General features: G+C 33.8%; 87 protein-coding genes, 1 pseudogene and 1 riboswitch (2 of these 89 running past the window's edge). Of the genes and pseudogenes, 56 read left to right on the top strand and 32 right to left on the bottom strand.

From position 1 onward, the window contains the following. From thrA to P0R33_RS10315, 4 genes are all read left to right on the top strand, one after another. Positions 1 to 1,735, top strand: partial view of a bifunctional aspartate kinase/homoserine dehydrogenase I gene (gene thrA, locus P0R33_RS10330; protein WP_276175356.1) — the 3' portion only. It extends 680 nt beyond the left edge of the window; 1,735 of the gene's 2,415 nt are visible here — the last part of the coding sequence; the start codon falls outside the window, past its left edge; it ends in the stop codon at positions 1,733 to 1,735. A 198-nt stretch (positions 1,736 to 1,933) separates the two neighbouring features. Next, positions 1,934 to 2,359, top strand: a complete 426-nt coding sequence (locus P0R33_RS10325; protein ID WP_073408333.1) for an OsmC family protein — start codon at positions 1,934 to 1,936, stop codon at positions 2,357 to 2,359. Positions 2,360 to 2,479: 120 nt separating this feature from the next. Beyond that, entirely contained in the window at positions 2,480 to 3,652 is a 1,173-nt protein-coding gene (locus P0R33_RS10320) for an aminotransferase class I/II-fold pyridoxal phosphate-dependent enzyme (RefSeq protein ID WP_276175355.1), read from the top strand. A 277-nt stretch (positions 3,653 to 3,929) separates the two neighbouring features. Continuing rightward, positions 3,930 to 4,340, top strand: coding sequence for an Rrf2 family transcriptional regulator (locus P0R33_RS10315; protein ID WP_109191652.1), 411 nt, complete (start codon positions 3,930 to 3,932; stop codon positions 4,338 to 4,340). A 92-nt stretch (positions 4,341 to 4,432) separates the two neighbouring features. On the opposite strand, the gene P0R33_RS10310 is transcribed toward P0R33_RS10315, so the two are convergent. Continuing rightward, on the bottom strand, positions 4,433 to 5,215 hold the full coding sequence (locus P0R33_RS10310; RefSeq protein ID WP_276175354.1) for a sulfite exporter TauE/SafE family protein: 783 nt from the start codon (positions 5,213 to 5,215) through the stop codon (positions 4,433 to 4,435). A 312-nt stretch (positions 5,216 to 5,527) separates the two neighbouring features. On the opposite strand from P0R33_RS10310, the gene P0R33_RS10305 reads away from it, so the two are divergent. The 19 genes from P0R33_RS10305 to P0R33_RS10215 all read left to right on the top strand — a co-directional run bounded on the left by P0R33_RS10305 (position 5,528) and on the right by P0R33_RS10215 (position 26,281). Then, positions 5,528 to 6,415 carry a sulfite exporter TauE/SafE family protein gene (locus P0R33_RS10305; RefSeq protein ID WP_276175353.1) on the top strand — a complete coding sequence of 296 codons (888 nt, stop codon included), beginning with the start codon at positions 5,528 to 5,530 and terminating at the stop codon, positions 6,413 to 6,415. A 26-nt stretch (positions 6,416 to 6,441) separates the two neighbouring features. Continuing rightward, entirely contained in the window at positions 6,442 to 7,152 is a 711-nt protein-coding gene (locus P0R33_RS10300; RefSeq protein ID WP_276175352.1) for a phosphoadenylyl-sulfate reductase, read from the top strand. Positions 7,153 to 7,309: 157 nt separating this feature from the next. Further along, positions 7,310 to 8,209: a sulfate adenylyltransferase subunit CysD gene (cysD, locus tag P0R33_RS10295; RefSeq protein WP_008466601.1), complete on the top strand. Its 900-nt coding sequence runs from the start codon at positions 7,310 to 7,312 to the stop codon at positions 8,207 to 8,209. 148 nt (positions 8,210 to 8,357) lie between these two features. Further along, complete coding sequence (locus P0R33_RS10290) at positions 8,358 to 9,602, top strand: GTP-binding protein (protein ID WP_276175351.1); 1,245 nt, start codon at positions 8,358 to 8,360, stop codon at positions 9,600 to 9,602. Positions 9,603 to 9,767: 165 nt separating this feature from the next. Next, entirely contained in the window at positions 9,768 to 11,858 is a 2,091-nt protein-coding gene (locus P0R33_RS10285; RefSeq protein WP_276175350.1) for a HEPN domain-containing protein, read from the top strand. After that, positions 11,851 to 12,624 (top strand): uroporphyrinogen-III C-methyltransferase, encoded by a 774-nt coding sequence (gene cobA, locus P0R33_RS10280; protein WP_276175349.1) that lies wholly within the window; start codon positions 11,851 to 11,853, stop codon positions 12,622 to 12,624. Before P0R33_RS10285 ends, cobA begins: the two co-directional genes overlap by 8 nt. 200 nt (positions 12,625 to 12,824) lie before the next feature. Beyond that, positions 12,825 to 13,406 (top strand): bifunctional precorrin-2 dehydrogenase/sirohydrochlorin ferrochelatase, encoded by a 582-nt coding sequence (locus P0R33_RS10275; RefSeq protein ID WP_276175348.1) that lies wholly within the window; start codon positions 12,825 to 12,827, stop codon positions 13,404 to 13,406. A gap of 98 nt (positions 13,407 to 13,504) precedes the next feature. After that, the gene (locus P0R33_RS10270) at positions 13,505 to 14,557 is read left to right on the top strand and encodes an NAD(P)/FAD-dependent oxidoreductase (protein WP_274252254.1); all 1,053 of its coding nucleotides are present in this window, start codon (positions 13,505 to 13,507) and stop codon (positions 14,555 to 14,557) included. A gap of 227 nt (positions 14,558 to 14,784) precedes the next feature. Continuing rightward, a complete protein-coding gene (locus P0R33_RS10265) occupies positions 14,785 to 15,516 on the top strand; it encodes a hypothetical protein (RefSeq protein ID WP_276175347.1) in 732 nt (243 codons plus the stop codon). A gap of 7 nt (positions 15,517 to 15,523) precedes the next feature. Beyond that, positions 15,524 to 15,682: a hypothetical protein gene (locus tag P0R33_RS10260; RefSeq protein WP_276175345.1), complete on the top strand. Its 159-nt coding sequence runs from the start codon at positions 15,524 to 15,526 to the stop codon at positions 15,680 to 15,682. Positions 15,683 to 15,707: 25 nt separating this feature from the next. Continuing rightward, positions 15,708 to 16,067, top strand: a complete 360-nt coding sequence (locus P0R33_RS10255) for a TfoX/Sxy family protein (RefSeq protein WP_276175344.1) — start codon at positions 15,708 to 15,710, stop codon at positions 16,065 to 16,067. Between the two features lie 162 nt (positions 16,068 to 16,229). Further along, a riboswitch (SAM riboswitch) is annotated at positions 16,230 to 16,346 on the top strand. A gap of 336 nt (positions 16,347 to 16,682) precedes the next feature. Continuing rightward, a complete protein-coding gene (locus P0R33_RS10250) occupies positions 16,683 to 17,687 on the top strand; it encodes a homocysteine S-methyltransferase family protein (RefSeq protein WP_276175343.1) in 1,005 nt (334 codons plus the stop codon). A 32-nt stretch (positions 17,688 to 17,719) separates the two neighbouring features. Beyond that, on the top strand, positions 17,720 to 18,022 hold the full coding sequence (locus P0R33_RS10245) for a hypothetical protein (RefSeq protein ID WP_276175342.1): 303 nt from the start codon (positions 17,720 to 17,722) through the stop codon (positions 18,020 to 18,022). Positions 18,023 to 18,366: 344 nt separating this feature from the next. After that, entirely contained in the window at positions 18,367 to 21,042 is a 2,676-nt protein-coding gene (metH, locus tag P0R33_RS10240; protein WP_276175341.1) for a methionine synthase, read from the top strand. 90 nt (positions 21,043 to 21,132) lie between these two features. Beyond that, the gene (locus tag P0R33_RS10235) at positions 21,133 to 21,489 is read left to right on the top strand and encodes a four helix bundle protein (protein WP_276175340.1); all 357 of its coding nucleotides are present in this window, start codon (positions 21,133 to 21,135) and stop codon (positions 21,487 to 21,489) included. Between the two features lie 67 nt (positions 21,490 to 21,556). Next, positions 21,557 to 22,513: a methylenetetrahydrofolate reductase [NAD(P)H] gene (gene metF / locus P0R33_RS10230; RefSeq protein WP_276175339.1), complete on the top strand. Its 957-nt coding sequence runs from the start codon at positions 21,557 to 21,559 to the stop codon at positions 22,511 to 22,513. 240 nt (positions 22,514 to 22,753) lie between these two features. Then, the gene (locus P0R33_RS10225) at positions 22,754 to 23,407 is read left to right on the top strand and encodes a class I SAM-dependent methyltransferase (protein WP_276175338.1); all 654 of its coding nucleotides are present in this window, start codon (positions 22,754 to 22,756) and stop codon (positions 23,405 to 23,407) included. Positions 23,408 to 23,555: 148 nt separating this feature from the next. Beyond that, a complete protein-coding gene (locus P0R33_RS10220) occupies positions 23,556 to 24,779 on the top strand; it encodes a dicarboxylate/amino acid:cation symporter (protein WP_276175337.1) in 1,224 nt (407 codons plus the stop codon). Between the two features lie 98 nt (positions 24,780 to 24,877). After that, entirely contained in the window at positions 24,878 to 26,281 is a 1,404-nt protein-coding gene (locus tag P0R33_RS10215; RefSeq protein ID WP_276175336.1) for a pyridoxal-dependent decarboxylase, read from the top strand. Positions 26,282 to 26,369: 88 nt separating this feature from the next. Here P0R33_RS10215 and P0R33_RS10210 read toward each other — a convergent pair whose 3' ends face one another. After that, on the bottom strand, positions 26,370 to 28,484 hold the full coding sequence (locus tag P0R33_RS10210; RefSeq protein WP_276175335.1) for a TonB-dependent receptor: 2,115 nt from the start codon (positions 28,482 to 28,484) through the stop codon (positions 26,370 to 26,372). A gap of 369 nt (positions 28,485 to 28,853) precedes the next feature. Next, positions 28,854 to 29,750, bottom strand: a complete 897-nt coding sequence (gldA, locus tag P0R33_RS10205) for a gliding motility-associated ABC transporter ATP-binding subunit GldA (RefSeq protein ID WP_276175333.1) — start codon at positions 29,748 to 29,750, stop codon at positions 28,854 to 28,856. A 148-nt stretch (positions 29,751 to 29,898) separates the two neighbouring features. Here gldA and P0R33_RS10200 point away from each other — a divergent pair, with 148 nt between their 5' ends. The 4 genes from P0R33_RS10200 (at position 29,899) to P0R33_RS10185 (ending at position 33,914) form a co-directional block, all read left to right on the top strand. Next, positions 29,899 to 30,483, top strand: coding sequence for an outer membrane beta-barrel protein (locus P0R33_RS10200; protein ID WP_276175332.1), 585 nt, complete (start codon positions 29,899 to 29,901; stop codon positions 30,481 to 30,483). Positions 30,484 to 30,677: 194 nt separating this feature from the next. Further along, a complete protein-coding gene (locus P0R33_RS10195; RefSeq protein WP_276175331.1) occupies positions 30,678 to 31,265 on the top strand; it encodes a porin family protein in 588 nt (195 codons plus the stop codon). Positions 31,266 to 31,452: 187 nt separating this feature from the next. After that, entirely contained in the window at positions 31,453 to 32,049 is a 597-nt protein-coding gene (locus P0R33_RS10190) for an outer membrane beta-barrel protein (RefSeq protein ID WP_276175330.1), read from the top strand. Positions 32,050 to 32,567: 518 nt separating this feature from the next. Continuing rightward, a complete protein-coding gene (locus P0R33_RS10185; RefSeq protein ID WP_276175329.1) occupies positions 32,568 to 33,914 on the top strand; it encodes a deoxyguanosinetriphosphate triphosphohydrolase in 1,347 nt (448 codons plus the stop codon). Positions 33,915 to 33,976: 62 nt separating this feature from the next. On the opposite strand, the gene P0R33_RS10180 is transcribed toward P0R33_RS10185, so the two are convergent. Genes P0R33_RS10180 through P0R33_RS10170 form a run of 3 tightly spaced genes read right to left on the bottom strand, consistent with a single transcriptional unit; the run spans position 33,977 to position 37,770 of the window. Beyond that, positions 33,977 to 34,978: a DUF3078 domain-containing protein gene (locus tag P0R33_RS10180; protein ID WP_229354598.1), complete on the bottom strand. Its 1,002-nt coding sequence runs from the start codon at positions 34,976 to 34,978 to the stop codon at positions 33,977 to 33,979. A gap of 29 nt (positions 34,979 to 35,007) precedes the next feature. Further along, on the bottom strand, positions 35,008 to 36,795 hold the full coding sequence (locus P0R33_RS10175) for a 1-deoxy-D-xylulose-5-phosphate synthase (RefSeq protein WP_276175328.1): 1,788 nt from the start codon (positions 36,793 to 36,795) through the stop codon (positions 35,008 to 35,010). A gap of 54 nt (positions 36,796 to 36,849) precedes the next feature. Then, a complete protein-coding gene (locus P0R33_RS10170; RefSeq protein ID WP_276175327.1) occupies positions 36,850 to 37,770 on the bottom strand; it encodes a hypothetical protein in 921 nt (306 codons plus the stop codon). Positions 37,771 to 37,830: 60 nt separating this feature from the next. Between P0R33_RS10170 and P0R33_RS10165 the strand changes: the two genes are divergently transcribed. After that, positions 37,831 to 38,274, top strand: a complete 444-nt coding sequence (locus tag P0R33_RS10165) for a nucleoside deaminase (protein ID WP_276175326.1) — start codon at positions 37,831 to 37,833, stop codon at positions 38,272 to 38,274. Positions 38,275 to 38,276: 2 nt separating this feature from the next. Here P0R33_RS10165 and P0R33_RS10160 read toward each other — a convergent pair whose 3' ends face one another. Next, entirely contained in the window at positions 38,277 to 38,819 is a 543-nt protein-coding gene (locus P0R33_RS10160) for a hypothetical protein (protein WP_276175325.1), read from the bottom strand. Positions 38,820 to 39,039: 220 nt separating this feature from the next. On the opposite strand from P0R33_RS10160, the pseudogene P0R33_RS10155 reads away from it, so the two are divergent. From P0R33_RS10155 to pbpC, 3 genes and pseudogenes are all read left to right on the top strand, one after another. Beyond that, a pseudogene (locus P0R33_RS10155) lies at positions 39,040 to 44,727 on the top strand (MG2 domain-containing protein). A 129-nt stretch (positions 44,728 to 44,856) separates the two neighbouring features. After that, complete coding sequence (locus P0R33_RS10150) at positions 44,857 to 45,447, top strand: transposase (RefSeq protein ID WP_276175323.1); 591 nt, start codon at positions 44,857 to 44,859, stop codon at positions 45,445 to 45,447. A gap of 151 nt (positions 45,448 to 45,598) precedes the next feature. After that, positions 45,599 to 47,974, top strand: a complete 2,376-nt coding sequence (gene pbpC / locus P0R33_RS10145) for a penicillin-binding protein 1C (RefSeq protein WP_276175322.1) — start codon at positions 45,599 to 45,601, stop codon at positions 47,972 to 47,974. Positions 47,975 to 48,245: 271 nt separating this feature from the next. Here pbpC and P0R33_RS10140 read toward each other — a convergent pair whose 3' ends face one another. Then, the gene (locus P0R33_RS10140; RefSeq protein WP_053470125.1) at positions 48,246 to 49,790 is read right to left on the bottom strand and encodes a ribonuclease E/G; all 1,545 of its coding nucleotides are present in this window, start codon (positions 49,788 to 49,790) and stop codon (positions 48,246 to 48,248) included. 378 nt (positions 49,791 to 50,168) lie between these two features. Beyond that, entirely contained in the window at positions 50,169 to 50,459 is a 291-nt protein-coding gene (locus P0R33_RS10135) for an HU family DNA-binding protein (protein ID WP_007805026.1), read from the bottom strand. Between the two features lie 140 nt (positions 50,460 to 50,599). Here P0R33_RS10135 and mutY point away from each other — a divergent pair, with 140 nt between their 5' ends. The 4 genes from mutY to gldD are packed head-to-tail and all read left to right on the top strand — an operon-like array spanning position 50,600 to position 54,004. Next, the gene (gene mutY, locus P0R33_RS10130) at positions 50,600 to 51,646 is read left to right on the top strand and encodes an A/G-specific adenine glycosylase (protein WP_276175321.1); all 1,047 of its coding nucleotides are present in this window, start codon (positions 50,600 to 50,602) and stop codon (positions 51,644 to 51,646) included. 35 nt (positions 51,647 to 51,681) lie between these two features. Next, on the top strand, positions 51,682 to 52,122 hold the full coding sequence (gene ssb / locus P0R33_RS10125) for a single-stranded DNA-binding protein (protein WP_229354612.1): 441 nt from the start codon (positions 51,682 to 51,684) through the stop codon (positions 52,120 to 52,122). A 24-nt stretch (positions 52,123 to 52,146) separates the two neighbouring features. After that, entirely contained in the window at positions 52,147 to 53,442 is a 1,296-nt protein-coding gene (locus P0R33_RS10120; RefSeq protein ID WP_276175320.1) for a gliding motility-associated protein GldE, read from the top strand. A gap of 1 nt (position 53,443) precedes the next feature. After that, positions 53,444 to 54,004, top strand: a complete 561-nt coding sequence (gene gldD, locus P0R33_RS10115; protein WP_276175319.1) for a gliding motility lipoprotein GldD — start codon at positions 53,444 to 53,446, stop codon at positions 54,002 to 54,004. A 52-nt stretch (positions 54,005 to 54,056) separates the two neighbouring features. On the opposite strand, the gene P0R33_RS10110 is transcribed toward gldD, so the two are convergent. Next, positions 54,057 to 54,434, bottom strand: coding sequence for a heavy metal-associated domain-containing protein (locus P0R33_RS10110; protein ID WP_276175318.1), 378 nt, complete (start codon positions 54,432 to 54,434; stop codon positions 54,057 to 54,059). A 99-nt stretch (positions 54,435 to 54,533) separates the two neighbouring features. On the opposite strand from P0R33_RS10110, the gene P0R33_RS10105 reads away from it, so the two are divergent. After that, positions 54,534 to 55,400 carry an EamA family transporter gene (locus tag P0R33_RS10105; RefSeq protein ID WP_276175317.1) on the top strand — a complete coding sequence of 289 codons (867 nt, stop codon included), beginning with the start codon at positions 54,534 to 54,536 and terminating at the stop codon, positions 55,398 to 55,400. A gap of 176 nt (positions 55,401 to 55,576) precedes the next feature. Here P0R33_RS10105 and P0R33_RS10100 read toward each other — a convergent pair whose 3' ends face one another. Further along, positions 55,577 to 57,625, bottom strand: coding sequence for a pitrilysin family protein (locus P0R33_RS10100; protein ID WP_276175316.1), 2,049 nt, complete (start codon positions 57,623 to 57,625; stop codon positions 55,577 to 55,579). A gap of 12 nt (positions 57,626 to 57,637) precedes the next feature. Then, on the bottom strand, positions 57,638 to 58,960 hold the full coding sequence (locus P0R33_RS10095) for a pitrilysin family protein (protein ID WP_276175315.1): 1,323 nt from the start codon (positions 58,958 to 58,960) through the stop codon (positions 57,638 to 57,640). A 274-nt stretch (positions 58,961 to 59,234) separates the two neighbouring features. Between P0R33_RS10095 and rplU the strand changes: the two genes are divergently transcribed. Then, complete coding sequence (gene rplU / locus P0R33_RS10090; protein WP_073412831.1) at positions 59,235 to 59,672, top strand: 50S ribosomal protein L21; 438 nt, start codon at positions 59,235 to 59,237, stop codon at positions 59,670 to 59,672. A gap of 24 nt (positions 59,673 to 59,696) precedes the next feature. Beyond that, entirely contained in the window at positions 59,697 to 59,957 is a 261-nt protein-coding gene (gene rpmA, locus P0R33_RS10085; protein ID WP_012023622.1) for a 50S ribosomal protein L27, read from the top strand. A 329-nt stretch (positions 59,958 to 60,286) separates the two neighbouring features. Here rpmA and P0R33_RS10080 read toward each other — a convergent pair whose 3' ends face one another. Both P0R33_RS10080 and P0R33_RS10075 read right to left on the bottom strand, forming a co-directional pair. Further along, complete coding sequence (locus tag P0R33_RS10080; protein ID WP_276175314.1) at positions 60,287 to 63,046, bottom strand: AsmA-like C-terminal region-containing protein; 2,760 nt, start codon at positions 63,044 to 63,046, stop codon at positions 60,287 to 60,289. Between the two features lie 51 nt (positions 63,047 to 63,097). Continuing rightward, positions 63,098 to 63,679, bottom strand: a complete 582-nt coding sequence (locus tag P0R33_RS10075; RefSeq protein ID WP_111367873.1) for a tRNA-(ms[2]io[6]A)-hydroxylase — start codon at positions 63,677 to 63,679, stop codon at positions 63,098 to 63,100. 113 nt (positions 63,680 to 63,792) lie between these two features. Between P0R33_RS10075 and P0R33_RS10070 the strand changes: the two genes are divergently transcribed. Continuing rightward, complete coding sequence (locus tag P0R33_RS10070) at positions 63,793 to 65,034, top strand: glycosyltransferase family 4 protein (protein ID WP_276175313.1); 1,242 nt, start codon at positions 63,793 to 63,795, stop codon at positions 65,032 to 65,034. A gap of 81 nt (positions 65,035 to 65,115) precedes the next feature. On the opposite strand, the gene P0R33_RS10065 is transcribed toward P0R33_RS10070, so the two are convergent. From P0R33_RS10065 to porU, 8 genes are all read right to left on the bottom strand, one after another. Continuing rightward, entirely contained in the window at positions 65,116 to 65,994 is an 879-nt protein-coding gene (locus tag P0R33_RS10065) for a helix-turn-helix domain-containing protein (RefSeq protein ID WP_276175312.1), read from the bottom strand. A 96-nt stretch (positions 65,995 to 66,090) separates the two neighbouring features. Further along, the gene (locus P0R33_RS10060) at positions 66,091 to 66,621 is read right to left on the bottom strand and encodes a carboxymuconolactone decarboxylase family protein (protein ID WP_276175311.1); all 531 of its coding nucleotides are present in this window, start codon (positions 66,619 to 66,621) and stop codon (positions 66,091 to 66,093) included. Between the two features lie 698 nt (positions 66,622 to 67,319). Further along, complete coding sequence (locus P0R33_RS10055; protein ID WP_276175310.1) at positions 67,320 to 69,167, bottom strand: hydrolase/aminopeptidase; 1,848 nt, start codon at positions 69,165 to 69,167, stop codon at positions 67,320 to 67,322. A gap of 91 nt (positions 69,168 to 69,258) precedes the next feature. After that, the gene (locus P0R33_RS10050; RefSeq protein ID WP_276175309.1) at positions 69,259 to 70,905 is read right to left on the bottom strand and encodes a pyruvate dehydrogenase complex dihydrolipoamide acetyltransferase; all 1,647 of its coding nucleotides are present in this window, start codon (positions 70,903 to 70,905) and stop codon (positions 69,259 to 69,261) included. A 4-nt stretch (positions 70,906 to 70,909) separates the two neighbouring features. Further along, entirely contained in the window at positions 70,910 to 71,908 is a 999-nt protein-coding gene (gene pdhA, locus P0R33_RS10045; protein ID WP_223707312.1) for a pyruvate dehydrogenase (acetyl-transferring) E1 component subunit alpha, read from the bottom strand. A 160-nt stretch (positions 71,909 to 72,068) separates the two neighbouring features. Then, complete coding sequence (gene cdd / locus P0R33_RS10040) at positions 72,069 to 72,551, bottom strand: cytidine deaminase (RefSeq protein WP_276175308.1); 483 nt, start codon at positions 72,549 to 72,551, stop codon at positions 72,069 to 72,071. A 76-nt stretch (positions 72,552 to 72,627) separates the two neighbouring features. Beyond that, a complete protein-coding gene (gene porV / locus P0R33_RS10035; protein WP_276175307.1) occupies positions 72,628 to 73,833 on the bottom strand; it encodes a type IX secretion system outer membrane channel protein PorV in 1,206 nt (401 codons plus the stop codon). Between the two features lie 43 nt (positions 73,834 to 73,876). Further along, positions 73,877 to 77,713, bottom strand: a complete 3,837-nt coding sequence (porU, locus tag P0R33_RS10030; protein ID WP_276175306.1) for a type IX secretion system sortase PorU — start codon at positions 77,711 to 77,713, stop codon at positions 73,877 to 73,879. 213 nt (positions 77,714 to 77,926) lie between these two features. On the opposite strand from porU, the gene gldJ reads away from it, so the two are divergent. Then, a complete protein-coding gene (gene gldJ, locus P0R33_RS10025; RefSeq protein WP_276175652.1) occupies positions 77,927 to 79,612 on the top strand; it encodes a gliding motility lipoprotein GldJ in 1,686 nt (561 codons plus the stop codon). A 117-nt stretch (positions 79,613 to 79,729) separates the two neighbouring features. Continuing rightward, positions 79,730 to 81,016 carry a UDP-N-acetylmuramoyl-tripeptide--D-alanyl-D-alanine ligase gene (gene murF, locus P0R33_RS10020; protein WP_276175305.1) on the top strand — a complete coding sequence of 429 codons (1,287 nt, stop codon included), beginning with the start codon at positions 79,730 to 79,732 and terminating at the stop codon, positions 81,014 to 81,016. A 37-nt stretch (positions 81,017 to 81,053) separates the two neighbouring features. On the opposite strand, the gene P0R33_RS10015 is transcribed toward murF, so the two are convergent. Further along, complete coding sequence (locus P0R33_RS10015) at positions 81,054 to 83,933, bottom strand: triple tyrosine motif-containing protein (protein ID WP_276175304.1); 2,880 nt, start codon at positions 83,931 to 83,933, stop codon at positions 81,054 to 81,056. 344 nt (positions 83,934 to 84,277) lie between these two features. Here P0R33_RS10015 and P0R33_RS10010 point away from each other — a divergent pair, with 344 nt between their 5' ends. From P0R33_RS10010 to P0R33_RS09950, 13 genes are all read left to right on the top strand, one after another. Further along, positions 84,278 to 87,502, top strand: a complete 3,225-nt coding sequence (locus P0R33_RS10010) for a TonB-dependent receptor (RefSeq protein ID WP_276175303.1) — start codon at positions 84,278 to 84,280, stop codon at positions 87,500 to 87,502. 17 nt (positions 87,503 to 87,519) lie between these two features. Continuing rightward, a complete protein-coding gene (locus P0R33_RS10005; protein ID WP_276175302.1) occupies positions 87,520 to 89,226 on the top strand; it encodes a RagB/SusD family nutrient uptake outer membrane protein in 1,707 nt (568 codons plus the stop codon). Between the two features lie 26 nt (positions 89,227 to 89,252). Then, positions 89,253 to 90,044, top strand: a complete 792-nt coding sequence (locus tag P0R33_RS10000; RefSeq protein WP_276175301.1) for a hypothetical protein — start codon at positions 89,253 to 89,255, stop codon at positions 90,042 to 90,044. A gap of 1,108 nt (positions 90,045 to 91,152) precedes the next feature. Continuing rightward, positions 91,153 to 94,278 carry a TonB-dependent receptor gene (locus tag P0R33_RS09995; protein ID WP_276175300.1) on the top strand — a complete coding sequence of 1,042 codons (3,126 nt, stop codon included), beginning with the start codon at positions 91,153 to 91,155 and terminating at the stop codon, positions 94,276 to 94,278. Positions 94,279 to 94,289: 11 nt separating this feature from the next. Then, a complete protein-coding gene (locus tag P0R33_RS09990) occupies positions 94,290 to 95,798 on the top strand; it encodes a RagB/SusD family nutrient uptake outer membrane protein (protein ID WP_276175299.1) in 1,509 nt (502 codons plus the stop codon). Between the two features lie 19 nt (positions 95,799 to 95,817). Next, positions 95,818 to 96,702 (top strand): hypothetical protein, encoded by an 885-nt coding sequence (locus P0R33_RS09985; RefSeq protein ID WP_276175298.1) that lies wholly within the window; start codon positions 95,818 to 95,820, stop codon positions 96,700 to 96,702. A 148-nt stretch (positions 96,703 to 96,850) separates the two neighbouring features. Continuing rightward, complete coding sequence (locus P0R33_RS09980; RefSeq protein ID WP_276175297.1) at positions 96,851 to 98,305, top strand: glycoside hydrolase family 30 protein; 1,455 nt, start codon at positions 96,851 to 96,853, stop codon at positions 98,303 to 98,305. 93 nt (positions 98,306 to 98,398) lie between these two features. Beyond that, complete coding sequence (locus P0R33_RS09975; protein WP_276175296.1) at positions 98,399 to 99,862, top strand: glycoside hydrolase family 30 protein; 1,464 nt, start codon at positions 98,399 to 98,401, stop codon at positions 99,860 to 99,862. 29 nt (positions 99,863 to 99,891) lie between these two features. Continuing rightward, entirely contained in the window at positions 99,892 to 101,364 is a 1,473-nt protein-coding gene (locus tag P0R33_RS09970; protein ID WP_276175295.1) for a glycoside hydrolase family 30 beta sandwich domain-containing protein, read from the top strand. A gap of 159 nt (positions 101,365 to 101,523) precedes the next feature. Further along, positions 101,524 to 102,600 (top strand): glycoside hydrolase family 16 protein, encoded by a 1,077-nt coding sequence (locus P0R33_RS09965; RefSeq protein ID WP_276175294.1) that lies wholly within the window; start codon positions 101,524 to 101,526, stop codon positions 102,598 to 102,600. Positions 102,601 to 102,671: 71 nt separating this feature from the next. Then, positions 102,672 to 103,511, top strand: a complete 840-nt coding sequence (locus P0R33_RS09960; protein ID WP_276175293.1) for an endonuclease/exonuclease/phosphatase family protein — start codon at positions 102,672 to 102,674, stop codon at positions 103,509 to 103,511. Next, positions 103,512 to 104,936: a glycoside hydrolase family 30 beta sandwich domain-containing protein gene (locus P0R33_RS09955; RefSeq protein ID WP_276175292.1), complete on the top strand. Its 1,425-nt coding sequence runs from the start codon at positions 103,512 to 103,514 to the stop codon at positions 104,934 to 104,936. A gap of 12 nt (positions 104,937 to 104,948) precedes the next feature. Further along, positions 104,949 to 107,180 carry a glycoside hydrolase family 3 N-terminal domain-containing protein gene (locus tag P0R33_RS09950; RefSeq protein WP_276175291.1) on the top strand — a complete coding sequence of 744 codons (2,232 nt, stop codon included), beginning with the start codon at positions 104,949 to 104,951 and terminating at the stop codon, positions 107,178 to 107,180. Between the two features lie 103 nt (positions 107,181 to 107,283). Here P0R33_RS09950 and P0R33_RS09945 read toward each other — a convergent pair whose 3' ends face one another. Then, positions 107,284 to 107,541 (bottom strand): hypothetical protein, encoded by a 258-nt coding sequence (locus tag P0R33_RS09945; RefSeq protein ID WP_276175290.1) that lies wholly within the window; start codon positions 107,539 to 107,541, stop codon positions 107,284 to 107,286. A gap of 261 nt (positions 107,542 to 107,802) precedes the next feature. Between P0R33_RS09945 and P0R33_RS09940 the strand changes: the two genes are divergently transcribed. Further along, complete coding sequence (locus P0R33_RS09940) at positions 107,803 to 108,558, top strand: NUDIX hydrolase (RefSeq protein ID WP_276175289.1); 756 nt, start codon at positions 107,803 to 107,805, stop codon at positions 108,556 to 108,558. A gap of 27 nt (positions 108,559 to 108,585) precedes the next feature. Then, a complete protein-coding gene (locus tag P0R33_RS09935; RefSeq protein ID WP_276175288.1) occupies positions 108,586 to 108,906 on the top strand; it encodes an MmcQ/YjbR family DNA-binding protein in 321 nt (106 codons plus the stop codon). Between the two features lie 5 nt (positions 108,907 to 108,911). Here the strand turns inward: P0R33_RS09935 and P0R33_RS09930 are convergent, their stop codons facing one another. From P0R33_RS09930 to ahcY, 8 genes are all read right to left on the bottom strand, one after another. Further along, the gene (locus P0R33_RS09930) at positions 108,912 to 109,520 is read right to left on the bottom strand and encodes an alpha-ketoglutarate-dependent dioxygenase AlkB (RefSeq protein ID WP_276175287.1); all 609 of its coding nucleotides are present in this window, start codon (positions 109,518 to 109,520) and stop codon (positions 108,912 to 108,914) included. After that, positions 109,507 to 109,752 carry an Ada metal-binding domain-containing protein gene (locus tag P0R33_RS09925; protein WP_276175286.1) on the bottom strand — a complete coding sequence of 82 codons (246 nt, stop codon included), beginning with the start codon at positions 109,750 to 109,752 and terminating at the stop codon, positions 109,507 to 109,509. Before P0R33_RS09925 ends, P0R33_RS09930 begins: the two co-directional genes overlap by 14 nt. A 166-nt stretch (positions 109,753 to 109,918) precedes the next feature. Then, entirely contained in the window at positions 109,919 to 110,632 is a 714-nt protein-coding gene (locus P0R33_RS09920) for a 2OG-Fe(II) oxygenase (RefSeq protein ID WP_276175285.1), read from the bottom strand. Between the two features lie 164 nt (positions 110,633 to 110,796). Beyond that, positions 110,797 to 111,645: a methylated-DNA--[protein]-cysteine S-methyltransferase gene (locus P0R33_RS09915; protein WP_276175284.1), complete on the bottom strand. Its 849-nt coding sequence runs from the start codon at positions 111,643 to 111,645 to the stop codon at positions 110,797 to 110,799. A 239-nt stretch (positions 111,646 to 111,884) separates the two neighbouring features. Further along, positions 111,885 to 112,349 (bottom strand): GNAT family N-acetyltransferase, encoded by a 465-nt coding sequence (locus P0R33_RS09910; protein WP_276175283.1) that lies wholly within the window; start codon positions 112,347 to 112,349, stop codon positions 111,885 to 111,887. A 15-nt stretch (positions 112,350 to 112,364) separates the two neighbouring features. Beyond that, complete coding sequence (locus P0R33_RS09905; protein WP_276175282.1) at positions 112,365 to 112,697, bottom strand: multidrug efflux SMR transporter; 333 nt, start codon at positions 112,695 to 112,697, stop codon at positions 112,365 to 112,367. 47 nt (positions 112,698 to 112,744) lie between these two features. Then, positions 112,745 to 113,824, bottom strand: a complete 1,080-nt coding sequence (locus P0R33_RS09900; protein ID WP_276175281.1) for a hypothetical protein — start codon at positions 113,822 to 113,824, stop codon at positions 112,745 to 112,747. Between the two features lie 315 nt (positions 113,825 to 114,139). Next, on the bottom strand, positions 114,140 to 115,343 hold the 3' portion of the coding sequence (gene ahcY, locus P0R33_RS09895) for an adenosylhomocysteinase (RefSeq protein WP_276175280.1). 113 nt of this gene lie beyond the right edge of the window; 1,204 of the gene's 1,317 nt are visible here — the last part of the coding sequence; the start codon falls outside the window, past its right edge; it ends in the stop codon at positions 114,140 to 114,142.

The raw sequence follows: 115,343 nt of genomic DNA, 5'->3' as shown, positions 1-115,343 counted from the left end.
TTTAGTTGCTGATGCTAAGAAAATTGAATATTTGTCATTCAATGAAGCAAATGAGCTGGCAAATTTTGGAGCGACAATTTTGCATGCTAAAACGATCATTCCTTTGTTGGAAAAGAATATTCCGCTTCGTATTTTAAATACTTTCAACCACGAAAATCGCGGAACTTTAATCACTTCAGATTCTTCAAAAGAAGGAATTAAAACGCTTTCTGTTTTAGAAAATGTCTCTCTTGTAAATCTTGAAGGACGTGGATTACTTGGAAAAGCCGGAGTTGATGCTCGAATTTTTAAAGTAATGGGAGATCACAATATCAGTGTGAGCATTATTTCGCAAGGTTCTTCAGAAAGAGGAATCGGATTGGTTGTGGCAACTGATAAAGCAACAACCGCTGTAGTGGAATTAGAAAAAGAATTCGAAAATGACTTTTATTCTAAAGACGTAAATCAGATTACGGTAACAGACAATGTATCTGTAATTTCGATTATTGGTCAGGATTTGAGCACTTTCCACAAGCCATATACAGCTTTAATCAAAAATAAAATTGTTCCAATTTTGTTCAACAACACTGTAACAGGTAAAAACGTGAGTTTAGTTGTTAAAAAAGAAGAACTAAACAAAGCCTTGAACGTTATTCACGGAGAGATTTTTGGAGTTTCTAAAAAGATCAACATTGCAATTTTTGGTCACGGATTAGTGGGCGGAACTTTAATCAATCAGATTTTAGAATCGGCTGCGGCAATCGAAAAACGTAAAGACATTAAGCTGAATGTTTTCGCTATAGCGAATTCTAAAAAACTGCTTTTAAACAAATACGGTGTTAATGGCAATTGGAAAAATGAAATTGAAACCAAAGGCGAAGCTTACACTATTAAAGATATTATTGCTTACGCGAATGAACATCATTTAGAAAACTTAATTGCGATTGATAATACTGCAAGTGCAACTTTTGTTGAAAACTATATTCCGCTTGTAGAAAACAGTTTCGATTTGATTTCTTCGAATAAAGTAGCGAATACATTAAGCTATGGTTTTTATAAAGAATTGAGAAGCGCTTTAGAAGAAAACCAAAAGAATTATTTATATGAAACTAACGTTGGTGCAGGTTTACCATTAATTGACACGATTAAATTATTGCACCTTTCAGGAGAAAATATCACAAAAATTAAAGGAGTTTTCTCAGGAACATTAAGTTATTTATTCAATAATTTCTCTGCGAAAGATGCGCCTTTCAGCGAAATCTTGCAAGAAGCAATTGACAACGGATACACAGAACCAGATCCGCGTGAAGATTTATGCGGAAATGATGTTGGTAGAAAATTATTGATTTTGGCAAGAGAATTAGATTTACAAAATGAGTTTGAAGAAATCTCAATTCAGAATTTAATTCCAGAGCACTTGCGTGAAGGAAGCGCTACCGATTTCTTGACTAAACTGAAAGAATTTGATCCAATTTATGCTAAAATAAAAGCAGATCAACAGCCAAATCACGTTTTAAGATATATCGGTGAATTGTCTGGAGATTTGCAAAATGATAAAGGAAATCTAGAAGTAAAACTAGTTTCAGTGCCAAAAGATACTGCGTTAGGCGGATTAAAAGGTTCTGATTCTTTCTTCGAAATTTACACAGAATCTTACGGAGATCGTCCAATAGTTATTCAAGGAGCTGGTGCAGGTTCTGCGGTAACAGCAAGAGGAGTTTTTGGAGATATTTTGAGATTGTCTGATAAAGGGTAATTGATTTTAGATTGCAGATTTTAGAGTTTAGATTTAAGATTTGTAAGCCTAGTTTGTCATTTCGACGAAGGAGAAATCTCCGCAAGTAGCTCGACAAAGTGATGTCAATCTTTGTCGATTTATCAACGAAGATTTCTCCTTCGTCGAAATGACAAGATTGAGGAAATCGAATAAAAAAACAAAAAAAATAACAACACAATGAAAGTAACTTTAAACAGAGTAAATGACGCATTTCATTTTAAAGTAAAAAATGAACGCGGACACATAGTTGACGTTGACAGCAGAGCCGAATTTGGCGGAAGCGATTTAGGTGCAAGTCCAATGGAATTAGTATTAATGGGAGTTGCTGGTTGCAGCGCTATCGATATGATTTCAATCTTAAAAAAACAGCGTCAGGAAATCACTTCTTTTAACGCTGAGGTTGAAGGAACGAGAGTTCAAATTGAAGAAGCAAAACCTTTTAAAGAAATCGATGTGGTTTTTTATTTAGAAGGAGAAATCAATCCAGAAAAAGCAAAAAAAGCGGCACAGCTTTCTTTTGAGAAATACTGTTCGGTTGCCAAAACAGTTGAGCCAACAGCAACAATTAAATACAAAGTTGTCTTGAACAACGAAGCTTTGTAAATTAGATAATTAGTCAATTAGAGGAATTAGATAATTTCTTTAGACAGTTTGAACTTTAGGTTTAGTGATAACTTGAAACATTAAACCTGAAACTTCAAACAAAAAACAAAAAAAAACACAATGAATACAGAAGAATTTGGTTTTGAAACACAAGCCATCAGAACACATTTAGAAAAAACACAATTTCAGGAACATTCAACGCCTTTGTACTTATCTTCAAGTTTTATATTTGAAGATGCAGAGGATATGAGAGCTTCTTTTACAGAAGAAAAAGTTCGTAATATTTATTCTCGTTTCAGTAATCCAAATACAACTGAATTTGTTGACAAAGTTTGCGCAATGGAAGGTGCAGAAGCAGGTTATGCTTTCGCAACAGGAATGGCTGCAATCTATTCTACTTTTGCTGCATTGTTGGATTCTGGTGATCACATTGTATCTGCAGGAAGCGTTTTTGGATCAACTCATGCGTTATTCATGACTTATTTTCCAAAATGGAATATTGAAACGACCTATTTTGATATCAATAAGCCAGAAACAATTGAAAGTTTTATTCAACCAAATACTAAAATTTTATACGCAGAAACACCAACAAATCCTGGAGTTGACGTAATTGATTTGGAATTATTAGGAGCGATTGCAAAAAAACACAATCTGATTTTAATAATTGATAACTGTTTTGCTACGCCATATATTCAGCAGCCTATTAAATACGGAGCTCATATTGTGGTGCATTCTGCAACAAAGTTAATTGATGGTCAAGGTCGTGTTTTAGGAGGAGTTGCAGTTGGAGAAGCAGAACTGATTCGTAAAATTTATTTGTTTTCAAGAAATACAGGACCAGCAATGTCACCATTTAATGCGTGGGTTTTGTCAAAAAGTTTAGAAACTTTGGCTGTTCGTGTAGATAAACATTGTGAAAATGCTTTAAAAGTGGCAGAATTTTTAGAAAGTCACCCGAATGTTGAAAGTGTGAAATATCCATTCTTGAAATCACATCCAAAATATGAAATTGCCAAAAAACAAATGCGTTTAGGCGGAAACATTATTGCAATCGAAATTAAAGGTGGTCTTGAAGCAGGAAGGAAATTTTTAGATAAAATTAAATTATGTTCTCTTTCTGCAAATATTGGCGATGTAAAAACCATTGTTACACATCCAGCTTCTACAACACATAGTAAATTATCTGAAGAAGATCAATTAGCAGTTGGAATCACACAAGGTCTTGTTCGTGTTTCTGTTGGTTTAGAAACTGTTGAAGATGTAATTGCAGATTTAAAACAAGCACTTTCTTAATTTTAGATTTTAGACTTAAGATTTTAGATTTTCAATTTCTAATATATAAAGACGATTTTTGATAGCAAACATTTCTATCAAAAATCGTCTTTTTTATTCTTTCTTGTGTAAAAAGCCTATTTTTGTACGTCTAGAAAAAAATAAAAGAAGTAATTTGATAGAATTAGTAGAATTTAACTTTATTCTTTTGTGATAGTTCGAACAAAAAGCATATTTTTGTTCTTTAATAATTTGTAGAAGTTTAATAATCATTACAACTACATTCTAAAACATAAAGATGCTTTCAAAAAAGACAAAATACGGAATCAAAGCTTTGACTTATTTAGCTAGACGCGAAAATAATGAACCAGTTCAGATTGCCGAAATTGCGAAAAGCGAACATATTTCGATAAAATTTTTAGAAAGTATTTTGCTTCTGTTGAGAAACTCAGGATTTCTTGGAGCAAAAAAAGGAAAAGGCGGTGGTTATTATCTAATAAAAGATCCGAAAGATATCAGTATGGCAAAAGTCTACAGAATTCTGGAAGGACCAATTGCATTGTTGCCATGTGCAAGTCATAATTTCTACGAAAGATGCGACGACTGCGATGATGAAGCGACTTGTGCGGCGCGCCGTTTAATGACCGAAGTTCGTGATAATACACTTAAAATATTAGAAAGTAACTCTTTGGCAGATATCGCTTTTTAATTTTTCACCATATAAGTAATGTAAGTTCATTTAAAAAAGCTGTAGATAAGTCTAAAATGAAATTACATTACTTATATGTTTTAAAAACTTGTCTAGAATATCAATTTATATCCAGCTAAGAAAAGCATCACAGCAATAGCATTTCTAAGAAACTGATCAGGTACTTTTCCGCTTAACATACTTCCCATGTATATTCCAGGAAGCGAACCCATTAATAATTGTCCTAATAAGCCTAAATCTAAATTTCCCATTGTTGCATGTCCAATTCCAGCAACTAAGGTTAAAGGAACAGCGTGTGCAATTTCGGTTCCAACCAAACGAGGAGTTGGTAATAATGGATATAGGAAAAATAAAGTTACAGTTCCTAAAGCGCCAGCTCCAATAGAAGTCAAGGTTACGGTTGCGCCTAATAAAACTCCAATTCCAATTGTAAGAGCGTTTTGTGTTGCGCTTTCAGTATGAAATTTATCTCCTGCATGTTTTTGAGAGAACTTTAAAATTTTATTTTTGAATATAATAGCAATAGAGGTAAATAGCAATGCCCAACCTAAACTGTATTTAATAACGCCATTTATGGTTTCAATATCCGTTTTAATACTGTTTAAAATCCACAAAGTCAGTAAAGAAGCAGGAACGCTGCCAAGAGTTAGCCAACCTGTAATTTTCCAGTTAATGTTTCCTTTTTTATTGTGAACAAAAACACCTCCGGCTTTGGTAAAAGCGGCATAAAGTAAATCTGTTCCTACTGCAGTTGTTGGCGGAATATTGAAATATAATAAAATTGGAGTCATTAAAGAACCGCCGCCAACTCCAGTCAATCCCACAATAAAACCAACTACTAATCCTGCGATTACAAGACCTATTTGAAAATCCATAAATAAAAAATTTGGGCTAAAATACAATATTTTTATAATAATCCTATCGATTTTATAGAGATTAGAAAATCTATTTAAAAACCAAATTTTTTTGTTGTATAAATTGTTGAAATATCTTGTAATACATCATTATTTGTGAAATTATACTGCATAATTCTTAAAACTCTCTTTTAGAACCTAATAAAAGGTTAATTGAGGGCGTAAAAAAATAATAATATTGCTTTGTAATTTAGAAATAAGTAGTATTTTTGCAAAGTAATCTACTAACCCGATAGGGTAATAGATTTTTAAAACAAATTTAAGCTTGTTAACATGGAGAAAGAACTGAATATAAATAATACGGCCTCTTTTAAAGAGAAGCTTTGGATTGGAATTCCTGTTGTTTTACTAGTAGGTTTGTTATTCACTTTGATATATAATCATCACGCTGAATTTTCCTGGGACGGATTTGTAGCAGGATTCAATCAGGAATTTTTAGTGTTTTTTGCCATCGGAGTTTTTGCTCAATTGGTTGATGGAACTTTAGGAATGGGTTATGGAGCGACTTCAACTTCATTTTTATTGGCTTATGGAGTTCCGCCAGTTGTGAGCAGTACAGCAGTTCACGTGTCGGAAATGTTTACAACAGGAGCGTCGGCACTTTCTCACCATCGTTTCGGAAACATCAATAAAAAACTGGTAAAGCATTTATTGATCCCTGGAGTTTTAGGATCTATTACAGGAGCTTATCTATTGTCTGATGTAATTGACGGTGATGTAATTAAGCCATTTATTGCTGTTTATATGATTGTTTTAGCGGCTATCATTATTAGAAAAGCGTTAAAAAAGAATATTGTAAAAAAGAAAACTAAAAAGTTAAGTGCACTTGCAGTTTTCGGAGGATTTATGGATTCTGTTGGCGGCGGTGGCTGGGGACCAATTGTAACTTCAACATTATTAGGAAGAGGTAGAAATCCGAGATATACTATTGGTTCTGTAAATGCAGCTGAGTTTGCAATTTCGTTTGCTAGCGGTATAACTTTTATGCTTTTTGGAGGAATCATTGGCTGGCAAGTAATCATCGGATTGATTTTAGGAGGAGTTATTTCAGCGCCATTAGCAGCATTTTTGGTAAATAAAATCAAAAGAAAACCAATGATGGTTGCGGTTGGAGTTCTAATTATATTATTGAGTTTAAAAACATTATCTAAATTATTATAATTCTTTAGATACGGAGAAAAGATATTATGAGTGCGATTATTGTACAAGAATTATTAGAGAAAACTGCAGCTCTTTCGCTTGACGAAACCTTAGTTTTTTTAGCAAAAGAATTTCCGGGAAAAGTAATTTTTTCGACATCTTTCGGTCAGGAAGATCAGGTAATTACAGATTTCATTGCCAAAAGCAACACAGACATTACGGTGTTTACTTTAGATACAGGAAGATTGTTTCAGGAAACTTACGATGTTTTTCATAAAACATTAAAAAAATACAAAAGACCAATCGAGGTTTATTTTCCGGAAGCTGCTTCAGTAGAAAATCTTCTGAAAACAAAAGGACCAAACAGCTTTTACGATTCGGTTGAAAACAGAAAAGAATGCTGTTTTATTCGAAAAGTGGTTCCGTTAAGAAAAGCTTTAGCGGGAAATTCAGTTTGGATTACTGGTTTAAGAGCAGAACAATCAGAAAACAGACACGATTTAAGTTTGTTTGAATATGATGGAAACTTCGAAATCATAAAATTCAATCCGTTATTAAAATGGACTTTAGAAGAAGTTGAAACGTATTTGTCTGAAAACAATGTTCCTCAAAATGTATTGCACAAACAAGGTTTCGTAAGTATTGGTTGCGCACCTTGTACAAGAGCAATTTTCCCAGGTGAAGATATCAGAGCCGGAAGATGGTGGTGGGAATCAAGTCATAAAGAGTGTGGTTTGCATAATGCTAAGAAAGAGTAGACTTTTTGGAAGAAAGAAGCAAGAGGTAAGACTTTTTTAGAGAATAGAAAATAGATTATAGAATAAAGAGTGGAGATTTTTAGATCAGGCAACTTGAAACTTTAAACTTTAAACCTGAAACAAAATTTTCCACAACAAAATATCAAACAAAAAAACAATGAGTTCAGTATTAAAAACAAACGCTTTAGAGAGTGAAGCGATATACATTTTCAGAGAAGTAATTTCACAGTTTGACAAACCGGTTTTACTTTTCTCAGGAGGAAAAGATTCTATCACATTAGTGCGTTTGGCGCAAAAAGCATTTTTCCCTGCTAAGATTCCGTTTCCTCTATTACACGTTGATACGGGACACAATTTCCCTGAAACAATTGCTTTCAGAGATAAATTGGTAGAAGAATTAGGTTTAGAGTTGATCGTTCGTAATGTTCAGGATGCTATTGATGAAGGAAAAGTAGTTGAAGAAACTGGAAAATATTCAAGTCGTAACAGCTTGCAGACTACAACACTTTTAGATGCAATTGAAGAATTTAAGTTTGATGCTTGTATTGGTGGAGCGCGTCGTGATGAAGAAAAAGCAAGAGCTAAAGAACGTATTTTTTCTGTTCGTGATGATTTCGGACAATGGGACGAAAAAAATCAAAGACCAGAGTTGTTTGATATTTTAAATGGAAAAATTGAAAATGGTCAAAACGTTCGTGTTTTCCCAATTTCAAACTGGACAGAATTAGATGTTTGGAGTTATATCGAGAAAGAAAAAATCGAGATTCCGTCAATCTATTTCTCACATAAAAGAAAAGTTTTTTTGAGAGACGGTTTAATCTGGTCGCATTCTCCTTTTGTGTACCAAGAAGAAGACGAACAAATCGAAGAAAGAATTGTTCGCTTCAGAACCGTTGGAGATATGAGCTGTACAGCAGCTGTTGAATCTTACGCAGCAACAATCGAAGAGGTAGTTGGAGAAATCAGATCATCAACCATTTCAGAAAGAGGAGCCAGAATCGATGACAAACGTTCTGAAGCTGCAATGGAAAAGAGAAAACAACAAGGATACTTTTAAGTTGTTGGTTGATAGTTTTTAGTTGATAGCTGAAAACTTCAATAATTACAACAATAACAAAAAAAAGCAGATTAAATATTTTGATGGTTTTAGTTGATGTTTTAGAAAAACCAACAACCATAAACCAACAACCAACAACATAAAAAGAATGGAAGTTTTAAAAATAGCAACAGCAGGAAGTGTAGATGACGGAAAAAGTACTTTGATCGGGAGATTATTGTACGATACAAAATCATTGACGACTGATAAAATAGAAGCAATCGAAAAAAGCAGTAAACAAAAAGGATACGATTATCTTGATTTTTCTTTGGCAACTGACGGTTTAGTAGCTGAGAGAGAACAAGGAATCACAATTGATGTTGCGCATATTTATTTTTCGACTGCAAAGAAAAGTTACATTATTGCCGATACTCCAGGGCACGTAGAATATACAAGAAACATGGTTACAGGAGCTTCGACTTCTCAGGTTTCCATCATTTTGATCGATGCTAGAAAAGGAGTTATCGAGCAAACATACCGTCACTTTTTCATTAATAATTTATTGAGAGTAAAAGAAGTAATCGTTGCCATCAACAAAATGGATTTAGTTGATTATTCTGAAGAAGTTTTCAATAAAATCAAAGCTGATTTTCAGGCATTAAATGCAAAAAGCACATTCAAAGAGCAAAACGTAAGCTACATTCCTTTAAGTGCAATCAATGGCGGAAACGTGGTTGATAAATCAGAAAATATGCCTTGGTACGATGGACAAACTGTTTTAGAACATTTAGAAGGATTACATTCTCATGATGTTTACGAAGCAGGAAAAGCGCGTTTCCCAGTTCAGACAGTTATTCGTCCGAAAACAGAAGAATACCATGATTTTAGAGGTTATGCAGGGAAATTATACGGAAACTCAATTAAAGTCGGAGATGCTGTAACAGTTCTTCCTTCTTTAACAGAGTCAAAAGTATCTAAAATTCACTTTTTCGATAAAACATTTGATGAAGCCGTTGCGGGTTCTTCGATTACAATCGAATTAGAAAATGATATCAATGTTACGAGAGGTGATATGATTGTAAAATCAAGCGAGCTTCCAAAAATTGAAAAAGACATTACCACAACAGTTTGCTGGATGGACAGTAAAAAATTGGTTCCAGGAACTAAATATTTAGTACAACACAATACAAACAGAGTTTTAGCAAAAGTAGAAAGCATTAAAAATACAATTGCTACAGATTACTCAGGAACGACAGAAGCTTCACAATTAGCAATCAACGAAATTGGAGAAGTAACGATCAAATTAAGCAAACCGTTATATTTTGATTCATACAATGAAAACAAATCAAACGGAGCTTTTATCTTAATTGATACAGCAACAAACACAACAGCAGGAGTAGGATTTATTAGGTAGTTTCACTGCTGTAAGCAATAAGCTATAGGCTTTAAGCTTTTAGCAAAAACGTATAAAAGGCTCGCAAGAAAGCTTATAGCTTATTGCCTAAAGCCAAAAGCAAGAAAAACACAAAGTTTAAAAAGCTTAGAGCCTAAAGCTTAAAGCCTAAAGCGAAAAAGAGAAATGGAAAGTTTTAGAACAGAAATAGAAAATCCGGTAGTTCAGAAGGAGATTATCGAATTAGAAAAAAAGATTCATTTATTCCGTGGAGGAAAAATTGATGATGAGCGTTTTCGTAGTCTTCGTTTAGCGCGTGGAATTTATGGGCAACGTCAGGAAGGCGTTCAAATGATTCGTATCAAATTGCCTTATGGTAAAGTGACCAGCGAGCAATTGGTGCGTATTACTCAGGTTTCTGATGAATATTCTACAGGACGTTTGCACATTACAACGCGTCAGGATATCCAGATTCACTATGTGAGTTTAGACAGAACACCAGAACTTTGGGCAGATTTGGCTAAAGACGATATTACGCTTCGTGAAGCTTGCGGAAACACAGTTAGAAATATTACAGGAAGCGAATTGGCTGGTGTCGATGTAAACGAACCATTTGATGTTTCGCCATACGCACACGGACTTTTTCAATATTTGTTAAGAAATCCAATCTGTCAGGAAATGGGGCGTAAATTCAAAATTTCGTTCTCTTCTTCAGACGAAGATACTGCTTTGAGTTACTTGCACGATTTAGGATTTATTCCGAAAATTAAAGACGGACAAAAAGGTTTCAAAATCATGTTTGGTGGAGGTTTAGGATCTCAGCCAGCACACGCCGAATTACTTTCGGAATTCGTTCCGGTAAACGAAATCATTCCAACAGCAGAAGGAATTATACGTATTTTCGACAGATACGGAGAACGTGCAAAAAGAATGAAAGCGCGTATGAAATTCTTAATCAAAGAAATGGGAAGAGATGTTTTCCTTGATTTGGTTGAACAAGAGAAAAAAGCCATCGCTTTTGAAACATACGAAATTGATACAACAGCTTTTGATGGTCCAATTCCAGAACCAGTATTAGAAGTTCCGCAAGTTACAATCGAAGATACTGCAGCATATGAAGCGTGGAAAAAATCGAATGTTATCAAACAGAAACAAGACGGTTATTATGCTATCGGGATCAAAGTTTTATTAGGAGATTTTTATACGGATAAAGCAAGATTGTTAGCCGATTTAATTAAGAATTACGGAGCAAATGAATTGCGTTTTTCATTGCGTCAAAATATTGTAATACGTCACATAAAAGAAGAGAATTTACCTTTCTTTTATCAAGAATTAGCCAAATTGGATTTTGTTCAATTAGGATATAATTCAGTTGGAGATATTACGGCATGTCCGGGTACTGATACTTGTAATTTGGGGATTGCAAGCAGTACAGGTATTGCCGAAGAATTAGAAAGAGTTTTAAGTGCAGAATATCCACAATATTTAAACAATCGCGAAATCGAAATTAAAATTTCAGGTTGTATGAATGCCTGCGGACAACATAATATGTCTGCAATTGGATTCCAAGGAATGTCTATCAACTCAGGAAAACTAGTGGCTCCGGCTTTACAAGTTTTATTGGGAGGAGGAAGATTAGGAAACGGAGCAGGACGTTTTGCTGATAAAGTAATTAAAGTGCCTAGCCGTAGAGGTCCTGATGCGTTGCGTACCATATTAAATGATTTTGATGCCAACGGAAGCGGACAAAAATTCCTAGATTATTATGATACAAAAGGAGAAAAATATTTCTACGAAATCTTAAAACCTTACGCAGATGTAACCAATTTAACAGAAGCTGATTTTGTAGATTGGGGTAATGCAGACAATTACGTAAAAGCAGTTGGAGTTGGAGAATGTGCTGGAGTAGTGATCGATTTAGTGGCGACATTATTGTTTGAAGCTAAAGAAAAATTGATCTTGGCTCAGGAATCTTTCGACGAGAAAAAATGGTCAGATGCAATTTATCATGCTTACGCTGGATTTGTAAATGGTGCAAAAGCATTGTTATTGGCAGAAAACCAAAAAACAAACCACCACGCAGGAATTGTAGATTTGTTTGATACTGTTTTCATTGACACAAATAAAATAGAATTAAACTCAACTTTTAAAGACTTGGTTTACCAAATCAATAAAAATGAACCATCTGAAGCTTTCGCTAAAGATTACATTGCGCAAGCGACTGTTTTCTTTGATAAAATCGAAACTTTCAGAGCACAGGAATTAGCAAATGCATAATATAAAACCCAAAATAACTTTAGTCGGTGCAGGTCCGGGCGATCCCGATTTACTTACGCTAAAAGCTGTAAAAGCATTGGCTGAAGCAAATGTGGTTTTATACGACTCTTTGGCCAACGAAGAGATTCTAGATTATGCACCTAAAAATGCAATTCGGATTTTTGTTGGAAAAAGAATCGGAAATCATGCTTACACGCAAGATCAAATCAATCAATTGATTGTAGATAATGCTTTGACTTACGGAAACGTAGTTCGATTAAAAGGCGGAGATCCATTTATTTTTGGAAGAGGCGGAGAAGAAATTGATTTTGCAGAAAGTTTCGGAATTGAAACAATCGTAGTTCCAGGAATTTCATCAGTAGTTGCCGTTCCAGGAAGTCAGGGAATTTCAATTACAAAAAGAGGAGTTTCAGAAAGCTTTTGGGCAATTACGGGAACAACTTCTGATAGAAAATTATCTTCAGATGTAGCTTTAGCAGCACAATCTTCTGCAACCGTTGTGATTTTGATGGGAATGCACAAATTGTCTCAAATCATCGATTTGTTTCAAAAAGAAGATAAAGGAAATTTACCCGTTGCGATCATTCAAAACGGAACAACAGCAGAAGAAAAAGTTGGAGTTGGAAAAGTTGATTCGATTTTAGAAGTTGTAAAACAAAAAGAATTAGGTTCACCAGCGATTATTGTTTTAGGGGAAGTTGTCCGCGAAAGCCATAAACTAAAAGGATTTTACGAAGAATTTCTATCAAAAGAAATTTCAAGATAAAAACATAGCCTTGGGTTTCAACCCAAGGGAGAAGGAACGATTCATATTGTAGCACTGGATTTTACTCCAGGGAATCGAAAGATTGGAAAACATAGCCCAAGGTTTCAACCTTGGGAACGCATAGTATATAAAATCGGATTTTAATCTGATGAATATTGTAACGTCAGAATTCATTAATTTCGACGAAACAAAAAATTAAAATGGAACAAAACGAATTATATCCAATATTTCTAAAGCTTCACAATTTAAATGTATTAATTGTCGGCGGAGGAAATGTAGGTCTGGAAAAGCTTTCTTTCTTGCTAAAATCAAGTCCGAATGCAAATGTTGAGGTTGTAGCGCCAGATTTTCATTTAGAAATTAAGGTTTTAGCAGAAAAACATCCTTCAATTAAATTGACGGAAAAAAAATTCAAAAAGAAAATGCTCAGAAAGCGTCATATGGTAATTGCCTGTACAGACGATTTGAAAGTAAATAAAAAGGTTTACGATTTGGCGAGAAAACGTTATTTGATATGCAATATTGCTGATACGCCAGATTTATGTGACTACTATTTAGGCGGAATCGTAACAAAAGGAAATGTCAAAATTGCTATTTCTACTAACGGAAAATCACCAACAACAGCAAAGAGATTACGTGAGTTTTTCGAAGAAGTAATTCCTGAAGATATCAATCAAATGGTTGAGAATCTAAATGAATACAGAAAAACCCTAAAAGGCAATTTCGAAGAAAAGGTTAAAAGAATGAATGAGATTACCTCTTCATTAAAAAATAAAGAGTAAAAAAGTTTCGTAAAAGAAATAAATGACAAAAATCATTGAAAGTACAAGGATTTATTCGTTTCTTTGCGTTATTAAGAATGATTATAAACAACAACATAATGATTAAAACAGATATACTTATAATTGGAGCAGGCCCAACAGGTTTATTTGCCGTTTTCGAGGCAGGATTGTTAAAATTAAAATGCCACATTTTAGATGCACTTCCACAACCGGGAGGACAACTATCAGAGTTATATCCAAAAAAGCCAATTTATGATATTCCTGGATTTCCAGAAGTATTAGCCGGAGACTTAGTTGACGGATTAATGGAGCAAATCAAACAATTTGAGCCAGGATTTACTTTAGGAGAACGTGCTGAAACAGTTGAAAAGCAAGAAGACGGAACATTCATTGTAACATCAAACAAAGGAACTAAATTCCATGCGCCAGTTATCGCAATTGCTGGAGGTTTAGGAAGTTTTGAGCCTCGTAAACCACTTATTGAAGATATCGAGTTTTATGAAGATAAAGGAGTAAAATACTTCATCAAAAATCCTGAGAAATTCAGAGACAAAAGAGTTGTTATTGCAGGAGGAGGAGATTCAGCTTTAGACTGGTCAATTTTCTTGGCAAATGTAGCTTCAGAAGTAACTTTGATTCACAGAAGAAACGAGTTCAGAGGAGCTTTAGATTCTGTAGAAAAAGTACAGGAATTAAAATCAGCTGGAAAAATTAAATTAATCACTCCGGCAGAAGTTATCGGAATCAATGGTGCTGAGCATGTTGAGTCATTAGACATCGAAGAAAACGGCGCACACCGTAAAATCGACTGTGACTATTTCATTCCACTTTTCGGATTAACACCAAAATTAGGTCCAATTGGAGACTGGGGATTAGAAATCGAGAAAAATGCCATTAAAGTAAACAATGCATTAGATTACCAAACTAACATTCCGGGAATCTTCGCAATTGGAGACGTAAACACATATCCAGGAAAATTAAAGTTAATCCTTTGCGGATTCCACGAAGCAACTTTAATGTGCCAAGCCGCTTACGGAATCATCAATCCAGGAAAAAAATACGTATTGAAATATACAACAGTTTCAGGAGTAGATGGTTTCGACGGAACTCGTAAAGAAGCTCCAAAAGCAGTTGTGAAAGCAATTGTTTAATCTGAGGTGCTGAGGTTCTAAGGGACTAAGACGCTAAGGTTTTTTTATATAGAAAGCTCAAACTTTTAGTTTGAGCTTTTTCTTTTTAAAATGTAATGACTTAATCTATATCTTTAATCAAAAATTTATTTAAGGAGTAAATGAGAAACATAATAATTCTGATCTTGGTTTTTTTGAGTTTTGTAATGGGATGCCAAAAAACAAAAAAAGAACCAGTAAAAGCTAAAGTGAAAATATCTGAAAAAAAGGATACAACATGTCTGCCACATTTGTACGACGATTTAAAGCTTGAAAAAGAAAAGGTTCTTATTTATGTTGAAGAAGGTACTGATTCAGTATTAATTTCCAGAAATAAATTGAACAAAATAGAAAAACTTTTCCCTGTTTTTAAGACAGATTTCCCTTCAAATCCAGAAGAATCTTATGCAGGAACTTCATGGCAATATTATATCAATGAAAAAGGAGAAAAAGAAGATATAACATTTGGCAGTGAAGCAGGTGAAGACTCATTTTGTTTAATATATACTTATTATCTTAAACAAAAAAATGGAGAAAAAGAGTTCAAAACAGAAAGAGAAACATTAATTAAATTATATAGAGCAATAAACGGACTTTATGGGGAATTAAATTACGGTGGAACTTATTTTGGCCATCAACATAAAAGATTAAATGCCTCTGTGGAATATTCAATTTACCAATTAAAATTGAGAAAAGAATATTACGAAAAGAAATACAATTTTAAAAAACAAAAAGATTTGTATATCAAAGCGTTGATTCAATATGTTGCAGACGAAGAAAGTCAGGATCCATATAATCAAGATGATGCTAGAGATGGAAAGGGGGAAGGAAGCAAAAGAGGAAAACGACTTCAAGAGAAAATCGATATTTTAGAAAAATTGATTACAAATTATTTTTATCTAAATCAGGTACAAAATTTTGAAATAACATATTATAGATAATGTACTTATGGAAGATTGGTTTGAAAATCTATCGAAAGAAGAAATTGAAGAAAGAGAAGAAATTGAAATTGGACTTGTTCAGGCAGAAAATAATGAATTCATAGAACATGAAGAAGTGATGAAAGTGTTCTTAAAATATAAGCCTCGAAAAGAGAATAAACTGTAAATTCAGAACCTTAGAAACTAAAAGTATGGCTTTCGACGAAGATAATGTAAAGAGAATTAGAACGTTTCTCCAGCATAAAGAAGCAGATTTTTTTGAAAAGAAAATGTTTGGTGGTATTGTTTTCATGGTAGATGACAAATTATGCTGTGGAACTCGCTTAGACAAAAAAGTCGGAGAAAACCTTTTGCTATGCAGAATAGATGATGCAGATTATTTTAAAGCGATAGAAAGAGACGATGTATTACCAATGCCAAATGCCGAAAAGCCAATGAAAAATTATGTTTTTATTACCGAAATTGGCTGGACAAGAAATCAGGATATGGAATATTGGCTTCAACTTTGTTTAGATTTTAATCCTATTGCAAGAGCAAGTAAAAAAAAATAATGACAGTTTCGAGAATTTAGGAATAAATTCTTAAACCAAATAAAACATAACTAGATTTCTAACCTTAGAACCTTAGCATCTTAGTCCCTCAGTACCTTAGAAAAAAACATTTGCAAATCGAATTGCCATTTCATACCTTTGCACTGTTCTTAAAATTATTGTTCGTTATCACGAAAGGCGGAGGGATAGACCCGATGAAACCTTAGCAACCCTTTACCATAAAGAAGGTGCTAAATTCTACTTTTATACTGCATTTTTAGTATTCAAGATAGATAACACAAATACACACAAGTATTTCTCAAAACTTTTCCAGACAACATACAATATTTACTGAAACAGATTCTGTATCAGGAGCGAATCATTGGCGCATTTTTGCAGTCAATAGTTCCCGCTTTTCGTTGCAATCATTTTGTCCGCCGCGGCAGACAAAATAATTTCCACTTCAATCGGGGCTAATGAGCCAGCAATAGTGTGTTTTTGGAATTAATGTGAAAAAAATATCCGAAGCAAACCTAACAGGTTTTTAAAACCTGTTAGGTTTAAACTTCACAATCATAATAAAAAAAACTTAGCATCTTAGAACCTTAGTATCTTAGAAGTTAAAGAAAAAAAGACATGGCAATAACAATTCAAGAAGCAATAAAAAAAAATATCCTAATCCTAGATGGAGCAATGGGAACAATGTTGCAACGCTATAATTTCTCAGAAGAAGATTTCAGAGGAGAGCGTTTCAAAGATTTTCCACATCCGTTAAAAGGAAATAACGATTTACTATCCTTAACACAACCGCAAGCGATCCGCGATGTACATGCCGCTTATTATGAAGCTGGTGCTGACATTGTAGAAACCAATACCTTCTCAGGAACGACAATCGGTATGGCCGATTATCACATGGAAGATTTGGTTTACGAGTTAAACTACGAATCGGCTAAAATCGCAAGACAAGTAGCCGATGAGTTTACTGCTAAAAATCCAGAAAAACCGCGTTTCGTAGCGGGCTCAATCGGACCAACAAACCGTACAGCAAGTATGTCACCAGACGTAAACGATCCAGGTTACAGAGCCGTAACGTTTGACGATTTACGAATTGCGTACAAACAACAAGCAGAAGCTTTAATGGACGGTGGCTGTGATTTGCTTTTAGTAGAAACGATTTTCGATACATTAAATGCAAAAGCTGCGCTTTTTGCCATTGAAGAAGTAAAAGAAGAACGTAATCTTGATATTCCAATTATGGTTTCAGGAACAATTACCGATGCTTCGGGAAGAACACTTTCTGGACAAACAGTTGAAGCGTTTTTGATTTCAGTTTCACATATTCCGTTATTAAGCGTAGGATTCAATTGCGCACTTGGAGCCGATTTGCTGAAACCATATTTAAAAACATTGGCACATAATACAAGTTTTAATGTTTCGGCGCATCCAAATGCAGGATTGCCAAACGCTTTCGGACAATACGATGAAACGCCAGAACAGACTCAGGTATTCATTAAAGAATATTTAGAAGATAATTTAATCAATATTATTGGAGGTTGTTGCGGAACAACTCCAGATCATATTCGATTAATGGCTGAGGTTGCGAAGGATTATAAGCCAAGAGTTGCGCCGGTTTTTGAGTAGAATTGTTGTTTAATTAATTTAAGAATGTTGAAATGGAAGAGGAGCATTTTGATTTATTGGATGAGTTAATGATAAAATATTCATTTAAGAAATATGGGAAATATAAAGATTGGAGTTCTTACGGGAATTTATTTTATTATAGTTTTAAAAAAGGTCTCTTGTCAATAATATTACATCCAGAAGGTAAGCCGACTGATCACATTGAATTAATACAATCAATTGTTAAAGATCTAATTGAAATTCTTCCAAAAGATTATAAATACAAATTATCTATTGATGGTTGGTATAGTGATATACAAAATGGAGATTTAAATATTGATTTTAAAAAATCATAAAGTATAATTATGATTCCGACGAAGGAGGAATCTACATAATGTAAATAACTAACGAAGATTCCTCCTTCGTCGGAATGACAAAAATGAGGATTCAGAAAAAAGGTTGAATTTGTTTCGTTACTCATAATGACAATTGAAACCGAATCTGCGTGAGGGATAGAAGTGAAAAGCCCACAGCCTGACGAAGGAAGAGCGAGGACTTGTAACGGATAGCCCGGCCCGGAGGGACACGCCCAAATTATTAAAAAGATTACAGGTTTAAAAACCTAAAAGAAATAGAATAAAAAACTTAGAACCTTAGTATCTCAGCCCCGATAGCTATCGGGGTAGAAACTTAAAAAAAAATGACAGAAAAAAGAAGAGACCTCGTATTATCAGGATTAGAACCGTTGATTATTACGCCGGAAAGTGTTTTCGTGAATGTTGGTGAGCGTACAAACGTAACAGGTTCAAGAAAATTCCTAAGATTAATCAAGGAAGAGAAATATGACGAGGCGCTTGATATTGCAAGACAGCAAGTAGAAGGTGGAGCACAAATCATCGATATTAATATGGATGAAGGAATGCTTGACGGTGTTACTGCGATGACTAAATTTTTGAATTTAATTGCTGCAGAACCAGACATTTCGAGAGTGCCGATTATGATCGACAGTTCTAAATGGGAAATCATCGAAGCCGGTCTTAAAGTAGTTCAGGGAAAAAGCGTTGTCAACTCGATTTCGTTAAAAGAAGGCGAAGAAGCTTTTATTCACCACGCACGATTAATCAAACGTTACGGCGCGGCGGCAATTATCATGGCATTTGACGAAGTTGGTCAGGCCGATAATTACGATCGTCGTGTGGAGATTTGTCAGCGTTCGTATGATATTTTGGTGAACAAAGTAGGATTCCCTCCGCAGGATATTATTTTCGATTTGAATATTTTCCCAGTTGCAACGGGAATGGAAGAACATAGACTGAACGCTTTAGATTTCTTTAGAGGAACAAAATGGGTTCGTGAGAATCTTCCGCACGCACATATTAGTGGTGGAGTAAGTAACGTTTCGTTTTCTTTTAGAGGAAATGATACGGTTCGTGAAGCGATGCACTCGGTGTTTTTATACCACGCGATTAAAAACGGAATGACGATGGGAATCGTAAATCCAGAGATGCTTACGATTTACGATGATATTCCGAAAGATTTATTAGAACATGTTGAAGACGTAATTTTAGATAGACGCGACGATGCGACAGAACGACTTTTGGATTTTGCAGAAAATGTAAAAGGCGAAGCAAAGAGCGATGAAAAAGTAGTTCAGGAATGGCGTTTTGGAACGGTTCAGGAACGTATTACACATTCATTAGTAAAAGGAATTGATGCTTTTATCGAAGAAGATGTTGAAGAAGCTCGTTTAGCAGCAACAAAACCAATTGAAGTTATCGAGATCAATTTAATGACAGGAATGAATGTCGTTGGAGATTTATTCGGAAGCGGAAAAATGTTCCTGCCTCAGGTTGTAAAATCGGCTCGTGTAATGAAAAAAGCGGTCGCTTATTTATTGCCATTTATTGAAGCAAGCAAACAAGCCGGAGACAAACAAGGAAACGGAAAAATCCTGATGGCAACTGTAAAAGGCGACGTTCACGATATTGGTAAAAACATCGTTTCGGTGGTTTTGGCTTGTAACAATTACGAGATTGTAGATCTTGGTGTTATGGTGCCTCCGGAAAAAATTATTTCGGCTGCGATTGAACACAATGTTGACATCATCGGATTAAGCGGACTGATCACGCCTTCGCTTGACGAAATGGTGTATTTGGCCAAAGAATTAGATAAACAAGGAATTAAAATCCCGATTATGATTGGTGGGGCAACCACTTCGCGCGCGCATACGGCCGTGAAAATTGCGCCACAATATAGAGAAACTGTAATTCACGTAAACGATGCTTCCAGAGCCGTTACCGTTGCAGGAAATCTGTTAGATCATAATAGAAAAATATATGCTGCCGATATTCGCGCAGAATACGATTCTTTTAGAGAAACGTTCTTGAACCGTTCGAGAGACAAGAATTTCTTAACGATTGAAGATGCCCGTAAAAACAAATTACCATTGGATTGGTCGGAATATACACCGACTAAACCTAAAGTAATTGGCAAACAAATTGTCGAAGTTGAGTTGGATGTTTTGGTTCCATATATCGACTGGACACCGTTTTTTCAAACTTGGGAATTGTATGGAAAATATCCGGCAATTTTAACGGATGAGGTTGTGGGTGAACAAGCAACTTCTGTTTTTAAAGATGCTCAAGCGATGCTTAAAGTGATTTTAGAAGAGAAAAAACTAAAGGCAAAAGGTATTTACGGAATTTTCCCTGCGAATCAGATTGATGATGACGATATTGAATTGCGTGATGAAAATGGAAAAGTTTTAGAGAAATTTTTAACGCTTCGTCAGCAGTCACAAAAAACAAAAGGCGCACCAAACATAGCTTTAGCCGATTTTATTCTGCCAAAAGAAAGCGGAATTGAAGATTATATGGGAGCTTTCTGCGTAACGACTGGTTTTGGTGTTGACGAATGGGCTGCGGAATACGAAAAGAATCTAGACGATTACAATTCGATTATGGTAAAAGCACTTGCCGATCGTTTTGCTGAGGCTTTCGCCGAATATCTTCACGAAAGAGTACGTAAAGATTTCTGGGGTTATGATGTCGATGAATCTTTAACCAACGAAGAATTGATTAAAGAAAATTATAAAGGAATTCGCCCGGCTCCAGGTTATCCCGCTTGTCCAGATCACTTGGAAAAACCAACCATTTGGAAACTTTTAAATGTAGCCGAAGAAATTGGAGTTACCTTGACAGAAAGCATGGCGATGTGGCCAGCTTCATCAGTTTCAGGATATTATTTTGGAAACCCAAAAAGCCGCTATTTCGGACTCGGAAAAATAAAAGAAGATCAAGTTGTAGATTACGCCAAACGACGCAATGTTCCAACGGATTACGCCATGAAATGGTTAAACCCTAATATAGCAGATTAGAATAGTTGATGGTTGATGGTTTTTGGTTGTCGGACTTACTCGGAATCTAAAACTATCAACTTTTAACTAACAACCAACAACTAATAAAGAATGGAATACAGTAAATTGGAAGTTTGGATGGAAGCGCGGAAGTTGGTGAATTTGTTATATGATTCTTCTAAGTTGTTTCCGAAAGAAGAATTATTTGGATTGACAAATCAAATGAGGAGAGCTGCTGTTTCAATACCGTCAAATATTGCTGAAGGTTGTGGACGACAGACATCAAAAGAAACAATACACTTTCTTCATATTTCACGAGGATCATTGTATGAATTAGAAACGCAGTATTATTTGGCATTGGATCAAAAATATATTGATGAGAATACATTTAATATTGTGTTAGCACAGATTCAAACTTGTAAAAAGTTATTAAACGGTTTTATTAACTACTATAAAAAATTAATATAGTTGAAGTTGTAATTGTGAAGTTTGCAAGAACCATCAACAATCAACCAAAAACTATCAACTAAAAAAAATGAAAGTAACAGAACATATAGAAAACGCCAAAGGAAAAACATTATTCTCATTTGAAATTATTCCGCCTCAAAAGGGGAAAAGCATTCAGGAATTGTACGATAATATTGATCCGTTAATGGAGTTTAATCCGCCGTTTATTGATGTAACCACTTCTCGTGAAGAGTACATTTATATTGATAAAGGTAACGGACTTTTAGACAAAAAACTGACTCGTATGCGTCCGGGAACGCTGGGAATTTGCGCTTCTATAAAACATAAATACAATGTAGATACAGTTCCGCATTTACTTTGCGGAGGGTTTACACAAGAAGAAACCGAATACATGCTGGTTGATTGTCAGTATTTAGGAATCAACAATGTAATGGCGCTTCGCGGCGATGCCATGAAAGATGAACAATCTTTTGTGCCGAAAGTAGGAGGAAATCATTACGCAGTTGATTTGGTTCGTCAAATCAAAGATTTAAATTGCGGAAAATATCTGCATGAAGTAATGGATGCTGATAATAAAGCTGATTTCTGTATTGGTGTTGCGGGTTATCCTGAAAAACATTTGGAATCTCCTTCATTACAATCAGATTTAAAAAGATTAAAAGAAAAAGTAGATGCAGGAGCTGATTATGTGGTAACACAAATGTTTTTTGACAACTCGAAGTATTTTGCTTTCGTAGAAAAAGCAAGAGAAATGGGAATCACAATTCCGATTATTCCTGGAATTAAGCCAATTGCCGTTCAAAGACATCTACAAGTTTTACCGCAGATTTTCAGAATCGATTTACCTGAAGATTTAATCGATGCCGTTGATAAATGCAAAAACAATGCTGAAATCAAACAAGTCGGAGTCGAATGGGCAATTCAGCAGTCATTAGAATTAAAAGCAGCAGGAGTTCCATTTTTACACTATTATTCAATGGGTAAATCTGAGAATATTCGCCAGATTGCAAGTCAGGTTTTTTAAAGATACACAATCAACTTTGTCAAAGTTTTAAACTTTGACAAAGTTATTCAAGTATAGTTTGTCATTCTGAGGAACGAAGAATCTTCGTTGCTAAATCTACAAAGATTGATAAACGTTACGGAGTTACTTGCGAAGATTCTTCGTTCCTCAGAATGACAAAAATGACGTAAAATTTGAATTCAACCGCTAGCAAATTCTCAAAGGATTTTTGTTTAATTTAGATACTTAAATTTTCGAGTCATGAAACAAGAAGAACTACAAGCCATAGCCTCTCAATTAAAACATCCATCAGGAGAAAAAGGAATCGAAATGGGCAATATGATGAATGAAACGAACATCAATATGACCAAACATTCAGTTCAGAATCTAAATATTTCAAACGAAAACAAAATCCTAGAACTTGGCCACGGAAACGGAGGACACGTAGAATTTTTGTTTGAACAAGCCAAAAATCTAAAATACTACGGACTGGAAATGTCGGAATTGATGTTTCAGGAAGCACGCCAGATTAACCGAAATTTTGTTTCCCAAAAACAAGCTTTCTTTTCGCTTTATGACGGAAATACAATTCCGTTTGAAGATGAGTTATTCGATAAAATATTTACTGTAAATACCATTTATTTTTGGCAGAAGCCTGAAGAATTACTTTCAGAAATCTACAGGGTTTTAAAACCAAATGGAAATTTCTGCCTAACATTTGCCGAAGAAGATTTTATGAAGAAACTTCCGTTTACGCAATTCGAATTTGAATTGTATAGTACAGAAAAAGCGCAGGAATTAATCAAAAAATCGGATTTTAAAATTGTGTATACAGAAACACAAACCGAAAAAGTAAAAAGCAAAACAGGAGAATTGGTTGATAGAGCTTTTACAACGATTGTTCTGGAAAAATAAAAGTTTTTTGCCACAGATTATAAGGATTACACAGATTAAAAAATCCTTTTAAATCTTTTAATCTGTGGCAAAAAATAATTCTCGGAGTTTTTGAGTACTTTCATCACTTTATTATTTAATCTTTCTGAATTATAATCCTTTTAAAATTATGGAAGTTAAGAAAATCAATTTTTTGCAGAATTACAGCAGTATACTTTTGCTTCTAGGTGGAATTATAATCGGAAGTGTTTTTGGATTGGTTTTCGGAGAAAAAGTTTTAGTGATAAAACCACTTGGTGATATTTTCCTGAATTTACTTTTTACAGCCATTATTCCACTTATCTTTTTTACAATTGGTTCTTCTATTGCAAATCTAGAACGGACAGAAAAACTAGGAAAGTTGTTTGTCATAATGATTTTGGTTTTTCTTACTACGATTTTGATTTCGGCAATTGTCATGATTTGTGCTGTTTATCTTTTTCCAATTCATGAACATATTGCAATTGCGAAAGTTCCGTTTGAAGAAGTAACGTCAGGATCGGCAGGAGACCAAATTGCAAAATTGCTTACTGCAAATGACTTCTTCGAATTGTTATCTCGAAAAAGTATGCTGGCGTTGATTATTTTTTCTTTTTTAATTGGTTTCGCAACCTTACAATCGGGAGAAAAAGGAAAGGCTTTCAAGAGTTTTCTAGATTCTGGAAACGAGGTTATGAAACAGCTTTTAAACATTATAATGAAATCGGCACCAATTGGTTTAGGTGCTTATTTTGCTTATCAGGTTGGTGTTTTCGGACCACAATTACTAGGCGTTTATGCAAAACCAATGGCAGTATATTATGCTGCTTGTATTTTTTATTTTTTTGTGTTCTTTAGTTTGTATGCACTTGTTGCTGGCGGGAAAAGAGCTTTTAAGGTTTTTTGGAGCAATAATATAACGCCATCTTTAACTGCAGTTGGAACTTGCAGCAGTATTGCAACTATTCCAGCAAATTTGGATGCAGCAGAAAAAATGGGAATTCCAGCGCATGTTCGGAATTTGGTAATTCCGCTTGGCGCACCTTTGCATAAAGATGGATCGAGTATGTCATCCATTTTAAAAATCACTTTTTTGTTTGCCATGTTTGGGAAAGATTTTTCAGATCCTATGACCATTCTTTTAGCCTTAGGAATTACAGTTATAGTTTCTATTGTCGAAGGTGGAATTCCGAATGGAGGTTATATTGGCGAAATTTTAGCCATTACTGTTTATGGTTTTCCGATGGAACAAGCTTTGCCAGTTGCCATGATTTTAGGAACTCTCGTTGATCCAATTGCTACTTTGTTAAATGCAAACGGCGATGTAATTTGTTCTATGATGGTTTCGAGATTTTCTGAAAAAACCAAATGGTAGCTTTGTCAGCATAAAATTTTCTATTTACTTTAAAAACAATTAGTTTAATCTGTTTTCATCTGAATAAATCAGAGTGAAACTAAGCAACGATGAATAAAATGAATTCAATATTACAACACGATCTAAACGATTTTCAAAATATTTTAGATAAAACCAAAGAAACAGGAATTGATTTTCTTAATAGTCTGGAAGAGATTCCAACCTCAAATAAATATTTGATAGATCCTCAAAAAGAATTAAATGAACTTGGATTGGGTTCGTTGAAAGCTTTAGAAGAGTTCAATCAAAGATTAGCGCCTTTAATGGTGGCTTCGCCAGGACCAAGATATTGGGGATTTGTAACGGGTGGTTCAACTCCTGCATCAATTGTTGGAGATTGGCTGGCTGCGGTTTACGATCAGAATCCGCAAGCTTTAAGTGCGCAAGGAGGCGTTTCTGCATTAATAGAAACAGAAACTATTAATCTTCTTTTAGAACTTTTAAATTTGCCAAATGACTTTTCTGGCGGATTTGTGACAGGCGCAACGATGTCTAATTTTACGAATTTGGGCGTGGCAAGACAATGGTTTGGAGCGCAATTCGGAAAAGATTTTGCTAAACACGGAATTTCAGAAAAAATGAATATTCTAACTGCAACGCCACATTCTTCTTCTATAAAATCCCTCTCAATGCTTGGAGTTGGAAGCCAGAATTATACTTTAATAAAAACTGCTGAAGGTAATAGAGAAGCGATTGATATTGCTGATTTAGAAAAAAACATTCAGCATTTACATGGAAAACCTTTCATTTTAATTTCGAGTGCAGGAACTGTAAACACAGCCGATTTTGATGATTTTGAAGCTATTTCTAAACTTAGAAAAAAGTATAAATTTTGGTGGCATATTGACGCCGCATTTGGCGGATTTGCTGCAGTTTCAGAAAAATACAAACATCTTGTTGCGGGTTGGGAAGGAGCAGACAGCATCACAATTGATTGTCATAAATGGCTGAATGTCCCTTACGAAAGTGCTTTCTATCTAATTAAAAAAGAACATATTAATTTACAAATAGAAACATTTCAAAATTCGAACGCGCCTTATCTAGGAAATCCGTTAGAGAATTTTAATTATTTGAATGTCCTTCCTGAAAATTCACGTAGACTTCGTGCATTGCCTGCTTGGTTTTCGCTTAAAGCGTATGGAAAACATGGTTACAGAGATATAGTAGAAAATAGTATTTCGCTTGCTTTGCATTTTGCCAATGCTTTAATCGAAAAAGAACATTTTGAATTACTGGCTCCAATTCGTCTAAACAATGTTTGTTTTACCTTAAAGGGAATTGAAAATCAAGAAAAAGTATCTCAATTTTTAGTCAAGTTAAATGACGGAGGAAAAGTGTTTATGACACCAACATTGTATCAAAACCGAAAAGGAATTAGAGCTTCTTTTGTAAATTGGAGAACTTCAGAAAATGATATTAAAATTGTAATTCAAGAAATGATTGAAGTTTTTGAACAATTATAATAATCTAAAACAGAAGAGCCTGTTTGAAGGAACAGGCTCTTAACTAACACAAAAAAAAACAAAAAACAAGGTATTTAAAGAACGAATTTTAAATGCGGTATGTAAATGCAATTGTTGCAATACGATTGTCGAGATCATATTTTTTGTCTATTCCCGTTTGCGCAACGACAGATTTAATGTAGAAATTATTGGTGTTGAAAACATCAGTAAAATTTAATTTGATGTTTCCTTTTTTAGCTAAAACTTGTTTCGAAATTCCGATGCTGAAATCAAAGAAACCGTCTCTTTGGTAAACTCCAAGATTGGATTTAGATTGATATTGAGCATTTCCTTCTGCTTTCCAAGTTTCGGTAATTGTAAATGAATTTTGAACGCTTAGGTTCAAAGTCATAATCGGATCTATGGTGTTGCTGTTTAAAACATTTCCCATAAATTTATTTTCAAAAACGTTGAATAAGGTATTCACAGACCACCATTTATAAAATTCAGCGGTATTCGTAATATTGATGCCGTAATTGTATGATTTGTCAACATTTATCTGTGTGGTAACTGTTGTATTCGTGTCTGGATTGTAATTGTAAACTTCCGTGAAAACATCTTTAGTGCTATTAAAATAGACAGAAGCCATAAAATTGCTTTTCCATGCATAACCAATTTCCATTGCATGTGTAATCTCGGGAATCAATTTTGGATTTCCTTGCGAATAATTGAATGAATCATCATAAAAACGAAACGGATTCAAATCGAACTGGCTCGGTCTATTGATTCTTTTGCTGTAAGAAGCATGTGCCGAATGGTTATTTGTGAACTCATATTTTAAAGAAAGACTCGGAAACCATTTTAAATAATCATCTTTATGTTCTTCATTCAAAGTTTTCTGATCAATATTGATGGCGGTATATTCTGTTCTTAAACCAGCCTGAATATTCAATTTTTCTAGCTGATATTTATAGTTTACGTAAGCAGCATAAATCTGTTCGTTGTATTCAAAATGATTGGTCGAATTAAAATCGATTAACCATTGATTGTTTTCGTAATATTCATAAACAGAAGGATTATCATTGTTTTTGATACTCGCTTTTAAACCATATTCTAGAGATTGTTTTTCCTTAAACGGATTTACAAAATCTACTTTACCAGTAAATACTTTTAACTGAGACGGAATATAACCGCGACGGTCATTTACAACAGTTGCATTTGCAGTATTATCGGCACTTTGAAATTGATTCGATCTAAATTTAGAAGTTTCATATTCAAAGTCAAAAGCCATATTTTTTCCTTCGTCATTAAACTTATGCAATCCAGAAAAAGCATACGTATAATCGTTCCACTTTTCTTTACTGTCGTTATAAGTCACAGCATCAAAAATGGGCTGATTTGCTGTGTTTACAACCGTATTTGTTCCGTTTGCTATATTTTCGTATCGACCGATTTTGGCATCAACATAAAATTCTAAATTTGTTTTTGGTGACACTTCATATTGCGTTCCAATTTTAAAATTATTAGAAGTTAAAGGTTCGTCAGTAATAGAAGTTTGATGATTTTTAGATAAAATTTCCTGACGTGTCTGATCGGTATATTGAACTTGATTGAATTCTTTTTTCTCTTCTTCACCACGAAACGTGTAGCTGTAGTTTCCAAAAAGTCCCCATTTGTCTTTGTTGTAATTTAAATTGAAACCAGAATTTGTTCTGTTTTTCCTGCCTCTTCCATAACTTGTAAAAGCAGTTCCTTTTAAGCCAGAAGCGTTTGGTTTTTTTAAAATAATATTAATAATTCCAGCTTTACCAGCTGCATCATATTTAGAAGAGGGATTTGTAATTACTTCAATTTGTTTGATGTTTGATGAAGTTGTAGCTTTAAGATAATTTGCTAATTCTTTTTGAGAAAGCTGCGTCAGTTTTCCGTTTATCATCACGGCAACACCTTGCTGTCCGCGAATGGACAAATCGCCATCTTGAGAAACGACAACGCCTGGTGCACGCGATAAAACATCAAGTGCAGTTCCACCTTCAGAAACAATGCTGTTTTCGACATTAAAAACAAGACGATCTGATTTTTGAGTATAAAGTACTTTCTTTTTACTAATCACAATTTCATCCAAAGCTGTCATAGTTTCTACAATACTATCAGTTTCTTTTTCTGTTTGAGAAAATCCATAAACCGAAAAAGCAAGCATTATGGAGGTTATAATATTTTTCATGTTGTTTAATTTAGCTGATCCTAAATCGATATTCAGAATCTAAATCTTTGTATTTTTTTAATTAGAATTTATTGCAATACAATCTGTTCTAATTTTTCGAAAAACCTTTTTTGAAGATTTATTACTTGATTTAAAACAACAGAAATAGTTTTTTTGAGGGTTTGGAGTGTAAATAACATACCGTGGCATTTATAATTTGATTTGCCAAAGATAACACTATTTATAACAAGTCTAAATAAAAATAGTAATTATTTTTTATCAAAAACCCCTAATTTGTTGATTTGTAGCTAAAAGAAATAAAAAAAGCGGTTTGTTTTTATTTAAAACAAACCGCTTTTTAATTGAAAACTGTTACTGAAAACGAAAAACTTACTTTGTAATTTCTCTAAAAACAGCTTCCAGATTTTTATTTTTCTGATTCAGTTGTAATGTTTTTAAGCCATTTTCGTTGGCAAAATCAAAAATAGCAGGGCGCATATCTTTGTCGGTAACAAAAGTTAGTTCCCAAGTCATGTCATGCGTATTTTTGTACGAAGAAATATTTTCTAGTTTAGCCAAAAGCTGTTCTTCAACTTTATAATCAAACTCAACTTCAATAACTTGCTCTTTATTTGCGGTAACCAAATGATCTAATTTATTGTCGGCAACAATCTGTCCTTTGTCAATAATTATGACACGATCGCAAATGGCTTCAACTTCCTGCATGATGTGTGTGGATAAAAAAACGGTTTTATCTTTTCCGGCATTTTTAATCACATTACGAATTTCCATTAACTGATTCGGATCCAGACCTGTAGTTGGTTCATCCAAAATTAAAACATCTGGATTGTGCAATAAAGCATTTGCCAATCCAACACGTTGGCGATAACCTTTAGAAAGCTGACCAATCTTTTTATGGCTTTCTGGTGTCAGTCCTGTCAGTTCAATTACCTCTTCAATTCTAGATTTTGGCACGCTGTAAACATCTGCATTAAATGCCAAATATTCACGAACATACAAATCCAAATACAACGGATTATGTTCTGGCAAATAACCAATCGAACGCTGAACTGCTTTTGTATCCGTCATGACATCGTGACTGTTTACAAGGGCTGAGCCTTCATCTGCCAATAAATAGGTAGTCAAAATTTTCATTAAAGTAGATTTTCCAGCTCCATTTGGACCTAAAAAACCAACAATTTCTCCTTTCTGAATTGAGAAAGAAATCGAGTTTAATGCTTTTTGCGTTCCGTAACTTTTTGATATGTTGTTTACTTCTATCGACATGGACTTTTTATTTGCTACAAAAGTAACGAGAAATAGTTTCGATTGCTACAATTTGTCTTTTAAAGTATTTATAAAAAAAATCGAAACGTCCAGAGTACACGGCATTGTTGTTGTTAAAGGAATGCTAAAATTAAAATAAACCCAAATCATGAAAAAAATTTTAGTGATGGCTGCCCTAGCTATCTGCAGTTTTGCAAATGCACAAAAAGGAACAATCTTAGTTGGTGGAAACATCGGTTACACTTCTGAGAAGTCAGAATTCAGATTTAGTGAAGACAAAGTAAGTACTTTTACTTTTTCTCCTAAAGTAGGTTACCAATTCCACGAAAACTGGACAGTTGGAGGAGAATTTTCATTAAGCACATCTGATATTGATAATGCAGATGTAAACCGTAAAGATAATAGATTTAGAACTGGAGCTTTTGTTCGTTACACAAAACCATTAAGCCAAACTTTTTCTGTTTTTGCGGATATGGGAGCTGGTTTCCAAACTGAAAAAAATAAAATTTATGCTAATAATGGAAACAGTTATGTAAGATACAAAGGAAACGGAGCTTACGTAGATGTAACTCCAGCTCTTTTCATCAATATGAAAAAAGGTTTTGGTCTTAATTTCAGTATTGGTGGTTTAGGATATGAAACATTAAGTTTTGATGACAATGGAGAAGATTACAGTAATTTCTACTTTAACTTTGGTAAAACATTCAATATCGGAATTTCTAAAAACTTTTAAGCTTAGTTTTATAAATTCAATTTCAGAAAGCATTCGTCACGGCGAATGCTTTTTTTATAACTATTTCTTTTTCTTTTTTTAATTTTTAGCCTTTATTTTCAGGCTGTTATTAACTAATAGTTAAAAAAATCACTACTATTTCAGATTGGTATTTTTATTGTTGTTTGTATGTGAAATCTTAATAAATATTACATATGAAAAAAATGCTACTTATTCTTGCATTGGCTATGGTTAGCTATGCAAATGCACAAAAAGGAACAGTATTAGTAGGAGGAAACATTGGTTTTACTTCAGAAAATATTGATCAGCAAACCGATGAAAGAAAAACAAATTCATTTTCTTTCTCTCCAAAAGTGGGTTATCAATTTCACGAAAACTGGACAGTTGGAGCTGAGTTTGCAATAGCTACTTCAAAAAGTAAAAGTAATGCTTTGGATACAGAATCTAAGTATAAAGATTTGAGAGTAGGCGCATTTGTTCGTTATACAATGCCATTAAATGAGACTTTTTCTGTTTTTGCCGATTTGGGAGCTGGTTTTCAAAACCGAACAAGCAAGGATTTTATGAGCGATATGCTTATGTCGGATAGCAAAGCGGATGGATTTTACACCAATCTAACTCCAGCTCTTTTTATCAACATGAAAAAAGGTTTTGGCTTAAATTTTAGCATCGGTGGTATCGAATATCAAACTTTGAAATTTGATAATAACGATACAAAATATAATAGTTTTGTATTCAATTTTGGAAAAACCATTAATATTGGAGTTTCTAAAAACTTCTAGTTTAATTTTTAAAACAAAATTTAAAGCACTCCAATTTTGGGGTGCTTTTTTGTTTTGTGAGAATCAGATTATTTTTTCATGAACTTAAAGGATTGTAAATCAGTTTGTTTTGTGTTTTGTTTTAGAATAATTAAAAATAATGGCATTGTTGTTGTTAAATATGTATGAATTTAAATACAAATCAATTATGAAAAAAATGTTACTTATTCTTGCATTGGCTCTATGTAGTTATGCAAATGCTCAAAAAGGATCTATTTTAGTTATGGGAAGCGTTTCATTCGATTCTCAGAAAAGTTCAGATTCAAGATTGAATTTAGAAAGCAAACAAACCGGTTTTGCTATTCAACCAAAAATTGGATATCAATTTCACGAAAACTGGACAGCGGGTGTTGAAGGTAATTTTAGAAGTATTAATCAGAACTTTTTGGAAGAAAGCAAATACAAAGACAGAGTTTATGGATTTGGAGGATTTTTGCGTTACACACGACCTCTAAGTTCTATCTTTTCGGCATATGCAGATTTTGGTGTTGGTTATCAAAATAGAAAAGAAACCAATACAATCTCAACAGGTCAATTTTATAATGATAGTGATGGAATTTATGCTAGTATAACGCCAGCAATTTTTATTAATATTTCAAAAGGTTTTGGTCTGAATTTTAATATTGGTGGAATAAATTATACCGCTTTAAATAATGAAACTGCTTCTGGAAGTAGCTATAAATCGAAAGCATTTGGGTTTAATTTAGGTCAGTCATTTGCTATTGGTATTTCTAAAAACTTTTAATTTTTAGATTTTTAATATATATAAAGCACTTCAATTTGAAGTGCTTTTTTTTTGGCTAAAGTGCTTATGAAAACTAAATGTTCTGGTTTAGCCCCGATAGGAGCGGCATCCTTTTGTGTCTCGTTTTTTTCTAACGAGACACAAAAGATATAGCGGATAGCGGGACAAAACGTCTATGAAATTGAAAATCTTCTGCTCCTAAAAAAACAATGCCAACTTGAAATCGTGAACATTTGATTGTTACAATGTTTTTGGATGATGTCATTTTCAGAGATTAAAATGATTTTTTATACTTGATGTTTTAATTTTTTTGCCACGAATTTCACAAATTTTCACGAATTAATTTTTATGCTATCATTTGTGTTAATTAGCGAAATTCGTGACAAACAAAAAAATCTAATCTTTTAAATCAAATTAATCTATGGCATATTTTATCCTAAAATAAAGCGTATTTTTGAAATCTTAATTATCAATTTAGATCAAAAATCTAAAATCTTTAATCAACAATCTAAAATCAAATGAACTGGGAACAACTTTTATCATTAAAACGTCAAGGAGATACAAGCAAGAGATTACGTGTAGAACAAGATGATACTCGTTTAGGATTTGAAGTAGATTACGACAGAATTATCTTTTCTTCTGCTTTTAGAAGTTTACAAGACAAAACACAGGTTATTCCGCTTTCTAAAACAGATTTCGTTCATACGCGTTTAACACACAGTTTAGAAGTTTCGGTTGTTGGGCGTTCGTTAGGGCGTTTGGTTGGAAAAAAAATCATTGAGAAATATCCCTATTTAAAAGAAATTCACGGTTATCACATGAATGATTTTGGTGCTATTGTGGCGGCAGCTTCATTGGCGCATGATATCGGAAATCCGCCTTTTGGGCATTCTGGTGAAAAAGCAATTGGAGAATATTTTTCTATCGGAAAAGGACAGCAATTTAGAAGTCAATTAACCGATAAACAATGGCAAGATTTAATTGATTTTGAAGGAAATGCAAATGGGTTTTCTGTGCTAACGGGAAGCCGTCCAGGAATCGAAGGCGGACTTCGTATTTCGTATGCTACTTTGGGGGCTTTTATGAAATATCCAAAAGAAAGCCTTCCGAAAAAGCCGACTAATAATATTGCAGATAAAAAATATGGTTTCTTTCAGTCTGATAAATTATTTTTTGAAGAAGTAGCCAAAGATATGGGAATGATTGCCAATAAATCTGGTGATGATATTGGTTTTGAAAGACATCCTTTAGCTTATCTTGTAGAAGCTGCAGATGATATTTGCTACACAATTATCGATTTTGAAGACGGAATAAATTTAGGTTTAGTTTCAGAAGATTATGCTTTAGAATATCTAATTAAACTGGTAAAAGATAATATTGGTGTCGCAAAATATAAGACATTAGAAACAAAAGAAGATAGAATTAGTTATTTACGCGCACTTGCAATTGGTTCTTTAATCAATGATGCAGTTGATGTTTTTATTGAAAATGAAGAAGCTATTCTTGCTGGAAATTTTCCATATGCTTTAACCGATAAAAGTAAATACAAAGCGCAGATGAATGATATCATCAAATTAAGCGTTGAGAAAATCTACCAAAGCCGAGAAGTGATCGAAAAAGAAATTGTTGGTTATCAGATTATTCAAACACTTTTAGATAAATTTATTACAGCATTCAATAATAAATACGAAGGAACTGCTTCTAATTATGATAAATTGATTTTGAAAATGCTGCCAGAAAAACATCATTTAGACAAAGGAAATTTATACGAACGATTATTACATATCTGCCATTATGTTTCGCTCTTAACAGATGGAAATGCACTTGAATTATACGAAACAATTCAAGGACAGAAAAAACGTTAAACTCATTGAAGTATTAAAAAAAGCTTCTTTTAGAATAATCTGAAAGAAGCTTTTTTTATTTCTTATTTAAAGGCGTAAACTAATCCAACTCCGAGAACTTGTCTTAACTGCATTCTCGGCCCGTCATTTACCTGAGTTTTGGTTCCAGTAGTCGGATCAACGACATCTTTTTTAGTCTTGATATCGTCATCATAAATTAAGTGAACTCCGATATTAGCTTTTACATAAGCATTTACTACAAGATCTAATCGAGTGTCGTAATCAATGTCGACATTTCCGAACTTATTCAAATAGTCAGTATATAAACTCAATCTGTTTTCGTAAAAAACGTTTTTGTAGATTTCATTTTTCATGTAAGCTGTAAAAAGTATACCAAACTCGGCTTTTACCTTCTGACCTTCTTCAATCAATATTTGCTGTGTAGGATCTAGCGGATCTGGCGCATAAATCGCCTTCTTAACCCCGAAAGAACCCTGATTTGCAAGATATTGATCTAATACTAAAGTTGTTTTTAATGTAATAGGAGAGAAATAGAAAACTCTGTTTTTAGCTTTGTTAGCATTCTCAGCTCCAGCTCCCAGAAATATATAAGCTGGTGCAAAAGGTTTAGAGATTGCAACATCTCTGTTTGGGTAATTATAACCGTTTGTAAACTGCGTATTGAAATTTAATTTTGAAGAATAATACCAGTTTGATGCTGTATCTTTTCTAAACCCGTAAGTCGAGTTAAACTGGAGAGCGTCGTCTGTTTTTCTCAATTCAGTTCCGTCTTGTTTGTTTAAACCATATTTTACAATAAGCTCGTTAACCCATTTATGATTTTTCTTAGCATACGTTCTTCCAAATTCACCTTTAAATAAACCAGAAATAGAACTTGTTCCCCCGGCACTCCAATTCACAAATGCGATTTCAGAAATATCAAAACCTAATTGATTCTTTTTTGACCAGTTGGAAGGCGGTTTAGGCGCTTGATTTGGACTTAAAGTGGTTTGTATAATTTGGGCGAAAATAGTAGATGTACTTAGCAGTAAAAATAGCAAAAGGGTTGAACGTAATAATTTCATTTGGTAATTGTTTTGGTGTCGCAAAATACTTATTTTGAATCGTTAGAAAAAAGTTTTACTAGACTTTTAACGTCAATATTACATAATTGTTGTAGCTGTTCTACTGTTCCATGTTCAATAAATTCGTCTGGAACACCTAAAATTTCAATATTGTTTTTGAAATTATTTGATGCCGCAAACTCTAAAACAGCACTTCCAAAACCACCTTTTTTAACACCATCTTCAATTGTTATTATGCTTTCGAAGTTAGAAAAAATGTAGTTTAATGTATTGATGTCTAATGGTTTAATAAAGCTAAAGTTATAATGTGCAATTTCATTAGAATTGGTTGATTCTTTCAGAGCTGCTATAACATTATTTCCAATCGTTCCGGCCGACAGAACAGCAATTTTCATACCATCTTTTAAACATTTTGCAGAACCGATTTCAATTTTTTCGTAATGTCTGAAATTTTCTACTTCCCAATTTGATATAACACCACGCCCTCTTGGGTAACGAATCGCAATCGGATGCTCTAATCCTAATTGGGCGGTGTACAGAATATTTTGAAGTTCGATTTCGTTAAGCGGTGCATAAATCATCATATTTGGAATCGAGCGCAGATAAGCGATGTCAAAAACACCGTGATGCGTTGCGCCATCTTCGCCAACCAATCCAGCTCGATCTAAACAGAAAATGACTGGCAAATTTTGCAATGCCACGTCATGGATAACCTGATCGTAAGCACGTTGTAAAAAAGTCGAATAAATATTGCAATACACAATCATGCCTTGAGTCGCCATTCCTGCGGCTAGCGTTACGGCATGCTGTTCGGCAATTCCCACATCAAAAGCGCGATCGGGCAGTTCGTCCATCATAAATTTTAAAGAACTTCCAGAAGGCATTGCAGGCGTAATTCCTATTATTTTTTCATTTTTTTTGGCCAAATCTAAAATCGTTAAACCAAAAACATCCTGATATTTAGGCGGAAGATTTTCTTCAGATTTTAAATGAATTTCTCCAGTTGAAGCATCAAATTTTCCAGGCGCATGATATTTCACCTGATTTTCTTCAGCTTGCTGCAGACCTTTTCCTTTTGTAGTTACAATGTGAAGAAATTTTGGCCCTTTTATCTTTTTTAAACGATTTAATTCTTTGATTAATTTAGGAAGATCATGACCGTCAATAGGTCCAGAATAATCAAAATTCAAAGACTTAATCATGTTGTTCTGTCTCGGATTTTTTCCGTTTTTAACTGAAGTAAGGTATTTTTTTAAAGCACCTACACTCGGATCAATTCCGATTGCATTGTCATTCAAAATAACTAAAATATTGGCATCGGTAACTCCGGCGTGATTTAATCCTTCAAAAGCCATTCCGCTCGCAATAGAAGCATCGCCAATTACGGCAATATGTTCTTTTTCGAAATCGCCTTTTAATTTAGAGGCAATCGCCATTCCTAAAGCGGCAGAAATAGAAGTAGAAGAATGCCCAACGCCAAAAGTATCGTATATACTTTCGCTTCTTTTAGGAAACCCAGAAATACCGTTTATTTGACGGTTTGTATCGAAGTTTTCTCTTCTTTCGGTCAGGATTTTATGACCGTAAGCTTGGTGGCCAACATCCCAAACCAATAAATCTTCAGGCGTATTAAAAACATAATGTAAAGCAATGGTAAGTTCTACAACACCTAAACTCGCGCCCAAATGCCCTTCTTTTACCGAAACAACATCAATAATAAATTGACGCAATTCTTGAGCAACTTGAGTAAGCTGTTCTTCGCTTAAAAGACGTAAATCGGCTGGATTGTATATGTTTGAAAGTAAATCGCTTTTCATTATTAAGGTAAAAAGCAAATTTACGGTTTTAAATTTAAATTTTATTATTGAAGGCTATTGTAATACAATTGGTAAAGAATATAGTCTTCGGGCTTTTTTACCATTAATTTCTCCTGGTTGCCATTTCGGACATAAACTAAAAACCCTAGTAATTTCTTTCTCAGTAATATCATCAATAGCAGGTTCAGATCGGAGGTAAGTTACAGATCCATTTCTTTCTACTACAAAAGAGAGTTGGATTTTTAGATTTGCACTTTCTGAGCTTTCGGTTTTTTTAAATTCTTTTTCGATAAAGTTGTAGAATTGCTCAATTCCACCAGGAAATTCTGCATTTGTTTCCACAGCAATACCACCATTATAAACAACATCTTCATTCTGAGCATCATTTTTCTTCTCTGATTTTGTTGAAGATAGTTTAGAACAATTTTTGTTTTTTGTTTTTTGATCTTCTAAAATTACTTCACCACTGATTCTTTTTGTATGTTTTTCAGAATTTGCAGCGTTATCATGCTCTTTGGACGGCGGAGGCGGTGGAGGCGGAATATCAGACGTAGAATCATTTTTGCTAATTCTAGCTTTTCCTAAAGGACTATCAAATTTAGATGAATCATCGGTAATTTCAACTTTTTGAATCTTTTGTTTAGTTCCATCTTTGCTTTGGCAGCTAAACAGCGTTGTTCCCATTGCGACAAATAAAGCCAGCAAAAACATTTTTCTGTAATGCGTTTGGGAATATATAACATGGTTAGGAATCTGAATTGTAACAGAATCCAATTGCGACTTTCTAAATCTGCCGCAGATTTTTTTGTTTTGATTTTGAATGAAAAAATGCTGAATTTCCTCTGGCATCATAGAAGTAAAATCTACCACAGTCTTCGAACAGCTTAAACAAAAACGACCATTTTCATTTGGCGTCATTTTGTTCCAGTCTTCGTGGCAAGGTTCGGGAATACTGATTTTATGTTTTCTTTCCATATTCAAATTTCAAAATTTAAATGTACTAAAAATAAAGTGTAAAGTTCTATTTTTGTACTTATGATAAATCCTTTTACAGACGAATATTTTATGAAAAAAGCTTTGCAGGAAGCTGAAATTGCTTTTGAAAGAGGCGAAATTCCTGTTGGCGCTGTAATTGTAGTTGCAGATAAAGTAATTGCAAGCAGTCATAATTTAACCGAATTATTAAATGATGTTACGGCACATGCTGAAATGCAATCTATAACTGCCGCCGCAAACTTCCTTGGCGGAAAATATTTGAAAGATTGCACACTTTATGTCACGCTCGAACCTTGTCAAATGTGCGCAGGCGCTTTGTATTGGAGCCAGATTTCTAAAATCGTTTTTGGGGCACGAGATGAACAAAGAGGATTTTTAAATATGGGAACAAAATTGCATCCTAAAACTACTGTTGTTTCTGGTGTTATGGCAAACGAAGCAGCAGATTTAATGAAGCGTTTTTTTCTGGAAAGAAGAAAATAATTTTAAAATAGATAAAACATATAAAAACATACAAATACCATAAATCCATTAAAGCAAATGATATTGTAAAATACGTTTTCTGTGAAAACCTTTTTTGAAAGAAGTATTTTTAAACTTATACCAATTGAAAAAAGCAATACACAAAAAAAATAAAATTGAATTCCATTAATACTTAAACTACTGGAAAGAATATTCGTGTAATCTTCATTTTTTGATTTGACTTTTGTTACAGATTTAAAAAGTAGAGAATATTCAAATTCAATATTATTATCTTCAATGAAGTGTTTTACAGTTGAAAAGGCAAATCCTTTCTCTGTATAATAATGATATGAAACGGTTTGTGGTTTAGTTCCGTTTTTTCCGCCAGAAGTTCTTACAGCATAATATGTTATTACATCTTTTGTTTTTGAAGTAGGCAAGACATAATAATCCAAGAAATTGAGTGTTATAAAAAAAGCAACTATGCTCAATAGATAAACAACAATCGACCTGTTTTTTATAATAAATTCATTTTCAGTTGAATCTTTTTGACGTCTATTTGACATTTGGAATTAAAATTAAAAAATGCGAAATATAGTATATTTTTAATTTAGTTTTTTTGAAAAGTTCCACAAACGTTAAATAATATAATTAAAGAATTTTCTTCTTAAATAAAACCAAAAAATAAATTACTTTTATCTGAATTTAATTTGTATTTTGCTGTAAGGCTTTTGACGGCAAAACGTATTAAATTTTTCATTTGTTAACCAATTAACTCTAGATAAAGTGAAAGTAAAAGGTTTAGTTCTCGTATTTTGTGTGTTTTTTATTTTTCAATCCTGCGGCAGAAAATCAGCAGCAGATTTCAACTCCGATTTTTCATTATTTAAAGATTACATAACCAGTTTTACTGGCGGAATCGTTTCTTCGGATTCAGATATTCGCGTGGTTTTGGCTTTCAATAAAAACGATTGGAAACCTAATCAGGAATTAGACGACGATTTGTTTGATATTTCGCCAAGTGTTCACGGAAAAGTAGTAGCACTTTCGACTAATACATTAGCTTTTATTCCAGAGAAAAAACTAAAAGCGGGAACAGAATATCAGGTTACTTTAAACTTAGATAAGCTGACTGCCATTCCAAAAGAGAAAGAAAAAGAATTGTCTAAATTCAATTTTACGGTTAAAACTGTAAAACAGGATTTTACCATAAATACAGGCGATATTCAATCTTACAGTAAAGAATATCAATATCTAAATTGTGTTTTAAAAACGGCAGATAATATTGATTTAGAAACCGCTAAAAAACTGGTTGAAGCTAAACACAATGGAAATAATCTTAAAATTAAATTTGAGAAAACAAACGGGCCTGCAAAAGAATTTCGTTTTATAATTGATAGTATTCAGCGTCAGTCAGAAGCTTCTAATCTGGAAATTATTTATGACGGAAATGATTTTGACATTGACCAGAAAGGACAAATCGATTTCCCGATTACAAGCATCAACGAATTTAAAGTTATAAAGGTTGAAGTTCCAGACGGAAACAATCAGCAGGTTTTAATTAATTTTTCTGAACCTTTAGAAAAAGGTCAGGATTTTGCTGGATTGGTTTCGATTCAAAACACCAATAATCTGAAATTTTCAACACAAGGAAATTTACTGAAAGTTTATTTTACCAATCAAAATGCGCCTAAAAAAGCAGATCCAGTTACGGTTGTTGCAGAAGAACCAGCTGCAGTTGCTGTAGATTCGGCTTCTGTTGTAGTAGATTCAGCAGCAGTTGCAGTAGATTCAGCCGCCGCAGTTGTAGAAGATGCCGTTGAATATGTACCAGACGAAGAACCAGAACAAGTTGTTACGGGCGAATTATTATTGGAAGTTTTTCAAGGAATAGAAAGTCAATATGGCAAAAAACTGGAAAACAATTACAGTGAAAAAATTTCTTTTGATCAGATAAAACCAAACGTTCGTTTTATTAAGAACGGAACGATTCTGCCAAGTTCAAATAATTTAAAACTGAATTTTGAGGCCGTAAATCTGAGTGCTGTCGATGTAAAGGTTTATAAAATCTACAAGAACAATATTCTGCAATTTCTTCAATACAACGAATTAAATGGCGGACAGAATCTCAAAAAAGTAGCGCAGCCAATTGCTAAAACCACGCTAAATTTAAGGGAAAGCACGCTCGTAAATTTAGCAAAATGGAATACGTATGCCTTAGATTTATCTAAAATCATCAAACCAGAACCGGGAGCAATTTACAGAGTTGAATTTGTTTATAAAAAGAAATACTCGCTTTACAAATGTGAAACATCAGAAGGAAATGACGATGAAACCGAGGAAGAAGAAGTTGATGAAAACGACGTAAACTACAGCGGTAACTCTTACGACGATTATTACTATTATGATGATTACGATTGGAGAGAAAGTCAAGATCCTTGTACAGGTTCATACTATTATAATGCGAGAATTGCGACTAATATTTTAGCGTCAGATTTAGGAGTTATTGCAAAAAGAGGCGAAAACAAATCATATTTATTTGCTGTAAACAATATCGTTACAACTGAGCCAGTTTCAAACGCAAGAGTAGATTTATACAATTTCCAACAGCAAAAAATTGCAACAGAAGCAACAAGCAGCGAGGGAATTGCATCTTTTCAACTAGATAAATTCGCCTATTTTGCCATTGTAACTTTAGGCGATCAGTCGACTTACGTGAAATTAGACGACGGACTTTCATTGTCGGTAAGTAATTTTGATGTTGCTGGTGAGACTTTACAGAAAGGTTTAAAAGGATTTATTTATGGAGAAAGAGGCGTTTGGCGTCCTGGAGATAATCTGTATTTATCATTTATTTTGAATGATGCGGCAAATAAACTTCCAAAATCACATCCAATTAAATTCAGATTAAATGATCCAAACGGAAAAACAGTTTATCAAACCGTTCAAAAAACAAACGATTTAAATCATTATGCCTTTATAGTGCCAACAAACCAAGATGCACCAACAGGAAATTGGGAAGCAATGGTAAGCGTTGGAGGCGCTAAATTCTATAAGAGTATTAAGATTGAAACCATTAAACCAAATCGTTTAAAAATCAAAAATACCTTTAGCAGAAAAACACTTTCAGCTTCGTATCCAAATACAGATAATCTTGAAGTAACATGGCTTCATGGTGCAATTGCTAAGAATTTGAATGTAGAAATGCAGGCGAAATTCTCTCAGCAAAGCACAACATTTAAAAGCTATGAAAAATATACTTTTGATGATTTAGCACGACAATTCAGCACAGAAGAAATCAATATTTTCTCCGGAAAATTAAATGAAAGCGGAAAAGCATCAGTAAACATTCAGCCAAGATTGCAAGGTCAGGCACCGGGAATGCTTCGCGCTTCATTCATTACAAAAGTATATGAAGAAGGAGGAGATTTTAGTACAGATGTCATGTCAACAACTTATTCTCCATACAAAACGTATGTTGGGCTTAAAACGCCGGAACTGAACAAATATAGTATGCTTGAAACGAGAGCAAACAATCGTTTTGAAGTGGTTACGGTTGATGAAAACGGAAGACCAAAATCGGTTCGTAATCTAGAAGTAAGAGTTTACAAAGTAGACTGGAGATGGTGGTGGGATTCTTCGAGCGATAATTTATCAAATTACAATTCTTCGAATGCAACAACTTCTTATAAAACATTTGTAATCAATACCGATTCTAGCGGAAAAGGAAGTTTTCAGTTTGCTTTGGCAGATGAAGAATGGGGACGTTATTTAATTCGTGTTGCTGATCAGCAAGATGGTCATGCATCATCTTTGACTGTAAATATCGATTGGACAATCTGGTCTGGAAAAACACGAAACAGAGATGCTTCTACTGCGAATATGTTGGTTTTTTCTACCGATAAAAAGAATTATGCAGTTGGAGAAAAAGCACAAATTTCTTTCCCATCAAGTGAAGGCGGACGCGCATTGATTTCTATCGAAAATGGATCAAGAGTCGTGCAAACTATTTGGGCTGAAACCAAAAACGGAGAAACAAAAGTTGAGGTTCCAATTACAGGAGCAATGGCGCCAAATGTCTATTTTAATATTACCTTATTACAGCCTCATGCTTCAACCAAAAACGATTCGCCAATTCGTATGTACGGAATTGTGCCGATTGAAGTTGTAGATAAAAACACCATTCTGGCACCAACTCTAAATATTCCAGATGTATTAAGACCAGAACAGCCATTTACAGTAAAAGTGGGTGAGAAATCAGGTAAAGAAATGACCTATACAATCGCAGTTGTAGATGAAGGACTTCTGGATTTAACACGTTTTAAAACTCCAAATGCATGGGATAGTTTTTATGTTCGTGAAGCTTTAGGAGTAAAAACATGGGATGTTTACGATGATGTAATTGGCGCTTACGGCGGAAAAATAAATCAGATTTTCAGTATTGGTGGTGACCAGGATTTAGGAGGCGGAAAGGCTAAAAAAGCTAACCGTTTTAAACCTGTAGTATTGTATTACGGACCATTTAAATTAGGAAAAGGAGAAACAAAATCGCATCAATTAAAACTGCCAAAATATATTGGTTCAGTTCGAACAATGGTTGTGGCTGGAGACGCAAATACAAGTGCTTACGGAAGTGTTGAAAAAGCAACGCAAGTTAAGAGTCCGCTGATGGTATTGGCTTCATTACCAAGAAAAATTTCGCCGTCAGAAAAAGTAACTCTTCCAGTAACGGTTTTCGCAACTGAAAATAAAATCAAAAATGTTTCAATTCAGGTAAAAACCAGCAACGGATTGAAAGTAATGGGAAGTGCGGTTCAAAAGCTGAGTTTTGCACAGCCAGATGAAAAAATGGCGTATTTTAATTTGGTTGTCGGTTCTGCGACTGGAATTGCAAAAGTTCAGGTAATCGCAACATCTGGAAGCGAGAAATCAACTTATGATGTTGAAATCGATATGACAAATCCAAATCCGGTTACGAGTACTTTTACAGATGTTGTTTTAACGCCAAATAGTACAAAAACAATTTCATGGAAAACGTTTGGAATTGCTGGAAGTAATAAAGCAAGATTAGAAGTTTCATCAATGCCGTCAATGAATTTGAATGGAAGATTACAATTCTTAATTCAATATCCGCATGGTTGTGTGGAACAGACAACTTCGTCAGTATTCCCGCAATTATATTTAGGCGATGTTGCTGATATTGATGCGAAACGTAAAGATTTAATTCAAAAAAATATTGCGGCTGGAATTCAGAGATTAGGTAATTTCCAATTATCAAATGGAGGAATGCCGTACTGGCAAGGAAATGCAATTGCAGACGATTGGGGAACTTCGTATGCAGGACATTTCTTGATCGAAGCAGAGAAAAAAGGTTATGTGTTACCAATTAATTTCAAATCGAAATGGCTTTCTTATCAGCAGAAAGAAGCAAAACAATGGCGTTTTGAACCAAAATATGGAAATGATTTAGCACAGGCTTATCGTCTGTATACATTAGCTTTAGCTGGAAATGCCGATTTATCAGCTATGAATAGATTACGTGAAACAAAAGGTATTTCTAATGAAAGTATGCTTCGTTTGGCAGCAGCTTATGTTTTAGCTGGACAAAAATAGGCTGGACAGAGTTTGTTCTTGAAAACCAGTATTGATGGAAGTTCAGATGGATACAGTTATTACTATTATGGTTCAAGCGAAAGAAACCGAGCAATGGCTTTGGAAACGATGCTTCTTTTGGATCAAAAACAAAAGGCGTTTGTAACAGCTTCTAAATTAGCTAAAGAAATGTCAGCAAATCAATGGATGAGTACGCAGACAACTGCCTACTGTCTATATGCAATGTCGAAATTTGCTGTAAGCAATGGTCCGAAAGGAATCAATATTCAATTTAATAAAAATGGAAAAGGCGAAACGATAAACACAGGTAAATCGGTTGCAGATCGCAGTTTGTCTGTTGCTTCTGGAATAAATAGTATTACGTTGAAAAACAATAAAGCCAATACGGTTTATGTTCGTGTGTTGAATACAGGAATATTGCCAATCGGACAAGAAAATGCTGTTCAAACAGATGTTACAGCTTCTATTGTTTTCAAAAATAGAAAAGGAAGTGTTATTAATGTTTCAAGAATCAATCAGGGAACAGAATTTGTTGCTGAGGTTACGATTAAAAACCAAAGAGGAGAAAGCATTCAAAATGTAGCTTTATCACAGATTCTGCCTTCTGGATTCGAAATTGTAAATACTCGTTTCACAGATTATGGAGATGCTGTAAATAACATTGCAGATTATATTGATATCCGAGATGATAGAACAAATTTCTATTTCGGAATGAAAGCCAGAGAAACAAAAGTTTTCAGAATTCTGCTAAACGCATCGTATTTAGGAAATTATTATTTACCTGGATTACAATGTGAAGCAATGTACGATAACACTTTCCTAGCCAGAACAAAAGGATTTTGGGTTGAGGTTGTGAAGTAAATTTATGTAGTTAAACGTATCCTAACAGGTTTCCAAAACCTGTTAGGTATTATATTAAGTTTTTAGGAAAAGAAAAAACATACCTAACAGGTTTTGGAAACCTGTTAGGATAATAAAAAGAATAGGATTGTGGAGAAAGATGTTTTTGAGGCGGGACAATATTATCATGTTTATAATCGAGGAAATAATAGTGAGAATATTTTTGTTGAAGAGAAAAACTACAGTTATTTTTTAGAAAAACTCAAAAAATATATTTTGCCAATTGCTGATGTCTATGCTTATTGTTTACTCAAAAATCATTTTCATATTGTTCTGAGAATAAAAGATAAAATTGATTTACCTGAAAAATTTAAAGGAAAAATACATCTGCCATTTTCCAATTTATTCAACTCTTATTCTAAAAGTATAAACAAGGCATATAATAGAACAGGAAGTTTATTTCAGGAACATTTGCAAAGAAATAGAATCGAAAATGAAGAATATTTGAAGCAATTAATCTTATATGTTCATTTGAATCCGGTCAAGCATAAGTTTTTTAAAGATTTTCACTCGTATAAACATTCATCTTATTGTTCTTATTTATCAGATAAATCAAGTAGTATCGATAGAGAGTTTATTTTAAAATTATTTAATGATTTAGAAAATTTTATATTTTGCCATGATGAAAGAAAGTTGATTTATAAAGGCGTGCTTAGTGATGTAAATTTACTTGATCAATAGGAAATTATATTCGGCTATCCTAACAGGTTTCCAAAACCTGTTAGGTATATTATATATACAAACAAGAAAATTTTATTTTTCTTTTAGGAATGAATAAGGAATACCTAACAGGTTTTGGAAACCTGTTAGGATATGAAATAACAATGTAATTTTGAAAAATAAATTAAAAGCGTTTTTCCAACGCATCATAAACTGGATCAAAAGAAATAAAATAAAATCAGCAATTGCATTTCTGCTCTTGCTGATTTACTATTTTTCGATACCTCGAACTTTATTCAAAGAACCCTATTCAACAGTTATAGAAAGTAAAGAAGGAGAACTTCTTGGCGCTAAAATTGCACACGACGGACAATGGCGTTTTCCGGCTCAGGACAGCGTTCCAGATAAATTCAAGAAATGCATTGTATATTTTGAAGATGAATATTTCTACAAACATCCCGGTTTTAATCCTGGCGCGATGATCAATGCTTTTAAACAAAACAGAAAAGCAGGAAAAGTGGTTAGAGGCGGAAGTACGCTGACTCAGCAAGTCATTCGATTATCCCGAAAAGGAAAAAACAGAACCTATTTCGAAAAAATAATAGAAATTATTCTCGCTACAAGATTAGAATTAGGATATTCTAAAGATGAAATTCTCGAAATGTACGCTGCACACGCGCCTTTTGGAGGAAATGTCGTGGGACTGGAAATGGCTTCATGGCGTTATTTCGGAGTGCAATCGAATCAGTTATCATGGGCAGAAAATGCAGTTTTAGCCGTTTTGCCAAATGCGCCAAGTTTAATTTATCCAGGAAAAAATCAGATAAAATTACTAAAGAAAAGAAACCGACTTCTGTTAAAACTGCATCAGGAAGGTATAATAGATAAACAGACGTACGAACTTTCAATAGAAGAGCCTTTGCCCCAAAAACCGTATGATCTTCCTCAAATTGCGCCGCATTTACTGCAGAGAGTAGCTAAAAATGAAGAAGGAATACTTGTAAAGACTACGATTGATTATGCTTTGCAAAATCGTGTCAATCAAATTGCAAGATATTATTACAATCAGTACAAACAAAATGAAGTTCATAATCTGGCAATTTTGGTAATTGATGTTCAAACTCGAAATGTGATGAGTTACGTTGGAAATTCACCAACAGATAAAGATCATCAAAAAGATGTTGATATTATTGATGCTCCAAGAAGTACAGGAAGTATTTTAAAACCGCTTTTGTATGGCGCAATGTTAGATGACGGCGAATTATTGCCCAATACTTTAGTAGCTGATATTCCAACGCAGATTTCGGGATATACGCCTCAAAATTTCAATCTAACTTTTGACGGCGCTGTACCTGCACATCGTGCATTATCGCGTTCGCTGAATATTCCTGCAGTTTTAATGCTTCAAGAATTTACGGTCAATAAATTTTACGAAGAATTGCAAAAGTTTAAATTAAAGAACATTAATAAAACGCCTGATCATTATGGTTTGTCCCTGATTTTAGGAGGCGCCGAAAGTAATTTGTGGGATCTATGCCGAACGTATGCAAATCTTTCGTCTACGGTCAATTATTACACAAAAAACAAAGGGCAATACCGAACTAACGAATTTGCCGAGCTAAACTATAAAAACGATTTTAAGGCCGATTTTGGTTCAGAAACCAATCAAAAGAATATTCTGGGAGCAGGATCAATTTGGTTGACTTACAACGCAATGGAAGAGGTTAATAGGCCTGACGGAGACGAAGCTTGGAAGTTTTATGACAGTTCTTTAAAAATTGCATGGAAAACAGGAACAAGTTTTGGAAATAGAGATGCGTGGGCTATTGGAACCAATTCAAGATATGTAGTTGGAATTTGGGTTGGAAATGCGACGGGTGAGGGAAGGCCGACTTTAACTGGAGTTACGAGCGCTGCACCAATTTTATTTGACGTTTTTAATTTACTGCCAAGACAAAGATGGTTTGATACTCCCTATAATGATTTAGCCGAAGTTGAGGTTTGCCGTTTAAGCGGTTATCTGGCAAAAGACAATTGCCCTAAAATTAAACAATGGGTTACTAAAAAAGGTAAATCGACCAAGGTCTGCCCATATCACAGAACAATTCATTTAGATAAGACAGAACAATTTCAGGTCAATAGTAGTTGTGAAAGTATCGAAAATATTGTTACTAAAAATTGGTTTGTACTGCCTCCTGTTATGGCTTGGTATTACAAAAGCCAGCATATCGAATATTTGCCGTTACCGCCATTTAAAGAAGGTTGTGAGGGAACACAAACCACTACAATGGATTTTATTTATCCGAAAGCGAACAGTAAAATTTATTTAACGAAAGATTTTAACAGCAACGTACAGCCCGTAATTTTAAAAGTAGCTTATTCTGAAAGAGATAAAGAATTATTCTGGTATGTTGATGATGTTTATAAAGCAACAACCAAAACATTTCATGAACTGCCTATTACGCCAACAACAGGAATACATTATATTACAGTTGTTGATGCTTCTGGAAATGAAATTAGAAGGAAAATTGAAATTGTGAGGGAATGATTTTAGAATAAATTCCAAAAACGTTTCGTTATAAGCTATTGTATGTCAGGCTGAGCGAAGTCGCAGCACACGTTCCAATTGGAGTGCCCTTCGACTTCGCTCAGGTTGACATTAGTATTCAAATTACTTTTTAAATATAGTTTTTGAACATAAATTTCCGCCACGAATTACACCAATTGACACAAATTAATTCGTGCAAATTCGTGTAATTCGTGGCGAAAAAAAAAGACACAAAAAAACCGCCAATCTCACGAAAGGCGGTTTTGTTTTTTTATTCTGAAATAACATTTCCTTTTTTGTCGTAGAAATGATATTCTAAGTACGTGTAAGCGTCACGAGGTATGATTTTCACCCATTTCTTATGTTCAAAAAACCATTTTGAACGTAATGATGGAAAACCTTTGCTGAGGTATGCAGCCACAAACGGATGTGTATTAAGCACAACTTTATTGTGGGTTTTTAAAAGTCTTTCTAAATCAGAGGTGATCTTGTCAATTATTAATATCGGTGCTTCAATTTCACCATTAACTTTATTCGGATCTTCTTCTCTAGTTTTTATATTAACTTCTGGTCTTACTCGCTGTCTTGTAATCTGGACTAAACCAAATTTACTTGGCGGTAATATTTTATGCTTTGCTTTATCGTCGCTCATTTCTTCTCGCAAGAAGTCGAACAAAACTTTCCTGTTTTCAGGATTAGACATATCGATAAAATCAACAACTATAATTCCGCCCATATCTCGAAGACGTAACTGTCTTGCGATTTCTGCTGCAGCAATCATATTTACTTCCATGGCTGTGTCTTCTTGGTTGGTCGCCTTGTTGGAACGGTTTCCGCTGTTTACGTCTATAACGTGAAGAGCTTCAGTATGTTCAATGATAAGGTAAGCCCCTTTACTCATAGAAACGGTTCTTCCAAAAGAAGTTTTGATTTGTCTCTCTATATTGTATTTCTCAAAAATTGGAGTGTCATTTGATTGATAAAACTTAACAATCGATTGTTTCGAAGGTGCAATTTCTTGCAGATATTCCTTCGTTTGGTGGAACAACTCTTCATCATCTATTTGAATACCGCTGAAGGTATCATTGAATACATCTCTTAATATTGAAGAAGCTCTATTAAGCTCTCCTAATACTTTTGATGGATGATGAGCAGTTGGTAATTTTTTACACATTGCAGACCATCTGCCAAGCAGGTTCTGCAAATCTTTTTCTAATTCGGCTACGTTTTTGCCTTCGGCTACTGTGCGAACAATAACACCAAATCCTTTAGGTTTGATCGATAGAACAAGTTTTTTTAGACGATCCTTTTCTTTTTTGTCTTCTATTTTCTGAGAAATAGAAACGCGATCAGAAAAAGGAACTAGAACGATAAATCTTCCGGCAAGAGAAAGCTCAGCACTTATTCTTGGACCTTTGGTTGATATAGGTTCTTTAACTACTTGAACTAAAACAGATTGATTGGCACTTAAAATATCAGTAATGATGCCATCTTTGTCAATCTCTTTTTCAAACTGAAAGGTTTTTAGGGAGAAATCTTTTATTTTACCTGCGCTTACAAGTTTTATGAATTTCAGCTGAGAAGCTAAGTTTGGGCCTAAATCGTGATAATGTAAAAAGGCATCTTTTTCGAAGCCTACATTTACAAAAGCGGCATTAAGTCCGGCAACTGGTTTTCTGATTTTGGCAATAAAAATATCACCAACCTGAAAATTGCTTTTCTCTTCTTCTTTGTGTAATTCAATTAGTTTTCCATCTTTTAATAAGGCAAAATCTACGGCTTCAGAACTAGATCTAATGATTAATTCTTTATTCACACTGTAAATTTTTATCCGTGAATAGGTTGTCGGTTGTTTGTTGATAGCTGTTGGTAAAGAAAACCAAAAACCAAAAACCAAGAACCATCAACTTCTACAAGGATGGATTAAACAATATTTTTAACAGGTATTAACCCGGAGAAAACTAGCTGGCAGTTTGCAGTTTTAAGTTGTCAGCAGACCGAAGACTATAAACTGATGACTGAATACTAATTTTCAATTTCAATGAACGTTTAAAAAGAAAAAAGTAGTTTAAAACTACTTTTTCTTTTTGTGACGGTTAGCTCTCGCTCTTTTCTTACGTTTGTGAGTAGCTACCTTATGTCTCTTTCTTTTTTTACCACTTGGCATATCGTGTCTGATTTATGTTAATTAATATTATTTTGCTTCGTTGTTTGTTTTAACTCCTTCTACAAAAACTTTTGCAGGTTTAAACGCAGGAATGTTGTGTGCTGGAATTTTAATTGTAGTGTTTTTAGAAATGTTTCTTCCAGTCTTTTCAGCTCTAGTTTTTACGATAAAACTACCAAAACCTCTTAGGTAAACATTGTCTCCAGTTTCTAAAGAAGTTTTAACTTCTTCCATAAAAGTTTCTACTGTTGCTTGAACGTCTCCTTTTTCAAGACCTAGTTTCTCTGAAATTTTCGCTACGATATCTGCTTTCGTCATTTTCTTTCCTATTTTATTTTATAAATGGTGTACTATTTTTTTGAGTTTGCAAATATAGGAATTAAAAAAATAATTAATCAAGCTAATTCGTTAAATTTTAATTACATAAACATTTACTTTTGTATTCTAAGTATTTTGCAATGGATTTTCATAACATATTGATAAAATGGTATTTACGAAACAAGCGTGATTTGCCGTGGCGAAAAACGGTCGATCCTTACCAAATTTGGCTCTCAGAAATTATGCTTCAGCAGACAAGAGTTGCGCAGGGAATGCCTTATTTTTTCTCGTTTACTAAGGAATTTCCTACTGTAAAACATTTGGCAGATGCCTCAGAAGAAAAGGTTTTAAAACTTTGGCAAGGTTTGGGATATTATTCGAGAGCTAGAAATCTTCATAAAACGGCTCAATTTATAAGTAATGATTTAAATGGAGTTTTTCCTGATTCGTATAAAGAACTTTTGAAACTTAAAGGAGTTGGCGAATATACAGCTGCTGCGATTGCTTCTTTTTCTTATAATGAATCTGTTCCTGTTGTAGACGGAAATGTATTTCGTGTCTTATCGCGTTATTTTGATATCGAATCTGATATTGCGCTGCCAGCAACTAAAAAAGAGTTTACCGCTTTGGCGCAAGAATTAATGCCAAAAGATAATCCTGCGATTTTTAATCAGGCAATTATGGAGTTTGGAGCTTTGCAATGCGTGCCTAAAAATCCAGATTGTTCTGTTTGTGATTTTAATGAAAGCTGCGCAGCATTACAAAAAGGAAAAGTAAATATGCTTCCCGTAAAATCTAAAAAGGTAAAAATTACCAATAGATACTTTAATTATTTGATTTTAGAAGATTCTTCTGGAAATACCATAATAGAAAAAAGAACGGCAAAAGGAATCTGGCATAATTTATATCAATTTCCTCTTTTAGAAACAGAATCTATTGTAGATTTTGAGGTGATTTCAAAAAAAGCAAAGGAAGAAATTTTTTCTACCTATAATATAATAAGTATAGAAGATTGTCATGAATCGACAGTTGTACACAAACTTTCGCATCAACATCTTCATATACAATTTTGGAAAATTAAAATAAAAGAGAAAATTGAAAACGGAATTGATGCCGAAAAATTAAAAACTTTTCCTTTCCCTATTGTGATTTATAATTTTATAGAAAAGCAGGAAATAAATTGCTAAAAAAATGTATCTTTGGTAGAAATACCACCTAAACTATGAACGGAACATTAAATAAAGTGATGCTTATTGGCCATTTGGGAGATGATGTAAAGATGCATTATTTTGATGGAGGAAACTGTATCGGACGGTTTCAGTTGGCTACTAATGAAGTTTATATTAATAAAACAACCAACGAAAAGATTACTTCGACAGAGTGGCACAATTTGGTTGTTCGCAATAAAGCAGCAGAAATCTGCGAAAAATATCTTTCTAAAGGAGATAAAATTTATGTAGAAGGAAGAATAAAATCTCGCCAATGGCAAGCTGAAGACGGTACAACAAAATATACAACCGAAATTCAGGTTACCGAGTTTACTTTCCTGACAACCAAAAAAGAAACTGCACATACAAAACAAAATCAAGATACAGAGTCAGTAAAAAACACTAACTTTGATGCTGCAAATGAAGGGCTTCCAATTAACGACTTGCCTTTCTAAGATGTTTAACTAATTTTATGCAATTTGGACCCAGAGCCCAGTTTACTTTTTACTACAAATTTTGACGCTAATTTTATAATTGGTTTCGTCGCAATACTCATTTTATTATTTCTTTCAGCGATCGTTTCAGGTGCTGAAGTTGCTCTTTTTTCTTTATCTCAAAAAGATATTGAGGATACTTTAAATGATAATCTTGTTAAAGGCAAAATTATTTCCAACTTATTAGATAGACCTAAAAAACTTCTGGCAACTTTGCTTGTTGCTAATAATTTCTTCAATATTGGCGTTGTCATTTTGTTTGCTTACATGGGACCGAATATTTTTGCTAATGTTAGTTCTGTTGCGCTTAGATTTACTCTTGAAGTAATTTTGGTTACTTTTTTAATTTTGCTTTTTGGCGAGGTCCTTCCAAAAGTTTATGCGAGCCGTAATAGTGTGCGTTTTGCAAAAGGAGTTGCTTATCCGTTAGCTTTTTTAGATAAAGTGCTTTCGCCGATAAGTTTGCCAATGAGAGCGCTTACTTTATATTTGCAGAATAAATTAGGAAAACAAAAGAATAATTTTTCAATCAATCAACTTTCTCAGGCTTTAGAATTGACCGATTCTGAAGGGACTTCTACAGAAGAACAAAAAATTCTGGAAGGAATTGTTTCTTTCGGAAATACCGACACAAAACAAGTTATGAGTCCGAGAATTGATATTTTTGCATTAGAAATATCAGAGACTTTTGCAGAGATTTATCCTAAAATAATCGAAACTGGATTCTCGAGAATTCCGGTTTATCGTGATAATATTGATCAGATTGAAGGAGTGCTTTTTGTAAAAGATTTATTGCCTCATATTGATAAAGAAGAATTTGATTGGGCATCTTTAATTCGAGAAGCTTTCTTTGTTCCGGAGAATAAAAAACTTGATAATTTATTAAAAGATTTTCAGAGTTTAAAAAGTCATTTGGCAATTGTTGTAGACGAATATGGCGGGACTTCAGGCTTAGTTTCTTTAGAAGATGTAATTGAAGAAATAGTTGGAGATATTAGTGATGAATTTGATGACGAAAATCTGAATTTCTCGCAGATTGATGAAAAAAATTTCCTTTTTGAGGGAAAAATAAACCTTAAAGATTTTTATAGAATTGTAGATGTTGATGAAGATATTTTTGAATCTCACAAAGGAGAAGCAGAAACTTTGGCAGGATTTATTCTAGAAATATTAGGTAATTTTCCGAAAAAAGATCAAAAAGTGCCTTTTGAAAACTGTGTTTTTACTGTAGAAACAGTTGATAAAAAACGTGTAAAACAAATAAAAGTAACCATAAATTAAAATGTTAAACAGAATACTTTCAATAACTGCAATTTTGCTTGCGCTAACAGTTATAAGCTGTAAAAACGATGTTTTGCCAAAACCGGCAAGTTATCTTCGTTTAGATTACCCAGAAGCAAAATATGTGAATTTTGAAAACAATTGTCCTTTTGCTTTCGAAATGAATGAAGCAGCAATAATTAAAGGAGAAAAAGAATGCGGTTTTGCAATAAATTATCCTAAAATGAAAGCGACAATTTATTTGACGTATAAACCTGTAAATGGCAATATTGATAAATTGCTTCGAGATGCTCAAAAACTAACTTATGAGCACGTTATTAAAGCTGATGACATCTTGGAACAACCGTATTTAAATCCACAAAAAAAGGTTTACGGAATGTTTTACCAAGTTGACGGAAATGCAGCAACAAACTCTCAGTTTTACGTTACAGACAGCACAAAACACTTTTTAATTGGTTCTGTATACTTTTATGCAAAACCAAATTTTGACTCAATTATGCCAGCGGCGAGTTATGTTAAAAATGATATGCAGCGTTTGATGGAAACATTGAAATGGAAATAAAAACAATAAAAAAGGATTCAAATTGAATCCTTTTTTATTGTTTAATCTCAAGTTAAGACTTAAAATTCGAAACTTTATATGTTTTTCCATCTCCCGTTTCCTGAACCACTTTTGTTAAAGATTCTGGGTTTTGGATGGTTTTGTCAAAACTTATTGTTGCTGTTTTTTTATCAAAATCAACAGCAGCTTTTTCAACTCCGTCAAGATTTGCTAATTCTTCTTCGATTGTTTTGGCGCATCCAACAGCACAAGTCATTCCGTCGATTGTGAAACTTGCTGTTTGAAGGTTTTCAGCCGCGATTGGTTTGTGTTCTTTTGGAGCGCTTTTTTCTGCATTTACAACTTGAAGGCTTTTGTCTTCTTCTTTTTTGCAGCTAACAAATACTAAACCAGCGATTGTGGCAGCGATTAAGATTTTTGAAATTTTCATTATATATAAATTTAAATTGCGATTTCTTTCTTGCAAAATTAGTAAAAAGAGAGCGGTCAGTTCGTAAAATAATTACAAATTTGCAGTAAAATGCAATTTATGGAAACAAAACAGTTAAAGTGGATTTACCTAACGATTCTTTCTCTTATTTGGGGAAGTTCTTTTATTCTGATAAAAAAAGGATTGGTTGGCTTAACTGCTATTCAGGTCGGATCTTTCCGAATTATTTTTGCAGCGCTGTTTTTATTGATTGTAGGTTTTAATAGCTTAAAGAAAATTTCCCGTCGCCAATGGAAGTATGTCGCCATAACTTCTGTCTTTGGGACTTTTATGCCAGCTTATCTTTTTGCTATTGCCGAAACGAAGGTCAATAGCTCAATTGTAGCAATTTTAAATTCGCTTACGCCTTTAAATACATTGGTTTTAGGAATTGTAGCTTTCGGAATTCAATTTCAAAAACGTCAAGTCTTGGGTGTTTTTATTGGCTTGATTGGATGTTTGATTTTGGTTTTGAGTGGAGATTCTACTTCGGGAAGTCAAAATTATGTATATGTTCTTTTGGTTGTAATTGCAACGCTGAGTTATGCAATCAATGTAAATTTGATTAAAAAGTATTTACACGATCTAAACTCGCTTAGCATTACGACAGGAAATTTTGCGGTTTTGTTTTTGCCTGCTCTAATTATTTTAAGTACAACAGATATTAGTCAGACCTTTCATTCTGAAGAAACGCAGCATTCTATTTTATTTGTAATGATTTTAGGGGTTTTAGGAACGGGAATTGCAAATGTTGTTTTCTTTAAATTAATTCAAATGTCTTCTCCTGTATTTGCAACTTCTGTAACGTACTTAATTCCAATTGTAGCTTTCTTTTGGGGACTTTTAGATAATGAAATGCTAACGCCAATTCAATCTCTAGGCGCTTTTATTATTTTGATTGGGGTTTATTTGTCGGCGAAGAAGTAAAATCTAAAAATACATGTCACCCTGAGTGAAGTCGAAGGGCGCGCTAATTGGAACGGGACTTAGACTTCGTTCAGTCTGACAAAACTTAATGTATAAAAAAAGCTTTGTCAAAGTTTTAAACTTTGACAAAGCTCTTAAAATCTTAGAAGCTTAGTATCTCAGAATCTTAGCATCTTTTAAAGAAAATCTTTCTCAGTAACTCCTTCATTTATCTTGACATCAGACATTTTAATATCTAATTCAAAACCAACATTCTGAATTAAATTAAAAGGGACTTTAATGCCTTTAACTTCTTTATAATCATTGAAATTAGTGATTTGTGTAGCCGATTTTCCGCCTTGTTCGCGAACTTTAGATTCTGCTGTTTTTAAACCAGATTTAACGTCGTAATAATAAGTGGTTTTACCATCTTTAATTACATACGCATCGCTTCCGTTGATTGGTTCAATTCCTTCTACTTTCAAATCAGTTCTTTTAACGAGCTGTAATTCTTCAAAAGGAGCGGCATTGGCTTTCATTTCGGCTAAATCAGCGCCTTCAAGGTTTTTTCTTTGTCCTTGTTGTTCAACGTATGCGCCTTTTTCATTAACAACCTGCTTCATTAAATTCATAGTTCCCATAGAAAGAGAAACCATCATTTTGCCTTTTGAATCTAATTTAGATGTAAAAGTCAATGGAGTGGGAGCTTGCGGAATAGTTGTTGAACCTTCCATGTAAAGTGTTTTAACGGCAGTAACCGCTTTTTCTCCACCAATTGCTTTGATGTAATTTTCGAAAACTGTTTTTGCAGTAATGTCTTTTGGAGCTTCTTTTTTTGTTGAAGGTTTTTCAACCGGATTTCCGAATTTGTCGAAATAAGAAATCGGAATATTCAATTTTTCTAAACTAGAAATCACATCAGAACCTTTTCCGACAACTACAATTCTCATATTGTCCAAAAGGAAATATTTGTTTGCAACACGATAGATATCGTCAGCTGTTACATTGTTGATTGTTTGGATATATTTTTCGTAGAAATCAGCTGGAAGTTTTTCCGTTTCAATATTTAAAGCATAACGTGCAACAGCTTGTGGTTTTTCAACCTGCATTACAAATCTTCCGATATAACCCGCTTTTACATTTCGTAAAACTTCAGGATCAACTCTTTCTGTTCTAATGCGCTTGATTTCTTTTATAAATTGAACAACAGCGCTGTCTGTAACGCTATTTCGTACTGCAGAAGAAGCCTTAAATTTTGTTACATATTTTCCGCTTCCAATGCTTGAGTTTGCGCCATAAGTCCAAGCGTGCTGCTCGCGTAAATTCATGTTTAAGTAACTATTGAAATCTCCACCCAAAATCTGGTTTGCAATTACGGCAGGAAAAAAATCCGGATCGCTCATTTTTAAATTAACCGTATTTACTAACGAAATTTCAGATTGAACCGCATTTGGAACATCTACAAAATCAATTTGTAAATTAGAAACATTTGTCGGATCAGGATAGCTATTTTTTGGAGCAACTTGTTTTTTCCATCCGTTGAATAATTTTTCAACAGCGTTTTTTACTTCCTTAAACTTAACATCGCCAATAACTACTAAATAAGCATTTTCTGGAACAAAATACGTTTTGTAATTGTTTTGAACGTCTTCTAATGTTACATTTTTCACAGTTTCTTCCGAAAGATATTCTCCCGTTGGATGGTTTTTTCCAAACGCTAAAACATCTACGACTCTGTTTGAGATAGCTGGAACGCTTTTTTCATCGGCTTTAAGGCCTTCTAAAAGTTTTGCTTTCTCTTTGTCAAATTCAATTTGAGTAAAATTTGGTTGCAAAGCGCCTTCAGCTAAAAGTTCTAGAACACGTCCAGAATATTTTGATAATGCACTTGCATAGGCGCCTTGCGAAGTAAAGTTGATGTTAGCTCCGTAGAAATCAATTTCTTCATTAAAAGCTTCTTTGGTTGTTTTTTTGCTTCCGTTTCCGATTAGGCTGCTTGTTAATTCGTCAACACCTTTTTTATTGCCCTCGGTAAATGGCGCATTGTCTAAAGTAAGTGTAAAACTTACTCTAGGTAATTTATGGTTTTCAACAACTAAAACCTTCATTCCGTTTGATAAAACAAAAGTCTGCGGTTTTTTGATGTTGACTACTGGGGCGTTTCCTGGTTTGGGTTGTGGACGATCTTGTGCTTGCATGATACCAGTTACGAATAAAAGGATTAAAAAAGTATATATTGTTTTCATGATTCGATATTCTTAGTTTTGAGATTTAGGCGTAGGAATGTAATCTAAAATTAAGCGTTGATTCGGATTTAAATATTTCTTGGCAACTTCTCTAATTTCTTCTCTCGTAATAGAATGATAAATATCTATCTCAGTATTGATTAAGTTAACATCGCCGTAAAGTAAATAATAAGAAGCAAGATTTTCAGCAATTCCTTCTACGCTTGAATTTGCATTCACATAATTATTATCGAATTTGTTTTGTAGTTTTTCGTAGTCTTTCTCAGAAATTAAATCGGTTTGAATTTTTACAATTTCTTCGTCCATTTCCTTTAAAATATCGGTAGTGGTTTTTGGCGCCATTGGTAAACCATATAATATGTAGGTTCCGTAATCTTCTTGACTAAAACCTACAGCGCCGATTTGCAATGCCATTTTTTTGTCGTCAACAATCTTTTTATAAAGTTTAGAGCTTTTTCCGTCACTTAAATAAGAAGAAATCAAATCTAAAACCCTCGCATCTCTAGTTTTCATAGAAGGCGTTCTGTACGAAGCAACAACCATCGGAATCTGAATGTTCGGATCTTCGTAAGTTGCTTTAATCGTCTGCGTGATTGGTTCTTCGGTAAAAGTTTGTTTTTTAACTTCTTCGCCTCTTGGAATTGGTCCGAAGTATTTCTGAATCCATTCTTTGGTTTTGGTTTTTTCGAAATCTCCTGCAACAACTAAGACAGCATTGTTTGGAGTATAGAATTTTTTATTGAAAGCTTGAAATTCTTCTAAAGTTGCAGCATCCAAATCTTTCATTGAACCAATTGTGGTCCATCTGTAAGGATGATTTTTGAACATATTTTTCTTAACCTCCGAAAGAATATTTCCGTACGGCTGATTGTCGTAACGCATTCTTTTTTCTTCCTTAACAACTTCGTTTTGAGTGTCAACACCAATTTTATTAATAATAGGATGCATTAATCTTTCAGATTCCATCCATAAACCAAGTTCTAGGCTGTTAGAAGGAAAAACTTCGTAATAATATGTTCTGTCATCAGAAGTGTTGGCATTATTTACTCCTCCATTAGCCGTAACAATTTTCATCCATTCTCCGCGTTTGATGTTTTGAGTTCCTTCGAACAATAGATGCTCAAAAAAGTGAGCAAATCCAGTTCTGTCAGGACGTTCGTCTTTTGAACCAACATGGTACATTACAGATGTAATAACAACTGGAGCAGAAGGATCATTGTGCAGAATGACATGCAGGCCGTTATCTAAATTGTATTCTTCAAAAGCTACTTTTTGAGCATGAGCAACTCCGCCAAGCATTAATGCAGCACTTAACATCATTATTGATTTTTTCATAAAGATTAATAAATTTATATATCAAACAAAGAGTAGGTAGACCAGAGTTGATTTTAGTTACATCAAAAATAGTTTTTTTTAATTATCAATTGCAGTTTTGTTTGCAATTAGATGGTATTTTAACAATATTTTACTTTAAATAAAATGAATTTTGACTCTAAAAGTGCTTGATATACAGTGTTTTTTGCGAATCAAATATTTTTGCTTTTAAGGATTGCATAGTAAATTTTTAGTTGTATATTTGCAACCTTAAAAATCAATAAATCAATTTGGTATGTATGCAATCGTAGAGATAGCAGGGCAACAATTTAAAGTAAGCAAAGACTTAAAGGTTTATGTTCACCGTTTAGCTAATGAAGAAGGTTCAAAAGTTTCTTTTGACAAAGTTCTTTTATTAGATGATAACGGAAATGTAACTTTAGGCGCCCCAGCTATAGAAGGTGCTTCGGTAGAAGCTAAAGTGTTACAACACTTAAAAGGTGATAAAGTTATCGTTTTCAAAAAGAAAAGAAGAAAAGGATACAAAAAAAGAAATGGTCACAGACAATATCTTACACAAATTGTAATTGAAGGTATTACTGCAGCAGGAGGAACTAAAAAAGCAGCAGCTAAAAAAGCGGTTGTAGCAGAAGAAGCAGCTACTGAAGAAGTAGAAGCTCCTAAAGCTAAAAAAGCAGCTCCAAAAGCAAAGAAAGAAGCTACTAAAGAATAATAACAATATTTAAACTCATACGTCATGGCTCACAAGAAAGGTGTCGGTAGTTCGAAGAATGGTAGAGAATCAGAATCAAAACGTCTAGGCGTTAAGATTTATGGTGGACAAGCTGCTATTGCTGGGAACATCATCGTTAGACAAAGAGGTTCAAAACACAATCCAGGTGAAAACGTTTACATTAGTAAAGATCACACACTACACGCAAGAGTAGCTGGAGTTGTTAAGTTCCAAAAGAAAAGAGATAACAAATCTTATGTATCTATTATTCCTTTCGAGGCTTAATAATTTAAGATTACTTTTTATAAAAAACCCGTTCAGAAATGATCGGGTTTTTTGTTTTTTATTATTTTAAGATTAATTAACCACAATCTTGTCATCCTGATGAACGAGGGATCTTCGCAAGTAGCTCTACAAAGATTGGTCATTGCGAGGGACGAAGCAATCTCACGTGCTAAATCAATTATGGATCATTGTTAGTGCGGTTGCTTTGTTCCTAGCAATGACAAGATTGTGAAAAAAAACCTTTGTCAAAGTTTTAAACTTTGACAAAGGTCTATAAGATTTATTCTAAGCTGATAAGAATTGGAATTTGGAATTTTTAATTTGGAATCTTATTCGTCAGTATCTTCAGTTTCTTTCAAATCCTCAGTCTTGCGTCCAACTTTTACTTTAGGATTATCCTGAGTTCCAGTAACAGTTAACGGAATTCCGAAAAGACCAAAAGGAGGAAGTCCTAAACGCATTTTTAAGTTCAGTTTTCCGTCTAAGCTTGTTGTTCCTTCAATTCTTGGTCTAAAGCCAGCAAATTTAAATTTAAAACGGTCTACAGTGATGATATTGTTTTTAACGGTAGTTTTAATATCTACTTTAGAAAGATCTGGATTTTTCATTTTTTCAGAACTCGTTTGTTTGCTTACGGCATTAAACATTTTTAGTCCTCGAACTTTTACATCTTTTACAGAAAGTGTTCCTCCTCCCACAAGTGAAGGATAAACGGGTTCCATTTTCGAGTTTAAGCGTCCTTTCAGTTTATAATCTAAAGAAACAATTCCTTGAGCTTTTTCTGCTGCACTTGCCATTTTTCTGAAAACTTCAATTTCATTGTAAGCTCTTTTAATATCAAAATCAGAAGCTTTTATAGCATAGTCAAAATTGGCTTTTTTAGTTGTTACAGCTTGATAATTGGCATTCATGTCAACTTTGCATCCAATTAAATCGAAACCTGTATTTTGCATCGTTAGTTTTCCTTTGTTCATTTTTAGATTTCCAACAGCGCTGTTTAAAGTCAGTTTGTCAAAATTGACTTTTTGTGCATTTGCTAGCAATTGTAAATCTAAGTTTGTTGGAATTACGATAACGCCAGTTTCGTTTGTTTCTGTTTCTTTTTTAGGAGTTGGATTTTGAGTTTGCGTTACAGGTGTGCTTTCAGGTGCATTAGACATGAATTCGTCGATATTAATATATCTTGAAGTCACTTTAAAAGAACCTCTTAAAACGCCTGTATTTGTCGTTACATAATTAATGACATTTTGAAGATAGCCATTCATTCTAAAATCAGATTGCCCGTAAGCTGCCAAGAAATTATTGAACGACATTTTATCTTGATTGATTTTGAAAATCCCTTCTTTAATCACAAACTTCTTTGGAAGAAATTCCGAAGCAATTCCGATATTTCTCAATTCAAGAGTTCCTTTATTGTGCAATTTGCCGTAATTTCCTTTTTCAGCATCGCTTTGTTTCCCTTTCAAAACCAAATCTGCTTTTACGAAACCATCTAAATCCAGTCCTTTTTGAGAGAATACTTTATAGATTTTGTTGACGTCTAATTCGCCTTTTGCCTTTACATCATAAGTTAAATCGTCAAAATTGCTAAGATCAGCTTCAACAAAAACCGGTTTTCCTTCAAAAGTAAATTGAGTTGGTTTTAGATTTACTTTCAAATCCTGAAAAGTTCCTTTTTGATTTTCAATTTTAGATTTGATAGTAATATTGGTAATCGGATTTGGATAATACGGCGTTTTCAAATAACCATTTTCCAAATTGATTGTGCCATTCGTTACAGGAAAACGTTTGTTTTTTTGGTCAAATACTCCGTTGGTTTTTATATCGCTAACTAAATTTCCTTTCAGCTTTATGTCTGGAATTCCAAGAGCATTAATTAATTTTTCAAGATCAATTTTAGCTTTAAAATCACCATTAATATTAGGAGTGTTTACACCTTCAACAATAAACTTCGATTTCAAATAATCTTGATTAATGTTTAATGATAAATTTTTAGCGTCAACCATCACTAAATCTGGATTTAGAGACGGAACTTTAGTTTTAATGTCTAAATTTAAGTTAGAAACAGGAAATGCACTTTTGTTATAATTGACAAAACCATCGTTTATTTTTACATCTAAATTCAAGTCTGGCGCTATATTTTGTGACGTAATATATTTTCCTTTCAAAGTAAAAAGAAGATTGGTATTTCCTTTTAATTCAGTTTGAGCAAGCCAAGTAATGTATTTCGGTGGAAAAGCAGTAAAAACGTCGTACAGCTTGCTGTTGTCCGATTTGATCACAAAATCCATATTGTAGCCATCTTTCAAGATGTCAAATTTTCCTTTAAAATCGACTAAAAGCTGATTAATTTTTAAGTTATTCTGTTGGAAAAAGAACGAAAGCGAGTTGATATTTACTTTTGTAATCAAATCGGCGTCAATCTTTTTGTTCATTAAATATGGTTCATCTTCGTAAACAATATTTAATTTCTCGATTTTAGCTTTTGAATATAAATCGAAAACGGCTTTGTTTAAATCTCCTTTTCCTAAATAATTGAATCCAAAAGCATCAAAATGCACTTTTGTCGACTTATCGTCATAAATAATTTTACTGTTTAAAATCTCAATTCGCTCTAGTTTTAAAGCGGTGTCACTGCTGTCTTTCGATTTAGAAGCTTGTTCCTGCGATTTGTAAATGTTATAGTTAGCCTCTCCATTCGGATTTACTTTTACATTGATGAAAGAATCAGACAAATAAATCTGATCGATTTTTACCGATTTGCTAAAGATTAAACTCGCTACATTTATTCCAAAAGAAACCTCTTTTGCCGTAATAAATTTTTCGTTTTTATACGGAGCTGATCCATTAAGACTTAAATTGTCTAATGTCAAGGTCAGTGAAGGAAAATGGCGAAAAAAAGAAACGGAAACATCAGAATAATTGAGCTCTGCGCTTAGCCTTTCGTTAGCTGTTTTCTTAATTTGTTCTTTAATCTGGTCTTCAAAAATTATTGGCGTTAAAAACAGCAATCCTAAAAGAACAGCGAAAGTGATTCCGAAATACTTCGCAATTTTAAATACGATTGATTTGGATTTACTTTTTTGCATAACGAATTGTGGTATTAAAGTGTAAAATTGGCTTCAAAAAACTTTTGTAATTTATCCGTGTACGGTTTCACTTTTACCATAATTGGTAATAATAGAACCCTCATATTCAATCCATTCTTTCCATCTTTTATCAATGTCAATGTTGTCTTGATATTTTCTTGCAAATCCTAAAAATGTGGTGTAATGACCAGCTTCAGAAATCATCAAATCGCGATAAAATTTAGCTAATTCTGGATCTTGAATGTTTTCAGAAAGTACTTTAAAACGCTCGCAGCTTCTAGCTTCAATCATTGCCGAAAACAATAAACGGTCGCAAAGTGCATCGCGACGGCTTCCGTCTTTTTTCATAAATTTAAAAAGCTCATTTACGTAATGATCTTTTCTCTCGCGCCCTAAAGTAAGTCCGCGTTGTTTTATAATATTGTGAACCATTTGAAAATGTTCCAGTTCTTCTCTTGCAATTTCAAGCATTTCGGTTACAAGTTCTTCAATTTCAGAATTGTAAGTAACAATGCTAATCGCATTTGAAGCCGCTTTTTGTTCGCACCAAGCGTGATCCGTTAAAATTTCTTCGATATTTGACTCAACAATATTTACCCAGCGAGGGTCTGTAGCTAATTTTAATCCCAACATAATTTCCCAGCATTTAGTTCCTGCAAAATTAGTGTTTTTTATTACTAAAAATCAGGAAATATCGTGCGATTGCGCTGAAAAAAGCATTATTTTGTAAGTTGAAACCAATTACAATGAATCAGCTAAAAAAACTTTTAATTATTGGATTTGTCTGGCCTGAGCCAAATTCTTCTGCAGCAGGCGGAAGAATGATGCAATTGATTTTGATTTTCAAGAAAAATGGATTCGAAATTAGTTTTGCCAGCGCCGCACAAGACAGCGATTTTATGGTTGATTTATCTGAATTCGGAGTGATAAAAGAGAATATAGAACTCAATTCTTCAACTTTCGATGATTTTATAAAAGAATTAAATCCAGATGTTGTCTTGTTTGATCGATTTATGATTGAAGAACAATTTGGATGGAGAGTTATCGAAAACTGTCCAAAAGCGATTAGGATTTTAGATACCGAAGATTTGCATTGTTTGAGAACGGCAAGACAAAAAGCATTCAAAGAAAACCGAACTTTTGAATTGATTGATTTATTGTCTGAAGAAGTAGCAAAAAGAGAAATTGCCAGCATTTTAAGATGTGATTTATCTCTGATTATTTCTCAATTTGAAATGAAAATTCTAAAAGATGTTTTTAGAATTAGCAAAGATTTACTTTTTTATCTTCCTTTTTTAGTTGAAAGAATGCATGAAGAGGATCTTTTGAAATTACCTTCTTTTGAAGATCGCAAGAATTTTGTTTTCATTGGAAATTTTCTTCATGAACCCAATTGGAATACTGTTCAGCATTTAAAAGAATCTATTTGGCCTTCGCTGAAAAAGAATTTTCCAGAAGCTATTTTGGAAGTTTATGGCGCTTATCCGTCGCAAAAAGTATTGCAATTGCATCAGCCTAAAAATGGTTTTTATATTATGGGAAGGGCAGAAGATGCAAATGAAATAGTTAAAAAAGCTAGAATTGTTTTGGCGCCGATTCGTTTTGGAGCAGGTTTAAAAGGAAAACTTTTAGAAGCTATGCAATGCGGAACGCCAAGCATAACAACTTCAATTGGTTCGGAAGCAATGCATGAAAATTTATCTTGGAATGGTTTTATTGAAGATGATCCAGAAGAATTTTCAAAAAAAGCAATTGCACTTTATCAAAACGAAAACGTTTGGAAAGAATCTCAAAAAAATGGAATTCAAATTATTAATGAATGTTATCAAAAAAGTAATTATTCAAATGAATTAATTGGATTGGTAAATTCACTTTTAACTGATTCTGAAAATCATCGTCTACATAATTTTATGGGAAATCTGCTTCAGCATCATTCATACAAAAGCACAATGTACATGTCAAAATGGATTGAAGCAAAAAATAAGTAAATTAGCTTTAGTCGCAGTTTTCAGTTGTAGTTTTCAGCAATTGTAGGTCTGAAAACTACGACTGAAAACTGAAAACTCTAGCTAGGCTTCCATTTTTCCAAATCCAACAGTCTCACGATAAATCTGAGGCGAAACATCAGCATTAGTTTTAAAGAAACGACTGAAATAATGTTCGTCATCATAACCTAATTCATAAGCGATTTCTTTTACGGTTTTATTAGTCAAGTATAACTCTCTTTTAGCCTCGATAATAATTCTTTCCGAAATTAAATTGGTCAAAGTTTTATTGAAATAATTCTTAGATAATTTCGCTAAAGCTTTTGGAGAAATATTCAATAAATCAGCATAATTTCCAGCTGAATGTTTGGTTTTAAAATTCAATTCGATCGCATCTTTCAAGTTTTGTAGAATCACTGGTTCTTTTGAATCTGGAACCGATTTCATTTCTTCCAATTGCTCGGTTTTTAATCTCGAAGCTGTAATTAAAAATATCTTTAAGTACGAAATCAATAACTCATATTGCGCCAATTCTGCGTTTTGAATTTCAGCTTTCATTTGATCAATCACCATTTTAAAAGTCTGTGCTGCTTGTTCTGTAACCTGAACATATGGCGGCTGATAAATATTATTGAACAAAACACCATTGCAAGAAACCTCTTTTTGATGCATATGAATGCAATAAAAATCAGGATGAAAATGAATTGCGATTCCTTCAATTGGCTCATTTACGCAAAGCATAAAAGGCTGATATGGTGAGAAAGCAAGAAGTGAGTTTTCTTCAAAATAATGTTCTGAAAAATCGGCTTTAACTTTGCCTTTTCCTTTCGTTACCCAAATTAAAGAGTAATAATTATTGCGTTGTAAATGGTCAAAATGAATATTGTCCTCAAACGAAAGAATTTTGAAAGCCAAATTACCAGTTTGCGGATTTATCAAAGTGGAAATATTTTGAGAACTCATAAAGTGCTGTTTTTGAAAATATAAAGATAGTTATGAAAAGAATTCACAACTATCTTTATAAATTGTTTTTTGTTATAATGAAAGAGTGCTTTTTGATTAAACCGCTGGAAAATCAATTTCAGTATTTGCTACATTATTAAAGTAGTTTGTTAAAACATTTAAAGCTACGTGTCCAATAGTTTCTGCAATTTCAGCATCAGAAACTGCTGCATTTTTAGCTTTATTTACATCTTCGTCATTTACTAATCCATTTTTGCTGATTAAAACTTTGGCAAATTGTAAAATTGCCTCTGTTTTTGCATCAGTAGAGTTTCCTGTTCTTGCTGCGTGTAAAACCGCTGGATCTGCTTTTACCAATTTTTCTCCAATAAAAGAGTGAGCTGCTAAACAGTAATCACAAGAATTGCTTTCTGAAACTGCCAATGCGATTAATTCTCCTGTTTTTGCACTTAATTTTCCATGACTCAAAGCGCCGCTTAAGTTTAAATATCCTTCAAGAACTGCTGGAGAATTTCCCATTGTTCGCATCATGTTCGGAACAACGCCCAATTTTGCTTGAACTGCGTTGAATAAATCTTTAGTTTTTCCTGTTACTTCTTCTGGGTTTAATGCTGTTAATCGTGTCATTTTATTTAATTTTTTAAAATTGTTATTTGTTGTTGTCTTTTGACATTACAAAGTTGCAACGATTACAGATTTTAAAACATGGAGAATGTACGCTATGTGATGGATAATTTTCCCTAGCTTTCTTCAGGAGCCGATCCAGCTTTCCGCTTCAAGTCCTCACCCAAAACCCTGATTTTTCTAAGCCATAAAACGAGCTTCCGTTGGTCGCTGTTTTCTGGCAAGATAAATCAGGGTTTTGAGTTCCGGGCTTTCCACTTCAATCTGGGCTAAGAAATTCGTTTTTATAAGAATGTTTTGTTTATTTCGAAAGGAATTACAAGTTTTAGATGTAGTAAACTTTGTCAAAGTTTTAAACTTTGACAAAGTTAAACGAAAGTTCTTCCACAATCTTGTCATTTCGACGAAGGAGAAATCTTCGTAAGAAGCTCGACAAAGATTAGGAATGTTCTGTATGGCTTTCCCATTTAGTTTGTCATTTCGACTGAAAGGAGAAATCACAAGCGGGATTCGGCAAAGATTGGATTATCGGTGTGGAGTTACTTACGAAGATTTCTCCTTCGTCGAAATGATAAGATTGTGTTGATAGTTTTGCGGAATTTCTAGTGCGATTTCTCGTTCCTCGAAATGACAAATATTGCGCAAAAAAAACAGGTTTTCCTTGAAAGGAAAACCTGTCATAAACTATATTTTTAAATATTTTATTTCAAAACACCTTCAACAGCCAGAATTGTTGTAGCATGATAACCAGATTTCGCTTTTTCAAAAACCTGTTTTGCCCAAACTTTTCCTTCAGGAGTTTTTGCCATTTCTTTATAAAGCATCATAACAGATCCCGTTCTGCTGATTCCAATTAAAAATTGTTCAATTGCAGGATTTGCAACTTTATATTGATGACGAATTGCCTGAACAAACCATTGGCGTTTAATGATAAAATTGCCGCCTTTTGTAAAGTTGAATTCTTTATCGATTGCTTCCATTTCTTTTGCTGTAATATCAGCGGGAAGATGGTCTATAAAATGTTGTTTTTCTGCTGTAGTTGTAATTTTTTTGCTCAAACCTGCAACGCTAGTTTCTCTCCAGCTTTTTTGTATTGCATCAATGGCATCAAACTCTGCTGAACTTACCGGAAGAATATTTGATGGAATTCCTGGTTTGTAAATCCAGTTATCTAATTGTATTTTATCTGCTAAAGCTTTATCTCCATTTATTAGATTTTCGTTTAAATATTTCACAAAATCTTCTGTTGTGATCGATTGAAAAGCATGAGAGTCAAAATAGTTTTTGATAAACGGATCGAATTTCTCGCGTCCGACAGCATTTTCAATAACTCTTAAAAAGGCATAACCTTTAACATAAGGAATTTGGCTGATTCCGTCATCAGGATTTCTACCTGTCAAACTAACTTTTAATCTTGTATCTGGATTTGTATCTCCATATTCCGCAACATTATCAGTCAATTCTTTGTTTGTGATAACGTTTTGCATGTCGAATTCTTTCTTTCCAAAAATGGCTTCTCCAATTCTGTGTTCTACATAAGTGGTGAAACCTTCATTTAACCAAATGTCATCCCACGTGGCATTAGTAACTAAATTTCCGCTCCAGCTGTGACCTAATTCGTGTGCTAGCAAACTTGTAAGCGAACGATCTCCAGCAATAACTCCAGGAGTTAAGAAAGTCAAGTTTGGATTTTCCATTCCGCCATAAGGAAAACTTGGAGGTAAAACCAAAACATCATAACGTCCCCAACGATAAGGTCCATATAGTTTTTCTGCAGCATTTACCATTTTTCCTAATTCAGCAAATTCGTAAGCTGCATTTTTTAAAACAGAAGGTTCTGCATAAACTCCAGTTCTGTTATCGATTGCTTGAAATTCGATATCTCCAACGGCAATTGCCATTAAGTAAGACGGAATCGCTTTGTCTTGTTTGAAAGTATAAACTCCAGTATCATTTTTCTTCTGTGGATTTACAGCGCTCATAACTGCCAATAAATCTTTAGGAACCGTAACTTTTGCGTTATAGGTAAAACGAATTCCAGGAGAGTCCTGACACGGAATCCATGTTCTTGACCATACACTTTCTCCTTGAGAGAATAAGAAAGGTTTCTTTTTGTCGGCAGTTTGTTCTGGTTTTAACCATTGTAAAGCCACAGCATCTTTAGTTGTGCTGTAGTAAATATTTACTTTAGTTGTATTTGGCTCAATAGTTATATGAAGCGGTTTTCCGTGAAATTCAGTGTCAGCACCCAGTTCGAATTTTGCTTCTTTTTCCTCGTCGCCTAAAGTTACTTTTGTAATATTTAAAGTATTTTCATCGAAGATAATTTCATTTCCTTTACTGATGTTATCAATTGTCCAAGATGCTTTTCCTGAAATAGTTTGTGTGTCGAAATCAACTTTAATATCAAGATCAAGATGCTTTGCAACAGCAAGTTCTGGTTTAGAGTAACTGTGTTCGTCTGTAATGGCAGCTGTTTTTTCTGTTTGCTCTTTTTTCTGGCAGGCAATTGCTGTCAGAAATAAAGTGACAAGAATTAGTTTCTTCATTTTATGAGGTTTTGAATTTGAGGATGAAAATTAAACAAAAAATCCCGTTCCGAAACTTCGGGACGGGATTTAATTATAAAATTAACAACGATTATGCCAACATTGTAACTGGGCTTTCGATGTATTGTTTTAATGTTTGTAAGAACTGAGCGCCAGTTGCACCGTCAATTGTTCTGTGGTCACAAGCTAATGATAACATCATTGTGTTTCCAACTACGATTTGACCGTTTTTAACTACTGGTTTCTCAACAATTGCACCTACAGAAAGGATTGCAGAATTTGGCTGATTGATAATTGAATTGAATTCAGTAATACCAAACATTCCAAGGTTAGATACTGTAAAAGTACTTCCTTCCATTTCTTGTGGTCCCAATTTTTTGTTTTTAGCTCTTCCAGCAAGATCTCTTACTGAACCACCGATTTGAGACAAACTCATAGCATCTGTAAATTTCAATACAGGAACTACTAATCCGTCTTCAACAGCTACAGCAACACCAATATTTACGTGGTGGTTGATGATGATAGCATCTTCTTTCCACTGAGAGTTGATTTTTGGATGTTTTTTCAATGCTAAAGCACAAGCTTTAATTACCATATCGTTGAAAGATACTTTTGTATCAGGAACGCTGTTGATAGCAGCTCTAGCTTGCATTGCTTCGTCCATACTTACTTCGATCACTAAGTTGTAGTGAGGTGCAGTAAATAAAGATTCTGCCAAACGTTTTGCAATGATTTTACGCATTTGAGAATTTTTGATCTCTTCTGTGTAAACTTCTCCAGCAGGAACAAACACTTTTGGAGCAGTAGGAGCAGAAGCTTCTTGTTTTGCAGCAGGTGCAGAAGCATTAGTTTGAGCCTGAGCAGATGGAGTAAAGTTCTCGATATCGCTTTTTACGATTCTTCCGTTTTCTCCAGAACCTTTAACTTGGTTTAAAGAAATTCCTTTATCAGAAGCGATTTTCTTAGCTAATGGTGAAGCTAAAATTCTTCCTCCATTTGAAGTTTCAGCAGCGGCTTCAGGAGCTTTTTCAGCAGCAGGAGCAGCTTTTGTTTCTTCAGCAGCAGGAGCGCTTGCAGGTGCAGCACCTCCGGCAGTATAGTTTTCAGCAATTCCAGCGATATCAGTTCCTGCAGGTCCGATGATAGCTAATAAGCTGTCAACAGGAGCAGTGCTTCCTTCTTGAATTCCAATGTATAATAATGTTCCAGCATTGAAAGACTCAAACTCCATAGTCGCTTTGTCTGTTTCAATTTCTGCTAAAATGTCACCTTCAGCGACAGTATCACCTACTTTTTTCAACCAAGTAGCTACTGTACCTTCCGTCATTGTATCACTCAAACGTGGCATAGTTACAACTACAACACCTTTTGGTAATTCAGTTGCAGCTTTTGCAGGAGCAGCAGTTTCAGTTTTTGCTTCGGCAATAGGAGCATCCGCTTTTGGAGCTTCAGCAGCAGCAGGAGCATCACCACCAGCTAAAAGAGCAGAAATATCTTCTCCTTCTTTACCAATGATTGCTAATAATGAATCAACAGGAGCAGTTTCTCCAGCTTGAATTCCGATATGTAAAAGAGTTCCTTCGTTAAAAGATTCGAACTCCATAGTTGCTTTGTCTGTTTCAATTTCAGCTAAGATATCTCCTTCGCTAATTTTGTCGCCTACTTTTTTTAACCAAGTCGCTACCGTTCCTTCAGTCATAGTATCGCTCAAACGAGGCATTGTTACTTTAATCGCCATGATATTATAATTTATGAGGTGTAAATGGATAGTCTTCTTGTGCGTATACTACATCGTATAATTGTTGTAAGTCTGGATATGGAGATTCTTCAGCGAATTTCTGACATTCCTCAACTAAGTCTTTAACTCTTTGGTCAATTACTTCAATTTCTTCTGCTGTAGCATATTTTTGATCCATAATTACATCAAGAACTTGTGTAATTGGATCGATTTTTTTGTACTCTTCAACCTCTTCTTTAGAACGGTATAATTGTGCATCAGACATAGAGTGTCCTCTGTAGCGGTACGTTTTCATTTCAAGGAAAGTTGGTCCGTCTCCGCGACGTGCTCTTTCGATAGCTTCGTGCATTGCTTCAGCAACTTTTACTGGGTTCATTCCGTCAACTGGTCCGCAAGGCATTTCATAACCTAAACCTAATTTCCAAATGTCAGTGTGGTTTGCAGTTCTTTCTACAGAAGTTCCCATTGCATAACCGTTGTTTTCAACGATAAATACAACTGGAAGTTTCCATAACATAGCCATGTTGAAAGCTTCGTGAAGAGAACCTTGTCTAGCAGCACCATCACCAAAGTAAGTCATAGTAACGCCGCCAGTATTGAAATATTTATCAGCGAAAGCTAAACCAGCTCCCACAGGAATTTGTCCACCTACGATTCCGTGTCCGCCGTAAAAACGGTGTTCTTTAGAGAAAATGTGCATAGAACCTCCCATACCTTTAGAAGTTCCTGTTGCTTTTCCTAAAAGTTCTGCCATTACATTTCTAGGATCAACTCCCATACCAATTGGCTGAACGTGGTTTCTGTAAGCAGTAATCATTTTATCTTTGGTCAAATCCATAGCGTGCAATGCACCTGCTAATACAGCTTCTTGACCATTATATAAGTGTAGAAAACCTCTAACTTTTTGTTGGATGTATAATGCTGCAAGTTTGTCTTCAAACTTTCTCCAAAGTAGCATGTCTTCATACCACTTTAAATATACCTCTTTTGTAACTTCTTTCATCTGAATTCTTTCTTTTGCTAAAGTTGTTTGTGTTATCGATTCTTGTTGCCTGTAACGCAAAATAGTTTCCTCCCACAAATTTGCGCCCGAAAGGTCGGGATGCAAAAATAAGACATTACATTTAAGAACTAAAATTTAATGACTACTTTTTGGCTTTTTTTTACAAGAACTTTTTATCGAACATCAACGGAAGTAAATTTTTCAGTGATGATGATTTGTAAACCTCTCCAATTTCGCCCATAAAATAGATTTCAATTTGTGTGTCTTGTTTTATTTCATATTCTGCAATCGATTGCCTGCAAGAGCCACAAGGCGGAATTGGAGCTGTAGTCTGATTAGTGTCTGAGGCTGCTGTAATAGCCATTTTTAGAATTTTTGCCTCTGGATAAGCACTTCCTGCATAAAAGATTGCTGTTCTTTCTGCGCAAAGTCCAGAAGGATAGGCGGCATTTTCTTGGTTAGAACCTAAAATAACTTTTCCATTGTCTAGAAGCAAAGCGGCTCCAACTCTGAATTTAGAATAAGGGGCATAAGCTTTTTTTCTTATTTCAACCGCCTGATTCATTAGTTCTTGAATATCGGTTGGGAGCTCGTTTAGGTTTTCAAATATTGTAAAAGAAGTTGTTATATTGATTTCTTTCATTTTTTATTGAGGAAAAAAAATCCAAATTCCCTTATTTAGGAATTTGGATTAAGTTGTTTTTATTTTATTTCTGTTTTTAATACGTTTCGTATTTGTCTCCAAAGTTAAACGTTAAAGAGAAACGAAGCGTGTTTTCTAAAGGATTTTTTATTTTTGATGCTGAGAATAGATATGATACATCAATTTTCATGATATTATATTTAAATCCAGCTCCTAAAGAGAAAAATTGTTTTGCTCCTTTTTCTGGACTTTCGTGATAGTATCCTAAACGCATTGCAAACGAATCTTGGTACATATATTCAGCTCCAAGACTATAAGTAACCTCTTTCATTTCTTCTTTAAATCCGCCTGGGGCATCTCCAAAAGATTTGAATATTCCTTCAAACCAACCTATGTCGTTGTATTTTTGGTATCCATTATTGGTTGCTTGCGCTTGCGAAATGTCTTCAGGATCATCAAAGTCACCATCGCCATTTCCGTCAACAGGAGTTCCAATTCCTGGAGGAGTTGGCACTAATAATTTGGTAAGTTCGGCGCTTACTGTAAGTTTGTTATAATCATCAAAAATGAAATCAAATCCTCCACCTACTCTTAAATTAGCTGGTAAGAAGTTTGAGCTAATATCATCATTGTCATAGCTAATTTTTGGTCCTAAATTTTGGAAATTAATTCCGGCTCTCCATCTACCATTGAAATCTTGATAAGCAATTTCTTCAGATTGGTAAAAAGCGGCAACATCAACTGCAAAAGATTTTGCTGCTCTTGCGTCTACATCTTCTGAAGCAACTTTTAGATTAGAATTGATAAAACGAGCACCAACTGCCATCGAGAATTTTTCACTCAATTTTAGGGAGTAAGATCCGTCTAGCGCGAATTCGTTTGGATTAACTTCTCGAACTGGTTCTGTTGGATCTCCTGTGTATCTTAATTCAATTCCTCCAAAACCAAAATAACGAAAACTAGTTGCAAAAGCACTTTTTTCGTTGATTTTGTTGTAATACGTTAATTGTCCTAAAGAAATGTCATTAGCAAGATCTGTTAAGTATGGAGTGTAACTGATAGAAAGACCTTGAGCGTCTTCTGAAAAGGCATATTTTGCAGGATTCCATTGTTGAGAGAAAACGTCTGCAGATGTAGCAACTCCTTGGTCTGCTAAACCTGCTGCTCTAGCGTCTGCAGCTACCATTAAAAATGGAACTCCTGTAACTATAGGTCTTGATTCTTGAGCTTGTAAACTACAGAGAATAAAAAAACAGATTAATAAAAGTGATATTTTTTTCATTGGTGGGACTAAATTTTTTTTGGTGATGCAAATATATATAATATTATAGGATGACAAGCTTTTCGTATTTTTCTGCTTTTTTATTTGTTAAATTTGATTTTACAGTGAGTTTGTAAATATATACTCCTTTTCCAATTCTATCTCCAAAATCATCTTTTCCGTCCCATGTTATGTCGCGCGATAAAAATCCTTCTGTAGTAATGGTCTGATTTTTTGTCCAAACTACTTTTCCTGTAATAGTCATTACCTGAACCTGCACATCTAAAGGTTCGTAAGGTCTATTGTGAGAAAACCAAAATTGCGTATAGGTCGAAAAAGGATTTGGATAGTTAAGAACGTGCGACAGTGTTAGCGAATCATCTCCTACAACCGTAAACTGAATTTCACTCGTAACAGGATTGTTGTAGACATCCCACGCAGTAAAACTTATAGTATGCAATCCTGGAGTTAGATTTCTAAACGGAAAACGTAAATTTCCGTTGGTGTAGTCATCTAATTTTGTTTGGTAATAATCATTCAAAATATAAGGATTGCTCACATCTCCGTCTAAAATTGCTACAATATCATGCCCGATTCCGCTTGCTGTATTTATTCCGTTTTCGTCTTCTAGAAAAGCTAAAAGGAAAGGAGAGTCATTTGTGATGCCTCCAGATACAAAAGTTTCATCGTTCATATATAACTTAACTTTTGGGCTAATATTGTCCTGAGGTGCATTTTCGTTAATTCCTCCAATTTTAATAACATTATTATAACCAGTTTGGTTTTCTAATGATTCGTTTTTCTTAGAATAAAAACTGATTCTGCCATTGTCAACAGGAATTCTGATGTCTCTTGGGACAACAAAACTAAACTCAAATTGTCCGTTGGTTACAGAGGCATTACCTCTGAAAATAGTTTCTCCTAAAGTTTTAAACTGCATTGCGGGACTATTGCCATCATTGTTTAGTGTAGAAGTGGTGATCATTTTGTCGAAAATGGCCGTAGCCAATTCTCCGTTATAATTACTTAAAAGAGTATTATTTTCGTCTGTTATTTCTCCTGAAAGTTTGATTTTTGAAAGAGATTTAAAATCTGGAATTGGTTGCGAAACAGCGATGTCATTTACTTTTGTTAAATTAATTCTCGGTTTCGGAATTGCAAGCATTAAAGCAGGATCTCCAAGATAAAAAATAACATTGCTTGAAGAACTCGGATTCTCATTTTTTGAGATTCTAAGCGTTTCTGCAATTGTATTATATTGATTTGAACCGTAAGATAGTAAGTTTTTGCTTAAACTGTCATTGAAGTTCTCGGCGTTAAACTGTCCAATTGATCGGATTGTTGTAAGCATAGAAATAGCGCCTCCTTTTGGATTCCAAAAAGTATATTCGCCAGCGGTTGGTCGTGTTGGATCGTCAAAACGCGAAAACTCACAGGTAATAGTTATAAATAAAGGATATTTATATTGATTATTTAAATTCTGTCCATCTGATTTTTCCCAAATCCTTTCGCTTGCCAAACCGTCTTCGCCTCCATGACCTAAATAATTAAAGACTAAAGCGCCTTTTTCAAAAGCATTAAAAATATCTGTTCTGGCTTTAGGGTAACGCGAACCTCCAGCGGAAGCTTCTTGCGTGTAAGCATCTAAAAATATTTTATCAATATTAAAAAATGGCTTTTCTGTTGCGATAACGTCAGCTAAAGCATTTTGGCGAGCTTGTAAACTTGCGTCTGAACTTTGGTCGGAATCATCGCTTATTAAAACGAAATTATTTCGCCAGTTTCCGTACGATTTAAGATCGTAATATTCCAATACTTTATTTACCATTTCACTTGCTTGCGCATTATCTGAAACCAGCATTCGTCCTACGGCAATATCAATTCCTCCAAAAAAAGAAATTATATTTCCTTCGTCGGCATCCATTAAACCAAAAAAATCATCAGACGCAAAAGAAGATTCGCCAACGGTATTACTGTTTAAGGAATGATAAATAGGAACGATGTTAGTGTTGTTGGTAATGCGGTCTTTGTAATCGTAAGAAGCGTCTCCGAAAAGATTAACATATTTTATCCTTTTATCTGGAGAAGATGCATTATCATAAATGTATTTGATGCAGTTTCTGATAGCACTAATATCTTGTTTTCCAGAAGAAAATTCCTGATAGATGTTCTCGAGAGCAATTACTTTTACAATTAAATTAGAATTGGTGCGGTGAAAAGTCGCTAATTTTTCTGCTTGTGAACTTAGAGACTTTGGCGTTATAATTACATAATCAACATCTTGAAAGCTGTTTTGATTGTTTTTAAGTAGCGTGCCTTTAAGATTCTGATTCGCAATTTTCGATTGACTTTCCTTTAATGGAGTGTAAAAATCTGCTGCGTCAACCGTGGTGTATTTTCTGATTTCGCCAAGTGTCGCTTTAAAGCTAAAAGAAGATTGACCTGCATTATCAATTTTTGATACATTATATAGGTCTGTAATATCCCAAATTTGCGAAATAGCCGCAGCGTTTCCAATAGTGTAATTTACAATGCCAATTGTCGAGCCGGCCAAATCGTATTGAAATTTGAATTGTTTCCCTGTGCCTAATAGTCTTCGTTTTGCAATTAAATTAATGTAATCTAGATAACCTTTTGATCCCGGAACACCGTTGTTATTATAATTAAGCTTTACTTTTATATTGTCCGTTCCGGAAAAAGTGGTGTTGGCAGGTAATTTTCCGTTGTAATATTTAGTGTCAGAATTGGTGATTAAAGCATTAAAAGGAATATTTCCGATGTTTTGTCCGTTTGAAGAAATCGTAAATGAAGTAGGGGTGTAAGCTGCAGAAGCGGCATTTACTTCAATTTTAACTGGAACAGAAGTATCTAAATTTGGAAAGCTAAAAGAAAATTCCTGTTCTTGGTTAATGTCAAATGATTCTCCCAGCCATTGTCTTCCTAAATGTGCAATGTTTGTTAAGTCGGTTTCGTGCGATTGATAGTCATCAAACGTGTTAAGTTCTAATGTTGCGATTCCAGTTGGCTGAATTAGATTTGAAATTCGTTTTCCTTCATTTCCTCCGCTTGTAATGTAATAATAAGATTTTGTGCTGTAGAGGTTAATGTTGGTTTGGCTTTCGGTATTCCAATTATCAACTCCTTCGGCGTAAAAAAGAATGAAATCTTCATTATTAAAAACGCCATCGCTTTCTCCAGAAATCTGAATCGCATTTTCAATTAAATCTTCTGGATAATAAATATTGTTTGCCAAAGGAAGCATTCGACCGCCATTTCCGTAAATTTTTATTCTTCTCGGATCAACTTTAGAAGCATCAAAACCAAGACTTTGCAAAAAAGATCGAGAGATTTTATAAACGCCGGATTTTTCAACATAAAAACGATACCAATCACCAGAAGCTAGCACAGAATTTGAAATTACAGCGCTTTTTTGAGAAAGTGACGAATTGTTTGTTTTTGAAGTTCCAGCAGTTGAAGAATAAGAAAAAGATTTTATTCTTTTAAAGCCATTTCCATCTTTAATAATAGGCGAAAGAATTAAAAAAGCTTGTTGATTTCCGCGTGAAGAAACCACTTTTAGCGATTCATTTGGCTTTTCTGGAATGCTATTTTGAGTTAAATCGCCTAGATCAGAGGTGGAAATTTGCTCATAAATGACGTTTGAGATTTGTATTGAATTTGAGCCAGAAAAGATAGATTGATTCAAATTAAGCATTAATGTTATGCTTTTCTTAGCTGTGTCAAAGCGAAAACTATTACCGGAAAAATACGGAATTATGAGTTTCTGTTCTCCGTAGTTCATCTCTTTTTTGCCTTGCCAATCTACTGTAAAGTTCCCATTTATCTGAGAGAGACAGATAATTGGAAGCAAAAAAAGATATATTTGTAACGCTCGTTTCATGCCTCAAAAATACGGGTTTAATTTAAAAATATTTTAGTAAGTAAAAATATAGTATTTCATGTTATAGTAATAATAAAAAGTATATTTTTGCGTTCGTAACTATAGGTTATTTTCTGGTAAAAAAACAGTGAAATAAAATTATTAGAACGGATGTTGCTAATTAAATGTTAATTATTATATTGCAGCACCTAAATTTATCACCTAAGAATGAGTATGAAAGTAAACAAAATTGTAGCCTTGCAATTAATGATGTCAATGGTATTGATGTTGGGCACGGCTAGTTGTAGCAAAAAATCGAGTTCCACTCACGCTTCGAGAGCAACTGGCTGGGATGTAGATAGTCAGAATGGAACTGCTGCTAGAAATGCAGGTAAAAAACAACAGGCTGGTCCTGGTTTGGTTTTTGTTGAAGGAGGTACGTTTACAATGGGTAAAGTACAGGATGATGTTATGCACGATTGGAATAACACGCCAACCCAACAACACGTTCAATCATTCTATATGGATGAAACCGAAGTTACAAATGGTATGTACTTAGAATACCTAGAGTGGTTAAAGAAAGTTTTTCCACCGACAGAAGAAAATTACAAGAATATTTATGAAGGTGCATCGCCAGATACACTTGTTTGGAGAAATCGTTTAGGATATAACGAAACGATGACTAATAACTATTTAAGACACCCATCTTATGCTAATTACCCAGTAGTTGGTGTTAACTGGATTCAAGCAGTTGAATTTAGTAAATGGAGAACAGACCGTGTTAACGAAGCTGTTTTAGAAAAAAATGGTTACCTTAAAAAAGGAGCTAAAACAAATGAAGTTGGTGCAGATAATGCGTTTAACACTGAAGGTTACTTAATGTCTCCAAGCACATCACGTGGTGGTAGCGAAGAAATCGTGTTAAAGAAAAACCCGACAGGAAGAAGACCTAAAGCAGGAAAAGATGGTGTAGTGCCAGAAGAAAAAAATGTGTACGCACAACGTTCTTCAGGAATCATCTTGCCAGAATACAGACTTCCTACTGAAGCAGAATGGGAATATGCAGCTGCTGCAGATGTTGGACAAAGAGAATACAACATTTACAAAGGACAAAAGAAATATCCTTGGTCTGGAGATTACACTCGTTCTTCAAAACGTAAAAATAGAGGAGATCAATTGGCTAATTTTAAACAAGGAAACGGTGATTACGGTGGAATTGCAGGTTGGTCAGATGATGGAGCAGATATCACAAACTCTGTAAAAAGCTACGCACCAAACGATTTCGGATTGTACGATATGGCAGGTAACGTTGCAGAATGGGTTGCCGATGTTTACAGACCTATTATTGATAATGAAGCAAACGATTTTAACTACTACAGAGGAAATCAATATGCTAAAAACAAAATTGGTAAAGACGGAAAAGTAGAAATTGTTACAACTTCTACAATTAAATATGACACTCTAAGTAACGGTAAAGTTATTGCAAGAAATCTTCCAGGAGAAATTGCTCAAGTGCCAGTTGATGATCAAGAAACGTATTTGAGAACAAACTTTAGCCAAAGTAATAATATCAACTACAGAGATGGTGATAAACAATCTTCTAGATATTTTGATTTTGGAGATTCAGAGTCTGGAGCAAAAGCAGATCAAGCAATGTACAACTCTCCTAAACATAATGTTACAACAGACAGTTTAGGTAAAATGATCAGAAAGTATGATAACTCTAGTAAACGTACTACTTTAATCGATGATAAAGTAAGAGTTTACAAAGGAGGTTCTTGGAGAGATAGAGCTTATTGGTTAGATCCGGCTCAAAGAAGATATTTCCCTCAAGATATGGCAACTGATTACATTGGATTTAGATGTGCAATGTCTAGAGTAGGTTCTAAAGCTGAAAAAAGAAAATCACCTAGAAACTAATATTTAGAAATTTTAATATAAAAAATTCCAAATTCCAAAAGCTGAATATTCAGTCTGGAATTTGGAATTTTTTTATTGTTTTTTTTCTACTTTTATCATCTATTAAAAAAATTATAAATGAATATTCAAGACATTCATAACCTGTTTTTACAATGCAGTTCTCTTTCTATTGATACTAGAAAGATTGAGAAGAATTCAATGTTTTTTGCCATTAAAGGAGAAAATTTTGATGCGAATACATTTGCCAAAGAAGCTTTAGATTTAGGCGCTTTATTTGTTGTTATAGATAACGAATCTTATTTTATAGATGAAAGAACTATTTTGGTAAAAAATAGTTTAGAAACGCTTCAGGAGCTAGCAAAATTTCATCGTGACTATTTGGGATTGCCAATCGTTGCTTTGACTGGAAGTAACGGAAAGACAACTACCAAAGAATTAATCAATGTTGTGTTGTCTAAAAAGTTTAAAACAAAAGCAACAATTGGAAATTTAAACAATCATATTGGTGTGCCGCTAACACTGCTTTCTTTTACCAAAGAAACAGAAATCGGAATTGTTGAAATGGGAGCTAATCATCAAAAAGAAATTGAATTTCTTTGTCAGATTGCGCAACCAGATTTTGGTTATATCACAAACTTCGGAAAGGCACATTTAGAAGGGTTTGGTGGAGTTGAAGGTGTTATTGCTGGAAAAAGTGAAATGTATCAATATCTAGCCGCAAATCAGAAAACTGTTTTTGTAAATCTTGAAGACGCAATTCAAGTTGAGAAATCCAAAGGTATCAAATCCTTTACTTTTGGAGTTAAAAACCAAAATGCAGATTTAAATATCCAGAAGATTGAAGCAAATCCGTTTGTGATTATTAATTACAATGACTTTCAAATAGAATCTCATTTAATTGGTCTTTACAATTCAAATAATATAAATGCAGCTGTCGCGATTGGTAAATATTTTGAAGTTCCAGAAAGCGATATAAAGAGCGCTATTGAAAATTATATTCCAGCGAATAATAGATCTCAAATGATGCAAAAAGGCTCAAATGAGATTATTTTAGATGCTTATAATGCAAATCCAAGCAGTATGTCTGTGGCGATTACTAATTTTCTTCAATTAGATAAAAAGAATAAAATTATGATCTTGGGAGATATGTTCGAATTGGGAGATGAAAGTCTGTATGAGCATAAAGTTATTGTCGATTCTTTAGCAAATCAAAAACAAGCATTATGCTTTTTGATTGGAAAATCTTTTTATGCAAATAAGATTTCAAATGAAAATATTCAGTTTTTTGAAACATTTGATTTGTTTGCAGAATATCTTAAAAAGTATGAATTTAATTCAAATACAATATTAATAAAAGGTTCGCGGGGAATGGCTTTAGAACGTTCTTTAGAATATATTTCATAAAAAAAAGCCATCAGCCGCGGCTGATGGCTTTTTTCTTTTAAATAGTCATTAAGAAACCAATTAGATTTTCTTTTTTGTTTAATCCTAATTTTTTTCTAAGTCGATAGCGGGCAAGTTCTACACCGCCGGTTGAAATGTTCATGATTTCGGCTATTTCTTTGGTTGACATATTCATTAATAAATAGGTCGATAAATCTAGCTCTCGTGGTGAAATTGTTGGGTATTGTCCTTTTAAGCGTTTTAAGAACTCAAAATGGACATTTTTAATGTGTTTCTCAAGATCTTTCCAGCTTTTATCAGTATTCACTTCTTTTACAATGCTCTTGTGTAATTTACTGAATTCTGATTTTGTACTATCGTCTAATATGTTGGTATCAATATCTTTAAGTTTGTGTATGATTCCATTTAAAATCTTATTCTTTTTTACCACTTGTAAAGAGTTGTTTACCAGTTCTTTATCTTTTGCTAAGATTTTTATTTGAAGTTTGTCATTTTTCAGCTTTTCAATTTCTTTCTCCAAATCATGTTGCTCGTGTCTAATTTTAGATTCTCTTTCCAGGTATAATCTTCTTTGTTCGATTGTTTCGTAATATCTGTTTTTTCTAATTTTAAGTTTAATTCTAACAGATATTAAATAAGCTCCCAATAAAACAAGGATTAAGTAAAATAAATAAGCAAGAAAATGTCTGTACCAAGGCGGAGATACTGTAAATTCTACTTCTGTAATGTCGGATTCTATGCCGTAACTATTTCTGGCTTTTAATTTCATTACGTAATTACCCTCTCTAAGGTTGGTGTATTCTTTTATAGCGGTTTGCGACCAGCCGCGCCAGTTTTCCTCAAAAGGCTCAAGTTTGTATGAATACATCACATTTTCTTGATTTTCATAAGTAGGAGATGCAAACGTAAATTTGACACGATTGTATTTGTACGGAATGGTGTAAGAATCTGTTTTTTTAGGCAGATTTCCCGTTAGTATAGTGTCGCCAGGAAACGAAAAACTTTCGATAAAAGCTTTGGGTTTCGTCATAAAAGTATTTGGAATGGTAGAATTGTAATGCGTTAAACGGTCTGTTAGTCCTATAAAGATATTTTCAGGATCTATAGCGTTTACAGAAATATAATTATTTACCAAATTCCCAGTTAAATTTGAAAAAATAGCTTGTTTTTTAGTGAAAGTTCCATTTTTATTTTTCGCTAAGACGCCTAATGATTCATTAAACGCATACCATAAACTACCAGAAGGATCTTCTATTAAAGTGTTTATGGTTGGAATTCCCTCAAATAATTTTGTGATCTTTTTGTCTTCAAAAAAAGTTTCTTGTTCTACAGAATATCTAAAAAAGTGATTTTGAGCTTGAATGTATACTTTATTATTAATAGTTTGTAAGCTGTTAATTCCTTTGTACTTATCAGATATATTAACGTGTTTTTTTATAAAATCAAAGCGCAATAAATCCTCAGATAATTTAACTTGATATAGAAACGGATTTTTCTTTAACCATAAATAATTTTCGTCTATTTCGACAGAGAAATTATTGGTCGTTTCATCAAAACCTTTTACTTGATGAAGATAATCATATCCTGATGCAGATTTCTTAAATACTGAAAATCCGTTATAACTTTCGCCAATAATATAGTTTTCATGATCAGGAATTTTCTTGAAACCAAAATATCCTTTTGTGTCTAAAATTTTTGAAACTCTATTGTTATTTATAACCAATGCACCGCTGTTACTGGCGCAAATAAGCACATCGTTTAAGACTTGGATATTCCAGACTTGAGAAATTGTTCCTTCAACTCTCATAAAAGGACTGTCTTTAAATGATTGTCCCCAAGGATGATAGAATAAACCTTGATTGGTAGCTACATAAAGGTTTCCGTTGTGAGTTGTTGATGCATAAACAGTTCCTATATTATAGCTGTAATCGAAATACGAAAAAGGCGAATTTTCATTTATAAAAGTGATACCGTTGTCAAGTCCAAGCCAAATATTATTCTTATTATCAATAAATGAAGCTAGAATTGTATTGTTTTGAATGCCTTTTTGTCTATTTAAATGCTGAATTATTTTTCCGTTTAAATCGCAGATTATTGCTCCATCTAATACGGAATTAAGAATGATAAATTTGTTTTTAATAATAGATCCTCCGAGAGATGTGTTTTTTCGAATAAAATCATTTGCTTCTGTTTGCCAAGGTTTTATAACTCCATTTTCTGAAACAAAAAGACCTTTTTCTAAAGTTGCATACAATAATCGATTGTTTGGCAAAGGAAATAGAGACCAGATTTCTTTGTCATTAAAGATAGTCGTGCCTTTTATTCCAGTAAGTTTTCTATTTCTATATTCGAGTAAACCTAAGGTTTTGTCTTGGAAATAGAGACGGTTGTTTACTAAAAACGAAAACTGAAATTTATGAGGAGCCGTTAAAGTGGTGACTTTTTCATTTTTTAGAAAAAAGACTTTACTGAAAGATTGGAAAATGATTTCGCCATTAAAAATGTGAATTCTCCAGATAAGATTGATGTTTTCTTTATCAATAGGGCTTAAAAGGCTGTATAAAGAATGATATTTTAGAATTCCTTTTTCATTAGTTTTAAAATATCCAAATTCATTATTTCCGCCTACAAATATTCTTCCAAGTGCATCAATTTTTAAGCTTCTTATCTCAGATTTATTAGGTAAAGAGTATTTATGCCAGTTTGAACCATCAAATTGTATTAAACCGCTGTTGTTCGCAAAATAAATGTTTCCGTTTTTGTCTTGATCAATGCTCCAGTTCTGTGTTCCACCTTTATATTCTGATCTTTTGTAATTTTTTATATCAGGAATTCCAATGTTTTTTACTTGACTAAATCCTTTTATTTGTAAGAAAAATAAGGAAAGTATTGTAAAAGTTCTAACTATGAATTTCATAAAATTTTAAATGTATTTTTAGTAAAAATGCTATATTCTCTGTTTAAATTGTTGATTTTTCAATCAGTTTGATTCTTTTTTTTTAAATTATTTTTAATTTACAACGTTTTAGTTGTTGTTAAACTAATGTAATATACGTTTTTTTTAATTAACATTTTTATAACAAAATTTTCTCAAAGCTAAAATACAGTAAATTAGTTAATTAAAAAAAAAATGTTGTGTTTTTGTAGGGTAGTAAAATTTAAGTTGAAGTGTTTTTGTAAAGAATTTTAATTCTATATAGTTAAAATTTAACATTATAATTGCATTAAATTACTAATTAATTAACCAAAATTTTTAGAAAAATGAAATTGACAAAATTACTTATTTTTTGTGTTTCGTCCTTATTGTTTTCAGTTGCCACATTTGCTCAGGATGTAACGGTAACTGGAATCGTTAGCGACGAAAGTGGGTTACCCGTCCCAGGGGCAACAATTTTAGTTAAAGGAACCAATAAAGCTACCGCTTCTGATTTTGATGGGAAATTTCAGATTAGCGCCCCTTCAAACGGTACTTTGGTTATAAGTTTCGTTGGTTTTAATACGTTAAATGAAGCTGTTAACGGGAGAACAAAAATGAGCGTTGTTCTAAGTACGACCTCCCAAAATTTAAATGAAGTTGTTGTAGTAGGGTATGGTACTCAGAAAAAGGGCCTTATTACTGGAGCTTCTACAAATCTTAAGGGAGAAACGATTAAGGAATTAAATACTGGATCTGCTATGGAAGCGCTTCAAGGTATAGCTCCTGGTATTAGCATTACAAGAACAAATGGATCGCCTGGTGCTGGAACTAAGGTAACTATTCGTGGATTGGGTACAAACGGAAACTCAAATCCTTTGTATATCGTTGATGGAGTTTCTGTTGGTAATATTGATTATTTAAGCCCTTCAGACATTGAATCTATCGATGTATTAAAGGATGCCGCTTCTGCTGCAATTTATGGATCGAGAGCTGCTAATGGAGTTGTATTGGTTACGACTATTAAAGGAAAAAAAGGAAGAGCTGCAAGAATTACCTACGACAGCTACTATGGAATTCAAAATACATATAAAAACTTAGATCCTTTGAATGCTCAGGAATACATGTACATTATTGATGAAGGAAGAGTGAACGATGGAATGCCTCGCCAAGATTGGAAAGCAGTTTTAGCTAATAATTCATGGTTAAATACACAATTTCCTGGTGCTGGTACACAATTGGGTAATGAAGTTTGGGAAAATTTACAAAATGGATGGACTGGAACTAACTGGGTTAATGAAATGAGCAAAAAAGATGCTCCTATTATGAACCACGCTCTTAACATTACAGGAGGAAGCGAAGATATCACTTACTCATTTGGGGTTTCTTATTTTGATCAAACAGGTATTATTGGAGGTGATATAGTTGATGCTAGCTTTAAGAGGCTGACGACAAGATTAAATACTCAAATGGTATTGAAAAAAAATGAAAGCCATGCTATTATTACAGTTGGTGAGAATGTTACTTATACCAATTCTGAAAACAGAGGAGTTTCTAATGGTAATATCTACGGAAATGATTTACACAATGCATTAACAGCAAATCCATTGCAACCTGCTTACTGGCAGACTTCTATTGATAGAAACATTGATAAAAATGGATTTACTCCAACTTTAGATGGGATTTCAACAGGACAAACAAATCCTTTAGCGATCATGTACTACAGAAGTAATTTCAATTATCCTAAAGATAATAGAATAATTGGTAATGCGTTTTTAGAAGTTGAGCCGATCAAGGATTTGAAATTTAGAACCGTTTATGGAATTGATTCTTGGTTCGGATACGGTAGATCGATGAGTCCAACATACGGTTTAGGTGTACTTTATACTAAACTTATTAATGGTGCTTCTCAGTATTCTTATATTGGAGCAAACTCAACTTGGACTAATACGGCTTCATATAAAAAACAATTTGGAAACCACAATATCTCTGCTGTTGTTGGTACTGAGTTAGTTCAATATTTAGTAAATAACAATGTTAGCGGTTCAAGAAACAATTTAACATTTGGTGAAGATCCTAAATATGCATACTTAAACAATACTACACCAAGAACATTTAATGATCTTAGTACAAACGGAATGGATACTGCAGCTGGTGGTGGTGGAATTATGTCATATTTTGCTAGAGCACAATACGATTACAAAGAAAAATACCTTCTTTCTGCAACATTACGTTCTGACGGTTCTTCTAACTTCGCAGATGGTAAAAGATGGGGTTATTTCCCTTCTGTTTCAGCGGGTTGGGTAGTTACTAAAGAAGATTTTATGAGCGGTACTAGTTCATGGCTTAATTCATTAAAATTAAGAGGAAGCTGGGGGCAAAATGGTAATCAAGACATTCCTAACTTCTACTATTCTTCAAATATTGCTTACGTTTTTCCAGGATACTTTTTTGGAGACACAAAACCGGTTTCTGGAACAACGGCTTATCCGGCTAGGGTAACTAATCCAGATTTGACTTGGGAAACATCTGAGCAGTTAGATTTTGGTCTTGATGCAAGTTTATTAAATTCAAGATTAAACATTACTGTAGATTGGTACAACAAAACTACAAAAGACTGGTTGGTTTTAGCAGCTGGTAGAGGAACTGATGGAGCTGCACCTGCATACATTAATGGTGGAGATATTGAAAATAAAGGTTTTGAGTTCTCTGTAAACTGGAGCGATAAAATTGGAGGATTTAAATATGGTGCAACTGTAAGTGGAGCTTTCAATAAAAATAAAGTTACTAGAATTGCAAATGCTGACGGAATACTTCATGGACCTTCTAACGTACTTTCTCAAGGAACTGGAGAAATTTCTAGAGGTATGGTAGGTCTTCCATTAGGTTATTTCTATGGATTTAGAACTGCAGGTATCTTGCAAAATCAAAAAGAAGTTGATGAGTATGTTGGTCCAAATGGACAACCTTACTTCCCTGATCAACGTCCTGGAGATGTTCGTTTTGTAGATCAGAATAATGATGGTGTTATCGACGAAGCTGATAAAGGATATATTGGAAATCCAAATCCTGATTATGAATTAGGTATTCAATTGAATTTTGAATATAAAAATGTTTACTTAAACACTACTATGGCAGGAAAATTCGGAATGCAAGTTATGCAGTCATACAGATCTTTTGCTGATAGCCCTGCTCAGAACTATACTTCTGATGTGTTTAACCGTTGGCATGGAGAAGGAACATCTGATAAAATGCCTAGACTTGGCGCGTCTTCAAACAGAAATACGCAACTTGTATCGGATATTTTTATGCAGAATGCGGATTATTTAAGAATAAACAACTTAACAGTAGGTTATAACTTCAGCGAAGTATTGAAAGACTTCAAATTTATTTCTAATCTTAAATTTTATGTTGCTGTAAATAACTTATACACATTTACCAAATATGATGGTATGGATCCAGAAGTTCGTTGGTCAGGAGATAACACAAATACTCCATGGGCTTCAGGAATTGATTTAGGTTTGTATCCGCAAGCTAGAACGGTGATGTTTGGTTTAAGTGCAGATTTTTAATATAAAGACAATTTACAATGAAAAAAATAAAATATTTATTAGCAATTTCGTCTGTACTTATCGCATCAAGCTGTAATGACTATCTTGATACCGATAACTTGACAGAAAAGAGTTTGGTGACTTTTTATAAGACACCTCAAGACATTGAAGAAGCAACTGCCGGAGTTTACAACGCTATTTATACGAATAATGTGCATAGTGAAGAGCAGATTGCGGCCAACTTGATGGATAATATGATGCTAGGCGGTGGTGGTCCTGATGATAAAACTGCTAAATGGGTTGATAATTTTGAAGATCCTGTAGATGATACATATTTAGATTTATGGGTTCAATCTTACAGAGGTATTGCGAGAACAAATGCGATTATCGAAAAAACACCTTTAGCAGATTTTACGACTTATTTTACCACTCCAGCTCAAGCAGATCAATTTAAGCAGCAAGCAATTGGTGAGGCTTATTTCATGAGAGCTTTTTTCTACTTCAGATTAGCTAAATTTTTCGGAGGAGTTCCATTGATTACAAGTATTGATGGTAAAAAAGATGGACCTAGAAATACTTATAGCGAAACATTTGCTCAGATTGCATCAGATTTAAAAAAGGCAATTGAAACAATGCCAGCAACTCCGTTTCCTAGTATTCCAACATCAAGATACGGACATGCAAACAAGTGGGTTGCAGAAGCTTACATTGGGCGTGTGTTTTTATTCTACACAGGATACATGACAAATATTGAGAAACAAGCTACGGAAGAATTGCCATTAGCAGAAGGAGGAACTTTAAATGCAACTCAAATAGCAAGTTATTTAACTGATTGTATGACTAACAGTGGTCATGCTTTAGCTTCAGATTTTAGAAATCTTTGGCCATATTCTTATGTTAACAAAGCTTCAGGAAATAATGTATTGCCATGGGCAGCTACTGAAGGTTTATCTTGGGTTGGCCAAGACGGAGCAGCTCCCACTTTTGGTACAGGTAATTACGAAACTATGTTTGTACAGCGTTTCTCTTTTGGAGATTGGAACTGGTCAAACGGTAACATCTATACTAACAGGTTATGTCTGTTTTCTGCTTTGCGTGGTAATTCATTAGTGCCATTTGGAGAAGGATGGGGATGGTGTACTGTGAATCCAGCTTTGTATAGCAACTGGTCAGAACTTGATCCAAGAAAGAGAGGTTCAATTCTTGAAGTTGGAAAAGCAGACGTTGGAACAGCTAGTTATGCAGGTGATAAAGGAGACCATGAGACTGGATATTTTAATAAAAAATATATTTCATTGCAATATCCTAACGCTGGTGGAGCAACTCAAGGTATGTTTATTCAATTGTATAATTGGTCAAATGGAGATATGCAATTAATGCATGCACAAGATTTTATCTATATGCGTTATGCTGATGTTTTATTGATGCATTCTGAAATTACTAAAACAGCAGGAGGTTTAAATGCGGTTAGAGCTAGAGCTAAATTAGGACCTGTTGGATATTCATTAGAAGCAATTAAAGATGAGCGTTTGCACGAATTTGCTTTTGAAGGTCTTCATTGGTTTGATTTAATTCGTTGGGGAGATGTTGATAATGCATTTAATAGCACGATTCCAGTTAGAAATTCTGGTACAGCTGCAAATTACAGTGTAAAATACAGACCAGAAACTAAAGGTTTGGTTTCGCTTCCAGAAACGGAACTTAGATTATCTAATGGAGTTTATACACAAAATCCAGGTTGGTAAAATTTAACAATATTAAATAGATAAATATGAAAATCAATAAAATAATATATCTTCTATTGGCTCTTTTTATGTTGACTTTTTCAGCATGTGATCCAATAGTTGATGAAAAGCATTTAGAGAATTCTACTGATGTTGCTGGAGTTGAATTAGTTGCGACTCAAAGCACGCCAGGAGGAAATAAAATTACTCTTAGTATGGACACTCCAGGAGTTACTGGGTATTGGGACTATGGATTGGATAAAGCTCTGACAAATGAAGTAACTTTTGTTTACCCAATTCCAGGGAAAGCCACATTTACTTTTGTTGGAACTTTAGGCGCTGAGTTTTTTACCAAAACTATAGACGTTCAAATCAATCAATTAGATACGCCATTAGATCAAGATTGGTACGATTTGGTAGGAACAAATACTGTTGCTGGTAAAACTTGGGTGTTTGATGGTGAACAGGGCTCTGGAAGATTCTGGTGGTTTATGTCTCCAAATGGAAGTGCTGAAAGTGCTATGACTGCTTGGTGGAATGCTGGTGATTGCTGTGCGCCAAGTGATGCAAAAGGTAAAATGCATTTTGATCTAAATGGAGCTGCAAATTACAACCATTATGAAACTGCAACTGCAACGCCTAAAAAAGGAACATTTAAATTGGATATTAAAAACAAACAGTTAACAATTTTCAATTCAACAATGTTAGGATCCGCGGCAGGTAACAAAGACGGTGTTTATACTATTGTTAGTTTAGAGCCTAATAAAATGGTATTGTATTTAAATAATAGTGAGACGTACGGAACAGGTTGGACATTTGTTTTCGTTCCTCAGCCATAATTTCATGTTAGTTATTTTCGAAAAAGGAACATTAAAAAATTCCTTTTTCGATTTTTCAAGCATTTTTTATTTCATTCATATAATGAAATATCAAGAAGATTTAAACTATGGTTAGTTTAAGTTAAGTTTATTGCCTGGATAGCCCATAATTTCGATTATGGGCTATTGTTTTTTATGTGAATTAGAAATTTTTATTCTACCCCTCAATTCTGAATTTGAAAACAGCCTATTAAGCTATTAATAGGCTGTTTTTTTTTACTGATTTTATGTGTGGATGATTTGTCTCTTATTTAGTTAAAAGTTGCGCGAAATAACTTGTCTAATTCTTCTTCATAAGAGCTTATAAAGCATTCTAAAATGCCATTTTAGCCGATATTTTGAGTTTATATCTCATGCCTATCTATTATCAGTATTCTCAGAGCTTGTTATTCGTTTTATGGGGTGTTTATAAGCATTTTTAAAGCATTGTATTTCTTTATTTGAAATTCACTCAGTTAACTTTCTAATTATCTTAAAAATCAATTTTACGAAGGTCAAATGAAATATTTGATTGGTTTTGAAATACACGATATTCAGAAAAACAAGTAAAAAGACAGTTTTTGCCTTATTAGCAATCATAATTCCTAGCATTTTTAAGCAATTTCAAAATTGAAAAGTAAGTTAATTCTTTTTAAATACAACAAAGTAAGTATTTTCTTTCTTGATATTTTATTGATAATTATGTAAAAAAAAATGTATAAAAATACAATATTCTTGGTTTTGGTCATTATGACTATTTTTTAGCTAAAATAGTTGTAAGTGTTTATAAAATAACTATTTACGATATGTTTACCGCTACTATCACGTTGTAGTGGCTTTGTTTTTTAATAATTTACATACGTAATTTTAACATGTAGTGTTTATTTTTATAATTAACTTTTATTTAGTACTACTATTAATTTTTTTAAAACTTTTAAAATCAATTATTTATGTTTTTTTTGATGTGTTTTTATAATATTAAAATTTTAATTTTGATGTGTTTTTGTATGGATTTTTAAATGCGAAAAGTAAAAATTTAGTTTTAGTATTGCATCAAATTACTAATTAATTAACCAAAATTTTTAGAAAAATGAAATTAACAAAATTACTTGTTTTTTGTATTTCATCTTTATTATTCTCGGTTATAGCTGTGGCCCAAGATGTCACAGTAAATGGAATAATCAATGATGAAAGTGGAATGCCTGTTCCAGGTGCAACAGTTTTATTAAAAGGTACTACTAAATCAACGGCTTCTGATTTCGATGGAAAATTTCAGATTCAAGTACCTTCAAACGGAACTTTAACAGTTACATTTATCGGTTATACCACAGTAACTGAAGCTGTAAACGGAAGAACTAAAATTGCAATTCAATTAAAACCAGAATCACAATCCTTAAATGAGGTTGTCGTTGTTGGATATGGTACTCAAAAGAAATCTGTTGTTACTGGAGCAATTTCTAGTGTAAAAGCATCAGATTTAGAAGATTTACCGATAACAAGAGTAGAACAATCTCTTCAAGGTAGAGTTTCTGGGGTTACTATCGCTGCTAATGCAGGACAGCCAGGATCTTCTTCTACTATTAGAGTTAGGGGTATTACATCTTTCGGAAACAACGAACCTTTATGGGTTGTTGACGGTGTAATTGTTGATTCAGGAGGAATTGGTTTTTTAAATCAATCAGATATTGCCTCTATGGAGGTTTTAAAAGATGCTGCGTCTCAAGCGATTTATGGAGCTAGAGCAGCAGCGGGGGTTATTCTTATCACTACTAAAAAAGGTAGAGCTGGTAAAATGAGTGTAAACTACAACGGATACACTGGTTTTTCTGAAGCAGCGAGAAAACTTGATTTATTAAACGCTACAGAATATGCGACTTTAATGAATGAAAGATATGCAAACGGTTACACTCCAGATCCAAGCAAACCGTATACGCTTCCTTACCAAAATCCATCTTCTTATGGTGTAGGTACTAATTGGCAAGATCAAATTTTTAACAATCACGCGCAAAGAACTGGACATGAGTTAAGTTTGTCTGGAGGAAATGATGTTTCTACATTCTACGTTTCTTTAGGATTGTTAGATCAAGAAGGTATTGTTGCTACGCAAATTTCTAACTATAACAGAAAAAACATTCGTTTAAACTCTACTCATAAAATTGTAAAAGGATTAACTTTCGGTCAGACTTTAGGTTATTCTCATGAGAAAAATGTGGGTATCGGAAATACTAACAATGAGTACGGAGGACCTTTAAGTTCTGCAATCAACTTAGATCCAATTACACCGGCTATTGTTACTGATCCAACTGTTGCAAATCTATCACCATATACACTTCCTTATGTGGTAAGAGATGCAAATGGAAATCCTTACGGAATCTCTACTAAAGTAACACAAGAGATGAGCAACCCATTAGCTTATATTCAGACAAGATTAGGAAATTATGGTTGGTCTGATAATTTCGTTGGAAATGCATATTTAGAATTAGAAGCTATTAAAGGCTTAAAATTTAGAACTACTTTAGGTGGTAAATTGGCTTACTGGGGATCTGAAAGTTTTACTCCAGTATTTTATTTCAACTCTTCAACTATTAATCCAAATAATAGTTTAACTAGAAATTCAAATAGAGGTTTTGGATGGAATATTGAAAACACACTTTCATACACAAAACAACTTGGCGATCATAACTTTTCTATTTTAGTTGGGCAAGGTGCTTATGTTGACAATATTACTTCTGGATCTACTGTAACTTACAAAAATCTTCCAGCAACTACTTTTGACGAAGCGACATTTAATTCAGGCGCTGTAACAGACGATATCACTGCTTCTGCATACAACGGATATGAGCATAAAGTAACTTCATTGTTTTCTAGATTAAACTATGATTACAAAGAAAAATATTTACTTACAGGTATTGTACGTCGTGATGGTTCTTCTCGTTTTGGTCAAAACAACAAATATGGAGTTTTCCCATCATTCTCTTTAGGTTGGGTACCAACTAAAGAAAATTTCTGGCCAGAGAACAAAGTAGTAACACAATTGAAATTTAGAGGAGGTTATGGTGTTACAGGTAGTGATGCTATTGGAGATTTCAAATTCTTACCTACAATTGGATCAGGTAGAAATTATACAATCGGAAATCAAGGTTCTGTTGTAATTGGAAATAGCCCGAATGCTCCTGCTAACCCAGATTTGAAATGGGAAGAAACTAGACAAGCAAACGTTGCATTTGATGTTACATTCTTCAATGATTTGTCTTTAACAGCAGATTTTTATGTTAAAAAATCTATAGGTATCTTACAAGATATCGATTTGCCTGGTCACGTAGGTAGCCCAGGAAGACCTTCTGCAAACATTGCAGATATGCAAAATAAAGGTATTGATGTGGAATTATCTTACCGCAAAAAAATCGGTCAAGTAAACTTAAACTTAAGCGGAAACATTTCTTACTTAGAAAATGAGGTTACCAATTTAGGAAGAGGAATTCAGTTTATTTCTGGAGATGCTTCTTTCCAAAATATGGGTGCAGTTACTAGAACACAAGTGGGGCAATCTTATAATTCTTTTTACGGATATACAACACAAGGTATTTTTCAAAATCAAGCAGAAATTAATGCTTACACAAATGCTGCAGGAGGTTTAATACAGCCAAACGCAAGACCTGGAGATTTCAGATGGAAAGATAATAATGGCGATGGAAAAATTGATGACGATGATAAAACTTTCCAAGGAAGTCCATTGCCTAAATACACTTATGGTTTCACGATTAATTTAGATTACAAAAATTTTGATTTATTAATCTTTACTCAAGGTGCAATCGGAAATAAAATTTTCCAAGGATTACGTCGTCTAGATATTACAGATGCTAACTATCAAACTTCTGCATTAGGACGTTGGACAGGTGAAGGATCTACTAATTCTTATCCAATTTTATCTTCTGTAGATAACAACAAAAACTTCTCTAATCCATCAGATTTTTATTTAGAAGATGGAGATTACTGGAGAATCAAAACTGTTCAAATTGGATATAGCTTACCAAGCGATGTTATCTCAAAAGGAGGTCTTTCTAAAGTAAGACTTTATATGACAGGAGAAAATTTATTAACATTTACAAAATATTCTGGTTATGATCCAGAGATTGGAGGAGGAGTTTTTGGTATTGATAAAGGATATTATCCACAAGCTAGAACAGTAATGTTAGGGGTTAATTTACAATTTTAAAATTAAGAATCATGAAAATTAAAAATATAAGATATTCATTCGTCGCAGCAGGATTATTGCTTCTTGGCTCTTCTTGCGGTGAGGACTTTTTAACAGTAGATCCAAAAGGACTTCCATTAGTAGACAACTATTATAAAGATGAAAAAGAAGCTTTTTCTGGTTTAGTTGCTGTTTATGATGTCATGGGAAAACAATCTAAAGGTTTCGAAAACATGATCTGTATGATGAATGCAGGTTCAGATGATTTCTATGCTGGAGGTGGAGGACCTGGAGATGGAGCAGGAATTCATGCTTTTGATAATTATACTATTGATAAAATTAATATGCCTAGAAGTTTCTGGGGAGATTTCTTTCAAGGTATCGCAAGAGCAAACATCTTATTGTCGAAACTGCCAGGCGTAAAAATGGATGAAGCAAAAAAAGTTCGTTTTGCAGCAGAAGCTAAAGCAATGCGCGGATACTATTATTTTGAATTAGTAAGAACTTTTAGAAACTTGCCTTTAATTACAGAGCCACTTTCACCAGCTGAGACTTATACAATTACGCAATCTAAGCCAGAGGAAATTTATGCTCAAATTGAGAAAGATTTAATTGAAGCAAAAGCGGTTTTGCCAAATACTGTTGATGTTGCAACAGAAGAAGGACGTTTTTCTAAAGGAGCTGTACAAGCATTACTTGGTAAAGTTTATTTATACGAAGGAAAAAATTCTCAAGCTGCTGCTGAATTTGCAGACGTAAACGGTACTCCAGGTGGAACTAGTATGTACGGATATAAACTGCTTAGCAATTTTGCAGATTTATGGGTTATCAGTAACAAATTCAACTCAGAAGCAATTATCGAAATTATGCATACTGATAAAAGTAATGCAGACTGGGGATTCTGGGGTGGAGGAAACGATGAAGGAAACTCTGTTAACATCATGGTTGGTCCAAGAGGATATACTAAAAAAACGGGAGCAGCCGTAGATTATGTTTCTGGATGGAGTTTTAATCCAGTAACGCCAAGTTTATATAATGCCTTAAAAGGTGATCCTCGTTTTGATGCTACAATTGTAGACTTACTTGCTTTAAAAGCTGCAGGTGTTGCTGATTATGCGCCTGGAGATCAAGATACAGGATATTTCTTGAAGAAATTTATGCCATTAAACGGTGATACTTCTCAAGGAGGTGGAGCAGCGGCTTTAAATTACAAACAAGATACTTATGCTATTCGTTTGGCAGATACTTACTTAATGGAAGCAGAAGCTTTAGGCGGAACTGGAGCTAGAGCACAAGCTTTATTAGATGCTGTAAGAGCTAGAGTTGGATTGGCTTCTGTGCCAGTTTCATTAGATGCTATTGCTAACGAAAGAAGATTAGAATTAGCTGGAGAAGGACACCGTTGGTTCGATTTAGTTAGAACTGGAAAAGCGGCTTCTGTACTTGCTTCTAGCGGATTTGTGGCTGGTAAAAATGAAATTTGGCCAATTCCACAAAAAGATTTAGAAAATACTAAACTAGTTCAAAATCCTAATTACTAATCAGTTAATACAATATCATATGAAAATAAATTTAATGAAAAAACAAGGGTTTTTAGCATTGTTTTTTATGACAGCAGTATTAAGTGTTACTAGTTGTCAGCCAGACGATTCCATTGACAATAATGGATTAACCCCAGCAACTGTTGACGCATCGTTTACAATTACTCCAGTTGAAGGAAAAGTAAATACATATAAGTTAGTGGCTCAGCCAAAAGGAGTTTTGAAATCTATTTGGGATAAAGGAGCAGGTGCGTATGCAGGAAAAATGGAAGAAGAAATTTCTCTTCCAGATGCAGGTACTTATACAATTGTGCATACTGCAATTGGAGCAGGAGGAGCTACGGCTTCAGCTTCAAAAGATGTTGTGGTTGCGACTTCAGATCCGTTAAAAGGAAATTTAGTTCAAGGTGGTTCTTTTGCAACTGCTGCAGATCAAGCAAAATGGACAGTTTTAAATCTTAGCCCAACTGGTGCAGCTTTTTGGTCTTATGCAAACAATAGCGCAACACTTCATTCTCCAGGAGGATGGGCTCAAGAAGGAATTTATCAAGCAATCGATGTTGTAAAAGATAAAGAGTATACAATAGATATGAAAGTGTCTTCTCCAAGTGGTTCTGATGAAACTTGGTTTGAAGTTTATGCTGGAAAATCATTCCCTGCTTCAGGTGTTGAATACAAAGACAACAAAGTTATGGGATTAAGTACTTGGGATGGCTGTGCAAAAGCAGGTTTCTCTGGAATGCTTTCTGTTGTTGGATGTGTTAAAAACGACAAAACTGGAACGGTTTCAAACACAGTTAAATTCACAGAAACAGGAAAAATCTATTTGCTAATCCGTTGCGGTGGTAATAAGTTTACAAAAGATGGAATTACAGTTTCAAAAATTGAGTTCCGAGGAAAATAAAGAGTTAAGTTAAGTTTAAGTTTAAGTTTGGTTGTAAATAGCCCATAATCATTATGAGTATGGGCTATTTTTTAAATTCTTTAAAAGGTGAAAAACCGGTTTTTAGATTTCTCCAAAACTTCAATTAAACAATAATAATTGGAAGCGAATGAAAAAAAATAGTCTAAAGATTTTATGCCTTTTGTTTTCCGTTGCAGCGATTGCACAACAGCCAAAAGCAAAAAAAGAATTTACAACAAGTGGTAAAAAAATAACTGTTTATACCACAGCAGAAAACTCAAAGCTGAGATTAACTTCTACAGATAATCTAACTTTTTCTGCAGCAAAACAACCTCTAGAAACTGAATTTTCAGTTTTTGTAGAACCAGCAAAAAAGTTTCAGACTTTTATGGGAATTGGAGGCGCCATTACAGATGCAAGTGCCGAAATATTTGCTAAACTTTCAAAAGAAAAACAAGCAGAATTTTTAAATGCTTATTACGATCAGCAAAAAGGAATTGGCTATTCTTTGCTAAGAACAACGATTCAGAGTTCTGATTTTAGCAGTGGAAGCTATTCTTATATCGAAGAAGGAGATAAAGATTTGAAAACTTTTTCTATTGATCATGACAGGCAATATCGTATTCCTTTAATAAAACAAGCTATTCAGAAAGCTGGAGGAAAACTAACAACTTACGTTGCGCCTTGGTCGCCAAATGCTTTTATGAAAAGCAACAAAAATGTATTAAAAGGAGGAACTTTACTTCCTGAATACTACCAGACTTGGGCTAATTTCTATGCGAAGTTTATCAAAGCTTATGAAAAAGAAGGAATTCCAATTTGGGGAACTTCTACACAAAACGAACCAATGGCAACTCAAACATGGGAATCTTGTATTTATACAGCTGAAGCTGAAAGAGATTTTATCAAAAATTATCTTGGGCCAACTTTGAAAAAAGAAAACTTAGGCGACAAAAAAATCATTGTTTGGGATCACAACCGTGATTTAATGAATTATCGCGCCAACGTAATTTATTCTGATCCAGAAGCAGCAAAATATGTTTGGGGAATGGGATTTCACTGGTACGAAACCTGGTCAGGCGGAGCACCAATGTTTGATAATGTTGCGAAGGTAAATGAAGCTTATCCAGACAAAAAACTAATGTTTACAGAGGGATGTGTCGAAAAATTTGATGCAGCAAAATATCAATTTTGGGGTAATGCAGAACGTTACGGAATTAATATGATTCATGATTTTAACAACGGAACTGTAGCTTGGACAGATTGGAACATTCTTTTGGATCAAAACGGAGGCCCTAATCACGTTGGGAATTTCTGTTTTGCACCAATTCATGCCGATACAACAACTGGTGAATTAATTTATACACCATCTTTTTATTATATCGGACATTTTTCAAAATTTATTCGTCTTAATGCAATAAGAGTAAGCACGGCGGTTAGCAGAAGCGCTTTATTAAGTACATCTTTCTTAAATGCTGATGGAACTATGGCAACAATCGTTATGAACCAATCTGCAAACGAACTTACTTATAATTTGATTATTGGAGCCGAAAAATCGGTAGTTAAAATTCCAGCACACGCGATACAAACGCTTGTTTATTAATATTTTGTAGTAAAGTAAAGTTGAGGACTAATTTGAATCATCCATTTTAGTCTTCTCTTACTTTTAAATTAAAAAACTGTTTTCTTAAACAATATGAAAATAAAAACTCAAATATTTTTATCAGCCTTTATCTTAATGCAATTAAGCTGTTTTTCGACAAAACTAAGAGCTCAAAACACTAATGCTTCTTCGCAAAAAAATAATAAAATAAAGGTTTTTACTACCGCAGAAAATACTAATTTGAAATTGTCATTATCAAATGATTTTATTTCAAACAACAACACACAACAAAAATCTACAGTATCCATTATAAATACTGAAAAAACAGACCAAACATTTATCGGAATTGGAGGCGCAATCACAGACGCAAGCGCAGAGGTTTTTGCTAAACTTTCTCCAAAAAAACAGCAAGAATTTCTAGATGCGTATTACGATAAAAACAAAGGAATTGGTTATTCTTTAGCTAGAACAAACATCCATAGTTGCGATTTTAGCAGTGGAAGTTACACATATATAGAGGAAGGAGATAAAGATTTAAAGACTTTTAATATAGACCACGATCGAAAATATAGAATTCCGTTAATCAAAAAAGCAATCAAAACTGCCGGCGGAAAACTAACATTATTTGCAAGTCCATGGAGTCCCCCAGCTTTCATGAAAGACAATAATGATATTTTGCACGGCGGCGTTTTATTGCCAGAATTCGCTCCAGCTTGGGCATTGTATTACGCTAAATTTATTAAAGCATATGAAAAAGAAGGAATTCCGATTTGGGGATTGACCGTTCAAAATGAACCAATGGCAAAACAAAGTTGGGAATCTTGTATTTATACTCCAGAAGCAGAAAGAGATTTTCTTAAAAATCATTTAGGACCAACTTTAGAAAAAGAAGGATTGGCTTCTAAAAACGTTATTATTTGGGATCATAATAGAGGCGATATGTTAGAAAAACGCGCTAATCTTGTTTTTTCGGATCCTGAAGTTTCAAAATATGCTTGGGGAATTGGTTTTCACTGGTACGAAACTTGGAATGGCGGTCCGCCACAATTTGAATCTGTTGGAAAAGTTCATGAAGCATTTCCAAACAAAAATTTAATTTTTACAGAAGGCTGTATCGAAAGATTCGATGCTTCAAAATATCAATTTTGGGGAAATGCAGAACGTTACGGAATCAATATGATAAACGATTTTAATAACGGAACTGTAGCTTGGACAGATTGGAATATTCTTTTAGATCAAAATGGAGGTCCAAATCATGTAGGTAATTTCTGTTTTGCACCAATTCACGCCGACACTACAAAAGACGAATTAATTTATACACCGATGTATTATTACATTGGACATTTCTCAAAATTTATTAGACCTAATGCCAAAAGAATTATCGAAACAGTAAGCGATACTTCTCTATTAAGCACTTCTTTTAAAAACTCAGACGGACAATTGATTACTGTTGTTATGAATAAATCTGAAAAAGAGATTGTTTATACTTTAGAAAATCAAAATTCAAAAAATACAATCACTATTCCGGCACATGCCATACAAACTATTGTGTATTAATTGTGCAACTAACTAAAAAACCACTAAAAATGAAATTGACTTTAAACAATACCATAAAAGCATTTTTCTTTATGGCAGCCGTAATGGCTCAAGTTAAATGTTCTTCATCTAATGATGCTGTAGAAAATCCACCAGTTGTAAACCCGCCAGTTGTAAATCCGCCTGCAACAACCAATGATGTTGATTTTTGGCTTACAAAAGGCGATCAAAGCGTTTTATTAACCAAACAAACTGGAGTTTTAGGATTTGGAACAACTGTAAATTCGAATACAAATATCGAAGTGAATGCTTCTCAAAAATACCAAACGATTGACGGTTTTGGATATACCTTAACTGGCGGAAGTGTAGAAGTAATCAATCAATTAAATGCTACAAGAAGAACGGCTCTTTTGCAAGAACTTTTCGGAACTGGAGAAAATTCAATCGGAGTAAGTTACATCAGAATTAGTGTTGGAGCTTCAGATCTTGATGCGGCGCCTTTTACTTATAACGATCTTGCAACGGGAGAAACAGATTTGAACTTAGCTAAATTTAGTTTAGAAAAAAATAAAGATCTAATTGCGATGTTAAAAGAAATCATAGCAATTAATCCTAAAATTTTAATCTTGGCAACTCCTTGGACGGCTCCAGTTTGGATGAAAGATGTAGCTAGTTTTAAAGGAGGAAAATTGAAAGCGGAATATTATAATGTGTACGCTAAATATCTTGTAAAATACATTCAAGAAATGAAAGCTGCCGGAATTACAATTGATGCTTTGACTCCTCAAAACGAACCTTTGCATGATGGAAATAATCCAAGTATGTATATGTCTGCTGTTGATCAGGCAAGTTTCATTAAAAACAGTTTAGGTCCCGCATTTAAAGCTGCAAATCTGAGTGTAAAAATCATTGCTTACGATCACAATTGTGATAATCCAAATTATCCTAAAGCAGTTTTGGCAGATGTTGATGCATATCCTTTTGTTGACGGATCTGCTTTCCATTTATATGCTGGAGATATCAGCGCATTGACAAATGTTTACAATGCGTATCCTTCTAAAAATGTATATTTTACAGAACAGTGGACTTCGTCTGAAGGTCAATTTGCTGGTGATTTAAAATGGCATGTTAGAAATGTAATTATCGGTTCAACTAGAAATTACAGTAAAAATGCTTTAGAATGGAACGTAGCAAATAATGCTAATTTTGGACCTCATACAGATGGCGGCTGCACAATGTGCAAAGGCGCAATCACAATAACATCAACAGATAGTTATATGCGTAATGTAGCGTATTACATTATTGCTCATGCATCAAAATTTGTTCCGATGGGATCGGTAAGAATTCAAAGTAATTCTGGCGGAGATCTGCAGAATGTAGCTTTTATTACACCTTCAGGTTCTAAAGTTTTAATTGTGGAGAATGATGGAAATTCAACGCAAAGTTTCAACATTAAATATGATGGAAAATGGGTTGCAACATCTTTAGAAGCAGGTTCAGTTGGAACTTATACTTGGAAATAATTTTATAATTAAAAACCAAATATAAATTAAAGCCGTATTCAAAAAATGTGGCTTTAATTTGAAGTATTTTGATTTTGTTCTCAACAAAAACAAAAAATAGAATAAAATTATCTATATTGATAATCAGTTTACTAACTCAACCACTTAAACTAATAAACGATGAAAATGATTAATCTTGTAAATAGGGCGAGTGTCTTTACACTTATCCTATTGTTTGTTTTTCAATCTTGCAGCAGTAGTAATGATGGAGGTGAAGATACTCCAGTAAATCCTACGCCAACAAATCTTACTGTTCAAGTTGATGTTATTGGAAAAACGGCAGAAAATCCAAACGGAGATGGAAGCGGAAAAATAAAACTTACGCTAAATGCCACAAATGCACTTTCGTATAAAGTGCTAATTAATAACGAACTTAAAGAAATTACAACTGGAGAATTAACTTATGAGTTTACAGCTTCTGGAACTAATAATTATCCGATTTCTGTTTCGGCATATAATGGAACAAAATTTATAAATACTTCAACTACTGTAAATGTTTACGTAGCAAGAAAAATTATCTGGGCAGATGAATTTAATACTGACGGAGCTCCGGATGCTACAAAATGGGGCTACAACACAGGAACTGGAGACGGTTGGGGAAACAACGAATTACAATATTATACAACCCGTTCTGAAAATGTAAAAGTCGAAGGAGGTCTTTTGAAAATTACAGCCATCAGAGAAGATTATATGGGAAGTAAATTTACTTCAACCAGAATGCTTACAAAAGGCAAATTTTCATTCAAATATGGAAGAGCAGAGATTCGCGCAAAACTACCAGCTGGAGGCGGAACTTGGCCTGCATTCTGGCTTTTAGGCGATAATATTGATACCGTTCCATGGCCAGGTTGTGGAGAAATTGACATTTTAGAATCAGTTGGAAATAATCCAAATGTAATTCATTCTTCATTGCATTCACCTGGACGTTCTGGAAATACGCCTGATACAAAAACGACGACAGCTCCAAATTCGACTACAGAATTTCATATTTATGCAGCTGAATGGAGTGCAGAAAGCATCAAATTTTTTGTAGACGACAATTTATTTTACACTTATAAAAATTCAAGCACAACTCCTTTTAATGCTAATTTCTTTGTTATCATAAATTTTGCAATGGGAGGAAACTTTGGAGGCGCAGTAGATCCGAATTTTAAAAGTGCAACTTACGAAGTTGATTATGTAAGAGTATATAATTAACATAAGTTTTAAGTTAAAATTTTTCTGTAAAGTCTAGGAAAAACTAGCTTTACAGATTAAAATTTTTTAACATGAAAAAGATAAACAAACTTGTTTTTGCATTCCTATTTCTTTTAGTAGGAAATTTATTTTATGGTCAAAACCTAAAAATTATGACCTATAATATTCGTCTAGATGTAGCATCTGATGGAGAAAATGCATGGCCAAAACGAAAGGATTATTTTAATTCTCAAATTCAATTTTACAGTCCAGATATTTTTGGAGTTCAAGAAGCAACACCAAATCAAGTAACAGATATTGCATCGGCTTTGCCAAGTTATAACAGATTCGGAATCGGAAGAGAAGAGGGCGGATTGGGAGAAGCAAGTTGTATTTATTACAAAAAAGATCGTTTTAAAGTAGAACAATCCAATACTTTTTGGTTGTCTGAAACGCCAAATGTAGTTTCAAGAGGTTGGGATGCGGCTTGTAACAGAGTTTGTACTTACGGACTTTTTAAAGATTTAAAAACTAAAAAAACGTTTTGGGTTTTTAATCTTCATTTGGATCATATGGGAGAAGTAGCCAGAGTAAAAGGCGTACAGCTTGTTTTATCTAAAATCGAAGCATTAAACACAAAAAAATATCCTGTTTTTTTAATGGGAGATTTTAATTCAGAACCAGACACAAAACAGATTGCCGAAATCAAAAAAGTGATGGATGATACTAAAGAGGTTTCTAAAGAAAAACCTTTTGGACCATCAGGAACGTTTAATGATTTCAAACATAATGAGCCCGTAACATTATTATTAGATTACATTTTTGTATCAAAAAATAGCGGACTCACAATTCAGAAACACGCAGTGCTAAGTGATTCTAAAGATTTAAAATATCCTTCGGATCATTTGCCTGTTTTAATAGAAATAGATTAAATGAAAAACATCAACAAAAAACTTCAAATCCTAGTTTTACTGCCTCTTATTGCAATGCAGTTAAATTGTGGATCTTCAAAAAATGCAGTTGCTAATTCAGGCAAAGTTGAATCTTGGATTACTACAACAGACGAAACTTCAAAACTTAAAAAACAACCTGATTTGATTTTTAATTCAGAAACAAATTCAAATCAGACCATTGAGGTAAATCCGTCAGAGAAATTTCAAACCATAGAAGGTTTCGGATTTTCTTTAACAGGAGGAAGCGCTCAGGCAATTATAAAACTAGACAAACCCAAAAGAGAAGCATTGCTTCAGGAATTGTTTTCTAGAAAAAATGATGCCATTGGATTAAGTTATATAAGAATAAGTATTGGAGCATCTGATTTGAATGAAAAAGTTTTTTCGTATGATGATATGCCAGAAGGACAAACAGACATGAATTTGGAGCACTTTAATCTTGGTCCAGATTTAAATGATGTGATTCCGGTTTTAAAAGAAATTTTAGCCATAAATCCAAAAATAAAAATAATGGGTTCTCCGTGGTCGCCACCAGTTTGGATGAAAGACAACGGAAGTTCAAAAGGTGGAAGTTTACAGCCAAAATATTATGAAGTGTATGCGCAATATTTTGTAAAGTACATTCAAGAAATGAAATCTCACGGAATTGTTATTGATGCTATTACGCCTCAAAACGAACCTTTACATCCAGGAAACAACCCAAGTTTATTAATGTTGGCAGAACAGCAGGCAGATTTTATCGGAAATCATTTAGGTCCCGCTTTCGCGAAAGCAAAAATCAAAACCAAAATCATTGTTTACGATCATAACTGTAATAAGCCAGAATATCCTTTGACAATTTTAAAAGATCCAATAGCAAATCCTTATGTTGCGGGCTCGGCTTTTCACTTGTACGAAGGAGATATTAGTGCTTTAACTACAGTTCATAATGCTTTTCCGAATAAAGATTTGTATTTTACCGAGCAATATACAGGAACAGGAACTAATTTTGAAACTGATTTAAAATGGAGTGTGAAAAATGTAGTAATTGGTTCAATGCGTAACTGGAGTAAAAATGCACTTTCGTGGGGATTAGCAAATGATGAAAATTACAAACCTTTCACGCCAGGTGGATGTTCAACTTGTAAAGGTGCTTTGATGATTGATCAAAATCAAAACATTAAAAGAGAAGTTGGATATTATATTATCGGACATGCTTCTAAATTTGTTCCAGAAGGTTCAGTAAGAATTGGAAGTAATATAGTAGGAAATTTACACAATGTTTCTTTCAAAACTCCGTTAGGACAAACTGTTCTGATTGTAGAAAATGACGGAGCTTCAACAGAAACTTTTAATATTAAATACAACCAACAACAAACCACAACCTCACTAAACGCAGGTGCAGTTGCTACTTACGTTTGGTAAAAATTTAAACTTATGAAGAAAGTTACCACGATTACGCTGTTTATGCTTTCGCTCTTTGCGTCGGCACAACAGCAATCAATAGATCAAAAAGTCAATGATCTATTGAAGAAAATGACAATTGAAGAAAAAATTGGCCAGTTAAATCAATATACTGGCGACAATCAGGCAACGGGGCCAATTACAATTAATCCGAACAAACAAAACGAGATTAAACAAGGTTTAATTGGTTCGATGCTAAATGTTATTGGAACAAAATATACCAGAGGATATCAGGAATTGGCCATGCAGTCAAGACTTAAAATTCCGTTGTTGTTTGGTCAAGATGTTATTCATGGTTACAAAACAACTTTTCCGCTTCCGTTAGCAGAAGCAGCAAGTTGGGATTTGGAAGCAATCGAGTTAGCTGCAAGAGTTGCAGCTACAGAAGCTTCGGCAAGCGGTATTCACTGGACATTTGCACCAATGGTTGATATTGGTCGTGATCCACGCTGGGGACGTGTAATGGAAGGAGCAGGAGAAGATACTTACTTGGGTTCTAAAATTGCTTATGCAAGAGTAAAAGGATTTCAAGGAAATAAATTAGGCGATTTAAACTCCGTTATGGCTTGCGTAAAACACTTTGCAGCTTACGGAGCTGGAGTTGGAGGAAGAGATTACAACTCTGTAGATATGAGCGAAAGAATGCTTTTGGAAACTTATTTGCCTCCATTTAAAGCAGCTTTAGATGCAGGAGCTGCGACTTTCATGAATTCTTTTAATGATATTAACGGAATTCCAGCAACTGGAAATGCACATTTACAAAGAGATATCTTAAAAGGAAAATGGAACTTTCAAGGTTTCGTAGTTTCAGATTGGGGATCAATTGGAGAAATGGTGGCTCACGGTTATTCTAAAGATCTTAAAGAAGCTGCTTATGCCGCTATTACGGCAGGAAGTGATATGGATATGGAAAGTAATGCGTACCGTAAACATTTAGCAGAGCTAGTAAAAGAAGGAAGAGTTTCTATTGATTTGGTTGATGATGCCGTAAGACGTATTCTTCGCAAGAAATTCGAATTAGGTTTATTTGAAGATCCTTACAGATATTCGGATGAAAAACGTGCTGAAAAAGCATTAAATAATCCAGAACACAGAAAAGCTGCACTTGAAGTGGCGCAAAAAAGTATCGTTTTATTAAAGAATGAAAACCAGACTTTACCGATTTCTAAAAGCGTAAAAACAATTGCTTTTATTGGTCCAATGGTAAAAGAATACAAAGAAAACATGGGATTCTGGTCTGTTGAACTTCCAGAAGTAGATTACAATAAATGGATCGTTTCGCAATGGGACGGCTTGCAAAATAAAGTCGGCAAAAACACTAAATTATTGTACGCAAAAGGATGTGAAATAGAAGGCACAAATAAAGATGGTTTTGCAGAAGCAGTTGCAACAGCAAAACAAGCAGATGTTGTTATTTTGAGTATTGGTGAAAGACGTGATATGAGCGGTGAAGCAAAAAGCCGTAGCGATCTTCATTTGCCAGGTGTTCAGGAAGATTTAGTAAAAGCAATTCAAGCAACAGGAAAACCAGTTGTGGTTTTAATTAACGCAGGAAGGCCTCTTGTTTTTAATTGGACAGCAGATAATGTTCCAGCAATTCTTTATACTTGGTGGTTAGGAACTGAAGCAGGAAATGCAATTGCTAATGTTTTGTTTGGAGATTATAATCCGTCTGGAAAACTGCCAATGACTTTCCCAAGAGAAGTAGGACAGGTGCCAATTTATTACAATCATTTTAGCACAGGAAGACCAGCAAAAGATGAAAATTCAACCAACTATGTTTCAGCTTATATTGACTTAAAAAACTCTCCGAAATATCCTTTTGGATACGGTTTAAGCTACACAACTTTTGATTATTCTGGATTGAAATTATCTTCAACAAAAATAAAAAACAACGAAACTACTAAGGTTTCTTTCCAATTAAAAAATACTGGAAAAGTAGCTGGAGAAGAAGTGGTGCAGTTATATTTAAAAGATAAATTTGGATCGGTAGTAAGACCAGTTTTAGAATTAAAAGATTTCCAGAAAGTGAAATTAAATGCGGGAGAATCTAAAACAATAGAATTTACAATCGACAAAGAAAAACTTTCTTTCTATAATAATAAATTAGAATGGGGAACCGAACCAGGAGATTTTGAAGTTATGATTGGAACTTCTTCAGCAGATATTAAACTAAGATCAGATTTTGAATTAGTAGCAAATTAAAAAAAAGGGACTTTTAAAAGTCCTTTTTTTTATGCAGTTATTTAGACAAAAAAAGCCTCATTAAAAATGAGGCAGCATTATAAATTATTAACAGGGTAACAGGTTATTTTAAAACAGTATTTACAAAATCCATAGCACCAATTCCTTTATAAGAGGCATACAGGGCTTTATCAAAAGCTTCTTGTTTTGCCTTTTTATTTTTGGCGTCAGTTTCAACAAACATTTCGTTGAAAATTCTCTCTTGTTCGGCGCTATATTTTAAAGAAGCTTCCAAAAGATACGTTTTAGATACAAATCCGAAAGAAGTCCAGATTTTCGTTCTAATTTTTTTGTTGATGTTTTTTAATGAATTGGTAATCATAACTACTACATTTTACTTTCTACACTCACTTTGAAGAAAAATGGGACAGCTTGTATTATTTTTCTTTATTTTTAATTAAAATCTAACAATTAAAATCATTAATGTGTTATTATGACGCAATGTAATTATTTTTTTTAAATTTGACTTTAAATTTTAGTTAAATTGTGATTTGCACACTTCTATATTTTTTTGAAAAATAGCACGAATTTGTAAAAATGGAGTAAATTGCGAGGTTATTAATAAGGATTTATACTCAATTGAATGTTAAAAGACATTATAGATAACAATGAAAATTACCAGCCTGGACTTTCAATAGATTGTGTGATTTTTGGTTTTCATGACAATCAGCTTAAAGTTTTATTGATAAAAGTAGAAAGAGCCAATAAATGGTCTTTACCCGGCGGATTTATTCCGGTAGATCAAGACATAGATACTGCCGCCATTACGGTATTAAATAGTAGAACTGGAGTTGAAGGTATATTCTTAAGGCAATTTGCGACCTTTGGGAAAGTAAATCGAAATCATCAGCATTTTGATAAAAAAACGTTGGAATATCTTCAAATTGAAGAAGAAAAAGGAAAATGGTTAATGCGTCGTTTTGTTACAATTGGCTATTATGCATTGGTTGATTTTTCTAAAATTTTGCCAAATCCAACAGGAAGAATGGAAATTGTAGAATGGATTGATCATAAAGAAGTTCCAGAACTTATTTTAGATCACCGCGAAATTTTAGACAAAGCGCTAGATACGTTAAGAATAGAATTGAATTTAATGCCAATTGGTTTTAATTTGCTTCCAGAGAAATTTACAATTCCAGAACTGCAAAAGTTATATGAAACCATTTTAGACAAAAAACTCGACAGAAGAAACTTTCTCAGAAAAATAACAAATATTGGAATTCTTACTAAACTTGACGAAAAGAAAAGCAACGTCGCACACAAAGCTCCAAATCTGTATTCTTTTGATAAAGAAAAATACGACGAGGTTCTGAAGAATGGATTAAATCAAGGTTGGTAATTAAGTTTAACTTTAAAAATTGAGGTTATGGTTGCTATTGAAGATTTTAGAAAAATTGCTTTATCATTTCCAAATGCAACCGAAGAACCTCATTTTGAGAAAACCTCTTTTCGAATCAAAAAGAAGATTTTTGCCACTTTTGATGAAAAAAATAATCATGCCGTTTTAAAATTAAACGAAATAGATCAATCGGTTTTTTGTTCGTCAAGCGAAAAGATTTTCTATCCAATTCCAAATAAATGGGGCAAACAAGGCTGGACAATTGTTGAACTTTCTAGAGTAAGACCAGAAATGTTCGAAGATGCCTTAATTCGTTCCTATGAAAATGTTGCTTCAAAAAAGAAGTAATGTTTCTATCTTATAATTGTTCTAAAAGTTAAATTAACTCTCGGTTTTTGAGTAGTTTTTGTTGGCGGAAGTCGATGTAGCCAATGCGACTGCGTTTCATCTTTCATAACCAATAAACTGCCGTGTTCTAAAATCAAAGAAACCGTTTCTTTTGATTCTTTATGTTTGAAAGCAAACTTACGCTCGGCGCCAAAACTTACAGATCCAATCGCACCATTTTTCTTCAAATCTTTTTCGGCATCGCTGTGCCACGCCATTCCTTCTTCTCCAGAATGATATAAATTCAACAGACAAGAATTAAAAGTTTCGCCTGTTTTTTCTTCAATGATTTTCTTTAATTCTAAAAGTTCTTTCGTCCAGGGCAAAGCCTTTTTTGTTGTATTTGAATAAGTATACTCAAATTCCTGATCGCCGTACCAAGCTACTTTTCGTTTAGTTAAAATCAATTTTCCAAAAATAATCGCTTCGTCATTTTTCCATTCAATTGTATTTAATAAAATATCGCGATAGAAATCTGACTCTTCTCTCGAAAATAATTTTCCATAATAATTCACAGTTCCATCTTTCGGAAGCAAATTAGTATTTTCGTCTGTTTGTGGATTAAATAAGTCCATTTTTCCAGTTTTGATATTCGGTTTTCATGCAATGTCCGCAAGGTCTAAAGCCGTTTTCTTTGGCTTCAATTTCAGAAAAAAAGAAAACCCGATTTTCGCGTTTCATTCTTTTTCCCGAAGAACATTTTAAAGTTCCATAGATTTTTAGTTTTTGGTTTCCACCGAAACAAATCTCCGCATTTTTAATTTTATTTCGAAGTTCTGAATCGGTTATTTCAAAATGTTTAATCATTATTTTATAGATATTTTATTCTGTAGAGACGCACCGCAGTGCGTCTAACGTCATGTCTTTCCAAAATCTTTATCGACAATCTTTGCGTAGACGCACTTCGGTGCGTCTCTACAGATATATTTTGTGTTGAAGCCTCTGTTGCTTTGTTCCTCTGCCTCTTTTGAACCTAATTTAACGCATCATGAAAAATAATTCCTAACGTATATCTTTCACCAGAATGAACTTCACTCACGCCGTGTTTAATATTGGCACGATAATATCCTTTTGTGCTTTTTACTGGTCTGAAATTGGTTGTAAAAACCAAAATATCTCCTTTTTTAGGTTTCAAAACAATAGCTTTTGATTGTGCTCTGGGCGTTTGCTGTGTTAAAACAAATTCGCCTCCAGTAAAATCCTCATCTGGTTCATTAAGAAAAAGAACAATTTGAATTGGAAAATAAACATCGCCATACAAATCTTGATGTAAAGTATTGAAGCCGCTTTCGCCATATTTTAAGATTAAAACTGTCGCTTTCAATTGATTATTATCATGACATTGTTTCAATAATTCTGAATGCGTTTCTGGAAAAACTGTATTTATATTCAAAACTTTCATCCATGAATTGGCAATCAGAGCGAGTTTTGGATAAATCGAAGTTCGAATATTTTGGATTAAATCTGGAAGCGGATAATTGAAATATTTGTATTCGCCTAATCCAAATCTATAGCGTTCCATAACAACTGTTTTTCGATATAGATTTGGATTGTCATAATCGAATTTTAAATCTTCGCATTGTTCATTATTCAAGACATTCGAAATAATAGCAAAGCCATTTTCGTGCATAGATTCGGTGATGCTTTCCCAATTTTGAGAAGCAATTATTGTTTGTATATTTTGCATGAATATTTTAGATTAAGATTTTTTTCGCCACGAATTACACGAATTACACAAATTTTCCTTCTTGTTGATAAAAATTAATTCGTGCCAATTGGGTGTATTCGTGACGATAAAATAATACGTTAGACGCACTGCGGTGCGTCTCTACGGATATACTGTGTGTTATTTTAGATTGTTGAATTTACCTGTGCGCCTTCCCAGCCAATAATTGCCGTTTTTCGGGTATTTCCCCACATGTAACCGCCGAAAATTCCTGAAGATTGAATTACGCGATGACAAGGAATAAGAAATGCAACGGGATTACTTCCAATTGCAGTTCCAACGGCGCGGGATGCATTTGGTTTTTGAATTTGCTGAGCAATTGTTCCGTAAGTAGAAAGTTGTCCCATCGGAATTTTTAAAAGCGTTTCCCAAACTTTCAATTGAAAATCGGTTCCTTTTAAGTGAAGTTTAATTTCAGATAATTTACTCCAATCATTTTGGAAAATAAATAATGCATTTTGTTGCGCTAAATCTAATTTTTTAGAAAAAGTTGCATTCGGAAATTTATTTTTTAAATCATGAAATCCGATCGCTTCATCTTCGGCGAAAGCCATAAAACAAACTCCTTTTTGAGTCGAAGCCACAATAATATTCCCAAACGGACTTTCAGCAAAACTGTAATTTATGTCCAGATTTTTACCTCCATTTTTATATTCTGCTGGCGTCATTCCTTCAATATTTACAAATAAATCATGGAGACGGCTTGTTCCTGAAAGTCCAGTTTCGTAAGCTGTTTCAGAAATGGTGGCTTGATTTTCTTTGAGTAATTTTTTGGCGTGTTCCAAACTTGTATATTGCAAAAATTTCTTCGGACTTGTTCCTGCCCAATCGCTAAAAAGCCTCTGAAAGTGAAACGGACTCAAATGCACTTTCTCCGCCACTTCATCAAGATTAGGCTGCTCTTTAAAGTTCGCTTTTATATAATCGATAGCTTCTGCAATACGATTATAATTGATGGTTTCCTGTGTGTTCATCTTCATTGAATTTTATAAGACAAAGATCGATTGGTTTAGGCGGGAATAAAATCCGAAACTTGCTGAGTTTTTTTCTAACCGCAAAGAGGGCTAAATTTTTTAATCTCGCAAAGACGCAGAGTCGCAAAGTTTTTTTCAATGTATGTCATTCTGAGCGAAGTCGAAGAACGGTAAAGTAATTCCACAATGATAAGCAAAATTAAAAAGTAAAATTTCAGGTTTTTGCGAGATTTATAAATTTACTTATAATTCTTTTGCATTTTATAATTGATGATTTCAACTCCTTTTACAATGTTTTTTTGTTCTGCTTTTACAAAGAATGCGTTCTTTTCAAAAAATCCTTTTGCGGTTATACTTACATCCGAAGTTATAATTTTTGAATCTTGATTTTTAGCTTCAATTTCTAATTCGTTAAAGATCTTTTGAGCAATTCCTTGTCGTTGAAAATCTTTGTGAATGAAAAATAAATCAATATAATTGTTGTTTTTCAAAGTTCCGTAGCCAACGATCTGTTCTTCTATTATGGCGAGTAAAACAAATTGTTTTTCGATAACATCAATCCAGCGTTCTGTAATTTTTACTCCAGAAACCCAAGCATTAATTTGATCAGGATTATAATCGTTTTTACAAACAGATTGAATAGTCTGGACAAACAATTCCTGTATTTCATTTAAATCTAAAACGGTAGCTTTTCTAAAATGCATTTTTTAGTTTTAAAATTAATGCGCCGTAGTTTTAGAAAAAACATTAATCACAACAACTCCAATAATAATTAAAGACAGTCCAATAATCGCAGGTAAATCTGGAATTTCTTTAAAGAAAATTGCGCCAATTGCAGTTATTAAAACAATACCAACTCCAGACCAAATGGCATAAGCAAAGCCAACGGGAATGGTTCTAATGGCGAAACTCAAACAATAAAAAGCTCCACAATAACCAATAATCGTAATAATACTTGGAATTAGTTTTGTAAATTCTTGAGATTTTTTCAATGCTGTTGTTGCAATGATTTCAAATACAATTGCTATGAATAAAAACAAAAAGTTCTTCATGATTTACGTTTTTTACAAAGTTAAGCTTTGTGCGAAACGAAGAGGAATTATTTGAGATTATATTTTTTAGAAGAAACGCTTATCAATTTATAGCCATTTTCGGTTCTTAGAAATTCAAGATGATCTTGTCCAAAATCTATTTTATTTTTGGAATTGATTACAACATCCATAATGGGATAAATCCAATCTTTGGATTCATTACAATTATTGAAATAAACATCGTATTCTTCTGTTTCAAAAATAAACTGATTCAATCCGCCGGACGAAATAAAGTAGTCTGTTTTTAAATTTTTGAGTTCTTCAAGTTTTGATTTTAAATAGGTATAATTTTGATTGATAAATTTAGTTTTGGATGAATTTACCCAACCATCAGGTTCTTTCCAATAGGTGATTTTATCAAAAGAATGTTTTTCTAAACTGGCTTTAGATAAATCTTTAAGCAAAGTGTTTTTCAGCCAAAATTTAAATTCCTTATCAAAGTTTATGAATGAATAGTATTGTCCGTCGGCTCCGAGGAAATTATCTCGCGTTTCATCTTTACTTGGTTCTTTTGATTTTTCTAAAGAATAAAAATTTAGATTGTCATTGTAAGGGAAGTTTTCAATTAATATTTTATTGTTAATGTCAATTAAGAATTCTTTTCCTCCTTTCCAGAAAAAATGTTCGCCATCCATTACTTTTGAAGCATCTTTTAATCCTGTAAACAGTCCGTTTTTGACTTTTGTTAGATTGCTGTATTCTGCAGGGATTACAATTTTTCCTTCGCTATTAAAGATTCCCATTTTATCCGTTTTATGATCTGTAAATCGTATAAAACCTTCATTTTCACAATCTGGTCCGTTGTCAAAAACAAATAAACTGTCACGTCCAATTATTTTTCCTGATTTGGTTAGATAATAGCTCTTCCATTTTCCATTTTCTTCCTCGGAAACAGCAATGATATTTTCAAATTTGCGAGCGATTGTAAAACCTGTAAATTTTGGTTCGATTTTAATTGCGCCGTTTTTATCTTTAAATCCAATTAACGTAGTGTCTTTGTTTGGAAATGAAGTCCAGATATCATTGTTTTGAGCGAATGAAGAAAAATTTAGAAATAGAAAAATGCAGATAAAAAGAAGACGTATCATGGAAGAAAGTATTTATAGTAAATATAATACAACGTTTTTGAAAACGAAATAGTCTCTAATCATAAACTTTCTTGATGCACGTTTGCGTGAGGGATAGGAGCAGGCTACCAAAGTAGCGCGGACAGCCCGACAGCAACCCAATAAAAGGGCGTATAAGCGTAAAGTATTTTGCCCTTTTATTGGGTTGGTGGCACGCCCTTAGTAATTTTAGATTTCTGAGTTTAGATTCATGGTATATAAAAAAACAAAACCCGACAGGTTTTAAAAACTTGTCGGGTTTGAATGTATTTCTAAAATCAGAAATCTAAAATTGATTTAGTATCTGTAGTATTCTGGTTTGAATGGACCTTGAACTTCAACACCAATATAGGCAGCTTGATCTTCTCTTAAAACTTCAAGTTCAACGCCTAATTTAGCTAAGTGTAAAGCAGCAACTTTTTCATCTAAATGTTTTGGTAACATGTACACTTCATTTTTGTAAGCTGCGCTGTTGTTCCATAATTCGATTTGAGCTAAAGTTTGGTTTGTAAATGAGTTACTCATTACAAAACTTGGGTGACCTGTAGCACAACCAAGGTTTACTAGACGACCTTCAGCCAAGATAATGATATCTTTTCCGTTGATGTTGTATTTGTCAACCTGAGGTTTGATTTCGATTTTAGATGCACCGTGGTTTTTGTTTAACCAAGCCATATCAATTTCGTTATCGAAGTGTCCGATGTTACAAACAACAGTTTTGTCTTTCATTTGCTCGAAGTGCTCTCCAAGAACGATATCTTTGTTTCCTGTAGTTGTAATAATGATATCAGCATTAGCAATTACAGTGTTTAATTTTTTAACTTCATAACCGTCCATTGCAGCTTGTAAAGCACAAATTGGATCGATTTCAGTAACTGTTACGATAGAACCAGCACCTCTGAAAGAAGCAGCAGTTCCTTTTCCAACGTCACCGTATCCGCAAACTACAACTCTTTTTCCAGCTAACATTAAGTCAGTTGCACGACGAACAGCATCTACAGCAGATTCTTTACATCCGTATTTGTTATCAAATTTAGATTTAGTAACAGAGTCGTTAATGTTGATTGCAGGCATTGGTAAAGTTCCAGCTTTTACTCTTTCGTAAAGTCTGTGAACACCAGTTGTAGTTTCTTCAGAAAGACCTTTAATTCCAGCAACTAATTCTGGGTAACGATCAATAACCATGTTAGTTAAATCTCCACCGTCATCCAAAATCATGTTTAATGGTTTTCTGTCTTCACCAAAGAATAAAGTTTGCTCAATACACCAGTCAAATGATTCTTCGTCTAGACCTTTCCAAGCATAAACTGAGATTCCAGCAGCAGCAATTGCAGCAGCAGCCTGATCTTGAGTAGAGAAAATGTTACAAGAAGACCAAGTAACTTCTGCACCAAGAGCAATTAAAGTTTCGATCAAAACAGCAGTTTGAATCGTCATGTGTAAACATCCAGCGATACGTGCACCTTTAAGAGGTTGTTCGTCTTTGTATTCAGCACGAAGT

The sequence above is a fragment of the Flavobacterium sp. YJ01 genome (assembly GCF_029320955.1).
GTDB lineage: Bacteria > Bacteroidota > Bacteroidia > Flavobacteriales > Flavobacteriaceae > Flavobacterium.
Note: the sequence above shows the minus strand (reverse complement) of the source record. Positions and strands in the feature narration are given on the sequence as shown.

What these genes read in the sequence shown, in the direction of transcription:
- P0R33_RS10325 (WP_073408333.1), top strand. Translation starts at nt 1,934, where the DNA reads ATGAAAGTAACTTTAAACAGAGTAAATGACGCATTTCATTTTAAAGTA.
- P0R33_RS10320 (WP_276175355.1), top strand. Translation starts at nt 2,480, where the DNA reads ATGAATACAGAAGAATTTGGTTTTGAAACACAAGCCATCAGAACACAT.
- P0R33_RS10315 (WP_109191652.1), top strand. Translation starts at nt 3,930, where the DNA reads ATGCTTTCAAAAAAGACAAAATACGGAATCAAAGCTTTGACTTATTTA.
- P0R33_RS10310 (WP_276175354.1), bottom strand. Translation starts at nt 5,215, where the DNA reads ATGGATTTTCAAATAGGTCTTGTAATCGCAGGATTAGTAGTTGGTTTT.
- P0R33_RS10305 (WP_276175353.1), top strand. Translation starts at nt 5,528, where the DNA reads ATGGAGAAAGAACTGAATATAAATAATACGGCCTCTTTTAAAGAGAAG.
- P0R33_RS10300 (WP_276175352.1), top strand. Translation starts at nt 6,442, where the DNA reads ATGAGTGCGATTATTGTACAAGAATTATTAGAGAAAACTGCAGCTCTT.
- cysD (WP_008466601.1), top strand. Translation starts at nt 7,310, where the DNA reads ATGAGTTCAGTATTAAAAACAAACGCTTTAGAGAGTGAAGCGATATAC.
- P0R33_RS10290 (WP_276175351.1), top strand. Translation starts at nt 8,358, where the DNA reads ATGGAAGTTTTAAAAATAGCAACAGCAGGAAGTGTAGATGACGGAAAA.
- P0R33_RS10285 (WP_276175350.1), top strand. Translation starts at nt 9,768, where the DNA reads ATGGAAAGTTTTAGAACAGAAATAGAAAATCCGGTAGTTCAGAAGGAG.
- cobA (WP_276175349.1), top strand. Translation starts at nt 11,851, where the DNA reads ATGCATAATATAAAACCCAAAATAACTTTAGTCGGTGCAGGTCCGGGC.
- P0R33_RS10275 (WP_276175348.1), top strand. Translation starts at nt 12,825, where the DNA reads ATGGAACAAAACGAATTATATCCAATATTTCTAAAGCTTCACAATTTA.
- P0R33_RS10270 (WP_274252254.1), top strand. Translation starts at nt 13,505, where the DNA reads ATGATTAAAACAGATATACTTATAATTGGAGCAGGCCCAACAGGTTTA.
- P0R33_RS10260 (WP_276175345.1), top strand. Translation starts at nt 15,524, where the DNA reads ATGGAAGATTGGTTTGAAAATCTATCGAAAGAAGAAATTGAAGAAAGA.
- P0R33_RS10255 (WP_276175344.1), top strand. Translation starts at nt 15,708, where the DNA reads ATGGCTTTCGACGAAGATAATGTAAAGAGAATTAGAACGTTTCTCCAG.
- P0R33_RS10250 (WP_276175343.1), top strand. Translation starts at nt 16,683, where the DNA reads ATGGCAATAACAATTCAAGAAGCAATAAAAAAAAATATCCTAATCCTA.
- P0R33_RS10245 (WP_276175342.1), top strand. Translation starts at nt 17,720, where the DNA reads ATGGAAGAGGAGCATTTTGATTTATTGGATGAGTTAATGATAAAATAT.
- metH (WP_276175341.1), top strand. Translation starts at nt 18,367, where the DNA reads ATGACAGAAAAAAGAAGAGACCTCGTATTATCAGGATTAGAACCGTTG.
- P0R33_RS10235 (WP_276175340.1), top strand. Translation starts at nt 21,133, where the DNA reads ATGGAATACAGTAAATTGGAAGTTTGGATGGAAGCGCGGAAGTTGGTG.
- metF (WP_276175339.1), top strand. Translation starts at nt 21,557, where the DNA reads ATGAAAGTAACAGAACATATAGAAAACGCCAAAGGAAAAACATTATTC.
- P0R33_RS10225 (WP_276175338.1), top strand. Translation starts at nt 22,754, where the DNA reads ATGAAACAAGAAGAACTACAAGCCATAGCCTCTCAATTAAAACATCCA.
- P0R33_RS10220 (WP_276175337.1), top strand. Translation starts at nt 23,556, where the DNA reads ATGGAAGTTAAGAAAATCAATTTTTTGCAGAATTACAGCAGTATACTT.
- P0R33_RS10215 (WP_276175336.1), top strand. Translation starts at nt 24,878, where the DNA reads ATGAATTCAATATTACAACACGATCTAAACGATTTTCAAAATATTTTA.
- P0R33_RS10210 (WP_276175335.1), bottom strand. Translation starts at nt 28,484, where the DNA reads ATGAAAAATATTATAACCTCCATAATGCTTGCTTTTTCGGTTTATGGA.
- gldA (WP_276175333.1), bottom strand. Translation starts at nt 29,750, where the DNA reads ATGTCGATAGAAGTAAACAACATATCAAAAAGTTACGGAACGCAAAAA.
- P0R33_RS10200 (WP_276175332.1), top strand. Translation starts at nt 29,899, where the DNA reads ATGAAAAAAATTTTAGTGATGGCTGCCCTAGCTATCTGCAGTTTTGCA.
- P0R33_RS10195 (WP_276175331.1), top strand. Translation starts at nt 30,678, where the DNA reads ATGAAAAAAATGCTACTTATTCTTGCATTGGCTATGGTTAGCTATGCA.
- P0R33_RS10190 (WP_276175330.1), top strand. Translation starts at nt 31,453, where the DNA reads ATGAAAAAAATGTTACTTATTCTTGCATTGGCTCTATGTAGTTATGCA.
- P0R33_RS10185 (WP_276175329.1), top strand. Translation starts at nt 32,568, where the DNA reads ATGAACTGGGAACAACTTTTATCATTAAAACGTCAAGGAGATACAAGC.
- P0R33_RS10180 (WP_229354598.1), bottom strand. Translation starts at nt 34,978, where the DNA reads ATGAAATTATTACGTTCAACCCTTTTGCTATTTTTACTGCTAAGTACA.
- P0R33_RS10175 (WP_276175328.1), bottom strand. Translation starts at nt 36,795, where the DNA reads ATGAAAAGCGATTTACTTTCAAACATATACAATCCAGCCGATTTACGT.
- P0R33_RS10170 (WP_276175327.1), bottom strand. Translation starts at nt 37,770, where the DNA reads ATGGAAAGAAAACATAAAATCAGTATTCCCGAACCTTGCCACGAAGAC.
- P0R33_RS10165 (WP_276175326.1), top strand. Translation starts at nt 37,831, where the DNA reads ATGATAAATCCTTTTACAGACGAATATTTTATGAAAAAAGCTTTGCAG.
- P0R33_RS10160 (WP_276175325.1), bottom strand. Translation starts at nt 38,819, where the DNA reads ATGTCAAATAGACGTCAAAAAGATTCAACTGAAAATGAATTTATTATA.
- P0R33_RS10135 (WP_007805026.1), bottom strand. Translation starts at nt 50,459, where the DNA reads ATGACGAAAGCAGATATCGTAGCGAAAATTTCAGAGAAACTAGGTCTT.
- mutY (WP_276175321.1), top strand. Translation starts at nt 50,600, where the DNA reads ATGGATTTTCATAACATATTGATAAAATGGTATTTACGAAACAAGCGT.
- ssb (WP_229354612.1), top strand. Translation starts at nt 51,682, where the DNA reads ATGAACGGAACATTAAATAAAGTGATGCTTATTGGCCATTTGGGAGAT.
- gldD (WP_276175319.1), top strand. Translation starts at nt 53,444, where the DNA reads ATGTTAAACAGAATACTTTCAATAACTGCAATTTTGCTTGCGCTAACA.
- P0R33_RS10110 (WP_276175318.1), bottom strand. Translation starts at nt 54,434, where the DNA reads ATGAAAATTTCAAAAATCTTAATCGCTGCCACAATCGCTGGTTTAGTA.
- P0R33_RS10105 (WP_276175317.1), top strand. Translation starts at nt 54,534, where the DNA reads ATGGAAACAAAACAGTTAAAGTGGATTTACCTAACGATTCTTTCTCTT.
- P0R33_RS10100 (WP_276175316.1), bottom strand. Translation starts at nt 57,625, where the DNA reads ATGAAAACAATATATACTTTTTTAATCCTTTTATTCGTAACTGGTATC.
- P0R33_RS10095 (WP_276175315.1), bottom strand. Translation starts at nt 58,960, where the DNA reads ATGAAAAAATCAATAATGATGTTAAGTGCTGCATTAATGCTTGGCGGA.
- rplU (WP_073412831.1), top strand. Translation starts at nt 59,235, where the DNA reads ATGTATGCAATCGTAGAGATAGCAGGGCAACAATTTAAAGTAAGCAAA.
- rpmA (WP_012023622.1), top strand. Translation starts at nt 59,697, where the DNA reads ATGGCTCACAAGAAAGGTGTCGGTAGTTCGAAGAATGGTAGAGAATCA.
- P0R33_RS10080 (WP_276175314.1), bottom strand. Translation starts at nt 63,046, where the DNA reads ATGCAAAAAAGTAAATCCAAATCAATCGTATTTAAAATTGCGAAGTAT.
- P0R33_RS10075 (WP_111367873.1), bottom strand. Translation starts at nt 63,679, where the DNA reads ATGTTGGGATTAAAATTAGCTACAGACCCTCGCTGGGTAAATATTGTT.
- P0R33_RS10070 (WP_276175313.1), top strand. Translation starts at nt 63,793, where the DNA reads ATGAATCAGCTAAAAAAACTTTTAATTATTGGATTTGTCTGGCCTGAG.
- P0R33_RS10065 (WP_276175312.1), bottom strand. Translation starts at nt 65,994, where the DNA reads ATGAGTTCTCAAAATATTTCCACTTTGATAAATCCGCAAACTGGTAAT.
- P0R33_RS10060 (WP_276175311.1), bottom strand. Translation starts at nt 66,621, where the DNA reads ATGACACGATTAACAGCATTAAACCCAGAAGAAGTAACAGGAAAAACT.
- P0R33_RS10055 (WP_276175310.1), bottom strand. Translation starts at nt 69,167, where the DNA reads ATGAAGAAACTAATTCTTGTCACTTTATTTCTGACAGCAATTGCCTGC.
- P0R33_RS10050 (WP_276175309.1), bottom strand. Translation starts at nt 70,905, where the DNA reads ATGGCGATTAAAGTAACAATGCCTCGTTTGAGCGATACTATGACTGAA.
- pdhA (WP_223707312.1), bottom strand. Translation starts at nt 71,908, where the DNA reads ATGAAAGAAGTTACAAAAGAGGTATATTTAAAGTGGTATGAAGACATG.
- cdd (WP_276175308.1), bottom strand. Translation starts at nt 72,551, where the DNA reads ATGAAAGAAATCAATATAACAACTTCTTTTACAATATTTGAAAACCTA.
- porV (WP_276175307.1), bottom strand. Translation starts at nt 73,833, where the DNA reads ATGAAAAAAATATCACTTTTATTAATCTGTTTTTTTATTCTCTGTAGT.
- porU (WP_276175306.1), bottom strand. Translation starts at nt 77,713, where the DNA reads ATGAAACGAGCGTTACAAATATATCTTTTTTTGCTTCCAATTATCTGT.
- gldJ (WP_276175652.1), top strand. Translation starts at nt 77,927, where the DNA reads ATGAAAGTAAACAAAATTGTAGCCTTGCAATTAATGATGTCAATGGTA.
- murF (WP_276175305.1), top strand. Translation starts at nt 79,730, where the DNA reads ATGAATATTCAAGACATTCATAACCTGTTTTTACAATGCAGTTCTCTT.
- P0R33_RS10015 (WP_276175304.1), bottom strand. Translation starts at nt 83,933, where the DNA reads ATGAAATTCATAGTTAGAACTTTTACAATACTTTCCTTATTTTTCTTA.
- P0R33_RS10010 (WP_276175303.1), top strand. Translation starts at nt 84,278, where the DNA reads ATGAAATTGACAAAATTACTTATTTTTTGTGTTTCGTCCTTATTGTTT.
- P0R33_RS10005 (WP_276175302.1), top strand. Translation starts at nt 87,520, where the DNA reads ATGAAAAAAATAAAATATTTATTAGCAATTTCGTCTGTACTTATCGCA.
- P0R33_RS10000 (WP_276175301.1), top strand. Translation starts at nt 89,253, where the DNA reads ATGAAAATCAATAAAATAATATATCTTCTATTGGCTCTTTTTATGTTG.
- P0R33_RS09995 (WP_276175300.1), top strand. Translation starts at nt 91,153, where the DNA reads ATGAAATTAACAAAATTACTTGTTTTTTGTATTTCATCTTTATTATTC.
- P0R33_RS09990 (WP_276175299.1), top strand. Translation starts at nt 94,290, where the DNA reads ATGAAAATTAAAAATATAAGATATTCATTCGTCGCAGCAGGATTATTG.
- P0R33_RS09985 (WP_276175298.1), top strand. Translation starts at nt 95,818, where the DNA reads ATGAAAATAAATTTAATGAAAAAACAAGGGTTTTTAGCATTGTTTTTT.
- P0R33_RS09980 (WP_276175297.1), top strand. Translation starts at nt 96,851, where the DNA reads ATGAAAAAAAATAGTCTAAAGATTTTATGCCTTTTGTTTTCCGTTGCA.
- P0R33_RS09975 (WP_276175296.1), top strand. Translation starts at nt 98,399, where the DNA reads ATGAAAATAAAAACTCAAATATTTTTATCAGCCTTTATCTTAATGCAA.
- P0R33_RS09970 (WP_276175295.1), top strand. Translation starts at nt 99,892, where the DNA reads ATGAAATTGACTTTAAACAATACCATAAAAGCATTTTTCTTTATGGCA.
- P0R33_RS09965 (WP_276175294.1), top strand. Translation starts at nt 101,524, where the DNA reads ATGAAAATGATTAATCTTGTAAATAGGGCGAGTGTCTTTACACTTATC.
- P0R33_RS09960 (WP_276175293.1), top strand. Translation starts at nt 102,672, where the DNA reads ATGAAAAAGATAAACAAACTTGTTTTTGCATTCCTATTTCTTTTAGTA.
- P0R33_RS09955 (WP_276175292.1), top strand. Translation starts at nt 103,512, where the DNA reads ATGAAAAACATCAACAAAAAACTTCAAATCCTAGTTTTACTGCCTCTT.
- P0R33_RS09950 (WP_276175291.1), top strand. Translation starts at nt 104,949, where the DNA reads ATGAAGAAAGTTACCACGATTACGCTGTTTATGCTTTCGCTCTTTGCG.
- P0R33_RS09945 (WP_276175290.1), bottom strand. Translation starts at nt 107,541, where the DNA reads ATGATTACCAATTCATTAAAAAACATCAACAAAAAAATTAGAACGAAA.
- P0R33_RS09940 (WP_276175289.1), top strand. Translation starts at nt 107,803, where the DNA reads ATGTTAAAAGACATTATAGATAACAATGAAAATTACCAGCCTGGACTT.
- P0R33_RS09935 (WP_276175288.1), top strand. Translation starts at nt 108,586, where the DNA reads ATGGTTGCTATTGAAGATTTTAGAAAAATTGCTTTATCATTTCCAAAT.
- P0R33_RS09930 (WP_276175287.1), bottom strand. Translation starts at nt 109,520, where the DNA reads ATGGACTTATTTAATCCACAAACAGACGAAAATACTAATTTGCTTCCG.
- P0R33_RS09925 (WP_276175286.1), bottom strand. Translation starts at nt 109,752, where the DNA reads ATGATTAAACATTTTGAAATAACCGATTCAGAACTTCGAAATAAAATT.
- P0R33_RS09920 (WP_276175285.1), bottom strand. Translation starts at nt 110,632, where the DNA reads ATGCAAAATATACAAACAATAATTGCTTCTCAAAATTGGGAAAGCATC.
- P0R33_RS09915 (WP_276175284.1), bottom strand. Translation starts at nt 111,645, where the DNA reads ATGAACACACAGGAAACCATCAATTATAATCGTATTGCAGAAGCTATC.
- P0R33_RS09910 (WP_276175283.1), bottom strand. Translation starts at nt 112,349, where the DNA reads ATGCATTTTAGAAAAGCTACCGTTTTAGATTTAAATGAAATACAGGAA.
- P0R33_RS09905 (WP_276175282.1), bottom strand. Translation starts at nt 112,697, where the DNA reads ATGAAGAACTTTTTGTTTTTATTCATAGCAATTGTATTTGAAATCATT.
- P0R33_RS09900 (WP_276175281.1), bottom strand. Translation starts at nt 113,824, where the DNA reads ATGATACGTCTTCTTTTTATCTGCATTTTTCTATTTCTAAATTTTTCT.